The following is a 113,355-nucleotide window of genomic DNA, read 5'->3' as shown; positions in this document are numbered from 1 at the left end:
TGGTGGTCCTCAATGATGTGAATTCCGGGAATGTGTGGCTGGTGAACCAGAACATGCAGCTCGTGAACAACTGGGACGACGTCATCCCGCCCAAGGAGACCTCGGACGACGCCGACAAGGACTCCGCCGACGAAGTCCAGCAGACAGTCCTGCCGGACCGGACCAAACCCAACAGCGCACCGGTGGCGAACCCGGACTCCTTCGGCGTCCGCGCCGGGAAAACCACCATCCTGCCGGTCCTGGACAACGACACCGACCCTGACGGCGACATCCTGACGGTCCGTACACCCGATGCCCTGAAATCGGGATCCGTTGCTCCCATTTACGGCTCCACAGGCTTCCAGATCACAGTCCCCGCCGAGAAGACCGGCAGCGAAAGCTTCAAATACACGGTGGACGACGGACGCGGACTGTCCGCAACCGCCGACGTCGCCCTGAACATCGTGCCGCCCGGCGAGAACTCGGCACCACGGCAAAAGGCGAACCGCAACACCACCCTGGTGCTGCAGGCCGGCAAGAGCATCACCCAGAACCTCCTCACAGACTGGATCGATCCGGACGGCGACGACCTCTTCGCCGTGTCCGCCGCAAGCACCGATCCCCAGGACCAGGTCAGGATACGTCCCGACGGCCAGCTCACCTTCCAGGACTCAGGAACTGCACCGGGCCGCAAGGTCCTGACCGTTACGGTCTCTGACGGCCAGGCCACCGCCGAAGGAAAGATCACCGTTGATGTCCGCCTGCCCGGAGCGCTCCCGCCGATCGCCAACGCCGACCACGTCGTTGCCGTCGCGGGTGCGGACACCGTCATCACGCCGCTGAAGAACGATTCCGACCCGCAGGGCGGAGTGCTGAGGCTGGCCCAGGCCACGGCGGATCCCCAGTCAACGGCCACGCTCAATCCGGACCAGCAGACCTTTACCTTCAATTCCGCCGCTCCCGGAGCCCACTACGTCTCCTATCTGGTCACCAACGGCCCTGCCAGTGCCCAGCAGCTGGTGCGCGTTGACGTAGTGCCCGGGAACAACGAGGGCGTGCCCGTCGCTGTTCGCGACATTGCCCTGCTGCCCACCGGCGGCGACGTCCTGGTGGACGTGCTGGGCAACGACTCTGATCCTTCAGGCGGTGTACTGGTGGTGCAGTCTGTAACCGCCGACGCCGACCTGCCCGTCAGCGTGGCAGTGCTGGACCATTCTGTGGTCAGGATCACGGACATCCGCGCCCAGGGCCAGCTGACCCTCAAGTACACCGTCTCCAACGGCCGCTCCTCGGCTGCCGGCGAGATTTCCGTCCTGATGGTCCCGGCGCCCACCAAACTCCAGGCACCCCAGGCCAAACCGGACGAAGCCACCGTCCGGACCGATGACGTGGTCAGTATCCCGGTGCTGGCCAACGATACTGACCCGAACGGCCGGAAGCTCACGCTCGTTCCGGAGCTTGCCCAGCAGCCGGACGCTGCCGACGGCCGGATCTTCGTGTCCGGGGACTACCTGCGGTTCGTGGCGGGTCCGGAGCCAAAAACCGTCTACGCCATCTACAAAGTCCAGAACGAGTCCGGCCAGATTGACTCCCAGCAGGTCACCATCCGCATCCAGGCCCGCGACGATGAGCGAAACTCCCGTCCGGAGCCGAGGAACCTCACCGCCCGCGTTGTCGCGGGGATGGTGGTAAAGATTCCAGTACCCCTTGACGGCATCGACACCAACGGCGATTCCGTCCAGCTCCTGGGCATTGACAAGGCGCCCGGCATGGGAACTGCGGTGGTCAAGGACGGCTACCTTGAGTTCACCGCCGCCGGCGACGGAGCAGGAACCGACACCTTCACCTACCGGGTACGGGACCGGATCGGGGCGGAGAACACGGGGACAGTCATCGTGGGCATAGCGCCGCCTGAACCCAACAACCAGAAACCCGTCGCCATTGACGACGCCGTGGACATCAGGCCCGGACGGAACGTGGCCGTCGAGGCACTGACCAACGACTCCGATCCGGACGGCGACCCCATTTCCTTGCTTTCGAACTCTTTTGAAGCCAAGCCGGAGCTTCAGGTTGAAGCGACAGACACTTCCAAAGTGCGCTTCAGGGCACCGGCCGCGGCGGGCAATGAAAGCATCCGTTACCAGATCCAGGATGACAAGCAAGCCCAGGGCAGCGCCGTCATCCGCGTCAGGGTCAGCCCTGACGCCCCACTTCAGCGGCCCATTGCCAAGGACGACAGGGTGAGCATGTCCGAGACGCTGGGCAAGACTGCCGTGGATGTTCCGGTCCTCAAGAACGACTCTGATCCTGACGGCGTGGCCGAAGAGTTGAAAATCTCGCTTCCCGACGGCAACCCCAACGCCCGCGACGGCGGCTCGGGTAACGTCGTCGTGACGCTCGCGGCGGCGGACCAGCTCATTCCGTATTCAGTCACCGACACTGACGGACAAACGTCGACGGCGGTGATGTGGATTCCCGGCGTCGGCGAGCAGTATCCGACGTTGGCCAGTACCGACGTCGTAGAGGTGATGTCCGGCAAGGAAGTGACGCTCGACCTGAACGAGTTCGTGAAGGTGCGGGAGGGAAAGCGCCCCCGCATCACGGTCGCGGAGAAAGTCCAGGTACAGGGCGGTTCCCCGGAGGGCGTCATCGTCTCCGACGGCACAGGCCTCCGCTATGCGGCAAAGCCGGACTACGTTGGTCCCGGGTCGCTGACGTTCGAGGTCACCGACGGAAACAGGGCCGATGATCCTGAAGGGCTGAAGTCCACCCTTGTCATCATGACCCGGGTCATCCCTGATCCAAACGCCAACCATCCGCCGACCTTCAGCGGCGGCTCCCTGGACGTGCCGAAAGCGGAGACCGCCACGCTGGACCTCTCCGGCCTGGCAAAGGACGTGGACGAAAAGGACCAGGGCAACCTCAAGTTTGAACTGGACGGCACCCTCCCCACCGGGCTCAATGCCGAGCTGGACGGGCCGGTGCTGAAAGTCACCGCGGAAACTTCTGTGGGCGTCGGGTTCACCGGAGCCATTCCGCTGAAGGTCACGGATGGCCGTTCTCCCGCGGTAACCGCAACGGTTGTGGCCAGGCACGTCGCGTCCAACCGGCCGATGCCGGTAGCCAACGACGACGCCGTGGACAAGGCCAACGCCGGACGCACCGAAACCGTCAACGTCCTCGCCAACGACTACAACCCCTTCACCGACACGGCCCTGAAAATCGTTGCGGCCAGCGTGGAAACGGGCTCAGCCAGCGGCCAGCCCGTAGTTGAGGGTGATTCCATCAGGGTGACTCCGTCAGAGGGCTTCAAGGGCGTCATGGTGATCCGGTACACCGTGACGGACAAGACCGGCGACCTGTCCCGCCAAGCCAGCGGCCGCCTGCGGCTCACAGTCCGGGACAAACCCGACGCGCCGTCCGCGCCGTCCGCGACCGATGTAAGAAGCCGCACTGCGGTCCTGAAATGGGCCCCGCCGTCCGACAACGGAGCGCCGATCACCAAATACACGGTCACATCCAGCGGGTTCACCCAGGAATGTGTGACAACAACCTGCACTTTGAGCGGGCTCACCAATGATGTGAAATACGTCTTCACTGTCACCGCCACCAACGAGGTGGGCGACTCCATTTCATCGCCCCCATCAAACGAAATCCGGCCGGACGAAAAACCGTCGCCGCCGGAGGCACCCGCCGTCAAGGCCGGCGACAAGGACATGCAGATCACCTGGGCGCCGGCGAAAACGGAGGGCTCTGCCGTGAAGGAATACAACCTCGAGATCTCGCCGCCTCCCGCCAGCGGCGTCGCCGTGAAGAACGGCGTCACCGGGCTGAGCTACACCTGGCCCGCGCTCACCAACGGCGTCAAATACAAAGTCCGGGCCCAGGCCGTCAACGAGCTCGGTCCCTCCGAATGGGGCATCTACTCCGCCGAGGACAACCCGGCAGGGGTTCCGGCAGCGCCGGCGGCCCCAACCTCGGCCGTGGCATCTTCGGTGGGGACCCAGAACCAGCTGAAGGTCAGCTGGAACGAACCGAACACCAACGGCGATCCCATCCGGACCTACTACGTCACCATGAGCGGCGGGGGCGGGGCAGCCCAGACCCAGACCGTCGCCGGCACGGAACGGACCGCCAACTTTACTGCGAACAACTCCGAGTCCTCCTATACCTTCACCGTCCAGGCGGAAAACAAAGCCGGAAAGGGTGCCGTCAGCGCCCCGTCGGCGCCCCGCCGTGCCACCGGCAAGCTCGGCCAGGTTTCCGGCGTCACCGCCGCTCCGGCCAACACGGGAGGAGCCGGCAGGCAGCTGACCATCAACTTCAGGCCGCTCACCGACGCCGAACGGAACGGTTCGGCCCGGGACGAGGTCAGCTACAGCTACAACGCCAGCAACGGTGCCAGCGGACCCATCACCCCCGGCGGCACGGTCGGCGGATTCAGCAACGGCGCGGAGGTCGCGGTTACCGTGACAGCCAACTCCAGCGTGGCACCCAGTTCCGATGCCAGTACACCGGCCCGCGCGACGCCCTACGGAGCTCCGGGTACGCCGTCCGCTTCCGGACAGAACGGCGGCCAGAACCAGAAATCCTTGAGCTTCAGCTGGAATTCCCCGTCGACGGCCACCAACGATGTGGCGTACACCCAGATCAGGATCGACGGCGGGACCTGGGAACGGGTAGCTGCGTCAGGAAGCCGAACCGTGAACACCGGCGGCTTCGACGAACGGCATTCCATCGACGTGCAGACCGTCAACTCCCTTGGAACAGGCGGCGCCATGGCGACGGCTGCGGCCCAGTCCGGCCCGGCCAAGACCAGCTGGGATGCCACCGTACCGTCGGCCGGCTACCGCACGTGCACGGACTCACCCGCTTCCGGCCAGACCTCGTGGGACTCAACCACTCCCGGCCACCTCTGCGGCGGCCAGGTCCGCGGGTACCCGTGGATCTACACCGGCGACAACTTCACCGTGAGCTGCTGGATGTGGCGCACCACCGGCGACGGCCGCGGCGCCGGCCAGTGGTACCTGATCAGCTCGCAGGCTGACGGCCGCTACGTCGGGCGGACCATCCATTCCAACAACACAACGCTCGGAAACCCCGGCCCGCACGGGATTCCGGAATGCCGCTAACGAGGACAGGGGAGGTCTCCCCATCGCAGCCCCTCAAGGGGTTGGGTAGGCTAACGCGGGGAACAGAGAGCCTGATACCGGGTCTTTCGACAGGCTCGCCTGGGGGCAGCCACAAATTTGAGGGAAAAGTAACGCTGTGACAACTCTGCTGGGGAAGCTTGGGCTGAAGCGCCATAACAGACTCACGAAGCGCCATAGGCGTTTGGTGTCTGGTGGGGCGTTTGGTGTTGCGGTGGTGGTGTTGGTGACGGGTGCTGTGTTGTATCCGGGGTTCAAGACCACTGAGGTGGAGTTGAACGATGGTGGTGTGTGGGTTGTTTCGAAGTCGAAGAATGCTGTGGGGCGGTTGAATTATCCGTCGCGGGTTCTTGATGGTGCGGTGACTCCTGCGAGTACGACGTTTGAGATCCTTCAGAATGCGGGGGATGTGTTTGTGGATGATGAGACGGGTTCGACGTTGAACCAGGTTTCTCCTGCGAATATGCGTTTGGGTGGGGATAAGCAGTTGCCGGGTTCGGCGGAGGTGAGCTTCGGGGCGGATGTTATTTCTGTGACGGATGCGTCGTCGGGCAAGGTGTGGGCGGTGTCGCCGTCGACGGTGAATGGTTTTGACCAGGAGGCGTCGGAGCCGGTGATGGTGGGGTCGGCGGGTCTGGTGTCGGCGGTGGGTGCTGATGACCGGATTTATTCTGCGGATCCGAAGTCCGGTGCTGTGACTGTCACAACGGTTGATGCGGATGGTGGGGTGGTGTCCTCGGATTCGAGTACCTGGGGTGAGCTGAAGGGTGCCGGGGATCTGCAGATCACGGTGGTGGGGGATAAGCCGGTGGTGCTGGATGCTGCGGCGGGGAAGCTGTTTTTGCCCGGTGGTAAGCGGCTGCAGTTGGAGAACGCGCGGGATGCGAGGTTGCAGCAGGGTGGTCCGGGCAGTGATTTTGTGGCGGTTTCGACGCAGAAGGCGTTGTTGAAGCAGCCGTTGGATGGTTCGGCGGCGAAGACGGTGGCCTTTGATGGTGAGGGTGTGCCGGCGGCGCCGGTGCAGTTGGGCGGGTGTGTGCATGCGGCGTGGTCCGGTGCTAACAAGTATGTCCGGGATTGCACGAATGATGCTGATGATAAGAACGTTGAGGTGCCGAAGGCGAGTGCGTCGCCGTCGTATGTTTTCCGGGTGAACCGGGACCTGGTGGTCCTCAATGATGTGAATTCCGGGAATGTGTGGCTGGTGAACCAGAACATGCAGCTCGTGAACAACTGGGACGACGTCATCCCGCCCAAGAACGAATCCGACGAGCAGGACCAGGAATCGGCCGACAACAACACCATCAACGTCCTCCCGGACCGCACCAAGCCCAACCGGCCGCCGGAAACCAAACCGGACGCCGTGGGCGTCCGGCCCGGACGCACCACCATCCTCAGCGTCCTGGACAACGATTCCGATCCCGACGGCGACGTCCTCACTGCCGCCGTCGGCAACGCGGGGCCCAAAGCCGGAAGCCTCGAAAGCATCTACGGCGGCACCGCCTTCCAGATCTCGGTGCCGGCGGACGCCCAGCCGGGCACCGAAACATTCGACTACAACGCTGCCGACGGCCGCGGCCTTTCCGCGGGCGGCCAGGTCACGCTCAGCGTGGTGGGCCCGGAGGAAAACCGGCCACCCCAGTTCAAGCGCGGCGGTGACGCCACCACCATGCTGGTGGAACAGGGCAAGACCGTCAGCCAGAACATCCTCACGGACTGGATGGACCCCGACGGCGACGACCTGGTCCTCATGGACGCGAAAGCGGACAACGACCAGGACCAGGTCAAGGTCCGGCGCGACGGCCTGCTGACTTTCCAGGACTCCGGCGCCACCGCCGGCAAGAAAAACGTCACCGTCACCATCTGGGACGGCCGTGCCACGGTCACCGGAAAAGTCGTGGTCAACGTCCAGCCACCCGGCGCGCTGGCCCCCGTCGTCAACGCGGACCACGTCACGGCAGTGGTCGGCCAGGACCTGGTGATCGCGCCCCTAAAGAACGACGTCGACCCCAACGGCGGTGCACTGCGCCTTGCCCAGGTTGAAGCCAACGGACCGGCCGATCTTGGACCCGTGACCGACGGCGGGACCTTCACGTTCAAGAGCACCACCCCGGGACCCGTCTACCTGACCTACATTGCAAGCAACGGCCCGCAGAGCAGCCAGGGACTCATCCGCGTGGACGTCGAATCCGGCAAGGACACCGGCGACCCCGTCGCCGTGCACGACGTCGGCCTGATGCCCACCGGCGGCAGCGTGCTCCTCGACCCGCTCGCCAACGACTCCGACCCCTCCGGCGGAGTACTGGTCCTGCAGTCCGTGCAGCTCCCGGACAACATCACCGCGTCCGTCAGCGTGATCGACCACAGCGTCCTTCGCATCACCGACGTCCTGGGCACCAAGGAACCGTTCCTGTTCGAATACACCATGTCCAACGGCCGCAAGTCCGCCACCGGCAGCGTCTCCGTGGTCCCGGTGCCCGCTCCCGCCGTCGTCGAAGCCCCCCAGCCGAAACCGGACGAAGTGAACGTCCGGGTCAACGACGTCGTCACCATCCCCGTGCTGGAGAACGACACGCACCCGCAGGGCGAGAAGCTGACCGTGGATCCGGTCCTGCCGCAGGGCGTGGATGAGCTGGACGGCAAAGGCTTCGTCTCGGAAAACACCCTGCGGTTCATTGCAGGTTCCCAGCCGAAGACCGTCCGGGCCATTTACAACGCCGTGGACCCGCAGGGTCAAAAGAGCGCCGCTGCGGTGACCATCCACATCCTTCCGCTGGAAGGGTCCGAGAATTCCCGGCCCCAGCCCCGGAACCTGACCGCACGCGTGGTCGCGGCCGGTACGGTGCGCATCCCCGTGCCGCTGGACGGCATCGATCCCGACGGCGACTCCGTGCAGCTGACCGGAATCGACAGCACGCCGGCCATGGGAACCGCCACAGTGGGCAGCAACTTCATCGACTTCACCGCCGCCGGCGACGGCGCCGGAACCGATACGTTCCGTTACAAAGTGGTGGACCGCCAGGGCGCCGTCAACACCGGCACCGTGACGGTGGGCATCGCCCCGCGCGGCGAAACCAACCAGAACCCCACCCCCGTGGACGACGAAGTCAAGGTCCGGCCCGGACGCCAGATCGCCGTCGACGCCACCGGCAACGACACCGATCCCGACGGCGACATCATCCGCATCCTCACCGACGGCATCGAGGCCGACGATGCCCTGCAGGCCACCGTCAGCAAAACAAGCGGCCGCATCATCCTGCTGGCGCCGGGTGCCGCGGGGACGGTCAACGTGCGGTACACCATCGCCGATGACCGTGACGCCACCGGCCAGGCCACCATCCGCGTGGTGGTGGACAACGAGGTTCCGCTGCAGGCACCCATTGCCCGCGACGACAGGGTGACCTCCGCCCAGACCATGGGCAAGACGGCCGTGGATGTACCGGTCCTGAAAAACGACGAAGATCCTGACGGCGTGGGCGAGAACCTGAAGATCAGCACCGAGGCCAGCACGGCACGGCCCGGCGCCGACGGCAACATGCTTGTTGACCTGACGGAGCAGCCGCAGCTGATTCCCTACACCGTGGAGGACGTGGACGGGCAGAAGTCCACCGCGATCATCTGGGTGCCGGGCATCGGGCAGCAGGTCCCCACACTCGCGAAGGACGAGGTGATCGAGGTCATCGCCGGCCAGTCCGTGACCGTGGACCTGAACGAGTGGGTCAAGGTCCGGGAAGGACGCTCCCCGCGGATCACGCAGACAGACCGGATCAAACTCATCGGCGCCGAGGGCGGGGACCCCACCGGCGGCAGCGCGACGTCGCTCAAATACACCGCGGGCACCGACTACGTGGGGCCGGGCTCGCTCAGCTTCGAGGTGACCGACGGCACCGGTCCGGACGATCCCGAGGGCCTGAAGTCCACACTCAGCATCCGCACCAAGGTTCTGCCCGATCCCAATCGGAACAACCCGCCCACCCTGCTGGGCGCCACTGTTGAGGTACCCAAGGGCGAATCGGTGGACCTGGACCTGGGCCCCCTCACGTCGGACCCCGACCGGGACGACGTTGACAACATGAAGTACGAACTTGTTGGCGGCAGCCCAGCCAGCTTCAACGCCAGGATCGACGGCAAGACCCTCAAAACGTCGGTTGACGGTTCAACATCCACCGGCACAACGGGCGCCATCCAGGTCAAAGCCAAAGATTCACGCGGGCTTGAAGCCACCGCCACCTACCAGCTGGCCGTAACAGCTTCCAACCGGCCCAAACCTGTGGCCAACGATGACCTCGAACCCAACGCGGCCGCCGGAAAGCCGGTCACGGTGAAGGTGCTGGCCAACGATTCGAACCCGTTCCCGGAGACGGCACTGAAAATCGTGGCCGCGGGTGCCGAAACCGGAAGCGGAAACGTGGAGGTGTCCGGCGACTCCGTGGTGGTTACACCGGCTCCGGGTTTCTCCGGGTCCATGGTGGTTTCCTACACGGTGGCGGACAAGACGGAGGAGTCCTCACGGCAGGCAACGGCCCGCATCCGCCTGACCGTCAAGGACAAGCCACTGGCACCCACCACGCCGCAGGCGCAGAGCGTGGGGGACCAGACCGCCCTGCTGAACTGGTCGGCTCCGGCAGACCGCGGTTCACCCATCACCAAGTACACGGTCTATGGCGAGTCCGGCTTCCGCCAGGACTGCCCGGCGAACACCTGCACCTTGAACGGTCTCATCAACAACACCAAGTACCACTTCCAGGTGACGGCCACCAACGAGTTCGGTGAGTCGGACCGATCCCCGGCCTCCGCCGAAGTCCGGCCCGACGTCAAACCGGACACCCCGCTGGCGCCCACACTGAAGTTCGGTGACAAGCAGCTCTCCGTGACCTGGGTGGCGCCCGCCAGCAAGGGGTCCCCAGTCAAGTCCTACGACCTGGAGATCTCGCCCGCCCCGCCGGGACAGAACGCGCAGATCCAGAACCTGACAGCGGTCAGCTACGTCTGGAAGGGACTCCAGAACGGCGTGTCCTACAAGGTCCGCGTCCTGGCCCGCAACGATGCCAAGGACCCGTCCGAATGGAGTCCCTACTCAGCTGCCGAAATACCGGCGGGTGTGCCGGCGACTCCAGCAGCTCCCACCGCTTCGCAGGCCGGCTCTGTTGGTACGCAAAGCCAACTGAAGGTCAGCTGGGCAGCGCCGAACAACAACGGTGATCCTGTGTCCTCGTACACTCTCACCACCCTGCGGGGTGGGGCCGTTGTGGCCTCCCAGCCGGTAACGGGCGGAACCACGCAGAACGTCACCGTGGACAACTCCGAGGCGAACTACACGTTCACCGTCTCGGCCACCAACAAGGCCGGTACCAGCGGAACCAGCGCGCAGTCCGCCCAGATCCGGGCGGCAGGCAAGCCGGGGCAGGTCAGCGGCGGCACGGTGGCCGATACGGGCACCAGCGGCCAGCTCAGGGTGACCTTCACACCACTGACGCAGCCCCAGCGCAACGGGTCGCTGGAGACCGAAATCCAGTACACCTACAACGCGGACGGCCGGTCGGGGAGCATCCCGGCCGGCGGCGGAAACATCAACGGACTGACCAACGGCCGGGACATTACGGTCACCATCATCGCCACGTCCACCAAGAACAACGTCTCCGGCGACGCCAAAGCCATCGGCACCGGCAACCCCTATGGACCGCCCAACGCGCCCAACGTGGACGGACGGACCTCGGCCCAGGGGGATGGCGACGTGCACTGGACGTGGAATAACCCGGCCACCAATGGCCGCCCGCTCGATCACTTCGAGGTCAGTTATGAAGGGGGAGCCTGGACCAGTGTTGGCTTGGCAAACCGCTTCGACCGATCGGCTGGCGGCTGGGACCAGGTCCGCACGCTGAAGGTCCGTGCCGTGACTGCGGCGGTGGGCCCCGCAGGCCAGGCAAATTCCCGTTCCGGGGCGGACCCCACACCCCCGCCGCCCACGTCGTGGGGCATCACGGCAAGTCCGGTCCGCAGCTGCACCGAACCCCGCAAGGGCACGGACAGCTATGTCGCCGGCAACCCGTCACAATGCAACGGCGAGGGCAAATGGCTGGATGCCGGCGCCGCCGCGCAATCGGACCGCTACCAGGTCTGGTACAAGACGTCCAACAACCCCACGGGCATCTGGTACCACCTCACCAGTGGCATGGCGGCCGGCAACTGGCTCCGCTGCGACACCTCGAACCTGGGGTGCAACCCACCCAACGGGATGCCCAACCGCTAGTCAGCTACCACTCGACCCAACGGTCGGGCCTGGAATTCCGGGACCGACGAAACCTTGAACAAGAAGAGGATCCACCGCATGACAATGACAACTGAGCAGGCCGAATGGTTTGCAGGTACCTTCGAAAAGCTCGTTGCCAACGTCGGACAGGCGGTTCTGGGCAAGGAACACGTCATCCGGCTGACTTTCACGGCAATGCTCGCCGAGGGCCACGTCTTGTTCGAGGACGCCCCGGGCACCGGCAAGACCTCATTGGCGCGCGCCTTGGCAGCCACCGTGCAGGGCTCCAACAACCGCATCCAGTTCACTCCCGACCTGCTGCCGTCGGACGTGACCGGTGTGACCATCTACGACCAGAAGACGCAGAAGTTCGAGTTCCACAAGGGACCGATCTTCAATAACATCGTCCTGGCCGACGAGATCAACCGTGCATCGCCGAAGACCCAGTCGGCCCTGCTGGAGGTCATGGAGGAGTCCAGGGTCACCGTTGACGGCGTCACCTACGAGGCAGGACGGCCGTTCATGGTCATGGCCACGCAGAACCCCATCGAGCAGGCGGGCACCTACCGGCTGCCCGAAGCACAGCTGGACCGCTTCCTGATCAAGACCTCCATCGGCTACCCGGACCACGCCTCCACGGTCCGGCTGCTGGGCGGCGCCAACCTCAAGGACCGCTCCAAGGAGATCACCGCAGTGATCACCACCCAGGCCGTGGCGGACATGGCCGACCTCGCCGCAACCGTCCACGTGGACACCGCCGTGCTCGAATACATCTCCCGTCTCTGCGAGGAAACCCGCAACGCTCCCGAGACCCGGCTGGGCGTTTCCGTGCGCGGCGCGATCGCCATGGTCCGCGCCGCGAAGGTCTGGGCGGCAGGCCAGGGCCGGAACTTCGTCCTGCCCGACGACGTCAAGGAACTCGCTCCCGTCGTGTGGACCCACCGGTTTGTGATGGACCCGGAGGCAGAATTCTCCGGCGCCACGCCCGAGGCTGTCCTGGCCCGCGTGCTGTCCGACGTCGCTGCCCCGCAGCAGCGCGCCACCCTCTGACGGTTCCAGGACCTCCCGACCACCACCCAGCGCAAACGAAGGCACCCCTATGTCCAGCAGCACTCCGTTGACCCGGCTTGCTGAGCGTCTCCGGCAACTTCTCCACCGGAACGGCAAGCCCACAAGGCTGCACCCCCCGGCTTTCTGGGCCGAGGCCACCAGCACGGCCGGCCTGGCCCTGGCCCCTGCCTGGCGGAAAGTCCGCGACCTCTGGCTCCGGTACGCGTGGCCGGTGCTGTCGGTGGTGAGCATCCTGGGCTGGTCCGTGCTTGCGGCCGCCATCCTGCTATGGTCCACCGGCCAGGCGTTCGGCTGGCAGGAAGCCAAGGCGGCGGCCATCGCCGCGTTTGTCTTCTTTGTGATCGCCGTCGGATTCATCCTGGGCCGGTCATCGTACGGCGTGGTCCTGGACCTCGCCCGGACCCGCGTCGCCGTGGGCGACAGCGCCGTGGGCAGCATTGCGGTCTCCAACACCTCCGCACGTCCGCTGCTGCCGGCCGCCCTGGAGTTGCCCGTCGGTGCTGCCACGGCCGTCTTCCACCTGCCCCGGATGAAGCCGCAGCAGGTCCACGAGGACCTCTTCACCATCCCCACCGCCCGCCGCGCCGTCATCGTGGTGGGTCCGGTCCGCTCCGTCCGGGCCGACCCGCTGCACCTGCTGCGCCGCCAGGTGCTGTGGACCGAGCCGGAGGACCTCTTCGTCCATCCCCGTACGGTGGCCCTGGCCGGCTCGGCCGCAGGGTTCATCCGCGACCTTGAAGGCATGCCCACCACGGACCTCTCCAGCGCCGACGTGTCGTTCCACGCGCTGCGCGACTACGTGCCGGGCGATGACCGCCGGCACATCCACTGGAAGACCACCGCACGGACCAACAAACTCATGGTCCGCCAGTTCGAGGAAACCCGCCGCGCCCACCTCGCCATTTCGCTGTCCATCAACACCGAGGAATACGCCTCCGAACACGAGTTCGAGATGGCCATCTCGGCCGCAGCCTCGATCGGCCGCCAGGCTATCCGGGAACAGCGGGAACTGGACGTCCTGACCCAGAAGGGTCCGCTGCGCTGCGAAACCGGGCGCAACATGCTGGACGACATGACCAGGATCGTCGGGGCACCCATGCGCCGCACCGCCGTCGACCTTGCCCGGTCCCTCGCGGACACCGTCCCCAACGCCTCAGTGGTGTTCTTCGTGGTGGGCAGCAACGTCACGCCCACCCAGCTGCGCTCCGCCTCCGCCTCCGTCGCCCCCGGCGTCCGAAGCCTCGCCGTGCGGCTGCAGGCCGGCGCCGCACCGTCGCGGGCCAACATCGCAGACCTGACAGTGCTGACCCTGGGCGACCTTGCCGACCTTGCCATCGTCCTGAGAAAGGCGGCCGCATGAGCTCCGCATCCGACCTCCGCCCCCGGGCATCCCGGCAGCAACAGCACCAGTCCGCGTTCGCGGACGGCAGGCCGCTCTGGCACTTTATGGTCGACGCCGGGGCGCTCACCGTCCTGCTCGGGCTCGGTGTCCTGGGCTTCAGCCTGAGCTTTGGCGGGGACGCCTATTACCTCCTTTCCGGGTTCGGCGGCATCATCCTGGGCCTGGGCCTCGCCGCCGCCAACGCCCACCTCCGGCTTGGCATGCTCATCACCACAGCCCTGGCCCTGGGCGCCTACCTTGTGCTCGGAACCGTGCTGGCCGTGCCGGACGCTGCCATCGCCGGTTTCCTCCCCAGCCTGGACTCGCTCCGGACGCTGCTCCTGGGCGTGGTGTTCGCCTGGAAGGACATGCTGACCGTCGGCGTGCCGGTTGGAACCGCGGGGGGCGTGCTCATCGTCCCGTTCCTCAGCTCACTGCTCACCGCACTGGTTGCAGGCATCCTCACCTGGCGGGCCAAGAGCCCGTACTGGCCGCTGCTCCCGGTCCTCGGCCTCTTTGTCACCGGCATCGCCTTCAGCACCAACGCCGCGTTCCTTACAGTGGAGCGGGGCATCGGCCTGACAGTCATCGCGATCGCGTGGGCCACATTCCGGCGCGACGCACTGCGCCGCAGCGACACGCGGAAGGTGTCCGTCAACCGCCCGCAAAGCGACGCCGGAACTGCCCAGCGGGCGAAAATCCGCCGGCTCGGCACCGCGGCTGCCGTCATCGCCGCCAGCGTGGCCGTCACCGCCGTCGCCGCCCCCCTGGTCACCGCCGGCGATGACCGGAAAGTGCTCCGCAACGTGGTGGTTCCGCCGTTTGACCCCAAGGACTACATCACGCCGCTGGCAAGCTTCCGGACCTTCGTCAAGGACAAAAAGGACGACACCCTGTTTGTGGTCAAGGGCCTGCCGCGGGACGGCCGCGTACGGCTGGGGGCGCTGGATGCGTTCAACGGCACCAACTACAACATGGACCCCAACGGGTCAGGAAGCTTCAGCAAGGTGGGGGACACCAAGTCCATCAACACACTGGCCGATACCTCCAGTGTTGTGCCCACGAACGACTACTCCATTGACATCACCATCGAGGACTATCAGGGCTACTTCGTTCCAGGCGGCCGCAAGACCACCGGCCTGAGCTTTGACCAAAGCGCGTCAGCGGCGGCCTCGGGCCTCTACTTCAATGCGGGCACCGACACGGCCGTGACCACCCAGGGGCTCTCGAAGGGTGATTCCTACAGCGTCCAGGTATCCGACCCGGCCAAACTTGAGCACGGCCAGCTGACGCAGTACGACTTCGCCAAGGTCACCCTGCCGGACGCCCAGGAGGTGCCGCCGGTGGTGGGCTCCCAGGCCAACGACCTCTCGGCCGATGCGCCCACCGCGATCGACCGCGTCCGCCAGATCGAGGCCCACTTCCAGAAGACAGGTGCTTTCAGCAACGGGCTGGTCACCGAAGGGCAGCTGCCGAGTGTCTCCGGGCACAGCTCGTCCCGGATCAGGAACCTCCTAACGGCCAAGCAGATGCTCGGAGACGATGAACAGTACGCCGTGGCCATGTCGCTGATGCTCCGTCACCTCGGCATCCCCTCGCGCGTGGTCATGGGCTTTTACCCCGAGCCGACCAGCCCGGAGAACGGCGCCGGCGAAGTGAAGATCACCGGCAAGGACGTCCACGCCTGGGTGGAAGTGGCCTTCGACCGGGTGGGCTGGGTCAGCTTCGATCCGACTCCGCCCAAGGACAACATCCCCATCCCGCCGGACCCCGAAAACAAGTCCAAGCCGAAGCCGCAGGTGCTTCAGCCCCCGCCGCCGCCGCAGGAACCGGCGGACCTGCCGCCGGATTCCTCCCCGGATGCCCTGGACGCGGACCAGAAGAAGAACAACCCCTGGCTGTTCTGGGGCGCCCTCCTCGGCGCCATCGGGATTGCGCTGATTCCGTTGTCGATCCTGGCCTTGCCGCTGCTGCTCATCGCCTTGCTCAAGTCACGACGGCGGAAGTCCCGGTTCACGGACGGCCACCCGGCGCAGCGCGTCGGCGGGGGCTGGAACGAGGTGGTGAGCCTCGCCACAGACATGGGTGCCGGGATTGACACGCGCGCCACCCGCCGGGAAAGCGCCGCGGTGGTTGCTGACGCCTTCCCCGGGTCAGGAACCACCACCACCCTGCTGGCCCGGCGGGCGGATGCCTCGATCTTCGGTGCCGGACAGCCGAGCGAGGAGGAGGTCAGGGAATACTGGACCATCGTGGACGGGTCCCTCAAGGAAATGACCGCGACGGTGGGTTTCTGGCGCCGGCAGCAGGCCAGGTTCTCGCCCAGGTCCCTGCTGGCGGACGGGCGCGCCGCCCTGAAGCTGCGCAGCGCAGGCCCGGGGCTCCCATCCCTGAAGCGCCCGGGCTCCGACGCGCCGCAGCCGGGCTCCGCCACACCACAATCCGGCTCCGCCGCACCGCAGCCGGCCGAAGGTAGGGTGGAGAGCGGTCCGGCGGCAGCGCCCGCAGGCCCCTCCGAACCTGATGAGTCCACCGTTCTCAGGAACCCTGGCAGGAAGAACCACACCGAACCATGATCCAAGACTCCGAGCGCTGCCAGCGCTGCCAGCAGCTGATCCGCGCCGGGGCCACATTCTGCACGGCCTGCGGTGCCCCGCTGCCGAACAGGGCTGCCCGGAATGCACGCAACCTGGACCATGCCCAGCGGGCGCAGATGGATCGTACCGCTGAGCATGCGGCAGGGATTCCCGGTACTATCCCGGTAGTACACCGGGCCCCCGCTGACAGCGGTCCCGGATTGACACAGGCCGTCCACGGTCAAGGGGGAAGAACGGGCATGGCAATTAATCTTGGGCTTGTTCCGGCCACAGCGGGCAAACGGCTGGGGGCCGCCGTGCTGGACTGGCTCGCTCCGCTGGCGATCCTCGTGGTCACCTTCGCCATCGGATTCGCCGGGGTAACGCGCACCCAAAGCGGCGGATTCATCATCTACGACACCGGTTCCCTGGTCCTTTTCGGCGGCATCGGCCTGGGACTCACCCTTGTCTACATGTTTGTCCTGCTGGGCATGGAGGCCCGCTCGGGAATCACCATCGGCAACCGGCTCATGGGCATCCGCAGTGCCGACAAAGACGGCTACGCACCCGGCGGGGGAGGGGTGTTCCTCCGCGGCCTTATCACCGGGGCCGGCATCCTGCTGGCCGTTCTGGCGGCAGCTGTGGTGGTCATCTTCAAGTGGTTCGACGTAGCCCTCTTCATCCTGGCGCCACTGGGCCTCATCGGCGCCGCCTGGGCGGTGCTTGTGGTGGTATCGAACGAATGGGACAAGAACGGCAAGCTCCGGGGCTGGCACGACACCGCGGCCAAAACGCTCGTCTTCGACGTCAAGGCCGGACGGAACCCCATCGAGACCGGCGGGATCCAGGGACCCTACAGCTTCGCCCCGCTGGACCTGCCACCCGTCCAGCAGGTCGCTTCGCCCGTGGCCGGGGCCGCGAAAACGCCTCAGGTCATCAACGCCCAGGCACCCCTCAACCCCAACCAGTGGCAGCCGCCGGCAGGGCAACCAGCAGCGCCGGCACCGTACACCGCTGCACACCCGGTACCCGGGCATGCTCCTGCCGTGCCGCAAACCTCCGCGGCGCCACATGCCCCGGCCATCCCGCAGCAACCGGCTGTGCCGGCCGCCGCGGCCCAGTACCCGGCCGCGGATTACGCCGTACCGGCCTCGCACCCGGACGACGACCACGACCGCACGCAGCTGCGCGGCGGAGTCCGCGAGGCGGCTCCGGCCGCCGTCCTGCGGATCAGGCTCGACGACGGCCGGGACTTCCAGCTCGACCGGAACGTCCTGGTGGGCCGGAATCCTGTGGGGCAGGCGGGCGAGCAGCAGGCCCAGCTGCTGGCTGTGGACGACCCCGGCCGGTCGATTTCCAAAACGCATCTCCATGTCCTCACGGACGGCGCGGGGGTCTGGGTGACAGACAGGAACTCCACCAACGGGAGCGCGGTCACCACACCGGACGGCCTGCGCACCCCGCTCCAGCCGGGCGTGCCCGCCTTTGTCAGCCCGGGATCCACTGTCCACTTTGGTGACCGCTCCTTCCACCTAGGACAGGCATGAATTCCCAAGCCGCCAGCGTTCCCGCCGCAGCAGACCACGACTCCGGGTTGAGCCTTAGCTACGGGTACGGCACGGACCGCGGGCTGCGGCGTGAACTCAATGAAGACTCCTTCATCGCCTCCGATCCCGTTTTTGCAGTCGCGGACGGGATGGGCGGCCACGAGGCCGGCGAGATCGCCAGCGGAATGTGCGTCCGGGCCTTGGCCGCGATGCCGCAGCTGGCCACCGGTGAACGCAGCGTCACGGCGGCCGTGATCCAGCAGTACCTGGTGAAGGCCGACAACGCCATCCGGGAGGCAACCGGCGCCCGGGCGGGCACCACCCTCACAGGCGCCGTGGTGGTCGAGCAGATGGGCATGCCCTACTGGCTGGTCATGAACATCGGCGATTCGCGGACCTACCGGCTGAGCCAGGGCCAGTTCGCCCAGGTCAGCGTGGACCACTCCGAGGTCCAGGAACTCGTTGATGCAGGTGAAATCACGCCGGAGCAGGCAACTGTCCACCCGCGCCGGCATGTGGTGACCCGTGCACTCGGCACCGGGGATGAAACCGAAGCCGACTACTGGCTGCTGCCGGTGGAAGAGGGCGACCGGATCATGGTCTGCTCCGACGGGCTCAACGGCGAGCTGACCGACGAGCACATGTTCCGGATCCTGAGCACAGTTGCCCACCCCCAGGACGCTGTGGATGCGCTGATCCAGGCCGCCCTCCGGAACGGCGGCAGGGACAATGTCACGGTCATCGTGGTGGACGCCAAGAACGTCATGAACGACGCCGGCATAGCCACCACAGCGCCACGGCCCGGTACGGGCGCCGAGGACGAGATCACGCTCCCGCGGTCCCAGGTCGTGGACACCGCAGGGCCGGCAACGGCAGGCGAGAACGAAAGCGAGGCGTCCGGTGATGGCCGCGAATAACTATGTGCCCGGCACCTGGCTGGGTATTGTCCGGTCCCGCACGGCCATCCTGCTGGGGCCCGGCACACCGCCGCAGCTGGTCCATTCCCTCTGGGAGCTGCTGGAGAGCCGGCCCGAGGTCCATGAGCTGCTCCACGCTGTCACGAGCAGCTTTGGCGTATCGCTGGCCCAGATCCCGCCCTTCGCAATCGTCGATTTCCAGGACTCGCTGCGCATTTTCCTGCGCGGCGACCTGGACCTTACGGTCCAGCTGCCCGGCGGGCCCGTGGAGCTCCACGGCCGCGACGTCACAACGTGGGCCGAGCGTCACCTCGCGGCCCCCGAGTGGTACCGGCTCAGCGTCCCGGGCGGCGATCCCGTCGGCCAGGCGCTGCCCCTTCAGGAGGGTGTGGTCCTGCTGCAGGCCTTGACGGTAAGAATGGGCGGCACCGTCGGGGCTGTTGCCGCGACCCCGCTTGCGGCACCACATACGGCACCGGCATTTGCCGCAGAACCGGTGGCGGTACAGCCAGTTGTGCTGCCCTCGGCTGAGTACGGCGCGTCGGCTGAAACCGTCGTCGGGGTCATGGACGAAGACGATCAGGACGATCCTGCCAAGGAACCCGATGCCGTGCCGGCGGAGCACCCTGATCCCCCAATCGAATCTGCTGAGCCGCCCGCGGAGAAGGAGCAGGAGGAGCTGCCGTCGGAACAGCCGTCGGAACAGCCGGTGCCCGCCTCGGAACAGACCAGCACCTATGACCACCTCTGGGAACGCACCGTGGTCCGCAGCATTGAAGATGCAGCTGTCCGTGACGATCCCGACGGCCTGCTTGTTGACGAAGTGCCGGAAAAGCCGGCCGCCGCGGCCGTGGCGGAGACGCCGCCCGACGCGGAAACGCCGCCGGCCATGGCCCCTGCACCAGCACCAGCCGCATCGGCGCCGGCCGGCGGACTGATCGACTCGGTACCGTGGAGCACCGGCGGGGCCGTACCCCCAGTGCGCGCCTCCGTGCCCGCGCCGGCCGGCGACGACGGTGACCATGACGGCCAGACCATCATGAAGAGCGAGCTCGCCGGGATGGCCGCCCACCCGGCGCCCGCTGCCGGCCCGGTCTCCGCAGGATCCACCGGCCCCATGGTGCTGGCCCGCGTCTGCGGGCAGGGCCACGCGAATCCGCCGACCCATGCCCAATGCGCGGCGTGCGGGCAGCCCCTGCCGTCGGACGCGGTCCAGGTGCCCCGCCCGCGTCTCGGCCGCATGCGGGTTTCCAGCGGCGAGCTCGTGGACCTTGACCAGTCCCTCGTCATCGGCCGCCAGCCGTCAGTCTCACGCGTCCAGGGCGGCGTTATGCCCCGGCTGGTCCAGGTGTCCAGCCCCAGCGGCGACATCTCCCGGTCACATGTGGAGGTGCGGCTCGAGGGCTGGCATGTGATGCTGTGCGACCTGAAGGCCACCAACGGCACCGTCCTGGCCCGGGAAGGCCAGCAGCCGAGGCGACTGGCCCAGAACGAAATGGCCATCCTGCTTGACGGCGACATCGCAGAACTGGGCGACGGCATTTCGCTGCGCTTTGAGGAGATTCTTTGAGTTCCAAACGGCCCATCGCGCCGCCGCCCCCTATCCCGGGGTTTACCTACATCAGCCTGCTGGGTTCGGGCGGCTTCTCAGACGTGTACCTCTATGAACAGGATCGGCCCCGCCGCAAGGTGGCCGTCAAGGTCCTGCTCTCGGACCTGAAGACCGAGGGCGCCCGGCGCCGGTTCGAGTCCGAGGCCAACCTGATGGCCCAGCTGTCCTCACACCCCTACATCGTGACCATCTACGAGGCCGAGGTCACCGACGCCGGGCACTCCTACCTGGCCATGGAATACTGCTCACGCCCCAGCCTCGACGTTCGGTACCGCCGGCAGCGCTTCAGTGTCGACGAGGTCCTGGCCGTGGGCATCCAGGTTGCCTCCGCCGTCGAAACCGCGCACCGCGCCGGCATTGCCCACCGGGACATCAAACCGGCTAACATCCTGGTGACCGACTACAACCGCCCGGCGCTCACGGACTTCGGGATTTCCGGAACCCTCGGCGGTTCCGATGATGACGACGACGCCGGGATGTCCATCCCCTGGTCACCGCCGGAGCAGTTCACGGACGGCAACATCGACGGCGTCATGGTGGACGTTTGGGCGCTCGGCGCCACCCTGTACACCCTTCTGGCCGGGAGGTCGCCCTTCGTCATGCCTGGGGCCGACAACTCCCAGCGTGAGCTCATTTCACGTATCAGCACGATGTCGCTGCCACGCCTTGGCCGGGCCGATGTGCCGGAATCGCTGGAACTGGCGCTGTCCACGGCCATGGCCAAATCCGCGGCCTCCCGCTACTCCTCCGCCCATGCCTTCGCCCTGGCCCTCCAGCGGATCCAGGCGGAACTGAACCTGTCAGTCACTCCGTTCGAAGTGCTGGAAGAGCCGCACCCCGAGGACAGCCACCCGGACGACGGCTACGAAGAAACCCGGGTCCGCAGCATCGCGGCCATCGATCCGGAGAGGACGGGCAGCGCCCCCACCTTCCCGGCTCGGACCCGGCCGCAGGGCCTGACCAACGTTCCGCCGTCGACGTTTCCGCCGTCGATTCCCGCGGCGGGCGGGTCTGCGGCCGTCCCCCCTGCAGCGGCGCCGGCGCCATCGGCACAGCCACAGGTTCCCGGCAACCTCTTCACCGGCCAGCAGTCGGGAAACCCGCCTGCTGAATGGGCACATGCCACCATGCTCCGCGGCAGTGTGCCCGCTGCCGGGTACGGCACGCCGCAGGACTCAACAGTGCAGAGGACGGCCGTACCCGCGGACGCCGGCCTGCGGCCCGGGCAGCCGGGAACAGCACCACGGACCGGTCCGGAGCCGGAGCTGGACGCCACCGTCAGCCGGCCGCCCATCGCAACGGAATCCGTGCCGGACGTGCCCGCGGACCCCGGCAAACGGAATCTTTGGCTGGCCATCGCGGGAGGTACGTTGCTTGCGCTCGCCGTTGTGGTGGGCGTCGTCGTGTCAACCTCCGCGCCCCCGCCGGCTCCTGTAGTGACGGAGCAGGTGAGCAAGCCCCCGGCAGACGCCCTGGATAACGGCACCGTTCCTGATGTCACAGACCTGGTGGGGGAGATGGGGAGCAACGGGAAGGTGGTCTTTACCTGGACCAACCCGCAGCCCAAGGAAGGCGACACCTATAAGTGGAACGCCAGGGACTTTGTGACCCGCGAACCGGGCCCCTTCCAGAAAGCAACGGAACCGCGTGCCGAGGTTGAGCCCGCTCCCGGGAACATCACGTGCATTCAAGTCATGATCGTCCGGGCAGACGGGGGTTCCTCCCCGATGGAGGCAGGATCCAGCAACTGCTATGTGAAATAGTGCGGACCAGCCTGACAACCAAGCACACGTATGGCCCTTTGAGGAGGCACGGAAAATGGGGGATCTAGCAATAGATTTCTGTGGCGAATGGTACGAACCGTCGGACGAGGATGTTTTCAACATCGGCCGCGAAGGCGACCTTGAAGTGGACGACAACCCGTACCTGCACCGGCAGTTCCTGCAGGTTGCCCGCTATGACGGCATCTGGTGGCTCAGCAACGTGGGCAGCATGCTCTCGGCCACGGTGGCAGACGGATCCGGCGGCATGCAGGCATGGCTCTCGCCGGGAGCCCGCATACCCCTGGTGTTCAGCCATACCAACATCATCTTCACGGCCGGGCCCACGACGTATGAATTCGCCGTGCACCTCAAGACGCCGTCCTTCCGGCAGGAAGCGCGCGACGAGGACAGCAACGGAGAGACCACCATCGGGCCGGTGGTCTTCACCGACTCCCAGAAAGCCCTGATTGTCGCCCTCGCCGAGCCGATGCTGCGACGCGAGGGAACAGGTTTCAGCGCCATCCCGTCCTCGGCGGCCGCAGCCAAAACACTTGGCTGGGCACTGACCCGGTTCAACCGGAAACTGGACAACGTCTGCGACAAGCTGGACCGGGTGGGCGTGGTCGGCCTGCGCGGCGGCGGCGGAAAGCTCGCCACCAACCGGCGTGCCAGGCTCGTGGAGCACGCCGTGACATCGCATCTGGTAACCCCTGATGACCTGTATCTGCTCGAAAAAATGAGGGGCGTGGACGAAGGATGAGAATCCGGCTGACGCTCCGCCGGGACCCGGCGGAGACCAAGGATCTCGCGGTCACTGTGGACGGCCTGGCAACCGTGGCGGACATCGCCACGCAGCTTTGGGCCGCCGATCCGGACCGGAAGGGGAGCCCGGCCCCTGAGAACCTCTCGCTGCGGATCGATGAAGCGTTTGTTGCCGGCGGGATGCGCGGCAACGTCCTGACCCGCACGGACAACCTCCTCGAATCCGGCCTGCGGCCCGGGTCCGTGGTGTCCCTGACCCAGGTCAGCGAGCACTTCGACGTCCCGGGCGCCAACCGGGGCCCCGCGGCCGCCACGTTGCGGATCCTTTCGGGTCCCGACGTCGGCCAGGAGTTCTCGCTCCCCTCCGGCACCAGCTACATCGGCCGCGACCGGGACGTGGATATCCGGCTCTCCGATCCGCTGACGTCCAAGCGCCACGCCCGCATCACCGTGGGCGATGGCATCGAAATCGTGGACACCAATTCGGCCAACGGCCTCCTGATGGACGGGCTGCCCGTCACCCGGGCGACGCTGAACTCCTCAGACACGGTGACCCTCGGTGACACCACCGTGACAGTGGTGCCGCTGGGGCGCAACCAGGCGGCAGCACCGACGTCGCCCCTGGTGGACTTCAACCGCTCCCCGCGGGTGGTGCCGCGCTTCGAGGCGCCCAAACGCGTCCTGCCTGCCGGCCCGAAGCGGCCGGACAACCATCCCTTCCCCTACATCATGCTGGTGGCGCCGCTCGTGATGGGCGCAGTCATTTTCGCCATCACCCGGAATGTCATTTCGGTGGTGTTCATGGCGATGATGCCGCTGTTCATCGTGGGCCATTTTGTGGACCAGCGGATGCAGACCAAGCGGCAGCAGAAGGAACAGCTCAAGCAGTTCCGCGCCTCCATGGCCGCGTTCCGGCAGGACATCACCGAACTCCAGCATGTGGAGCGCGCCGTCCGCCTCCAGGAGGCGCCGTCCGTGAGTGACACCGTGGATTCCATCTACAAGCTGGGTCCGCTGCTGTGGACCCACCGCCCCGAACACAAAGGGTTCCTGGGCCTGCGGTTCGGGCTGGGAACCGCGCCGTCGCGCATCGCGTTCGAGGAGCCTTCCAGCAACGACACCGAAGTTGAGTTCATGCGCGAGATCCAGGACTGCCTGAAGCAGTTCAAGGATATCGAGGGTGTGCCCATCGTTTCGCAGCTGCGCACGGCGGGTTCTTTCGGTGTGGCAGGCGCACGCGGACTGGTCGACGACGTGGCACGCGGCATGGTCCTGCAGCTTGTGGGCCTTCATTCGCCGGCTGAGGCAGTGGTCACTGCCATCACGTCCGCCCAGTCCAGGGAACGGTGGAACTGGCTCCAGTGGCTGCCGCACGTCGGTTCGGGCCACAGCCCGCTGGCCGGTGACCACCTGGCCGCCGGGTCAGCCAGCGGCTCCTCCCTCCTGGCACGCCTTGAAGACCTGCTTGACGCCAGGGAAGCGGCGGCCGGGCGGTCCGGACCGGACCTGCGCCCGGACATCAACCCGGCCAGGGACGAAATCCCCGAGCCGATGTTGCCGGCCGTGCTGGTCATTGTGGAGGACGACGCCCCGGTTGACCGTGGCCGCCTGACCCGGCTCGCGGAACGGGGCCCGGATTCGGGCGTCCACGTCATGTGGGTGGCTACCGATATCCAGGCGCTGCCGGCCGCCTGCCGCGACTTCATGGTGGTGGATGGCGACCACGGCACCACCACCGGCCAGGTCCGGCTGGGCCGTCACACGTACCCGGTGAGCTGCGAAAGCGTTGACGCCGAGTTGGCGGGCCAGCTTGCCCGGATGCTGTCCCCGGTGGTGGACGTTGGAAAGCCGATGAGTGATGACTCCGACCTGCCGCGGGCCGTGTCCTATGCCACCCTCATCGGCAAGGACTTCCTGGATAACCCGCAGGCTGTCGCCGAACGCTGGACTGAGAACAACTCCGTCCACGCCACCGCCATCGCCAACCGCAAGGACAACGGAACGCTCCGCGCGCTCGTTGGTTCCAAGGGCGTTGAACCCCTTTACCTTGACCTCAAGAACGAAGGCCCGCACGCCCTCGTGGGCGGCACCACTGGAGCCGGCAAGTCCGAGTTCCTGCAGTCCTGGGTCATGGGCATGGCAGCGGCATACAGCCCGGACAGGGTGAGCTTCCTGTTCGTGGACTACAAAGGCGGCGCGGCCTTCGCCGACTGCCTGCACCTGCCGCACACCGTCGGCCTGGTCACGGACCTTTCCCAGCACCTGGTGCGCCGGGCCCTGACCTCGCTGCGGGCTGAACTCCACCACCGCGAACACCTTCTGAACAGGAAGAAGGCTAAGGACCTGCTGGCCCTTCAGCGCGAAGCCGACCCGGACGCCCCGCCCTACCTGGTCATCATCGTGGACGAGTTCGCCGCGCTGGCCACCGAAGTACCCGAATTCGTTGACGGCGTGGTGGACGTCGCAGCCCGCGGGCGCTCCCTGGGCCTGCACCTGATCCTGGCCACCCAGCGGCCCGCCGGTGTGATCAAGGACAGCCTGCGCGCCAACACCAACCTCCGGGTGGCACTGAGAATGGCGGACGCGGATGATGCCGCCGACATCCTCGGCGTACCCGACGCCGCGTACTTCGACCCGTCCATCCCCGGCCGCGGCGCCGCCAAGACCGGGCCGGGCCGCATCCAGGGATTCCAGACAGGTTACGCCGGCGGCTGGACCACCGAAAAGCCGCAGCGCCCCCAGATCGACATCGTGGAGATGGCCTTCGGATCCGGACCGGCCTGGGACGTGCCGGCACCGGAAAAGCCGGTCCAGGAAGAAGCCGCCGGTCCCAACGACATCGCCCGGATGACGGCGAACATTGTCAGGGCCGCTGAGTCGCTTGCCATTCGCCCTCCGCGCAAGCCATGGCTGGACGAACTGGCCACGACGTACGACTTCTCCAAACTCCCGAACCCCCGCACCGACGAGCGGCTGCTCCTCGGTGTCGCGGATGATCCCGCCCGCCAGGACCAGCCCACAGTGTTCTACGAACCGGACAAAGACGGCAACATGGCCATCTACGGCACGGGCGGTTCCGGCAAATCGGCGGCCCTGCGCGGAATCGCCATCGCCGCGGCTGTCACTCCGCGCGGCGGGCCGGTGCACGTTTACGGCATCGACTGCGGATCCTCCGGGCTGAGGATGCTTGAGGAGCTTCCACACGTAGGGGAGGTCATCAACGGCGACGACGTGGAACGCGTCGGCCGCCTGCTGCGCCTGCTCCGGGACATCGCCGATGAGCGTTCTGCCCGGTTCGCCGAAGTCCGGGCATCCACCATCGTGGAATACCGCAAGATTGCCGGCCGGCCGGACGAAAAGCGGATCCTGGTGCTGGTGGACGGCATGGGTGCTTTCCGCGAAACCTACGAATACAGCCGCCTCTCCGCGCTGTGGGACATCTTCCTGCAGCTCGCCACCGACGGCCGTCCCCTGGGCATCCACCTGATAGTGACGGGCGACCGTCCCAACGCCGTACCGACGTCACTGCTCGCCTCCATCCAGCGCAGGCTGGTCCTGCGGCTCTCCTCCGAGGACGACTACCTGTCCATGGACGTCCCCAGGGACGTCCTCAGCAGCACGTCGCCGCCAGGACGCGGCCTGCTGGGCGGCTACGAGGTCCAGCTTGCCGTGCTGGGCGGCGACTCCAACCTTGCCTTGCAGGCCCGCGAGGTCCACAAACTCAGTGAAGCCATGCAGCGGCAGGGCCTGGACAGGGCTCCGAAGATCGAACGGCTTCCGGAGCAGGTGGACCTGGACGTGCTGCCGGCCGGCAGCCCCGACCTGCCGGTCATTGGCGTCGACAACGAAACGCTCCAGCCCGCCGAAATCATGGCCAAGGGCCCGCTCCTTCTCTCGGGACCGCCCGGTTCAGGCCGGACCGTGGCGCTGGTGACGCTGGCATACGCCCTCCGGCGCTCCAACCCTGACACCGAACTGGTCTACCTCGGCTCCAGGCGGTCCGCTGTCGCCTCACTGCCCATCTGGAACCGCTCCGTGGTGGGCGCGGACGACGCCGCTGAAGTCATGGAGGACCTGATTGGGCATTCCTCCGGAAACCCGGGCAAGCTGGCGATCTTTATCGAAGGGCTGACGGAGTTCACGGATACGGTCGCCGAGTCCGGGGTTGCGCAGCTCGTGACGGCGTCCATCAAGGCCGACCAGTGGGTCATCGGGGAATCGGAAACATCCACATGGTCCTCGGCCTGGTCGCTGTCGCAGCCCTTCAAATCCGGGCGCAGGGGCGTACTGCTCAATCCCGGTGACATCGAAGGAGACAGCCTGCTTAACACCTCACTGGGCCGCGTCAGTCCGGAGTTTATTCCGGGCCGCGGCTACATCGTCGGACGCGGTAAAGCACGCAAGCTCCAGATCGCCCTGCCGCCGGAAAACAGGGACTAGAAAAGGTATCCATGAAACGATTGCCGTCCGTACATCGTGTTATCCCGGCGACGGCGGGAGCGGCCGTTTTAGCGTTTTCGGTAGGCCTCTGCGCAGTGGCGCCTGCTAACGCTGAAACGTCCGAGCCAACTCCCACCTGCGGGCTGATCTGCCTTTCGGGTCCGTTCGGACCGGACCCGGAGAATCCACGCACTCCGCGTCCGAAACCGACCTCGCAGGAACCCTCCGCCCCGCCGGCACCCGCACCTCCCGCCCCGCAGCCGCCCGCGGAACCCGCCCCTGCGCCGGTTCCCACCCTGGCCCCGGGGCCGGGCGAAACCGCCGTCGAAGGGACGCCCCCGGCTGAGGCGACCACCAGTGCCCCGGCCGCCGCTGCGTCCCCCTCCACAGAATCGAACTGGAACAAGCCGAACACCAGGTCCGCCAAACCAACGCAGGCCGCCGCGGTCTCCACGGGCGACGGCCCCGGCGTCGGGGACCCCGGCTTGGTGACCATTGTGGCAGGGGTGCTGCTGATGGGGCTCGGCGGCCTGGCCTTCGCCTGGTGGGGCCGGAACAGGGTCTCCACCCACTACTAGAGTTGCAGTTTGGCCGCGCACTGCCGCCCGAAAACAGGCGCTAACGCGGGCTTATACGACGGAGGCCATGAATCCCGGGGATTTGCGGGCCGCCCGCGTGTTGTAGCAGACTACCGGGAACACTAGTTGCCGCGGAGGGGGTGCCGCGCGCTGTCGAAAAGGTAACGATGATCACGTCCTCCCCACTGCTTCGCGCCGTCCCAGCGACCGTTGTTGCTGTTGGCGTGGCGCTGGCGGTCGGCCTTGGCGCAGTGGGGGCCGCGCACGCCGAATCGCCGACGGCCGATCCAACGCCGACCGCTTGTACGTCATGTGCGCAGCCTACGACCGGGCCCGGAGAAGACCAGGGAAAACCGGATCCCAAGACCCCGCAGGAGCCCTCGGTCCCGGCCCAGCCGGCCGACCCTGCCCCTGCGCCGCCCGCCAAAAAGGCGCGGTCTGCCCCGGAACCGGAGCCCACCCTGGCGCCCGAACCCAGCGCAACCGTCGAGGAGACAACAACGGCAGAGGCCACTACAGCGCCGCCCAGCCCGACGCCGTCGACGGCCGGCCCGTCGACCGAATCCAACTGGAACAAGCCCATCACGAAATCTGCCAGGCCCACCCAGGCGGCGGCCATCTCCGGCAACGACGGCACGGGCCCCGGCGAAGGGCTCCTTCCCATCGTGGCCGGTGTCCTGCTTGTGGGCATAGGCGGAATCTCCTTCGCCTGGTGGAGCCGGAACCGCATCTCGGCCCACTGATTCCGCGCCGCCGTTGGCCCGCCCATGGGGAGTGGTGCATGGGCAGCGGTCCCCATCGACAGTGTTTTGGGGCCGGGATAGGTTCTAGGTAATGGATCTTCCGGATCAGCCGGGGGCCGCTGGGGATGCCGATCTGGATCGGATCCAAGACTAAGGAGAATACTCATGGCTTTGTGGGGCGCAGATGTAGAACAGCTCAGGACTCTTGGCACCAAGCTGCAGCATGGTGCGAACGAGATCGAGCAGCAGAAGAACAACCTGAACAACCTGCTGAATTCCACGCAGTGGTTGGGCCCGGACGCGGACGCCTTCAAGCAGCAGTGGAGCGGTGAGCACATGACGCAGCTGACCCGGGTCGCTGAATCCCTGAAGGAAGCCAGCCAGAAGGCCACGCGGAACGCCCAGGAGCAGTCGGACGCTTCACTCTAGCCACAGCAGCATTACCGACGGGCCCGGACACAACACAGTGTCCGGGCCCGCTGGCGTTCGCCACAGGGTCGCCGCCGCAATGTCCCCGGCATGAGGCAAGATAGGTCTGTGAGCACAGCACCCGGCCCCGCAGGACAGACAACCACCAGGACCGAGCCCGGATCGACCAATCCGGAAGTCGTCCCCTCCGAGTCCATGCGGGAGGAGTACGAGAACCTGGCTGACCTTGTCAGGAAGTACAGGTTTGCCTACTACCAGGAAGACGCGCCCCTGGTCTCGGACGCCGAATTTGATGACCTGTTCCGCCGGCTGGAGGAAATTGAGGCCCTGCACCCGGAACTGGTGGCCAACGATTCCCCCACGCAGGAGGTCGGCGGCGAGGTCTCCGCCGCGTTTGCCGCCGTCGAACACCTGCAGCGCATGTACAGCCTCGAGGACGTCTTCTCCCTGGAGGAGCTGGAAGCCTGGCTCGCCAAGGCCGAAGCCTCCGTTGCGAAAATCGGCAACGGCACGGCCGGGCCTGCCTGGCTGACCGAACTGAAGATCGACGGCCTGGCCGTCAACCTGCTGTACCGCGACGGCAAACTCGTGCGCGCGGCCACCCGCGGTGATGGTTTCACGGGGGAGGACATCACGCACAACGTGCTGACCATCAAGGAGATCCCGCAGGAACTCAGCGGAGACGGCTTCCCTGCCGAAATGGAGGTCCGTGGTGAAGTTTTCATCCCGTCCAAGGCTTTTGCGGAATTCAACGAAGCCCTGATCGAAGCGGGCAAGGCACCGCTGGCCAATCCACGGAACGCCGCTGCCGGCTCGCTCCGCCAAAAGGACCCCGCCGAAACCGCCAAGCGTCCGCTGCGGATGTTCGTCCACGGCATCGGTGCGCGCGAGGGCCTCGACGCGCTCAGCCAGTCGGAAACGTATGCGCTGCTGGAAAAATGGGGCTTGCCCGTCAGCCCGTACTTCGAGGTCCTGGGCAGCCTGGCGGATGTCCTCGGCTTCATCAGGAAGTACGGTGACCAACGGCACAAGCTCCTCCACGAAATTGACGGCATCGTGGTCAAAGTGGACGACTTCGCCACCCAGCGGGCGCTGGGATTCACCTCGCGCGTGCCGCGCTGGGCGGTGGCGTACAAGTACCCGCCGGAGGAAGTGCACACGAAGCTCCTGGACATCGCCGTCAATGTCGGCCGGACCGGGCGCGTCACACCGTTCGGCGTGATGGAGCCGGTCAAGGTGGCCGGCTCCACCGTGGGGATGGCCACCCTCCACAACCAGGACGTTGTGAAGGCGAAGGGCGTCAAAATCGGTGACATTGTCATCTTGAGGAAGGCCGGCGACGTCATTCCGGAAATCGTCGGCCCCGTGCTTGCCCTCCGGGACCAGCAGGATCCGCCGGTCCGCGACTTCGTGATGCCCACCGAATGCCCCTCCTGCGGAACCCCGCTCGCCCCCGGAAAGGAAGGGGACGTGGACATCCGCTGCCCCAACGCCAGATCCTGCCCGGCCCAGCTCCGGGAACGTGTCTTCCATCTGGCCGGCCGGGGCGGGTTCGACATCGAGGCGCTCGGTTGGGAAGCCGCCATCGCCCTCACCCAGCCCGCCGAGCCCGATGTCGCTCCGCTGACTACCGAAGCGGCCCTCTTCGACCTCACCCCGGAGTCCCTGGCGGATGTCCGGATCAGGCGTGAAAAGCGCTCCAGGGGCGTGGCCACCGGCGAGTTTGAACTGGTGCCGTACTTCTGGAGCAAAGGCACAGCCAAGACGCCCTCAAAGCCCACCGCCACCACCGACAAGCTCTTCCGGGAACTGGAGAAGGCCAAGTCCCAGCCGCTGTGGCGGCTGCTGGTGGCGCTCTCCATCCGGCACGTGGGCCCGCGGGCCTCCCGGGCTCTGGCACAGGCCTTCGGCACCATGGACGCCATCCGGCAGGCCTCCGAAGAGGAACTCGCGCACGTGGACGGCGTCGGCCCCACGATCGCCGCAGCCCTCAAGGAATGGTTTGCCGAAGACTGGCACGTCGAAATCATCGACCGCTGGGCTGCCGCAGGGGTCCGGATGGAGGACGAACGGGACGAATCCATGCCGCGCACGCTGGAAGGCCTGACGGTGGTGGTCACCGGGTCGTTGCCGAACTTCAGCCGGGACGAGGCCAAGGAAGCCATCCTTCTCCGGGGCGGGAAGGCTGCCGGTTCCGTCTCCAAGAACACCAGCTATGTGGTGGCCGGCGAAAATGCGGGCACCAAGCTGGACAAGGCGGAGCAGCTCGGGGTTCCCGTGCTTGATGAGGACGGGTTCCGTGAGCTCCTGGCCAACGGACCGGCCGCTGCCCCCGTTGCCGAAACAGAGGCCGGCGAACCTGGCGAGGCGTCCGAATGAGCCGTCCGGACCCCGCCGAGCTGCTGGCGGTGGCCCGGCAGGCTGCGGCCGCAGGGGCCGCCGTCCTGGCGTCACGGAACGGGGATGCACTCGGCGTCAGCAACAAGGGCGACGCCGGGGACTGGGTCACCGCCTACGATGTCGCGGCCGAGGACGCGGTCCGCCGCGCCATCACGGCCGCGCGGCCACAGGACACCATCACGGGCGAGGAACACGGGACCACCCGCCCGGATGCGCCCAGCGGCTACCGCTGGTCCATCGACCCGCTGGACGGAACCACCAACTTCATCCGGAACATCGTCTACTACGCCACCTCGGTGGCGGTGGCCGATCCCGACGGCGTCTGGCTGGCCGGCGTCGTGCACGCACCGGCACTGGACCGTGTCTACTACGCCTCCCGCGGGAACGGCGCGTGGCTTGAGGCGCGGGGCCGTGTGACCCGGCTGGAAGGCCCGGTGGCCGGGCGAAAGGGCCAGATCCTCGCCACCGGATTCAGCTATGATCCCGCCGTCCGCGCGCAGCAGGCCGCTGCCCTGGGCGGACTCATGGACGGCTTCGCGGACGTCCGCCGCCTGGGTTCCGCCGCCCTGGACCTGTGCATGGTTGCCGACGGCACCCATGACGCCTTCGGCGAACGCGGCCTCAACGAACACGATTTCTCCGCCGGTGCGCTGATCGCCGAGGAGGCGGGCTGCTGGGTCCGGCGGCCGCGGCTGACCAGCCCGCTGCGGGGAGGGCCCAAGGACAGCGACCGGCTGGCGGCCTGGACCTGTGCCGCGAGCCTGGAGCTGTCGGGCAAGTTCCCGCTGTGACCTGACCGCCGCGTTATGACGGAGTGATAGGTCAATCACGGAAAGCACGCTTTCACGCACCGGCGCGGGTGGCCGCCACTAGCATTGTCAGGTGCAGCCGCAGATAACCATCCGTCCCGCCGTCGAGGCCGATTTTGACGCCATTGCCCGTATCACCAGGGACTCCTACCTCGCCGCGGGCTACTTCGACAGCCCGGACCACCCGTACATGCGGCAGGTGCAGGAAGTCGCCGAGCGGGCGGCGAAGGCCACCATCTGGGTGGCCGAGCGCGACGGACAGGTGGTTGGCTCGGTGACCCTGGCGGTCGCCGGCGAGCCGTATGCCGACATCGCCCTGGCCGACGAACTGGAATTCCGGATGCTCGTGGTGGACCCGGCAGTGCAGCGCAGCGGTGCCGGCAAGGCCATGGTGGAAGCGATCATCGGCCACGCCCGGTCCCTGGCCGGCATCAATGCGGTGGCGCTCACCACCGGACGGACCTGGGAGAGCGCCCATGGGCTCTACCGGAAGACCGGATTCCAGCGCGTCCCGGATCGTGACTGGTTCGTCCCCGGGACCGACATAAAGCTGCTGGTTTACCGGCTGGACGTTTAGCCGCCCTAGAGTGGTGCCGACTCATTTCAGGACTGAAAGGCCCACCATGCGCAAAACATTCGGCACCGGCTCCGTCTGGGAACAGACCCTCGGCTACTCCCGCGCCGTCCAGGTGGACAACACGCTCTACATTTCCGCCACGGCCGCCAGCGGCGAAGACGGCATTGTGGGCGAGGACTTCTACACCCAGACCCAGTTCATCCTGCAGAAGCTCGGCACCGTCCTGGCCGACGCCGGCTTCAGCTTCGCCGACGTTGTGCAGTCCAAGCTCTACGTGACGGACATCAGCAAGTGGGAAGAAGCCGGCCGTGCGCACGGCGAAGTATTCGGCGAGATCCGCCCCACCCTCTCCCTGGTGCACGTCCTGCCGTTCCTGGACCCGAAGATGCTCGTCGAGATTGAACTCGTAGCCCAGAAGAGCGCCAGCTAAAGCCCACCCAGCGTCCAGCGTCTCTCCCCTTTCCCGCGCGAACGTACACTTGGGGCCCTTAACCTGCGGGTTATTAGGGCCCCAAGTATACGTTCGCGCTTAAGGGGTGGGGGCGGGGGGCGGACGGTCAGGACGTCGGGAGGCCGTAGCGGTGTTCCGGGCGGCCCGTGGTCCCGTAGCGCAGCTGGATGTCGACGGCGCCGTCGTCGGCCAGTGCGGACAGGTACCGCTGCGCGGTGGCGCGGGATACGCCCACCCGGGTGGCGACTTCGGCGGCGGAATACTGCTCACCCGGCACCAGCGATTCCAGGACTGCGGCTTCCGTGGCGGACCGGGGCCTGGCCGACGGCGCCACGTCGCCGGGAATGAGCGCCCGCTTCGCGCGTTCCACCCCGTCCTGGTCCAGCGCGCCCGCCTGGCCCAGGATGCGCCGGTACCGGGCGTAGGACCGGAGCTGCTGGGACAGCGATTCCGACGTAAAGGGCTTGAGCAGATACCCCAGGGCTCCCCGCCGGAACGCCACCCGGAGGGACGTGGCGTCCGACGCGGCGCTGAGGATCATGGTGTCCACGTCCAGCTGCTGCAGCAGGTCCAGCCCGGACCCGTCCGGCAGGTAGACATCGAGCAGCACCAGGTCCGGGCGCAGGCTGTGGATCGCCTGCAGCGCCAGCGACGCCGTACCCACCGGCGACAGCGCCAGGAACCCCGCCACCGAATCCACGTACGCGGCGTGGAGCTTGGCGACGTGGAAGTCGTCGTCCACAATCAGCACCCTGAAATCCTCAGGCATCGTTGTCCCTTCCAGCTAAATCATTAATCCCCGCCGTGGTCCGCGGGAGGGACGCCATAAAAACGGCGCCCGGTCCGCCGGCGGACCCCGGCTCCAGTACCTTGACGTCCCCGCCGCGGCGCCGGGCAAGCTGACGTGCCAGGGCGAGCCCCAGCCCCTGGCCGCCGGCCCGCGCCGGCACGGACGCCCCGGCCGCCGTCGTAAATCCTTCCGCGAACACCGCTTCGGGGTCCGTCCCGCTGCCCAGCCCGTCGCCGGAGTCAGCGACGACGATGTGCAGGGTGCCGCCGTCATCGCCCGGTTCATCCAGGACCTCCAGTTCCACCCAGCGGTCCGTCGACGTGCCGGCGACGGCGGCGTTCACGGCGTTGTCGATCAGGTTGCCGAGCACGGTGGTGACGTCCTGGGGCTCAATGACCTGGCCCCGGACCAGGGTTTCCGGCCCGATCCGGAGCGTCACGCCGCGTTCGTCGGCCTCCACCCCCTTGGCTCCGACAAACGCCTGAAGGTAGGGATCCTGGAGCAGCTCGGCCTGGTCCACCGGGAACTTCAGCGGGCCCGTCGCAGCCAGCCGCGCCAGGTACTCCCGGGCCTGCTGGTGCTGGCCGATGCTCATAAAACCCGCGATCGTGTGCAGCTGGTTGGCAAACTCGTGGCGCTGCGCCCGCAGCGCCGTGGACATGGTGCCCACGGCATCCAGCTGCCGGGTGAGCTGCTGCAGCTCGGTGCGGTCCCGCAGCATCACCACCCAGCCCAGGTCCTCGCGCCGGTGCAGGGCCTTCCGGGCACTGGCCACCAGCACACGCCCGCCCGCCACCAGCTCAATGGCGTCCGCCTCCTCAGCGTCCGGCAGCGTCAACGCCTTCAGCTGGCCAGGCACCGGAGCGTCCGCCCACAGCGACCCGGCCAGGTCGGGCTGCCCCAGGAGCCGCTGCGCCGCGGCGTTGAACACGCTGATCCTGCCGTCCGCGGACACGCCGATCACGCCGTCGTCCACGCCCTGCAGCACCGCCACCTGGTCGTGGACCAGGGTGCTGATCTCCTCCGGTTCCAGCCCCAGCGTCAGCCGCTGCAGCCTGCGCCGCAGGAGGAAGGACGCCAGGACGCCCGCCAGCAGGGCCCCGGCAGCCGTGACCGCAACAGGCCCGATGTCCCGTTGCACGCTCTGGCCCACCGTTTCCATGGAGTAGCCCACACTGACCTCGCCCACCACGGTGTCCGTGCCGGGCGCGTACACCGGAACCTTGGCCCCGGCCGACGGGCCGAGCGTGCCCGTGTTGCGGGTGGTTACCTCCTCGCCGGCCAGCGCTTCGGTGGGATCCGTGCTGACTTTTTCGCCCAGGCGGGCCGGGTCCGGGTGGGCGAGCCGCAGGCCGGTTTCGTCGGTGATCACCACAAAAAGTGCCCCGGTCCTTGTCCGTGCGGCTTCGGCGGCGGCCATCAGGGGACCGGCGGCGAGTTCTCCGGGCGGGGGAGTGCCGGCCTGCTGGCTGATCGCCAGCACCTCGGCGCGGACGGACGGGTCCGAGGCCACAGTCCGCGCCAGCGTCAGGGCCTGGTTCTCGGCCTCCCGGCCGATCCTGTCATAGGTCAGCCAGGCATGGACCGCCGCGCTGAGCAGAACCACAAGAAGAACCACCCCCAGCTGCAGGAGCAGCGTCTGGGTGGAGAACCGCAACGGCGGCCGGGACGCGGAACGCTGCATGATCCTCCTTGATTCGCGGTGTGGCCGGCCGGCGGAAGGCCGTGAGCACAATGCGCAAAATGCTCGCAATAAGCAGTATGCCAATCAATTGAGGCAAAGGCACAGCGGTGACGGCCGCCACTATAACGTCTGTAGCACGCGTCACACCGTTGTGTCGCCGTTCACACGAAGGAGCCGGCCGTGCTGGTATTACTTGGATTCGCAATGATCGCGGTATTCATGGTGCTGATCATGACGAAGAAGTTGACGCCAGTACTGGCGCTGATCATCGTCCCCACCGTTTTTGGCCTTTTTGCAGGCGCCGGACTTGGCATCGGCGACATGGTCCTGGACTCGATGAAGTCCATGACGTCCACCGCAGCCCTGCTGATGTTCGCCATCATCTACTTCGGCCTGATGATCGACGTCGGGCTGTTCGACCCGCTGGTGAAGTTCATCCTCCGCAAGCTCGGCAACGACCCCGCCAAGGTAGTCCTCGGCACCGCGATCCTGGCCGCCGCCGTTTCCCTGGACGGCGACGGTTCCACCACCTTCATCCTCACCACCGCGGCCATGCTGCCGGTCTACCTGCGCCTGAAGATGAGCCCCGTGGTCCTGACCTGCGTGGCCGGCCTGGCCAACGGCACCATGAACATCCTGCCCTGGGGCGGCCCCACCGCCCGCGCTGCCACCGCCCTCAAACTGGACGTCAACGACGTCTTTGTCCCCATGATCCCGTCCCTCATCGCCGGCCTCGTTGTGGTCTTCGCCTTCTCCTGGCTGCTGGGCCTGCAGGAACGGAACCGCCTCCGCGCCACCGCACCGGAAATCTGGGGCGTACCGGATACTGCTGAAGAGTTCGACGGCGGCACCGCCGCTTCCTCCGCCGGAACCGGACGCACGGGCTCACGTACCCCCGGAACCGGAAGCCCCGCCGTCGACGGTTCCCCCGCAGGGTCCGGCGTTGCCGTCCTCGAGCGCACCGAAACCCTCGTGGACGACCACGACACCGCCATGGCCGACACGGCCCTTGACCCCAACCGCTCCACGCTGCGGCCCAAGCTGTTCTGGTTCAACCTGGGCCTGACCGTGGCCGTCATGGTGATGCTGGTGGCTGACCTCGTGCCGCTGCCGTTCGTCTTTATGGTCGGCTCGGCCATCGCCCTCGTGGTGAACTTCCCGAAGGTCAAGGAGCAGGGCGCGCAGCTGATCGCCCACGCACCGTCCATCGTGGCAGTGGTCAGCATGGTCATGGCAGCGGCAGTCCTGACAGGTGTCCTCAAGGGCACCGGCATGGTGGAAGCGATGTCCGCCTGGCTGGTCCAGATCATCCCTTCCGACATGGGCCCCTTCATGGCGGTGATCACCGGCGTGCTCAGCATCCCGATGACGTTCTTCATGAGCAACGACGCCTTCTACTTCGGAGTCCTTCCCGTGCTGAGCGAAACCGCAGCCCACTACGGTGTCAGCGCCGCCGAAATGGCCCGCGCCTCGATCACCGGCCAGCCGTTCCACCTGCAGAGCCCGCTGGTTCCGGCCATCCTGCTCCTGGTCTCGCTGGCCAAGGTGGACCTTGGCGACCACCACAAGAAGGTGCTCTGGCGCACAGCCGTCATCTCCCTCGTAATGCTTGGTGTGGGAATGCTGACTGGAGCCATCGGAATCGGTTAGTCTTGTCCTGCCTGTGGCTGGCCCTCGTGGCCGGGACCACGGCACCGACGTGCCCGTCTGACGCCCGCTGGGGGTCGTCAGACGGGCACCGACGTTTCCCCACTAGACTGGTTCGGAAAACAATCCGAACTTGCAGGGGAGATCCATGGCTGCGATCAACCGTGACGACGTCGCGCACCTCGCGCGGCTCGCTCACATCGAAATGAGTGCTGACGAGCTGGACAGGATGGCCGGCGAACTCGCCGTCATCGTTGATTCAGTGAAATCCGTGAGTGAAGCTGCCGGCGACGACGTCCCGGCAACCTCCCACCCGATCCCGCTGACGAACGTGTTCCGCGAGGACGTTGTGGGCCATACCTTCACGGCGGAGCAGTCCCTGAGCGGCGCCCCCGACGCATACGAAGGCCGCTTCAAAGTTCCGGCCATCCTGGATGAGGACTGACACATGACTGACACCAACGAACTCATCCGCCTCTCCGCGGCCCAGCTGGCCCAGAAGCTCGCTGCCGGCGAAGTCACCTCCGTCGAGGTCACCCAGGCCTACCTGGACCGCATCGCAGCAGTTGACGGCGGCCCCCGCGGCGTCCACGCCTTCCTGCACGTCAATACCGAGGAAGCGCTCGCCGTCGCCGCCGACGTTGATGCCATCCGCGCCGCCGGCGGCGCTGCCGCCGCAGAGCTCCATGAGCTCGCCGGTGTGCCCATCGCCGTCAAGGACCTCATCGTCACGGTCGGCCAGCCCACCACGGCCGGCTCCAGGATTCTCGAAGGCTGGCACAGCCCCTACGACGCCACAGTGGTCAAGCGGCTGCGCGACGCCAAGATGCCCATCCTGGGCAAAACCAACCTGGACGAGTTCGCCATGGGCTCCTCCACGGAGCACTCTGCGTACGGTCCCACGCGCAACCCGTGGGACCTGGACCGGATCCCGGGCGGCTCCGGCGGAGGTTCGGCTGCCGCCGTCGCCGCCTTTGAAGCACCCCTTGCCCTGGGCACGGACACCGGCGGATCCATCCGCCAGCCGGGCGCCGTCACCGGCACAGTGGGCGTCAAGCCCACCTACGGCAGTGTCTCCCGCTACGGGGCCATCGCGATGGCCTCCTCGCTGGACCAGATCGGGCCTGTCTCCCGGACCGTGCTGGACTCGGCGCTCCTGCACCAGGTCATCGGCGGCCACGACCCCTATGACTCCACGTCCCTGCCGGACCCCCTCGAGGACCTCGTCGCCGCCGCACGGCTGGGAAACGTGGACGGGATGAAGATCGGCATCATCAAGGAACTCCACGGCGAGGGCTACCAGGCCGGCGTCGAGAACCGTTTCAACGAATCGCTGGAGCTGCTCAAGCAGGCCGGCGCGGAAATCGTTGAAGTGTCGTGCCCCAACTTCAAGTACGCGCTCGGCGCCTACTACCTGATCATGCCCTCGGAGGCCTCCTCCAACCTGGCCAAGTTCGACGGCGTCCGGTACGGCCTGCGCGTCCTGCCGAAGGATGCGCCGCTCACCATCGAACGCGTGATGGGTGCCACCCGCGCCGCAGGCTTCGGCGACGAGGTCAAGCGCCGCATCATCCTGGGCACCTACGCCCTGTCCGCCGGCTACTACGACGCCTATTACGGCTCGGCCCAGAAGGTCCGCACGCTGATCCAGCGTGACTTCGAGGCAGCGTTCGCACAGGCCGACGTGCTGATTTCCCCGACGGCCCCCACCACGGCCTTCAAGCTGGGCGAGAAGCTGAACGACCCCCTGGCCATGTACCTGAACGACGTCGCCACCATTCCGGCCAACATGGCCGGCGTTCCGGGCCTGTCCCTGCCGGGCGGCCTGGCGGACGAGGACGGGCTGCCCGTCGGCATTCAGCTGCTGGCTCCGGCCCGCCAGGACGCACGCCTGTACCGGGTGGGTGCTGTCCTTGAATCCCTGCTTGAGGCCCAATGGGGCGGACCGCTCCTGGCCCAGGCCCCGGCCCTGGCCACCTCGGTGGCCGGGCCTGTCGAGACCCTCGAAACCCAGGAGGCAAAATAATGAGCGTTGACGCAACCCTGAGCTTCGAAGAGGCCATGGAGAAGTACGATCCCGTCCTGGGGTTTGAGGTCCACGTGGAACTCAACACCAAGACCAAGATGTTCTCCTCGGCCCCGAACGTCTTCGGCGACGAGCCGAACACGAACGTCAACGAGGTGGACCTTGGCATGCCGGGCGTGCTGCCGGTGGTGAACCGGACAGCGATCGAGTCCTCCATCAAGATCGGCCTCGCACTGAACTGCAAGATCGCCGAGACCTGCCGCTTCGCCCGGAAGAACTACTTCTACCCGGACACCCCGAAGAACTTCCAGACCTCCCAGTACGACGAACCCATCGCGTACGACGGCTACCTGGACATCGAACTGTCGGACGGCACCGTCTTCCGCGTTGAAATCGAGCGCGCCCACATGGAAGAGGACGCCGGGAAGCTGACCCACATGGGCGGCGCCGCAGGCCGCATCCAGGGTGCCGACTACTCGCTGGTTGACTACAACCGTTCCGGCGTTCCGCTGGTGGAGATCGTCACCAAGCCGATCCAGGGCGCCGGCAGCCGTGCTCCCGAGCTGGCCAAGGCCTACGTGGCCGCTGTCCGTGAGATCGTCAAGAACCTCGGCGTCTCGGACGCGAAGATGGAGCGCGGCAACGTCCGCTGCGACGCCAACGTGTCGCTGCGCCCGCACGGCCGCGAACGCTTCGGCATCCGGTCGGAAACGAAGAACGTGAACTCGCTGCGCGCCGTCGAACATGCCGTCCGCTACGAGATCCAGCGCCACGCCGCCGTCCTGGACTCCGGCGAGCCGGTCATCCAGGAAACGCGCCACTGGCACGAGGACACCCGCTCGACGACGTCGGGCCGGGCCAAGTCCGACGCCGACGACTACCGCTACTTCCCGGAACCGGACCTGGTGCCGATCGTCGCTTCCCGCGAATGGGTGGAGGAACTGCGCGCCACCCTGCCGGAGCCGCCGGCCGAGCGCCGCAAGCGCCTGCAGGCCGACTGGGGCTACTCGGACCTGGAATTCCGCGACGTGGTCAACGCCGGCGTCATGGACGAGATCGAGGAAACCATCGCCGCCGGAGCCACCGCCACGGTAGCCCGCAAGTGGTGGATGGGCGAGATCGTGGGCCGCGCAAAGAACGCCGACGTCGATCCCGGCCAGCTGGGCGTCCAGCCCGCCACCATTGTTGAGCTGAACAAACTGGTCGAAGACGGCAAGATCAACAACAAGATGGCCACCGCGGTCCTGGACGGCGTCCTCGCCGGCGAAGGCACCCCGGCGGAAATCGTCGAGAAGCGCGGCCTGGCCGTTGTCTCCGACGACGGCCCCCTCCTGGAGGCCATCGACGCCGCACTCGCCGCGCAGCCCGACGTCGCGGACAAGATCCGCGCCGGCAAACTGCAGGCCATCGGCGCGATCGTGGGCGGCGTCATGAAGGCCACCCGCGGCCAGGCCGATGCCGGACGCGTCAAGGAACTGATCCTGCAGAAGCTCGGCGTCGAAGGCTAAACCGCCTGTTTTAACCCAACCGGGTCGCAGCAGATGTCGTTATGAACGCTCATAAAGGCATCTGCTGCGACCCGGTTCGGGTTTAAGTAGTACTCACATTCCGCAGGCCGCAAACTACCCGTATTCAGCGGCGGTTCCCGGTTCTACACTGAAGATCCAGGGCACCGGAGCCCTGCCCGTGCTGTGGGAGGAATGGCCATGTCGGTCCAGGAACCGTTGAGAATCCGCAAAGCACTGCTCGCCGGTGTGGTGGCGCTGGCCCTGACCGGCACGGGCGTCGCGATCGCCTGGTCCGCCACGGACTCGCCGTCGCCGTCCCCCTCGGACTCCGCCCCCGGAAAACCCGACAAGGCCCAGCGCCCGCAGCACCTGCACAGCGAAAGCGTGGTGAAAAAGGCGGACGGCACGTTCGAAACGGTCCTGAACCAGCAGGGCGCCGTGGAATCGGTCAGCGAATCCTCGGTCACGGTAAAGAGCGAGGACGGCTTCACGCAGAGCTATGCCGTCAACGCGGACACCAGGATCATCAAGTTCCCGGCCCCGGCCGCGGACGGTTCACCGGCTAAAGGCGACGACGGCAAGCGGCTGAAGCCTGCGGAGGTCGCCATCGGGGAGATCGCCACGGGTGAGTCGGTCAGGGTTTCCGGCGTCAGGAACGGGGACTCGGTCACGGCGAAAAGGATCGTCGAGGGCTTGGGAACGGGGCCGGGACTGGGCCTCGGTAAAGGCATGGGCAAAGGGCTCGGGAAGGGCCACGGTCACGGGCTGGGCAAGCCAAAGGACCGTGGAACTGACGGCTGAACCTGCGCCGTTCGATCGCCCTTCTCAACCAGGTAGCGCTATGGGCCCTGGTCCACGAGCCCGGTCATGATCGCCTGCAGCGCCTCGCACACAATCATCACCGAGCGGCGCTTCAGGTTCTCCGGGCGGGCCAGGATATCGATGCGCCGCCTGGTACTGATGCCCTCGAGCGGCCGCAGCACAATGCCTGGATTCAGGACCGGCCGCGCCGTGTGCCGCGGCAGCAGGCCCACCACGCCGCCCGCCGCCACCAGCGCGGCCACAGTGGAGTAGTCGTTGATCCGGTGGACGATGTTCAGTTCCTTGCTGGAGACGGCCGCGACGGCGGACAGGACGTCCGCGGGGGAGTAGCCGGTGTGGCTGGTCACCCAGGCTTCACCCACGACGTCGGCCGCGGTCACCGTGTCCTGGCCGGCCAGGCGGTGGTCCGCCGGGAGGGCAACGTCCAGCGGTTCGTGCGCCAGCGGGATCACGGCCACCCGCTCCGCCGGCCACCGCGGACTGTGGTCCATGCGGTGCGCCAGCACGAGGTCGTACCGGGCCGTCAGGGCGGGAAAGTCGTGCTGCGCCACGTCCTCGTCGGAGAGCTGGATCTTCGGCTGGCCAGGCTCGTCCAGCATCCGCGCGAGCGGCGCGAACAGCGCCTGGCCCACGCTGTGGAACCCGCTGAGCGTTACCGGCGCCATAGGAGACCCGTGATAGGCGCCGATCGCCGTCCGGGCATCGGCCATGGCGCTGACGACGGCGGCACCGGCGTCGGCGAGGACCTGGCCGGCTTCGGTGAGCACCAGGTTCCGGCCCTCCTTCCGCGTCAGCGGAACCTCGACGTTGCGCTGCAGCAGGGACAGCTGTTGGGACACGGCGGAGGGCGTGACCATCAGCGTCTCGGCCACAGCTTTGACGCTGCCCAGGGCCCCGAGCTCGCGGAGGATTTCCAGCTGGTGAATTTCCATCCGCCCAGTCTATGCCTAAGTAAATGCTTCATCGTCGATTGAGAAAATACTGCTTGTGCTAATGCTTTGAAGTGGCTCTAATGAAGGAAGATCTCCGCCCGCAGCACGCGAGGCGGCCGCCCTGAAGTGAGGAAGCCAATGAAGGCGCTCTACAAGTCCGGCGCACACGCCGGGTTCGAACTGGTTGACCGCCCCGAGCCGGAAACTGGCCCCAACGATGTCAAAATCCGCGTCCTCACCACCGGCATCTGCGGAACCGACCTGCACATCCAGTCGTGGGACTCCTGGGCGCAGGGGATCATCGCGGCGCCGCTGATCGCCGGCCACGAATTCTTTGGCGAAGTGGTGGAAACCGGCGGGGACGTCCGGGACGTCAAGGTGGGGGACCGGGTATCCGGCGAAGGCCACGTGGTCTGCGGGATCTGCCGGAACTGCCGCGCCGGCCGCCGGCACATGTGCATCCACACCGTGAGCGTTGGCGTGCAGCGCGACGGCGCCTTCGCCGAGTACGTGGTCATCCCAGAAACCAACGTCTGGGTCCACCACGATCCCTCCATCACCCCGGAACTTGGCGCCATCTTCGATCCGTTCGGCAACGCCGTCCACACGGCGCTGAGTTTTCCGCTGGTGGGCGAGGACGTCCTGATCACGGGGGCCGGCCCCATCGGACTGATGGCCATCGCCGTGGCCCGCCATGCCGGTGCGCGGAAGATCGCCATCACCGACGTCTCCACGCCGCGGCTTGACCTGGCACGCCGGCTGGGCGTGGACCTGGCCATCGACGTGTCCACCACCCGGGTCAGGGATGCCCAGCGTGAACTGGGCATGCGGGAGGGCTTTGACATCGGCATGGAAATGTCGGGCCACCCCACGGCGCTGCCTGAGATGATCGAGAATATGAACCACGGCGGCCGCATTGCCATGCTCGGCCTGCCCAGCCAGGACATCACCATCGACTGGGGCAAGGTGGTCACGCACATGCTGACCCTGAAGGGCATCTACGGCCGGGAAATGTACGAAACCTGGTACGCCATGAGCGCCATGCTGTCCTCCAACCCGGTGCTGCACGCCGGCATCTCGGCCGTGGTCACGGACAGGCTTCCCGCCCGGGACTGGGAAAAAGGCTTTGACATTGCCCGCGCCGGCGCCGGCGGAAAAGTTGTCCTCGACTGGACCGAACTCTAAGGAGCACCATGTACACCTCCATCAAGGACCAGCTGCAGAACGAGCTGGACGACATCCGCACCGCCGGGCTCTTCAAGACCGAACGGAGCATCAACTCCCCGCAGTCCAGCCACGTCACCGCCGGGCAGATCGGCCAGCCAGGCTCCACCGTCCTGAACTTCTGCGCGAACAATTACCTGGGCCTGGCCGACCACCCGGACATCATCGCCGCAGCCAAGGAAGCCATGGACAGCCGCGGCTTCGGCATGGCCAGCGTCCGCTTCATCTGCGGCACCCAGGACCTGCACCTGGAGCTGGAAGCCCGGGTGTCCAGGTTCCTCGGGACCGAGGACACCATCCTGTTCTCCAGCTGCTTTGACGCCAACGGCGGGGTCTTCGAATCCCTCTTCGGGCCGGAGGATGCCATCATCTCCGATGCCCTCAACCATGCCTCCATCATCGACGGAATCCGGCTCTGCAAGGCCCAGCGCTTCCGCTACGCCAACCAGGACATGGCGGACCTCGAGGCAAAACTCCTCGAAGCCAAGGATGCCCGCCGCAAGATCATCGTCACCGACGGCGTGTTCTCCATGGACGGCTACCTCGCGCCGCTGGAGGCCATCTGCGACCTCGCCGAGAAGCACGACGCCCTGGTGATGGTGGACGATTCCCACGCCGTCGGGTTCATGGGTGCCACCGGGGCCGGCACCCCCGAGCACGCGGGAGTGTCCTCCCGCGTGGACATCTACACCGGCACGTTCGGCAAGGCTTTGGGCGGGGCGTCCGGCGGCTACGTGTCCGGCCGCAGCGAAGTGGTGGCCATGCTCCGCCAGAAAGCGCGCCCGTACCTGTTCTCGAACTCCCTGGCCCCCGCGATTGTCGCGGCCACCATCAAGGCGCTTGACCTGGTGGAGAATTCCGGTGACCTGCGGACCCGGCTGTTCGAGAACGCCAGCCTGTTCCGCCGCCGGATGACCGAGGAAGGCTTCGAACTCCTGGACGGCGAACACGCGATTGTGCCCGTGATGTTCGGGGACGCCGTGATGGCTGCCAAGGTCGCTGACCAGATGCTCCAGCACGGCGTCTTCGTCACGGCGTTCAGCTTCCCGGTGGTGCCGCGCGGTGCCGCCCGGATCCGGGTGCAGCTTTCCGCCTCACACTCAGCGGACGACGTCGAAGCGTGCGTGGGAGCATTCGTCGCCAGCCGTGCCGCGGTAGCAGGCTGAACCCCGCCGGCCAGGACCGGCGCGGCAGTACGCCAACTCTGCAAGGATGGAGCCATGGCAGCTCATTACGATGTCCTGATTGTCGGCGGCGGCATTGCCGGACTGTCCCTGGCCTCCGCGCTCGCCGGCAGCTGCAGCGTGGCGCTGGTGGAGGCGGAGCAGGAGCTGGCGTACCACACGTCCTCCCGCTCCGCCCGGCAGCTGATCCCCAGCTACGGTCCCGCCGTCGTGCAGGATCTGACGGTCCGGACGCTGGAACTGATAGCCGGGCGGGACGCGGAACTGCCCCGGCCGGTCCTGTCGCCGCGCAGCTTTATGCTCATCGGCACGGAAGAGTCCGTCCGCGCCGAGGCCAGCGGGCACATGCGCGCCATTTCCGTGGCTGAAGCGCTGGAGCTGTGTCCGGCGCTGGTGCCGGACTCGTTTTCCGCGGCCGGCCTGGACACCGGATCCTTCGGCTGCGACGCCCCGCTGCTGCTGGCCGACCACCGGCAGCGGGCGGAAGCCGCCGGTACCGACATCATCACCGGTGCCCGGGTGCACTCCGCCCAGCGGCTCGGCTCGGGCTGGGAAATCGGCGCCGGGCAGGAGGCCTTCCAAGCCGGGGTCCTGGTCAACGCCGCAGGCGCGTGGGCAGACGAGCTCGCCGTCATCAGCGGCGTGGAAAAGCTCGGACTGCAGCCCTACCGGCGCACCGCGGCGATTGTCGACGTCGAGCATCCGCTGCCCGAGCGCAGTCCCATGGTGGCGGCAGCGGACAACACGTTCTACTTCCGCCGCGAGGGCACCGACGTGCTGATCTCGCCGTCGGAAACGGTCCCCAGCGGGCCGGAGGACGCCAGGCCGCGGCCCGGCGACGTCGAGCGCCTGATCACCAAGCTCAACCAGGTGACCACCCTGGGGATCCGCGGAATCCGCAGTGCCTGGACCGGGCTTCGGACCGAAGCTGCCGACGGCGTCCCGGTGGCCGGATTCGACGCCGAGGCACCCGGGTTCTACTGGCTCGCCGGGCAGGGCGGTTACGGGTTCCAGACCTCGGCGGCCATGGCCGAACTGGCAGCCGCCCAGATCCTTGCAGGGCAGGGTGCCGGACACGGCGGGAGCACGGACAGTCCGGCATTCCGGACAGCGGAGGCGCTGGCCGCCACGCGCTGGTCCATCCGGCGCTGAAGAATGGTCTCATGAGCACACTGATCACCAATATCGCCGAGCTGATGACCCAGGACCTGGAACACCGGGTCCTGAAAAACGCGGCCATGGTGATCGAGGGGGAACGCATCGCCTGGCTCGGCCCCGCCGCATCAGCGCCCGCGGCCGACGACGCCGTGGACGCCGGCGGCCGGGCGGTACTCCCCGGCTGGGTTGATTCCCATTCGCACCTGATCTTCGCGGGGGACCGCACCGCCGAGTTCGAAGCCCGGATGGCGGGGGAATCGTACGCGGCCGGAGGAATCGCCGTGACAGTGGACGCCACCCGGCGCACGTCCGACTTCGACCTCACCAGGCTGGCCATGGCGCGGGTCTCCGAGGCCGTATCGCAGGGCACGACGTACCTCGAAACCAAGACGGGCTACGGGCTGGACACCGAGCACGAGGCCCGAAGCGCCCGGATCGCCTCCACGGTGGCCGACGAAGTCACCTACCTCGGCGCCCACCTGGTTCCTGCCGGCTCCGATGCCGATGCCTACACCGACCTCGTGTGCGGGCCCATGCTGGACGCGGTCCGCCCTTATGTCCGCTGGGCTGACGTGTTCTGCGAGGAAGGTGCCTTCACCGCGGAGCAGTCGCGCCGTGTGCTTCAGGCCTGCCGGGACGCCGGCCTGGGCATCCGTGTCCACGGCAACCAGCTCGGCGAGGGCCCCGGCGTGCAGCTGGCGGTGGACCTGGGTGCGGCGAGCGTGGACCACGTCAACTACCTGTCCGGCCAGGACGTGGCCTCGTTGGCCCAAAGCTGGTCCGGCTGGGATCCCGCAACGGGAACCGGTGCGCGGGGAACCGTGGCCACCTGCCTTCCGGCCTGCGATCTGTCCACCCGGCAGCCGCTGGCCCCGGGGCGTGAGCTGCTGGATGCCGGTGTGCAGCTTGCCCTGGCCTCCAACTGCAACCCTGGCACGTCCTACACCAGTTCCATGGCCTTCTGCGTATCCACGGCCGTGCTCCAAATGCGGCTCAGTGTCCACGAGGCGGTCCGCGCCGCAACGTACGGCGGCGCGCTGGCGCTGCACCGGGACACCGGGAACGACGCCGACGGCGAACGGGCGGTGGGTTCGCTCGCCGTCGGGCACCGGGCCGACGTGCACGTGCTCAACGCGCCATCAGCCACCCATCTCGCCTACCGCCCGGGCATGCCGCTCACGTACGCTGTGTGGCGGGCGGGTGCACGGGCCCGCTGACCTCGGTACTCATTTTTTGACGTTTAGTGATCGATTTGGTCTGATATGATCATTAAGCGTCATTATCTGGTGACGGTTTGATCGCTGAGAGGCCCCCATGACCCGTACCGACCGCCTGACGGCCATCCTGGACATCCTCGCCAAAACCGGCCAGGTGGAGGTCGAGGAGATCGTCTCCCAGCTTGCGGTGTCGCCCGCAACTGCCCGCCGCGACCTGGACAGCCTGGCCAAGCGGCGGCTGCTGACCCGCACCCGGGGCGGGGCCACCACCGGCGCCCTCGCCTACGACCTGCCCGGGCGCTACAACCGCGACGACCACGCCGAGGCCAAGGAAGAGATCGCCCAGGCAGCTTCGGCCCTGATCTGGCCCGGGGCCGTGATCGGACTCTGCGGCGGCACCACCAGCACCGCCCTCGCCCAGATCCTGGCAACCCGCGAAGACCTCAACGCCCCCGCGAACCAGCCCACCCTGACAGTGGTCACCAACGCCATCAACATCGCCTCGCAGCTGGCCGTGCGGCCCAACATCAAGGTGATGGTGACCGGGGGCATCCTGAATCCCCGGTCCTACGAGCTCGTCGGCCCGTACACGGACATCATCATGCAGAAGGTGGTCCTGGATATCGCGTTCATCGGCGTGAACGGCATCGACCCCGAGGTTGGTCCCACCAATACCGGGGAAGGCGAGGCTTCCGTGAACGCGCTGCTGGCCAGCCGGGCGCGCGTCTCCTATGTGCTGGCAGATTCGTCCAAGGTGGGTATCCGGGCCTTCGCCACCATGGACGGGTACGACTTCACCCGCCTCATCACGGACGCCGGGATTTCAGCCGAGGACAAGGCCGCGTTCGAGGCCAACGGCACCGAAGTGATTGTGGCGCCGCACTAAGGCATCGCTAGAACACCATGGGAGGGGCGTCCAGGACGGTCTCGTCCACGCGGCGGTCCACCCACTGGCTGAACGGGATGTCCAGCTCATACTTTTCCGCGTCGGTTCGTACCAGGGTCCGCACGGCGGCGTTGTCCGGGTTGTTAAGGGACTCGAAGTACTCCACGGACCAGTGGAACCAGCGCATGCAGAACAGCCGCATCGTCAGCCCGTGGGTCACCAGCAGGGTGTTGGGCGCGTAGTCCGGCTTGGACCAGTGCCGGTAGAGGGTTTCCATAAACGAGGAGATCCGGTCGTAGACGTCGGAGCCGGACTCGCCCTCACGGAAGCGGTAGAAGAAGTGGCCGTAGGCGTTACGGAGTTCCTTCTGGTCCTCGATCTCCCCGCTGATCTGGAAGTTCGCCCAGTCCTGTTCGCGGAGCCGGGGCTCCTCGATCACCCGTTCCGTGAGGCTGCCAAGGTTGAGCGCCTCCAGCGTCTGGTACGCCCGCAGGTACGGCGACACGTAGACGCAGACCTGGCGGCCGTCCAGCTCCCGGCGGATCCTTTCGCCGGCCGCCGCGGCCTGCTCCAGGCCCAGCGGAGTCAGCGGGATGCGGTAGTCGGGCACGCGGTTGTAGATGGACGTGTCCGCGTTGGCCATGGACTGGCCATGCCGGATCATGATGATTTTCCCTGGCGCGCTCATAAAGCCCAAGCATAAGTCCTGGGCCATGCACTGCCCGGCGGCCCAAATCAGGAAAGAACCAGAAACTGCAGGCAAGATGGGAACATGCTGGTTCCCTCCCGCCGTCGGCTGCGGCTCGAAGTATGGATTGTCCTGGGCCTGTCCCTGGGGCAGTCCGCCGTCTATTCAGTGGTGCAGCTGCTGGACAAGATGACCCGTGCACCGCTGGCCGAAGGCACGTCCACGCTGAACCGGTCGCAGAGCAGCCGGGAATACTTTGACCTGACCTACCAGTTGCTGGACATCATCTTTGCGCTGGTTCCGGTTCTGCTGGTCATCTACTTCCTCACCGACCACCGGCAGTCCACGCCAGGGGCGCCGCAGGGCAGCTCCGCGTTCCGGAAGCTCGGCTTCGACTTCGCCAGGCCGGGCCGCGACCTGCTCCAGGGGCTGGGGCTCGCCGCGCTCATCGGCATTCCGTCGCTGGGCCTCTACGCTGCGGGCAGGGCGCTGGGAATCACCACCGCCATCATCCCCAGCGCACTCGATTCGTACTGGTGGACCGTCCCCGTCCTCATCCTGTCCGCCGTGCGGCACGCCGTGGTGGAGGAGGTGATCGTGGTGGGGTATCTCCTGGACCGCTTCGGCAAGTTCGGCTGGAGCATGCCGCTGGCGATCTTCGCCAGCTCCATGCTGCGCGGCAGCTACCACCTCTACCAGGGCTTCGGCCCGTTTATAGGCAATGCCATCATGGGGGTGGTCTTCGCCTGGCTGTATACAAAAACGCGCCGCGTGATGCCGCTGGTGGTTGCACACGCCCTGCTGGACATCGTGGCATTCGTTGGCTTCAGCCTGTTCGGCAAGGCAGTCGGCCTGGGGTAGGGCTGGGTTACGCAGGCCAGGCCCGGGTTAAAGGGATTCGGCCGCCATCGGTGGGTGGCATCATTGGCACCCGCTGATGGCGGCCGAAGTATTGACGAAGCGGTCAGATGGTGACTGCTCCGGAAGCGGTTTCGAACGTGACGGACAGGATGCCGGGGGTTCCGTGCGGAGCCACCCAGTCAACGGCGACGTCCTCAAGCGGCTTCTCCACCGGTTCGCCCAGCCACTCGGTCACCCGTGCTGCCGAACCGGCGATGGTCAGGCAGGACATCTTGACGTTGCTTTCGTAGGCATTGGACGGGTGGAGGGCGGGATCGCCTTCCCACTTGAGCATGTACGGCACCTGCGGGTCCGCGATCAGGCCCAGGATACCGATCTGCTTCCAGACCAGTTCGCGGCCGTCCGGGAACTTGCGGTTGCCGTTGACGGCGGACCGGCCCAGGCGTTCTTCGAACGGGGCGAGGTCGTCCACTTCGACGCACCAGCCCATCCAGCCGCCGCCGGCCGCGGACCGGGCACGGACTGCCTGTCCGAACGGCGCCTTGTCCGATGCCGGGTGGTCAAGCACCTCGACTACTTCCAGATATTTGTGCCCGGCGAGCGGGATGATCATGTTCCGGGTTCCGAAACGGGGATGCACTCCACCCTTTACGGCTTCGACGCCGAGGGCGGACGAAATACGTTCGGTGGTGGCAGCCAGGCCATCGTGTTCACAGGCGTAAGAGACGTGATCCATGCGCATGCCCTCATCTTGGCACTTTGTGATCCGCCTCTCAGCTAAGGGTATCCTTACCTACTTTGGGGGTGCGTCACGAGTGGACATCGTCCTTTCCGCGGCCCCCTGAAGCCGGCCGCTGACCATGTTCGTCACAATGCTGTTGCACGCCGATGACAGGTTCCTACACTGAACGCAGGTCATGAGCGCCAGCGCCAAGCCCCGGCTCGCTGGCCGGCAACCCTCCTTCCGCGGTGGGGTGCCCCGGGTGAGGACCTGGCTGTCCGGCAACGGCCGGACGGCAAGCGCGGCCCGTGGTGCTCCCAGCATGCCCGGGCCCACGTCAAAGGAGCCTTGAATGTCCAACGGATGGTCTTTTGAAACCCGCCAGATCCACGCCGGCCAGGAGCCGGACAGCGCCACAGGGGCGCGTGCGCTCCCGATCTACCAGACGACGTCGTTCGTCTTCCCCAGTGCCGAAAGCGCCGCCAACCGCTTCGCGCTCGCAGAGCTGGCCCCGATCTACACCCGCATCGGAAACCCCACCCAGGACGCCGTTGAACAGCGGATCGCCAGCCTCGAGGGCGGGCTCGCGGCACTGCTCCTGAGTTCGGGACAGGCAGCCGAAACCTTCGCCATCCTCAACATCGCGGAGGCGGGGGACCATGTGGTGGCCAGCCCCAGCCTCTACGGCGGCACGTACAACCTGCTGGCACACACGCTGAAAAAGTTCGGCATCGCCGTGACCTTCGTCGAGGACCCGGACAACCTGGAACACTGGCGGGACGCCGTCCGGCCGAACACCAAGCTGTTCTTCGCCGAGGTGGTATCCAACCCGCGCCAGGACGTGCTCGATATTGAAGGAGTGTCCCGGACTGCCCACGAAGCCGGCGTCCCCCTGGTGGTCGACAACACGCTCTCCACCCCCTACCTGATCCGCCCGCTGGAGTGGGGCGCCGACATCGTGGTCCACTCCGCCACCAAATACCTTGGCGGGCACGGCTCGGCCATCGCCGGGGTGATCGTGGACTCGGGCAACTTCGACTTCGGCAAGGACCCGGAACGGTTCCCCGGCTTCAACACCCCGGACCCCACGTACAACGGGCTGGTCTACGCCCGCGACCTTGGCGCCGGCGGGGCCCTCGGCGCCAACCTCTCGTACATCCTCAAGGCCCGGGTCCAGTTGCTCCGCGACCTTGGCTCCGCAGTCTCGCCCTTCAACGCCTTCCTGATCGCGCAGGGCCTGGAGACACTCAGCCTGCGCGTTGAGCGGCACGTTGCCAACGCCGTCGCCGTGGCGCAGTGGCTGGAGGCCCGTGACGACGTCGAATCGGTCGCCTATGCCGGGCTCCCGTCCAGCCCCTGGTACGAGCGCGGACGCAAGTACGGGCCCTTGGGTACGGGCGCGGTGGTGGCCTTCAACCTGGCCGGCGGGGCCGAAGCGGGGAAGCGCTTCGTGGATGCCCTGGAGCTGCACAGCCACGTGGCGAACATCGGTGACGTGCGCTCCCTGGTCATCCACCCGGCGTCGACCACGCACAGCCAGCTCTCAGCGGAGCAGCAGGCGGTTGCGGGCGTGACGCCGGGACTGGTGCGCCTGTCCGTGGGGATCGAGCACATTGATGACATCCTGGCCGACCTGGAAGCCGGATTCCGGGCAGCCAAGGCGGCGCAGTAGGACGCCGGTCCGGACCCGCCAAGCCTCGGGGAGTCACAAACCAGTCACACTCTTAGCCATACACGGGGGCGGTTTCGTACACTCGGAGGAGGTCATGAGTGCCAGCGACAGCCCCGGCTTGCTGGCCGGCAACCCTCCTTCCGCGGTGGGGTGCCCCGGGTGAAGACCTGGCCTGCCGGTCACTTGACGGCAGGCAAGCGCGTAGAAAAGGTCTCCACATGACGATTACCGTCTCCCGTACAGCAGTACCCGAAAACGGCGTGGTCCGTTACGCCGGCATTGGCGGACTTGAACTCGAAGCGGGCGGATACCTGCCCGAAGTCACGCTCGCCTATGAAACGTGGGGAACGCTCAATGAGGACGGCTCCAACGCCATCCTCATTGAGCACGCCCTGACCGGCAGCACGCACGTGACACGCGGCGACAGCGACGAGCCCGGCTGGTGGGAGCAGCTGGCCGGCCCGGGCGCGCCGGTGGACACGGACAGGTTCTTTGTGGTGTCCATCAACATTGTGGGCGGCTGTTACGGCTCCACCGGGCCGTCGTCGCCCGCCCCCGACGGGCAGCCGTGGGGCTCACGCTTCCCGCTGGTGACCCTGCGTGACAGCACCGCCGCCGAAGCCCGCCTGGCGGACCAGCTTGGCATCGGCAGCTGGTACGCCGTGCTGGGCGGATCCATGGGCGGCGCCCGCGCCCTCGAATGGGCCGTGACCTACCCGGACCGGGTGGAACGCTGTGCCGTGATCTCCGTCGGCGCCGCCAGCACCGCAGAGCAGATCGCCTTCGCCCAGGCCCAGACCCTCGCCATCCGCCAGGACGCCAACTTCAACGACGGCGACTACTACGGCGGACCCTTCCCCGAGGACGGGCTGGCCCTGGCGCGGCGGATCGCCCACATCACGTACCGGTCAGCCCAGGAATTCGACGGCCGGTTCGGCCGGTCGGCCCAGGCACCCGAAACCCCCCTGCAGGCAGCCGCGCTGGGGGACCGGGGCCGCTACCAGGTGGAGAGCTACCTGGACCACCAGGGCAGCAAGCTCGTCAGCCGCTTCGATGCCAACAGCTACATCGCCATCACCGAGGCGCTCATGAGCCACGATGTCTGCCGCGGGCGGGGTTCCCTCGGCGAAACCCTCGCCCGGGCAACCGCCAGGTTCTTCGTCGCTGCGGTGGACTCGGACCGGCTCTACTTCCCCTCGCAGTCCCGCGAGCTCGCCGAGGCCCTTCCCGGAGACGTGGACGTCCACGTCATTGAAGCACCCATCGGCCACGACGGTTTCCTGACCGAGATCGGCCAGTTGGGCAGCCAGCTCCGGAAGACGTTCCTGGTCTGACCTGGCCGCCCGGCCGGATTGTCCGGCTGGCTAGCCGTCCATGATTTCGGAGCGCCGCTTCATGTACTCGTCCACGGCCATCCCGCCGTTGCTGTACTGCTGGTCCAGTTCAGCGAGTTTGCGGGCACGGAAGCCCTGCGGGGCCGACGGCGGCGGGGGAGTCGCGGGGGCAGCAGGCTGCTGCGGCGCCTCCGCTGCCCGGCCCGGCGCAGGCTGGCCGCCGTACGGCGGGAACTGCTGGTCCGCGGGCGGAACGGGCATCATGGGCGGCAAGGGCTGGCTGGGCGGCAGGGGCTGCGGGCCGTCGAGCTGGCGGAAGCCGCCGCTCATGTAGTCCTGCTGGGTGTAGCCGTCACGCGGCTGGCGGCTCTGCGGCCCGGGGAACTGGCCGCCGCCGGGGAACTGGTCAGGGTAGCGTCCCGAGAAGCTCTGTTCCTGGTTCCTCTTGTTGACGGATTTCCGGTACATCCGCATCGCCATCGGAATCAGGAACGACAGAATGATGATCCAGAAGAACAAGCTGTTCACGGTGTAGCGCCTCTCATGTGTGTCCTTCCAGCTTAGCCCCGGTGCGCACACGGACGGCTGGGGTTCCCAGGAAGGCCCCATATCTGTCCACGGCGTCGTCCACGGCGTGCGCCAGCGCGGAGCCGGGCACCGGACCGGCCGGATCGAACAGGCGGATGTCCAATTCGCACCGGCCGGGGAGCAGCGTGTGCCGCCAGGAGCCAACCATCCGCCCGTCCAGCAGGACCACGTGCAGCAGCGAGCCGTCGACCGGGAAGGCAGGAGCGCTGCCGCCCAGGTAGTGCCGGGACGCGGAATAGCCCATCACGTATTCGTCGTAGCACTGGATCAGGTCGATCCGCGGTCCGCTGTCAGGGCCGCCGGTGCCGGGGACGCCGGTGTCAGGGACGGCACCGTAATAGAACACGACGCCGTCAATCACCGCCGTGCCGAGGACTTCCGGATGCTCCCCGATGGCCACGTGCAGACCCTCCCGGACGTCCGCCATCGTCAGCCCCGACCAGTCGGCACAGTCCTTGACGGTGGCGGGACCGCGGCTCGTGAAATAGCGCCGGGCAAGTTCCGCCAGTGCTTCCGGCCGGGTCGGCGGCACGCCCGGTCCGGCGGGAACCCGCTCGTCAAAGAGGGCGTACGTCTGCTTCAATGCGCCGCCGCTGCTGCGCACCGGCCACCCGCTGACCAGGACACCGCTGATTTCGGCGTGCATGATCAGGTAGGCAAGTTCCAGGCCTTTTCCCGCGAAGCCGGCATCCTGCAGCCTCGCCGCAAGCTGCTCCCGGGTCAGATGGTTGCCGCCGGCGACGGCCCCGGCCAGGACCTCCTGGCTCCGGACGGCAGCGGCGGCGTCGATCCCGGTGCGGCGGTACATGCCCGCGTTGCCCTGGTGGAGCCGCGGCGCCGACAGGGCAAGGAGCCAGCGGAGATCGTCCCGGTGGACAAAATGCCATGTGGGCCGCAGGATATGGGTCCGCAGGATCCGGCCGTCGGACACCGCCTCCTCAATGTCCGCGGCCGTGGCATTAACCCCGGTGCGCTGGGCGAGGCTCCAGCGGGCATAGGGAAATTCCTGCGCCTGCACGGCCAGCAGGTTCCGCAGGGCCGCCTCAGGGGATGGCGCTGCCGGACCGCGGAGCATCTGGGACTGAAGCCGAAGCCGCACCACCGCATCAGGTTCCATACCTGCCGTCTGACTCACGCTTCGCGGTCCCGGGCCGGCCGCCGCTAGTGCCGGGCCGCGTCAGTGGAGCCGAGCGGACCCTCGCCGGACCCCAACGGGACGCCGGGGCCGAACACGGGTCCCGGCGTCGGACGCTTTGCGGTAATCCCGTCCCCGGAGGAACGGTGGCGCAGCCGCCGCACCACCCACGGCACAAAGTATTCACGCGCCCACACAAGGTCACCGGAACGGGCTTCGCGCCAGGTGCGCGGCGGCAACGGCTTGGGCTGCAGGGGCTCCAGCGTGTGGCTGACGTTGAGCGAGTCCAGCACCATGGCCGCGATGGTGTGGTGTCCCAGGGGCGAGAAGTGCAGCCTGTCCTCGTCCCACATCTGCGGGTCGCTGAGCTGCCGAAGGGACCACATGTCGGCGATGATGGCGTCATGCCGTGCCGCAACCGTCCGCAGGTTCTCGTTGTAGATGGCCACCTTGCTGCGGATCCGGCCCAGGACCGAGGACCCGGTGTCCGGACCGTTGAAAAGCACCACGGTGGCGCCGCCCATGCCCAGGATCTGCACCACGGAATCGAGCCGCTCCGCGAGGACGTCGGGGTCGCCGCCGGGCCGGATTAAGTCATTGCCGCCCGCCGAGAGCGTCACCAGGTCAGGCTTCAGGGCAAGGCACGGGGCAAGCTGCTGGTCCACGACCTGCTGGAGGAGCCTGCCGCGCACGGCAAGGTTGGCGTACGCGAAATCGCTCTGGCTGCGGCCCAGTTCCTCCGCCACCCTGTCCGCCCAGCCCCGGTACCCGCCCGGCCTCGACGGTTCGGGGTCGCCGATGCCCTCCGTGAAGGAATCGCCCATGGCCACATAGCGGCTCCAGGGATGTTCCGCGACGTCGGACGGCGGGTTCTGCATGGCTCTGGCTTCACTCACGGTCCTATCCTGCCTCCTCGTTCTCAAGCTACGCCAACGTAGGTTGTTACCGCCGGGTAGCTGTAAGAATGGAAACCATGACTGACGCCGAAGTATTTCCCGCCCCCGTTGTTTTGTGGTCCCAGCCCGAGGACCAGCGCGCCGGAAAGCCGCTGCTGGTGCTGCTGCACGGGTACGGCGCCAACGAACAGGACCTCCTGAGCCTGGCGGACATGCTGCCGGCCGACTTCGCGGTGGCTTCAGTCCGTGCCCCGATGGCCATGGGGCCGGGCTTCACCTGGTTCCCCCTGACAGCCTCGATCGACTACTCCCTGGACGCCGTGAAAAAGGCCTCCGGGTATGTGCTGGACTGGATCGACACCATCAAGGACGGCCACTCCTCGGTGACGCTGCTGGGCTTCTCGATGGGGATGGCCATGGCCACCACGCTGCTGCGGCAGCGTCCCACGGACTTCGCCGCCGTCGTCGGCCTTTCCGGCTTTGCCGTGGACGCCGGCGGGGACCCCACGTTCCGCGATGCCGAGCTGGACGGCACGGTGCCGATGTTCTGGGGCCGCGACCAGCAGGATCCGGTGATCACGCCGGACAAGGTCGAATTCACCATGGGCTGGGTGCGCAAGCACGTCAAACTCACCAAGGTTCTTTATACGGGCATGTGGCACGGCATCAACCAGCAGGAGGTCGGGCATGTGTCCGAGTTCCTGACGCACGAGGTGCTCAACAAGTAAGGCACGACGGCGGCGCCGCGGCTGGTGCGCCCGGCCCGCCGCCCTGCCGCGCGGGTCAGGCCTGCGGCGCGACCACTTTCACGGTCTGTCCGTTGACGGTGACGGTATCGCCGTTGTGCAGCTGGCGTCCGCGGCGTTCATCAATTTCCCCGTTGACCTTGACGAGCCCGTTCTTGATCAGCTCGGCGGCCTCCACCCCGTCCTCCACCAGGCTGGCAAGCTTCAGGAGCTGGCCGAGGCGGATCATGCTGTCTCGGATGGGGATCTCTTCGATGTCCGGGTTGCTCATACAAGCAATAATGCCTGACGTAAGGTGGATTCAATGACCCACACCCCCCGGCTGCCGTTGCTCGCTGGCCTCCCGCTGGCGGTCGGGGCAGGGCTTGCCATCCCGGTCCAGGGCCGGATCAACGGCGCACTTGGTGCCCGGCTCCATGACGGGATCGCCGCGTCGGTGGTGAGTTTCAGCACAGGCCTGGTCCTGATGATCCTGATCTCCCTGCTCCTTCCCAGGGGCCGGGCCGGCCTCGCGAAGATCCTTCCGGCCGTCCGAAGCCGCGCCTTCCCGCCGGTGTATGTGCTGGCCGGCGGGATCGGGGCGCTGTTTGTGTTCGCACAGTCCTTCACCGTTGGCCTCCTGGGCGTGGCCCTGTTCACCGTGGCCACCGTGACCGGCCAGACGGTGAGCGGGCTGCTGGTGGACCGGCTGGGCATCGGCCCCGCCGGCAAGAAGCCCGTGACCGGCATCCGGATCATCGGCTGCGTCCTCACGATCGCCGCCGTGGCATGGGCGGTCTCGCCGCGGTTCGCGGCCCCTGCAGCGGCCTCCGCGGGAGCTTCCGGAGGGGCAGCCGGCGGGCCTGGCACGCTGCTGCTGCCGCTCCTGCTTCCAGTCCTCGCCGGATTCCTGATGAGCTTCCAGCAGGCCATGAACGGAACAGCCACCGTCCACTACGGCACGCCCATCGCGGCAACGCTGGTCAACTTCGTGGCCGGCAGCGTGGTGCTGTGGACGGCGTGGGGCATCAAGGTTGCCGTTGCCGGGCCGGGTGGCCCGTTGCCGGGGGAGTGGTGGTACTACATTGGCGGTCCCATGGGCTGTGTATTCATCGGGGTGGGTGCGCTCCTGGTCCGCAGCCTCGGGGTCCTCGTGACAGGCCTTGGCATGATCGCGGGGCAGCTGCTGGGCTCCCTCGGCCTTGACCTCCTGATGCCCGCTCCGGGAACCGTCGTGGCGCCCGCCACCATCCTGGGCACCGTCCTGACCCTGGCCGCCATCATCCTGGCCACACTGCCCTGGCCCCGGGGCGCTTTCCGGAGGTAGCGGCCGGTAGGCTAGGACACGCAGCTTTCTGCAATCTTTCCTTCGCCCGCCCCGCCCGGCCACCAACGGTGATCCGCCAACGGTGATCCCGGCGGCCAGATAACCCGCGGACCGCACCCAGCGGCCCTGTAGAAATTGGAGTTCCACCATGGCAGCAAAATCCGTTCTCGACCAGGTCATCTCCCTCTCCAAGCGGAGGGGCTTCGTGTTTCAGGCCGGTGAGATCTACGGTGGTTCGCGTTCTGCCTGGGACTACGGGCCCCTCGGCGCCGAGCTGAAGGAAAACATCAAGCGCCAGTGGTGGCAGTCCATGGTCCGCGGCCGCGAAGACGTGGTTGGCCTGGACTCCTCGGTCATCCTGCCCCGCCAGGTATGGGAAGCATCGGGCCACGTCGATGTGTTCTCCGACCCCCTGGTGGAGTGCCTGTCCTGCCACAAGCGCTACCGCGCTGACCACCTCGAGGAAGAATACGAGGAAAAGAAGGGCCGCCCCGCCGAGAACGGCCTCAAGGACATTGCCTGCGCCAACTGCGGCACCCGCGGTGAATGGACCGAACCCCAGGAGTTCTCCGGCCTGCTCAAGACCTTCCTCGGCCCCGTCGCCAGCGAAGAAGGCATGCACTACCTGCGCCCGGAAACGGCCCAGGGCATCTTCGTGAACTTCAGCAACGTGCTCACCACCTCCCGCAAGAAGCCGCCGTTCGGCATCGGCCAGATCGGCAAGTCCTTCCGCAACGAGATCACGCCCGGAAACTTCATCTTCCGCACCCGTGAATTCGAGCAGATGGAAATGGAATTCTTCGTCGAGCCCGGCACGGACGAAGAGTGGCACCAGTACTGGATGAAGGAGCGCATGTCCTGGTACACCGGCCTGGGCATCCGTGAGGAGAACCTGCGCTTCTTCGAGCACCCGCTGGAGAAGCTCAGCCACTACTCCAAGGGCACCACCGACATCGAATACCGCTTCGGCTTCCAGGGCTCGGAATGGGGCGAGCTCGAAGGCATCGCCAACCGCACCGACTTTGACCTCTCCACCCACTCCAAGGCGTCCGGCCAGGACCTGAGCTACTTCAACCAGGCCACCAATGAGCGCTACACCCCGTACGTGATCGAGCCGGCCGCCGGCCTGACCCGCTCCTTCATGGCGTTCCTCGTGGACGCCTACACCGAAGACGAGGCACCCAACGCCAAGGGCGGCGTCGACGTCCGCACCGTCCTGAAGCTGGACCCGCGCCTGGCCCCGGTCAAGGCCGCAGTGCTGCCACTGAGCCGCAACGAGGACCTGTCGCCGAAGGCCAAGGACCTGGGCGCGCAGCTGCGCAAGAACTGGAACATCGACTTCGACGACGCCGGCGCGATCGGCCGCCGGTACCGCCGCCAGGACGAGATCGGCACCCCGTTCTGCATCACCGTGGACTTCGACACCCTCGAGGACCACGCCGTGACCATCCGCGAGCGGGACACCATGACCCAGGAACGCGTGTCCCTGGACAAGGTGGAAGGCTACCTGGCCGCCCGCCTGATCGGCGCCTGAGCATGGCCATCGAATACCGCGAATGGCGCGAAGGCGACGACCTGGCGCTGCTGGAAATCTGGGGCGACCCGGAGACGTTCCAGGCCGGCCAGTTCCGCGGCGCCCTGACCGTGTCCTCAGCCGGCGCTGACGGAACCCCGTGGCGCCGCACCATCGTGGCCGAAGACGTCGTTGACGGCGTCGGCATTCCGGTGGCGGCGGGCGTGGTGTACGAGGCATCGCTGCACCCCGAGCGGCTGTGGGCCTACATCGAAGTGGCACGGGACCACCGCCGCACCGGCATCGGTGCCACCCTCCTGACCATGCTCCGCCGCGAAGCCGACCAGGCGCCGTCGGGCGTCACCAAGCTCCGCGCCAAGGTCCAGCCCGGCAGCCCCGGGGCCGCATTCGCCGAGGAGTTCGGCTTGTCGGCCATCCAGCGCTCCCGGCTGGTGGTTGTGGAGCCCGGCGCCCTGAAGCTGCCGGTCTTCCCGGCCAAGGACACCTCCGGCCGGCCGGCCAACGACGAAAACGCCGGGTCCGATGTGGTCATGGACCTCGCCACCGGGTCCGTTGAGCTGACCGACGTGGTCGGGCGGTACTACACGTCCATCCACGGCTGGGATTCACCGGGCGTACTGTCCATGGGGCAGGTACAGAAGCTGTTCCTGGACGACCTCACCGGCGCCCACGGTGCGATTGTGCTGCGGGCCGAGCCGGAGTCCGCGTTCGGCTCAGGCGTTGCGCCCAGCAAGAAGGGCAGGATCCGCGCCTTCGCGGTGAGTTACGCCGAGGCCTCCCAGGATCCGCTGGCCGCGGAAGGCTCCGCTCCGGGTTCGGCCGCCACGGATGTTTTTGTGGGCCACGATCCTGCCCTGGATGCCGCCGATGCCTCCGAAGCGGTCCGCGACCTGCTTTCGCTCCTCGCATACCAGCACCCGGTCATGCTGGAACTGGACGACTCCATGACAGCCCTGCGTGCCGCCGTCGAGCCCCTGCTGGACAGCGGCAAGGCGCGGCAGGCGGGTGCGGAAACGCTGATCGTCTCGGACTGACCCTCCGCCCGGCTGACTCGCACTTAACGCACCCAAAACGGGAAATGACGACGTCAAATGCGGGTCAGTTGGGTGAGGTCACCGTTTCTTGGGCGGCCAGGGGATGAACCCGCTCGTGGATTCGACATACTCGCGGTAGCCTGGCCGGCCGGACATGGCCTTCTCCGTCAGCGGCTTGCCCGTCTTCCCGGCCAGCGTCCACACCATCAGGGCCGGTGACAGCAGAGTGAGGACACCTGGCCAGGATTCCGCGGTGACCAGGAACAGGCCGGTCCAGACGGCGGCATCGCCGAAGTAGTTCGGATGCCGTGTGTAGCGCCAGAGGCCCGTGTTGAGCACCGTGCCGCGGCGCGACGGATCCTTCTTGAACCGGGAGAGCTGCCAGTCGCCCACGGTCTCAAAAATGAATCCGGTCAGCCACAGCAGGATGCCCAGCAGGGCGACCCACCCGACCTGCCCGGTGGAGAACATGCCCACCTGGATGGTGAGGGAGACAAAGAACATGACCACGCCCTGCGGCAGGTAGACCCGGCGGAGGGCGTAGACGTTGCGTGAACCCGGCGCCGGGGCCAGCATCGCCTTGTAGCGGGGGTCCTCGTGGCCGTCGCGGGCGCGCCAGCCGATGTGCACGCCCAGGCGGACTCCCCAAACGGCTGTCAGCACCAGCAGGAGCAGCCGCCGCAGGTCATCGCCGGAGCCGGCTGACAGGAACCAGGACACTGCAGCGACGGCCACAAAACCCGGCCCCCAGGCCACGTCCATGACGGAGTGCCTGTCCTGCCGGACGGCCACGGCAAACGTCACGGCCAGGACCAGGGCAACGGCCAAAGCCGTCCAGGGCAGTGAAGACGCGAATTCCGGCCACGGAAAAGGGCTCACAGGGTGACCTGGACGGAGGCCGCGGGCAACAGTTCATCCAGGGCACGCGACGAGGCAGGACCAGCCCCGGTTGCTTCACCGAAGGCCTTCATGATGAATCCCGTGGCCAGGGCATGCCACAGGCGGACCCGGCGGAACATAAAATGGCCGGCCCCCTTGAGGGTCACGTACTGCATGGAGGAGGCGCCGGTGGCGCGGCGGGCGAACTTCAGCGACTCGGAGGCGCTGGTCCAGCGGTCGGTGGTCCCGTGGACAATCAGCACTTTCTTCCCGGCGACCCGGGACGAGGGTGTTTCGGGGCTGAGCCAGGGTGCGAGGGCCACTACGGCTGCCACCTGAGGGTCGTCGGCCGCGCACACTGCGGTCAGCCCTCCCATGGAATGTCCCAGCAGGAAGACCGGGACTCCTGGGTGCCGCTGCCTGATTTGCTCCAGGGCCCACCGGGCATCCTGCAGCGGCGTCATGTCGTGGCCGTTCCAGCCCCGCACGCTGTTGCGCAACGACCATACCGCCAGGCCATGGTCCCGCCCGGCACGGTGCAAGTGTCTGGCAAACGGCACCATCCGGGCGGGGCTCAGGTGGTGGGCCTGGACAGGCTCGAAGCTGTGCGACTTGCCCCCGTGCAGTACGAGCGCCACTCCCAGCGTGGGTCCTGACGGCTCCAGGACACTCAGGACCGCCGTGCGCAGGGGCCGGTCAACGGCCCCGGTGGAGTGAGGCTTGCCGTGTTCATCAGTCTTGCGCTTGGTCACGCGGGGTTCCTCCCGGTTCCTGGTGGTCCATTTATCAACCCTATGGCGCCGGACGTAGAGTTCAAGGTATGAGGTTCAACTGCTGATGGGGTCCGGTCACACCCACGTTTCACAAGGCCATTCGGAGCCGACGGCCCAGGCGATTGCCGCCCGCAGGAAAGCGAACTACATCCTCGCCGCTGTGCTGGTGCCGCTCACTCTGCTGACCCTGGCAGCGATGGCCATGCTGTGGCCGTCCGGGAGCAAGGAAGGCATTTCCCTGGCCAACCCCTACTCGGCGGCGCCCGGGGTGACCTTCGACACCGGCAAGATCCAGAGCGTGGTGGTGGAAAGCTGCATGCAGGGCAACGCGGCGCCGGACGCGAATTCCGGCCAGCAGGCTTCCGGCGGGCAGGGCTCGGACTGTACATTCGCCTTCACCGAGCCGGACAAGGGGGGCAACCCCGTCAAAGTGGTGATCAACCCGGACATCGCCAAGTCCCACGGCGTGAAGCCGGGCGACCAGATCAGGTACCTCAACCTCTCCAACGCCCAGGGCGCATCCGCGGGGCAGGGTTCCCCGGCCTACATTTTTGTGGATTTCGTCCGGACGCTGCCCATTGTGCTGCTGGCCCTGCTGTACGCGGTGGTGGTGATCGCGGTCGCCCGCTGGCGGGGACTCCGGGCCCTGATCGGGCTTGTGGGAGCGTACTTTGTGCTGGTCAGCTTTATGCTGCCCGGACTGGTGGAGGGCAAACCGCCCCTGCTGCTGGCTTTGGTGGGTTCCACGGTGATCATGATCGGGGTCCTGTACTTCGCCCACGGCTTCTCGGCGCGGACGTCGACGGCGTTGCTGGGCACCATGTTTGGCCTCGCCATCACGGCGCTCCTGGCAGCCTGGGCCACCGACGCCGCAAACCTCGCCGGCGTGGGCAACCACGACGCCGCCACGCTGGTGAACACGTCGGCCAACATTTCCATCTCCGGGGTGATCCTGTGCGGCCTGATCATCTCGGGGTTGGGCGTCCTCAACGACGTCACCATCACGCAGTCGTCTGCCGTCTGGGAACTGTACGAACTTGCCCCCGCCACCAGTGCCCGCAAGCTGTTTACCTCGGCCATGAGGATCGGACGGGACCACATCGCGTCCACCGTCTACACCATCGCCTTCGCCTACGCGGGGGCGGCTCTGCCCATCCTGATCATCGTGATGCTCTACGACCGGCCGCTGGGGGATACCCTCACCAGCGCGGAACTCTCCGAGGAAGTCATCCGGACGCTGGTGGGTTCCATCGGGCTGGTCCTCGCCATCCCGGTCACCACTCTCATCGCGGTACTGGTGGTCAAGGCAACCGGCATCCGGACCGCCGGACTCCCGTCGGGTCCCGCGGCAGGAGACCACGGCGAAACCCACGGGCACCGAGCTGTCAGCCCGGACGACCTGGACGACACCGGCGCGCTCGCCGCCGCCGCGGCGGTGGCTGCCGAAACAGGGCCAGCAGAAACAGGGCAGGCAGAAACGCCGGCAGAAACACGCCGGGGACGCCGGGCAGACCGCGGCTGACTGGCCGCGGCCCCCGCCGCCGGGTGCTTCAGGGAAGCATCCCTGCCAAGGGTGCCGCCCCGATTTGCCCGGCTTTGCGACAATGGACAGGTGACTGTTACAGCAACGCCTCCCGCCCCCAAGCTGGAACTCCCGCCCCTGAAGCTGGGCCCCATCACGGTGGACACCCCCGTGATCCTGGCTCCCATGGCGGGCATCACCAACTCCGCCTTCCGCAGACTCTGCCGTGAATACGGCGGCGGCATGTACGTGGCGGAGATGGTCACCTCCCGCGCCCTCGTGGAACGCACGCCCGAATCCCTGCGCATCATCTCCCACGACGACGACGAGAAGGTCCGCTCCGTGCAGCTCTACGGCGTGGACCCGGTGACCGTGGGCGCCGCAGTGCGGATGCTGGTGGACGAAGACCGGGCGGACCATATCGACCTGAACTTCGGCTGCCCGGTTCCCAAAGTGACACGTCGCGGCGGCGGCTCGGCCCTGCCCTGGAAGATCGACCTGTTCACCTCGATCGTCCAGACCGCGGTCAAAGAGGCGTCCAAGGGCAACGTCCCGCTGACCATCAAGATGCGCAAGGGCATCGACGAGGACCACCTGACGTACCTCGACGCCGGCCGGATTGCGCGCGATGCCGGCGTCGCCGCCGTCGCACTCCACGGCCGCACGGCCGCGCAGTTCTATTCGGGCCAGGCTGACTGGACCGCGATCGCCCGGCTGCGCGAAGCCCTGCCGGACATTCCCGTCCTGGGCAACGGCGACATCTGGTCCGCCGAGGACGCCGTGCGCATGGTCCGGGAAACCGGCGTCGACGGCGTTGTGGTGGGCCGCGGCTGCCAGGGCCGGCCCTGGCTTTTCGGGGACCTGCAGGCCGCGTTCGAGGGCAGCGACACCAGGCACAAGCCGAACCTGCGGCAGGTGGCGGAAGGCGTCTACCGCCACGCGGAACTCATGGTGGAAACCTTCGGCGACGAGGGCAAGGCGCTGCGCGAGATCCGCAAGCACATGGCGTGGTACTTCAAGGGCTATGTCGTGGGCGGGGAGCTGCGCACACGGCTGGCCCTGGTCACCAGCCTGCAGGTCCTGCGCGAAACGCTGGCCGAGCTGGACCAGGAGTCCCCATACCCCGGCGTGGACGCTGAAGGCCCGCGCGGCCGTGCGGGATCGCCGAAAAAACCGGCGCTGCCCAAGGACTGGCTTGACTCCCGGGCCCTCAACGACGCGCAGTCCCAGGACATCGCCGCCGCGGAGCTGGATGTTTCCGGTGGCTGAGACCCGCACCACCGCACCGGTCCTGCCCGGCTACGACGCCCACGATTCCGCCCGCTGGGTGGAGGAACCGCCCAAAACCACCTACCGCTCGGACTTCGAGCGGGACCGCGCCCGGGTGCTGCACTCGTCTGCGCTGCGGCGGCTGGGCGCCAAGACCCAGGTGGTGGCCCCTGACACGGACGACTTCGTCAGGACCCGCCTGACGCACAGCCTGGAAGTGGCGCAGGTTGGCCGTGAACTGGGCCGCGCCCTCGGCTGCGACCCGGACGTGGTGGACACGGCCTGCCTCAGCCATGACCTCGGCCACCCGCCCTTTGGCCACAACGGCGAGTCCGCCCTGAATGAGGTGGCGCACGCCATCGGCGGCTTCGAAGGCAATGCCCAGACCCTCCGCCTGCTCACCCGGCTGGAGCCCAAGGTCCTGGCCCCGGACGGCCGCCCGGCCGGCCTGAACCTGACCCGGGCGAGCCTGGACGCTGCCGCGAAGTATCCCTGGTCTGCCTTGGAGGCACCGGTGATCCACGGCCAGCGCACCAGCAAGTTCGGCGCCTACGAGGACGACCTCCCCATCTTCAACTGGCTCAGGGACGGCGCACCGGTGCGCCGGTCCTGCCTGGAAGCGCAGGTCATGGACCTGGCGGACGACATTTCCTACTCCGTGCACGACGTCGAGGACGCGATCGTCGCCGGGCACTTCCAGCTCCGCTGGATGGACAACCCGGACCACCGGGCCCGCGTGGTGGGCTACGCCAAGCAGTGGTACCTCCCGCACAACGATCCCGCCGCCATTGACGCCGCCCTGGCCCGGCTGGAAGCCACCGACGTCTGGGTGCGCGAGGCCGACGGCAGCCGCAAATCCATGGCTGCGCTGAAGAACATGACCAGCCAGCTGATCGGCCGGTTCTGCCAGAGCGCACTGGAGACCACCCGCGCCCTGTACGGCCCGGAGAACCTCACCAGGTACAACGCCGAGCTGATGGTGCCGGACGAAACGGTGATGGAGATCGCGGTGATGAAGGGCCTGGCCACCACGTTCGTGATGACCACCGAACACCGCCAGCCGATCTACGAGCGCCAGCGCGAAGTGCTGCACTCCCTTGTCACCGCGCTCAGTGCCACCGGGGACCGCCACCTCGAACCCATGTTCGCGGCGGACTGGCGGGACGCGGCCGACGACGGCGCACGGCTTCGGGTGGTCATCGACCAGGTTGCGTCGCTGACGGACGGCTCGGCTCTGGCCATGTACGAACGGCTCGTGGGGAGCCTGCCGTCGCTGTGGTGACGGACGCCTCACGGCGGACCGGCTTGTCCGGCCCCGGGGCTAGGATGGCTTTGTGGCTGGCCTGATCAAACGTGAAGATATCGACGAAGTACGCCAGCGCACGGACATCAAGGAAGTGGTTGACGGCTACGTCACGCTCAAGGGTGCCGGGCTGGGAACCTACAAGGGCCTGTGCCCCTTCCACGACGAGCGGTCGCCGTCGTTCACGGTCCGCCCCCAGGTGGGCAGGTACCACTGCTTCGGCTGCGGCGAGGACGGCGACGTCATCGCCTTTGTCCAGAAACAGGACCACACCTCCTTCCACGAAGCCGTCGAGAAGCTTGCCGCCCGCATCGGCTACGAGCTGCGCTACGAAGACGGCGGCACCGGGCCCAACCGTGAAGAAGTGGGCAAGCGGCAGCGGCTCCTGGACGCGCACAAGATCGCCGACGAATTCTTCCGCGCCCAGCTGCTGACCCCCGGGGCATCGGAAGGCCGGAACTTCCTGCACGGCCGCGGCTTTGACCGCGCCGCCGCGGAACAGTTCGGCGTCGGCTATGCACCGCAGGGCTGGGACGCACTCCTCAAGCACCTCCGCGGACGCGGCTTCACGGATCAGGAACTGAAGCTCACAGGCATGTTCTCGGAAGGAAACCGGGGCATCTACGACCGCTTCCGTGGCCGGCTGATCTGGCCCATCCGCGACATCGCCGGGGACACCATCGGCTTCGGTGCGCGCAAGCTCTACGAGGACGACCAAGGCCCCAAGTACCTCAACACCCCCGAAACCACGCTCTACAAAAAGTCCCAGGTGCTCTACGGGATCGACCTCGCCAAACGGAGCATCGCCAAGGACCGCCAGCTGGTGGTGGTGGAAGGCTACACGGACGTGATGGCCTGCCACCTCGCGGGAATTCCGACGGCGGTGGCCACCTGCGGCACCGCGTTCGGCACAGAGCACATCAAGATAGCCCGCCGCCTGCTCTCCGACGACGGTACCGGGGGAGAGGTCATCTTCACCTTCGACGGCGACGCCGCCGGCCAGAAGGCGGCCCTGCGGGCCTTCGAAGAAGACCAGCGCTTCACCGCGCAGACGTACGTGGCAGTGGAGCCCACCGGCGCCGACCCCTGCGACCTGCGGCAAACCAGGGGAGACGCCGCGGTGCGGGACCTCATCAACGCCCGCCGGCCGCTGTTCGAATTCGCCATCCGCGCCACCCTGAAGCGGCACAACCTGGACACCGTGGAAGGCCGGGTGGCCGCACTGCGGGAGTCCGCTCCAGTGGTGGGCCAGATCCGCGACGCCGGCATCAGGCCCGCGTACGCCCGTGAACTGGCGGGCTGGCTCGGCATGTCCGTGGAGGACGTCAGCAGGGCCGTGGCGGTCGCCATGAAACGTGCTGCCTCCGGCCCGCCTGGCGCCCCGGGCGACACTGCCCCGGGCGGTCCCCACACCTCGGCGTCCACGCCGCAGCCGGGCGGACCCGGCGTCGCTGCAGGGCCGGCGTCGGGCGCTGTCCCCTCCTACAACCGGCCCGACCCCCGCGACCCCGTGGCGTCCATGGAGCGGCAGGCGATCGAGGTGGCGCTGCAGGAGCCCTCGCTCCTGGGCGGAGGCATCTGGGAGCGTTTCTCGGCTGCGAGATTCGTCACACCGGCCTTCCAGGCCATTCATGATGCCATGCGTGCCTCCGGACCGGGACTCATCGGAGACCCCGTCCGCTGGGTGGAGCAGGTCATGAACGAGGTGCCGGAACCACTCCGGCCGCTGGTGTCCGAACTTGCTGTGGTGCCCCTGCCCGCGAGCACCGAGGAAGCGGTCCAGAAGTACTGCCGGGACATTCTCTCGCGGCTGTTCGAGCTGCAGATCACCCGGGTGAAAGCGGACAAGATGGGCCAGCTGCAGCGGCTGGATCCGGCGGCGGACCCGGAGGATTTCCAGCGGCTGAACAGGGAACTGATGATGCTGGAAATGGAGCGCCGGGCGCTGCGCTCGGACGCGTAGGCCCGGCCGATTTCACTTCCCCGCGGGGTCTTTGCTAGGCTTGTACCCGCTTCATTCCTCCTTAGCTCAATTGGCAGAGCATTCGACTGTTAATCGAAGGGTTGCTGGTTCAAGTCCAGCAGGAGGAGCGCACAGTCCCCGTTCCGGGCCTCCGGAACGGGGACTTTTTTATACCCGGGGAGGGTATTTCTTCGCCGTCAGGGCGCCGATTTCACATTCCCGGGAAACCTTTGCTAATGTCATACCTGCTTCATTCCTCCTTAGCTCAATTGGCAGAGCATTCGACTGTTAATCGAAGGGTTGCTGGTTCAAGTCCAGCAGGAGGAGCAAACACAAAAAGTCCCCGTCCTCCTCATGGAGGGCGGGGACTTTTGTCTCTTCCCGTTGTTCGGTGCCATCGCGTGCGCGCCGTCACGCTCGCGTACTGCGTTGCCGCCGCGGACACTGTGGCTGACGGCCTTGCGGACTACACTGCGGCCCGCCTGCCGCGAACTACGCTGATCGTGCGCCGGTCCGGGCAGATCGCGCGGCTCGCCACGGCCCGGAATCCCGTGGTGCGGAGCCTCAGGAACGGAATGCTGCGCAGCATGGCGTTCCTGGGCCCCTCCGCCGCGCTCCGGCAGGCCGACTTCGTGATGCGCTGGGACCATCCCGCGCTTTCCCCCGCCGGGCCACCGTCGTCGTGATCTGTCAGACGAAGTCCATCTCCACCTGCAGGAAGCGCTCTGCCTCGGCGATGGCCGCCTGGAAGGCCTCCTGCTCGGTGGGGGACTTGCGCGGCTCCCGTGGGTGCCATTCGTGCGGGGCGGAGTACACGCGCGTGAAGCCGGCGTCCGGTGGCGCGTAGAAGATGCCGAAGCGCTGCACCGGCCATTCGGGGGAGGTCTCGGGTGCTACGAGCAGCGCCGCGTTGAAAGCGGGGTTGTACCACTGCGCGATGGGCCGGCGGCGGTCCTCGGTGAAAAGGCCCGCGGCGTACAGTGCTGCGGACTGTTCACCTGTTTGGGCACACAGCCGATCCCACCACAGGGGCAATATGCCGGTGTCGCACCGTTGCCACGTGGCCGGGAGTGGCGGTGGGTCCTGCCAGCTGTGCACGGAAACATTTTATCGCGGGAAGCGTCCCTGGCGGCAGGGGGGTGGAACGGGCCGGCTCTCCGTCTTTCGCGCCCCGCGCGGCCACCGCAGGCCGGTCAGGGACGGTTCCAGGGGCCCGGATTGAGGCGGTAGAGCAGGGCCGACCCGGCCAGTGAGCCAAGGATGATGCCGATCGCCGGGTTGCCCAGCGCCCGGCCGGCAAAGTAGCCCACGACGGCGCCCAGCACCGCGCCGAGGAATAGTCCCCGTCCGTTGCGGTGCGGCTTGCGTGTCATCGTCCCACCCTACTGCCGGCGGCTGCGGCCCGAAGCCGGCTCCAGTCGCGGGAGCTCAGTGGATCGAAGGGACGGTGCGGGGCCGGACAACCAGCCACAGCGCCGCAATTCCCAACAGGATGCATGCCGCCTGCACGGCACCCATGGGTGTTGCCGTTTCGATGCCCAGCCAACCCACCACCGGAGAGATCAGGCCGGCCATCATGAACGTGGCGGCCCCCAGCAGGGAAGCCGCGGTACCTGCCTTATCGCCATGGCTGGCCAGGGCAAGGACCTGGACGCAGGGGAACGTGAAGCCTGTGCCCAGGATGTAGAACCAGAGCGGCACCATGACTCCCCATAGGCCAAGTCCCAGCTGGTCGAAGAGCACAATCAGCAGGGACATCAGGAACATCCAGGCAGTGGAGCACGCCAGGATCCACTGCGGCGGTACACGCCTGATGAGCCGGGAGCTGGTCTGGACACCGGCGACGATGCCCAGCGAATTAATGCCGAAGAGCAGGCCGTACTGCTGGGGGGAGAAACCAAAGACGTCCTGGAACAGGAAGGGCGAAGCGGAGAGATACGTAAAAAGCCCGGCGAAGTTCATTCCGCCCACCAGCAGGAGCCCCACGAAGATCCGGTCGGTGAAGAGGACCTTGTAGCGCTGGCCGGCTGTCAGTCCGGACTGGCCGCGCTTTTCCGGCGGGAGCGTCTCACGGACCAGGAAAAGCGCAGCGATGATCACCAGGGTGCCGTAGGAGGCGAGGAACACAAAAATCCCGGGCCAGGGCATGACCAGCAGCAGCTGTGAGCCGATGACCGGCGCCAGGATGGGGGCGAGCCCGTTGACGAGCGCCATCCGGGAGAACATCCGCACCATTGCATATCCGGAAAACAGGTCCCTGACCATGGCCATGGCAACCACACCGCCGCCCGCGGCGCCGACGCCCATCAGCACGCGGAACAAACCCAGCGTTGCGATGTCGGTGGACAGTGCTGCACCCACCGACGCGGCGATGTGCAGGGCCGTGGCAAGAATCAGCGGAAGCCGCCGTCCGAACTTGTCGCTGAAGGGTCCCACCACCAACTGGCCCAGGGCGAAGCCCACAGTAGTCCCGGCCAGCGTCAGCTGGACCTGCGCCTCGGTGACCCCCAGGCTGGCCTCAAGGGCAGGGAAAGCCGGCAGGTACAGGTCGATGGTGAACGGTCCCAGGGCGGTGAGGGCGCCGAGCAGGAGGATGTACAGGAGTTTCCGGCGGCGCGTCAGCAGATCGCCCGGATTGGCGGTTATGGTCACGGAGATCAATCCTAGGCCCGATGTATCCAACATTTACAGCGTTGGAGGGCACGCCGCTCCGCATGGCCCGAAGTTCGTCCTGAACCTGAATGATAGTTTTGTGGGCGGGGACTGTGCAGTTGCACTCTCCCGCAGTACACGGAAGCCGAATCGACCATGCAACCAGTTAGGCGGAACCGATGAGCGGACGTCACAGCGGGCGGACCAGCCAGGGCCTGCGCATCACTGCGCTCCCCAGAACCCTCAAACTCCTTTTTCGGTTGGCTCCCCGCCAGATCAATGACGAGATCGCCCTGGCCAAGGTTGAGATCAAGCGCAAGGGCATCCAGGTCGGAGTGGCCGCGGCGTTCCTCGCCGTCGCCCTGGTTTTTGTGGCGTTCCTGGTCGTAGGGCTCATCGTTGCCGCCATCATGGGGCTGGCCACCATCATGCCGGCGTGGCTGGCCGCACTGCTGGTCAGTGCCGCGTTCCTGCTGATCGCCGTGATCGGCGGCCTGGTGGGAGTGCAGAAGTTCAAGAAGGCCATGCCGCTGGTTCCGGAGGAGACCATCCGGGGGATCAAGCACGACCTCGGCATCCTCAAGGAAGGCTCGGACTTCAACCCGGCGATCCTCGATCCGTCCAGCCCCGAAGCGAAGGCCGCCAAGGCCGCCAAGGCAGAAGCTGCTGCGAAGGCCAAGGCAGAAAAGGAAGCCAAAGCCGAGGCGCACGACAAGGAATTCCCGCATGCGTCCGAACCCGAGCTGCACCGCCGCCTCGACCAGCGCCGGCGCCACCTCACGGAGGTCCGCGACGAACTGGACACCGAACTCGATATCAAGCCCCAGGTCCGGTTCCTTGCAGGTGCCGCCCAGGAGAAGCTCAGGGAGGGCCAGGTTCTGCTGAACCACGGCCGGGAGGTCGCGGCCCAGAAGATTACCGGCTTGTCAGGGGAACCGGGCGGGGCCGCGCTTCGTTGGAAGCCGTTGGCCGCTTTTGCAGGCGCTGCGGCCGTTTTTGTGGTGCTGCTGCGCAAGCTGCTGAAAAACCCGTAGCTCCACACGCCATGCTGCACACCATGCTTTGAAGAAAGGGGGGGACGGGATGAAGTTCATTGGTGCTGGCTCCCGTCCGGGCCGCCCCCAGGTTGACCACGACCTTGTCTTCACAGTCCCCAATGCCCTCACCGTCCTGCGGTTCATGGGTGTCCCGCTCTTCATTTGGCTGGTCCTGGCACAAAAGGAGTACGGCTGGGCCGTCCTGGTCCTGGCCGTCATGGCCGGCACCGACTGGGTGGACGGCTACGTAGCCCGCCGGTTCGACCAGGCGTCCAGGCTGGGCCGGGTGATGGACCCGATCGCCGACAGGCTGGCGCTGATCGCCGTCGCCGTCACCCTGGTGATTGCCGGCGTGGTGCACTGGCTCTACCTCGCGGCACTGGTCATTCCCGACGCCGTGCTGCTCGTACTGACGCTGTCCTACTTCGGCGGCCACCCGGACCTTCCGGTGAGCCGGATCGGCAAAATCCGCACCGGACTGCTGCTCCTTGGCACGCCCATGCTGGTGTTGTCCCGGCTGGATGTTCCCCTGGGTGAAGCCCTGCATTTTGCGGCCTGGGTGGTGCTTGGCCTCGGCCTCGCGGGGCACTGGATTGCCGCCTATAACTACTTCTGGGCCATCCTGCGAAAGGGCAGAATGCAGCCACCTCACGACGGCGGTACCGCCTGATGGTGTGGTTGGCGGTTCTGCTCGCGGTGCTCGGAGCATTCTTCCTGGCCATCGGTGCCCAGAAGCAGGGCAGCGCCGTTAAGGCCGATACCGGCGGCCTGGCCCTCAGTTCCAACGGCTTCCTCAGGCTGCTGCGCAACCCGCGCTGGGTGCTGGGACTGCTCCTGCTCGGCGTAGGCATGGGAATGAATGCCGTCGCCCTGGTATCCGCTCCGCTGACCGTGGTGCAGCCGATCGGCGCAATTGCACTGGTGATCACTACCGTGGTCAATGCCCGGGACCAGGACCTCACCATCAACAGGGCCACCTGGGTGGCCATCGCAGCGTGCGTCAGCGGGTCGGCCCTGTTTGTCCTGCTCGCCGTCAACGTGACGCAGGAGAACCACCACGTCAGCCACGACGACGAACTCACGATTGTGCTGCTGCTGGCACTCGCGGTCGGTGTTTTCGGCACGTTGGCGGCCATGTTCAGGCACCGGATGAGCGCGTTCGTGTACATCCTGGGTGCAGGCGTCCTGTTCGGTTTTGTGGCCGTCCTGACGAGGATCATCGGCAAGCACCTGCTGGATCCCAACGGGCTGGTCCTGCTCAACGTGCAGTGGTACTCCGTGGTGGCCATCGCCGCTGCCGGCGGGTTGGGCTCCTGGTTTGTCCAGAACGCCTACTCCGGCGGACCGCCGGACCTGGTCATCGCCGGCCTCACCGTCATCGACCCGATCGTGGGGATCGCCATCGGCATCGTCATTCTGGGCGAACTCCGCCCGGACGTCCACGCCGTGATGGCGATTGCCATGGGTACGGCCGCTTCCCTTGCTATCGTTGGGGTGATCGCCCTGTCCAGGCACCACCCCGAGGTCACCAAGCGCAAGAAGGATGCGCGGAAGGCCGCGGGCCGGGCGTCCCACTAGCCGATTTTCACTAAGAGGCCCGGCACCACCGTGCCAGCGGCCAACCGGTGCCGTCAGCCCCAGCTGCCGGCACCGAGACCATCAGGAGCTCTCCACGTGACAACGCCCGCCGACCAGCCTCCCCTGACTGTCCTGATCGCCGCGGACACCTATCCGCCCCACATCAACGGTGCCGCCACGTTCGGCTACCGGCTCGCCAAGGGAATGACAGGGCGCGGCCACGACGTGCACGTCCTGGCGTGCCGGGCGGACAACGGAAAGAGCTTCACCGAGTTCCGGTCCGAGGCCACAGTGCACCGGCTCCGCTCGCATGGCGTCTTTACGCACGAATACTTCCGGATCTGCTTTCCCTGGGAGATCAAGAAGGAGATCAGCCTCCTGTTCGACCGGATCAAGCCCGACGTCGTGCACATCCAGAGCCACTACATGATTGGCGAACACGTCCTGTACGAGGCCGTGAAGCGCGGCGTCAGGGTTGTGGCCACCAACCACTTCATGCCCGAAAACCTCAACCCCTTCCTGCCGTTCCCGCAGTGGTTCAAGGACATCATCGGCAAGATCTCCTGGAAGGACATGGGCAAGGTCATGGGGCAGGCCGACGTCGTCACCACCCCCACGCCGCTGGCCGCCAAGGCAATGCACCAGCATGCCTTCCTCCGCAAGGTGCTGCCGCTTTCCAACGGCATCGATGCCTCGGCCTATGAGCTGCAGCCCGGGGAAGTCATCGAACGCCACCCGAACCCCACGCTGCTGTTCGTAGGGCGGCTGGCCGAGGAGAAGCACGTGGACGTGCTGATTGATGCTGTGTCCAAGACGCCGCCGGAACTGAACGTCCACCTGGAAATTGTTGGCGGCGGCGAGGTGCGCGCCGCCCTGGAGGCCCAGGTGCAACGGCTGGGCCTGGGGAACCGGGTGAAGTTCCTGGGCCTGGCCAGCGACGAAGACCTCCGTGAGGCGTACATCAGGGCTGACCTGTTCTGCATGCCCGGTACCGCAGAACTGCAGTCGCTGGTCACCCTGGAGGCCATGTCGGCGTCCACGCCGGTGCTGCTTGCCGATGCCATGGCTTTGCCGCACCTGGTGCGGGACGGCGAGAACGGCTACCTTTTCACCCCGAACGACAGCAACGACCTTGCGGCCAAGATCACGCGGGTCCTCCAGCTGCCGGCAGAAGAGCTGGCTGACATGGGCCAGGCCAGCCGCCGGATGGTGGAGCCGCACAGCATGCAGGGGACACTGCAGACCTTTGAAGACCTGTACCGCGGGGCAGGCTTCGAAGACAAGGTGGTCTGAAGGCATTCCGTGGTTTGCTAGAGTGTTTTTGCCCCGCTGGATCCGAAGTTCCCCTGGACGCGGATCCGCAGGGCGCACGGGGCTATAGCTCAGCTGGTTAGAGCGCGGGACTCATAATCCTAAGGTCCTCGGTTCAAGTCCGAGTAGCCCTACCCCTAGAACCGTCATTTCAGTCCAAAGAACCGTGGCCCACACCAGGCCGCGGTTCGTTGGTTTAACCTCCAGGATGCGGTATGTTACTGACCAGTAACTTAGTGGGTTCCCTGGGATATCCATCCCGTGGGGCTCTTCCGCCAGTACTGACCCCCTGCGAGGAAACCATGTCCAGGAAATCCATTGACATCAACGAGCTTCCGTACGCCGACGGTGACTTTTTCGCCTTTGAGCAGCTGCTCACGGGGAAAGAGCAGGACAGGCTCGCGGAGGTCCGCGAATTCCTCACCCGCGAAGTCCGTCCGATCGCCGTGGACTGCTGGAACCGCGGCGAATTCCCGATGGACCTCATCCCCAGGCTGGCCGAGATCGACCTGGTCAGCCCGGTCAGGCGCCAGGGGCACTCCAACCTCTTCGCCGGACTGATGCACGCTGAGGTCACGCGGGCCGACACCTCGATTTCGACGTTCATGGGCGTCCACGACGGCCTCTTCACCGGATCCATCGAGGCGCTGGCCTCGCAGGAACAGCAGGACGCCTGGCTTCCGGACATCTACTCGCTGAAGAAGATCGGTGCCTTCGGGTTGACCGAGCCGCTGGGCGGCTCGGATGTGGCCGGCGGGACGCGCACCACTGCCCGGCGCGAAGGCGACTCCTGGATCATAAACGGCGCCAAGCGCTGGATCGGCAACGCCACCTTTTCGGACTGGGTGGTCATTTACGCGCGGGACCTCGCGGACAACCAGGTCAAGGGCTTCCTGGTGGACACCAAGCTTGCGGGGTTCAGCGCCACCAAGATTGAAAACAAGATCTCCCTGCGCACCGTCCAGAACGCCGACATCAAGCTGGACAACGTGCTGGTGCCCGACTTCTTCAAGCTCGCCAACGCCAACAGTTTCCGCGACACCAACAAGGTCCTCAAGGTCACCCGCCTCGGAGTTGCCTGGCAGGCCGTGGGCCAGCAGCTGGCGGCATTCGATGTGGCCCGCCGCTACGCCGTGGAACGCCACCAGTTCGGCCGCCCGCTGGCATCCTTCCAGCTCGTCCAGAGCCAGCTGGTGCAGATCCTGGGGAATGCCGTCAGCTCCATGGGCATGATGGTCCGGCTCTCCCAGCTTGAGGACGCCGGCCAGGCGAAAGACGAGCAGTCCGCCCTGGCCAAAGCATTCACGACGGCACGGATGCGCGAAAGTGTGGCGATCGGGCGCAGCCTCCTGGGCGGCAACGGAATCGTCACCGACTTCGAGATGGCCAAGATCTTCGCCGACGCGGAGGCCATCTATTCCTACGAAGGCACGCATGAGGTCAACACCCTGGTGACGGGCCGCGCCATCACGGGCATTTCCGCGATCGTTTAGCCTGCGCGATCGTCCTGTCCCGGGCCGGGCCGGCCCCGGGACAGGGGGAGCAGGATGGAGGGCCGGAGGTCCAGTACGAACTCCAGGGGATTCACGTAGTCCTCGCCGCGCCGGACGCCCCAGTGGACGCATGGACGGGCGCCGCAGTGGCCTGGCAATAGCGTCCCGATCGCGTCACCTTTGGCCACTGTGGCCCCGGTTGCCAGGGAGCTTTCCACCGGTTCGAAACTGCTGCGCAGCCCGTTTCCGTGATCAATGGTGATGACCGGCCGGTCAACCACCACGCCCACGAAGCTGACGGTTCCGGACTCCGGCGTGGTGACCGGAACGCCGTCGTGCGTTGCCTCAAGATCCACGCCGCGGTGTCCGCTCATCCACGGCTTGTCCGGCGGATCAAACGCCCGAAGTACGCCGGGCCTGGGCGCAAGAGGCCATTCCCATGACGGCTTGGACGGAGCCGGTCCGGCAGATGCCGCAACAGCCGGGAAACGGCCTCCGGGGACCGGCGCCGGGCCGGCGGACAGCACTTCACCGGCCGGAGTGACGGACGCCGGAAGCAGCAGGACCGCGGCGAGCAATGCTGGAGCTTTCATCTGCCCAGCATCCCGCTGCCATTCACACTGCCGGAAGGGCCGTTTTGGCTATGTGGACAACGGCCTCTGGCGCCCTTCCTGGTGTCCGCCCGGAGGGGGTGCCTGTAGTACACTTGACGGAGCAGTTTGCTGCGCCCTCAACGTTTGTCGTTTCAGCGGTTAAATCCGCCGGTCCGCCATGCGTCAGCACGTCTCATTCAGAGGTGCGGGGGAGCAGCGGCTGACTACGCGCATCCAGCCCACCTCATCTGTTGCCCCCGGCTTCGTGTGAGGAGGATTGTGCCTCCCGCGGTCAGGACCCCAGGGCCCTGATGGGAAGTGCAATGGATGCCAGGAGCACGGCCCGCCTTGGGCCACGCTAAATAACCGTCAACTATTGGCAGGGTAAGAGGGCCTCAGGGCCTTCTCATGAATGACCTGCCGGAAGGAGCGCCGGCATGCCCGTCGTAACTATGCGCCAGCTGCTTGACAGCGGCGTCCACTTTGGACACCAGACCCGCCGTTGGAACCCGAAGATGAAGCGATTCATCTTCACGGAACGCAATGGCATCTACATCATTGACCTCCAGCAGTCGCTGTCCTACATCGACCGCGCCTACGAGTTCGTCAAGGCCACCGTTGCCCACGGCGGCACCGTACTCTTCGTCGGCACCAAGAAGCAGGCCCAGGAAGCAATTGCTGAGCAGGCAACCCGCGTAGGCCAGCCCTACGTGAACCAGCGCTGGCTCGGCGGTATGCTGACCAACTTCCAGACCGTTTCCAAGCGCATCCAGCGCATGAAGGAACTGGAAGAGATCGACTTCGACGACGTCGCCGGTTCCGCATACACCAAGAAGGAACTGCTGCTCCTTCGCCGCGAACTCACCAAGCTTGAGACCAACCTTGGCGGTATCCGCAACCTGACCAAGGCACCCTCGGTGCTCTGGATCGTGGACACCAAAAAGGAACACCTTGCTGTTGACGAAGCCAAGAAGCTGAACATCCCGGTTGTTGCCATCCTGGACACCAACTGCGATCCGGACGAGGTTGACTTCCCGATCCCGGGCAACGACGACGCCATCCGCTCCGTGAACCTGCTGACCCGCGTTGTCGCCGACGCCGTTGCTGAGGGCCTGATCGCCCGTAACCAGCGCGCCACGGGCACCACGGAAGCACCGGAAGAGCCGCTGGCTGAGTGGGAGCGCGAACTCCTCGAAGGCAGCAAGGCTGAAGAGGCTGCTGCTCCGGCCGCTGCCGAAGCTCCGGCCGCTGAAGCTGCTGCGCCGGCTGCCGAGGAAGCTCCGGCCGCTGCCGAGGCTCCCGCCGCAGACGCCGACAAGTAATACAAGTAAATCCGGAATACCGGCGCTGCCAGCAGCACCGGAACTGCTGACAGGACGGCGGCTCACTACGTGGGCTGCTGTCCTGTCGGTCCGTACACCACATACATTTTCTAGACAGAGGGGTTCACATGGCGAACTACACTGCCGCTGATATCAAGGCTCTGCGCGAGCGCACCGGCGCCGGCATGATGGATGTCAAGAAGGCTCTTGACGAAGCCAACGGTGACGCTGAGAAGGCCATCGAAATCATCCGCATCAAGGGCCTCAAGGGCGCGACCAAGCGTGAAGGCCGCTCCACCGCCGAAGGCCTGGTGGCCGCAAAGGTCACCAACGGCGTCGGCGTGATGATCGAGGTCAACTGCGAGACCGACTTCGTAGCCAAGGCTGACAAGTTCATCCAGCTCGCCGACAAGGTCCTGGCCGTGGCTGTGGAGTCCGGCGCAGCCGACCTCGACACCCTCCTCGCCACCGACGTTGACGGCAAGCCGCTCTCCGAGGTTGTCGTCGAAGAAGGCGCAGTCCTGGGCGAAAAGGTTGTTGTCCGCCGCATCTCCCGCATCGAGGGTGCAACGGTTGACGCTTACCTGCACAAGACCTCCAAGGACCTCCCGGCCCAGGTCGGCGTGCTGTTCGCTGTCGACGGTGAAGGCGAAGCCGCCACCACCGCCGCACACGACGTTGCCGTCCACGTTGCAGCCATGGCACCGAACTACCTGACCCGCGAAGACGTTCCGTCCGAGCTGGTTGAGTCCGAGCGCCGCATCGCCGAAGAGACCGCCAAGGCTGAAGGCAAGCCGGAAGCTGCCCTCACCAAGATTGTGGAAGGCCGCGTGACGGGCTTCTACAAGGGCGAGGTCCTCGTTGACCAGTCATTCGCCAAGGACGCCAAGAAGTCCGTGGCGCAGGTCCTCGAAGAGGCCGGCGTCAAGGCTACTGCCTTCACGCGTTTCCGCGTCGGCTCCTAGTCGCACCTGCAAAGGGGTGGCCACTTCGGTGGCCGCCCCTTTTGCATGCGCCGGGCCAGCCGTCGATGAGACCTTTGGCCGCCCGGCACGATAACCTTTTTCAGAGTTCACGAACGGGAAGGCACCCATGGAAGCCGTCAAATCGTCCAACCAGTCGGAGAAGAGCAGGCGCCGCGTTCTCCTGAAGCTTTCAGGTGAGGTCTTCGGCGGCGGAAAGCTGGGCGTTGACCCCGAAACCGTCCGCGACGTCGCCAAGCAGATCGCGGCGGCGGTCCCGGACGTGGAAGTGGCCATCGTCGTCGGCGGCGGTAATTTCTTCCGTGGCGCCGAACTGTCCCAGAGCGGCATGGACCGCTCACGTGCGGACTACATGGGCATGCTCGGCACTGTCATGAACTGCCTCGCGCTGCAGGACTTCCTGGAGCAGGCCGGCGTGGAGACGCGCGTCCAGAGCGCCATTACCATGGGCCAGGTGGCAGAGGCCTACATTCCCCGCCGCGCCATCAGGCACATGGAAAAGGGCCGCGTGGTCATTTTCGGAGCCGGCGCCGGACTCCCGTACTTCTCCACAGACACCGTCGCCGCACAGCGGGCCCTGGAAGTGCACGCTGACGTTGTGCTGATGGCCAAGAGCGGCGTGGATGCCGTGTACACCGCCGATCCCAAGAAGGACCCCTCAGCCGAACGCCTGGAGACACTGAGCTACGACGACGCCCTGCGCCGCGACATCCGCGTCATGGACCAGACCGCAATGACCATGTGCAAAGACAACAACCTCTCCATGGTGGTCTTCGGCATGGAAGGCGAGGGCAACGTCACCCGCGCCATCCTCGGGGAAAAGCTGGGCACCCTGGTGACCGCCTAGCAACAGCTAGGATGTTTTCAGGACAGATCCATCCCCGCTGGCGGGACCAGCGATGGAACCAGCAACACTGAACCAAAATTGTGCAGGAAACCGGCCTCCGGACTGCACTGATTTCTGAGGAGAGACCGTGATCGAAGAAACCTTGCTCGAAGCCGAAGAGAAAATGGACAAGGCAGTAGAGGTAGCCAAGGAAGACTTCGCCTCGATCCGCACCGGCCGGGCAAACCCGGGCCTCTACAACAAGGTCCTGGTGGACTACTACGGCTCACCCACGCCGCTACAGCAGCTCGCCTCCTTCGCGATCCCGGACGCGCGGACCATCCTCATCACCCCGTTCGACAAAACCGCCCTTCGCGACATCGAACGCGCGCTCAGTGACTCCGAGGTGGGCGCCAACCCGTCCAACGACGGAAACGTCATCCGGATCACCATCCCGGACCTGACCCAGGAACGCCGCAAGGAATACGTCAAGATCGTCAAGACCAAGGGCGAGGACGCCAAGGTGTCCATCCGCAACATCCGCCGCAAGGCCAAGGAAACCCTGGACAAGCTGGTCAAGGAAGGCGAGGCCGGCGAGGATGAAGGCACCCGTGCCGAGAAGGAACTCGACGCCCTGACCAAGGCCCACGTGGACGGCATCGATGAGCTGCTCAAGCGCAAGGAAGCAGAGCTGCTCGAAGTCTGATGAGCCAGGCAGAGCAGGCCCCCGCACAACGGGCGCGCATGAAGGGCAGGCAGCCCCGGGCCAACCCCACGCCGAAAGCCGGGCGGAACCTGCCCGCGGCCACCGCCGTAGGGCTGGCCATGCTGTTTGCCGTCCTGGGCGGCCTGCTCTTCCTCCCGCTGGCGTTCGTGGCGGTCACCACCACCTTCGCCATCTTCGGAGTCTGGGAGATCTTCCGGGCCCTCGAAGCCAACGGCACCAGGCTGCCAATTGTCCCGGTCATGACCGGGACCGTGGCCATGCCCTTTGTCGCCTATTTCGGCGGACTGGAAAGCCTGCTCTTTGCCCTGCTCCTGAGCTGTGTTGCCGTGCTGCTGTGGCGGTCGGTTGAAAGCGCGGCGGGCTCGGCCAACAGCATCTTCGCCGGAGTCTTCACCCTCGGCTGGGTGCCGTTCTTCATCAGCTTCGCGGCTCTGCCGCTGCACGCCTCCGGGGGCGTCACACCCCTGGGCCTCTGGCCGGGCGGTACTGTGCCGCACGGCGCCTGGCAGGTGGCCGTCATGCTCCTGCTGGTGGTCTCCAACGACACCTTTGGGTACCTCGTAGGGGCATCGTTGGGCAAGCATCCCATGGCCCCGAAGATCAGCCCGAAGAAGTCCTGGGAAGGGTTCGCCGGTTCCATCGCGGGCGCGATGCTGATCGGCATCCTGGCCAGCATCTTCCTGCTGGACAAACCGTGGTGGGTCGGTGTGGTCCTCGCTGTCGGCGTGGTCGCCGCCTCGACGGCGGGCGACCTCGCCGAATCCATGGTCAAGCGTGAACTCGGCATCAAGGACATGAGCAGCATCCTGCCCGGGCACGGCGGCGTAATGGACCGGCTCGATTCCATCGTTTTCGCCTGTCCCGCAGCCTTTGTCATGTACGTTTTGGTTGCAGGCGCCTGACCGGAAACCAACACCGGAAAACCCCGCCGGCTCCGCCGCGCCAATAGACTGGTGCCAACCGATCCGGCTGAACAGCATTGAAGGAAACATAGTGGCAGTGGACATTCATCGGCACATTCCCGCGTCCTTTGAGCGCGTGCCGCGCGGCGAATACGGGTACAACGCCAAACAGGTGGACCAGTTCCTCCAGCGGGCGCGCGTGTCCCTGGAAACACCGAAGGCCGCCACCCACGTCATCAACAGCGGGGATGTCCGTGCCGTGTCCTTCGACCCGGTCAAGGGCGGGTATTCCGCTGCGGTGGTTGACGCAGCCCTGGACAGGCTTGAAGATGCCTTCGCCCGCCGTGAGCGGGATGAACTGATTGCCGCCAGCGGGGAAGAGGCCTGGCTGCGCGAAATCGGGAAACTGTCCGGGATCCTCCGCGGCCGGCTGCATAGGCCCGACGGCGAGCGGTTCCGTCGGCCGTCCAAGAAAAAAGCCCGGAGCTACAACACCCTGGACGTGGACAACCTTTGCTACGACCTGCTGGGTTACCTCGAGGAGGACAAGCCGCTCAGCGTGGACAACGTCCGGCGGGCCGTGTTCCGTCCGGCCGTCGGCAAGGACGGCTACGAGGAAAACCAGGTGGATGCCTTCCTGGACCGTGTGGTTGAACTGATGGCAGCCATCGACTGATCCCGTCCCGGCTGATGCACCTCAGTCCGGGCCTCGAGGAGTAGGTGACAACGGTGTGAAGTCCGGCCACACGTCGCGGTACTGCCGGTAGCCGTAGAACATCGAGGCACCGGCAAAGACGAGTCCGCAGACCGCCCCCGCCAGGACCGCCGCCGGCGCCGGCCAGCCCAGCAGCATGATGGATGTGCCGAGCAGGATCGCCGTCAGGGCCGTGTTTGCCATGATGATGAAGACCGCGCTGCTTCCCGCAACGTGGCTCCACGTGCTCCGGCCCTTGAGGAAGTAATAGGTCCGGTCCATGCCGGGCTGGTCGTCGTGCGTACCAGCCAGCATGTACTTGGCCATGCCGGGATCCAAGTCAACGTACGCTGCCCTGAGGCGGTTCATGGCCAGCACGTACATCAGGTCCTCCATGGCCACATTCAGGACGCGGACCTGCGTGAGGAGGCCGATCAGCAGATCCGTGGACAGGACCACCATCGCCAGCATCACAAACATCTCTGAAAACCTGGTGGCCTGGCCCACGAGCGCCAGGCTCACCAGGCTGGCCGAGGTGAACATCAGGAACATGCTGATCCGTGTCAGCACTTCAGCCTGTGTGGTGCTCCGGGAAGCCAGCAGGCTCCAGTGCTCGGTGGCGAGCAACTGAGCCCGGACCGACGCGGGGACACTTTCGGGTTCGCCGGCTGCACGTTCGTCCTGCGTGGACATGCCGTAATTGTCCACCCTGGTTGGTTCCGGCGCGAGGGGAGCCCGGCGTTCAGCGTTCAGTGGCCAACGGCCGTTCGGGGGTATGCAGCCGGGTCATCACCCGCGCCATGGTCTGCGGAATCCGCTGCCTGGTGGCGCGCGAAACGAGCACCATCACGGCGAACGCTGCGGGGACCGTCCACGCGGCCGGCTGCGCCAGCCAGAAGGGGGTGCCCGCGGCCCCGAGCACGGTGCCGGACACCATGGCACCGCCGCAGAGGACGCCGCCCGTCACCATCCCGGCGATGGCGCCTGTGTCAGTGAGTCCGCGCCACCAGATGCCCAGCAGCAGGACAGGGCAGACCGTGGACGCGGTGAAGGCGAAGACCAGGCCCACGCTGCCGGCCAGGGCAAGGGAGTCGGTGGTGAACGCGAAGCCCAGCGGGACCACCGCCGAGATAACGGCGGCCAGCCGGAAGCCGCGCACACTGCCGCCCAGGACGTCCTGGCTGATCACGCCCGCCAGCGAAACCACCAGACCGGACGTGGTGGACAGGAACGCGGCAAAGGCGCCGGCCACCACCAGCGCCGAGAGCAGGTCCCCGGCTGTGCCGCCGATCAGCCGCCCCGGCAGGAGAAGGACCACCGCGTCTGCCTGTCCGGAGCGGGCGAGCTCCGGGGCGAACATCCGGCCCATCAGCCCGTACGCGGTCGGAAAGAGGTAGAACACGGAGAGCAGCCCGAGCACGATCAGGGTGGTGCGCCGCGCAGACTGCCCGTCCGGATTGGTATAGAAGCGGACCAGGACGTGCGGCAAACCCAGGGTGCCGAAGAGCAGCGCCACGAGCAGGGAGATGTTCTGGTATGGCCCGGCAGGGGCCAGGCCGGTGGGGTTGACGGCGGCAGGGGCGACGGCGGCACTCCCGTTTCCGGCGAGGGCGAACACGATGAACAGGACGGGCACGGCAAGGGCAGTGAGCTTGAGCCAGTACTGGAAAGCCTGCACAAACGTGATGGAACGCATCCCGCCGGCCACTACCGTCAGGCACACCACGACGACAACCGCGACGGACCCCACCCAGGCGGGAAGCCCGGTGGTGATCCGGATGGTCAGGGCCGCACCGTGGAGCTGCGGCACGATATACAGCCAGCCCACCACAACCACCACCACGCTGGTCACCCGGCGGACTGCCCGCGAGTCCAGCCGCGCCTCGGTGAAGTCCGGGATCGTGTACGCGCCGGACCGGCGCAGCGGGGCTGCCACAAAAAGCAGCAGCATCAGGTACCCGGCCGTATACCCCACCGGGAACCACAGCGCGTCCGTTCCGGAGAGCAGGATGAGACCGGCCACGCCCAGGAAGCTTGCCGCGGACAGGTACTCGCCGCCGATGGCTGAGGCGTTCCACCACGGCCGGACGGTCCGCGAGGCGACATAGAAATCCCCGGTGGTGCGGGAAATCCTGAGACCGTAGAAACCAATCACCGCGGTGGCGACGGACACCACAACGAGGGCCACCAGCCCGACGGCAGGATTCACCGGAAGATCACTTGTCCTCGGCGAGGTCGCGGTACCGGGCCTCGTTGCGCGCGGCCGTGCGGATGTACAGCCAGGCGCTGAGGCCGGTCACAGGGTAGATGCCCGCGCCCAGCAGCAGCCACTCGAAGGGGATGCCGGCCACCCGGGTCTCAGCCAGGCCGGGCACGGCGGCCAGCAGCAGCGGGAACGCGCACAGGATCAGCAGGAATCCGCAGGCCACGACGAGCGCCAGCCGCAGCTGGGTCCGGATCAGCGACCTGACAAAAAGCTGGCCCACCTCTGATTCCACGGCTGCCTCCCGCGACTGCGTGGCCGGCCTGGCGGCGGAGAGCGGCGCGGTGACCCGGACGCGGGTCATGGCTGCGGCCGGATGCGGGTGGCTTCCAGCTTCTCCCGGACGGTGGGCAGGTGCCGGCGGCTGATCGGGAGGTTGGCCCCGGCAACCGTGACGCTCGGTCCGTCCGCGGCCAGCTTCATGGAGGCCACATGCTTCAGGGCCACCAGGTAGGACCGGTGGGTGCGGATGAATCCGGCTTCCGCCCACTGCTGCTCGAGGTCGGCCAGGGGCACCCGGATGAGGTAGCTGGCATCCGCCGTGTGGAGCCGCGCGTAGTCTCCCTGGGCCTGGACGTAGGTGACGTCGTCGCGCCTGATCATGCGGGTGGTGCCGCCCTGGTCCACGGTGATCATTTCCGGTGCCGGGCCGCCGCCGTCGCGCAGCAGTTCGCTGATGCGTCCCACGGAACGGGAGAGCCGTTCGGCGCGGACCGGCTTCAGCAGGTAGTCCACCGCGGCAAGCTCGAAGGCCTCCAGTGCGCAGTCCTCGTCGGCGGTGACAAACACCACCGCCGGCGGGTGGCTGCTGCGGGCGATGGCCCGGGCAATGTCCAGGCCGGACACCGCCGGCATGTGGATGTCCAGGAATACGGCGTCCACCGATTCCGTGGTGAGGGTCCTCAGCGCTTCAGACCCGGAGGTGGCGCGGTGGATGGTGCCGATCCGGTCGTCCCGGCCCAGGAGGTACGCCAGTTCCTCCACTGCCGGTAACTCGTCGTCGGCGACGAGGACATTAATCATGGTCCTACATTATCCGCCGGAGGCGGCTGGAATCGGCATGCGTGGCTCAGGCGTCGTGGCCCGGCTGGGACTTGGGCACGCGCATCGTGATCAGCGTTCCTTCGCCGGGGGCCGTCTCGATCACCAGGCCGTGGTCGTCACCGTAGACCTGGCGCAGCCGGGCGTCCACGTTGCGCAGCCCCACATGGTCGCCGTCGGTGTGGCCGGCCAGCATCGACTGGAGCTGGGCAGGGTCCATGCCCACGCCGTCGTCCTCGATGGTCACTTCCGCAAAGGCGCCCGAATCGTTGGCGGTGATGCTGATATGGCCGGGGCCTTCCTTGGCCTCAAGCCCGTGCCGCACCGCGTTCTCGACCAAGGGCTGCAGGCTCAGGAACGGGATGACTGTGCCCAGGACTTCCGGTGCTATCCGGAGGCTGACCTGGACGCGTTCGCCGAAGCGCGCCTTCTCCAGCAGGAGGTACCTGTCAATGCAGCGGAGCTCCTCGGCCAGGGTGGTGAAGTCGCCGTGGCGGCGGAAGGAGTACCGGGTGAAGTCGGCGAACTCCACCACCAGTTCGCGGGCCCGCTCCGGGTCGGTAATGATGAACGAGGCGATGGCGTTGAGCGAGTTGTAGATGAAGTGCGGGCTGATCTGCGCCCGCAGGGCCCGGACTTCGGCTTCCATCAGCAGCGTCCGGGAGGCATCCAGCTCGGCCAGTTCCACCTGGACAGCCACCCAGTCCGCCACCTCGCTGGTGGCCCGGACGAGGCCGGCGCCCGCCGTCGGGGCGAATGCCGCCACAACGCCCACCACCCGGGAGCCGGCGCGCACCGGCGCGATGACGGCGGCGAGGTTGCCGGTGGCAGGGTCCGCTGCCAGGTCCCGCGCCTGGAGCACAGCGGTCCGGCCGCCGATCAGGACGTCTGCAGCCAGGTCCATCAAGCGGGGTTTCAGTTCCTCGGCTGCGCCGTCCCAGGCGAGCACGCCGGCCGTATCGGTGATCGCCAGCGCATGACAGCCCAACAGGCTCCTCAGTTGCTTGCTCGCCTTCGCGGCACCCGCCGGATTAAGTCCGGTGCGCAGGTGCTGGCCTGCACGGGACGCGGCGTGGAGCGTGTTGTAGGTGGCGCGCTCGGCATCGGTGCCCAGCTCACGGAAGGAGCGCAGCAGCTTAAATCCCACGCCGACGACGACGGCGATCGCCAACACGATCACCGCAACTGCCGCGGCGGTCAGGAGAGGGGAGTCCGGCATGGTGCCCAGCGTAGCGGTGGGTGCCGCTTGCCGCAGCATCGCGACCGTTGAGCGAGCGTTCCCGCCGGGGCTATGGAATGTGCCCCTGCCACGGCGCAGAGTGATTGCAGTCACAGCGGCGGCATCCTGCGTGCGGGTCCCGACAACGTGAACCAGGCAAGACTCAATGAGGAGGAACGATGGGTAACGATGCCCGGACTCCGGACGCTACAGCGTCCGTGGACTTCGAACAGGTCCAGTCGACAGAGCGGTTCCAGGAACTGCGCAAACGCCACCGCAGTTTTGTTTTCCCCATGGCTGTCGCTTTTCTGCTGTGGTATTTCGCGTACGTCCTGCTGGCCGACTACGCGGTCGGCTTTATGTCCACCAAGGTATGGGGCAACATCAACATCGGCCTGATCCTGGGCCTGCTGCAGTTCATCACGACGTTCGCCATCACCGGCTGGTATGTCAGCTACTCCAACCGCCGGCTGGACCCAATAGCCGCGGAAATCCGCAACGAAATCGAAGGCCATGAATTTGATAAGGACGGCAATGTCGTGACCGGGGTGGCCAAATGATCGGGATTGCCACGGCGGTTGACGTCGCCGACCTCAAGGAAACCACCCTGCTCAACATGGGGATCTTCGGCCTGTTTGTCGCCGTCACCATGGTGATCGTGTTGCGCGCCAGCCGGAACAACAAGACCGCGGCGGACTACTACGCAGCGGGCCGGTCCTTCACCGGCTCCCAGAACGGAACGGCCATCGCCGGCGACTACCTGTCGGCCGCCTCGTTCCTGGGCATCACCGGTGCCATCGCCATCAACGGCTACGACGGCTTTATGTACTCGATCGGCTTCCTCGTGGCCTGGCTGGTTGCCCTGCTGCTGGTGGCTGAACTGCTCCGGAATACCGGAAAGTTCACCATGGCCGACGTCCTTTCGTTCAGGCTGAAGCAGCGCCCGGTCCGGATCGCGGCGGCCATTTCCACGCTGGCGGTCTGCTTCTTCTATCTCCTTGCGCAGATGGCCGGAGCCGGCAGCCTCATCTCACTGCTGCTGGGCATCAGCGACTGGAGCGGACAGGCGCTGGTGATCATCGTCGTCGGCGTCCTGATGATCACCTACGTACTGATCGGCGGCATGAAGGGCACTACCTGGGTCCAGATCATCAAGGCGATCCTGCTGATCGCCGGCGCGGCAGTGATGACCTTCTGGGTACTGGCCATCTACGGCTTCAACCTCTCCGACCTGCTGGGCGGCGCTGTGGAAGCCTCGGGCAACCCGAGCATGCTCAACCCCGGCCTGCAGTACGGCAAGACCGAGACGTCCAAGCTGGACTTCATGTCGCTGGCCCTCGCCCTGGTCCTGGGAACGGCCGCCCTTCCCCACGTGCTGATGCGCTTCTATACGGTTCCGACCGCCAAGGAGGCCCGCAAGTCCGTGGTGTGGTCCATCGGGCTGATCGGCCTGTTCTATCTGTTCACCCTGGTCCTGGGTTACGGTGCTGCAGCGCTGGTGGGAGCCGAAACGATCAAGGCTGCTCCGGGCGGCGTTAATTCCGCAGCCCCGCTGCTGGCCTTCCACCTCGGCGGACCGCTGCTCCTGGGCTTTATCTCCGCGGTGGCGTTCGCCACCATCCTTGCGGTGGTGGCCGGGCTGACCATTACGGCCGCAGCATCCTTCGCCCACGACATCTACGCCAGCGTCATCTCCAAGGGCAAGGCCGACGCCGACACTGAGGTCAAGGTGGCACGGCGCACGGTTGTGGTCATCGGCGTCATGGCCATCCTGGGCGGCATCTTCGCCAACGGCCAGAACGTGGCCTTCCTCGTGGCGCTCGCATTCGCTGTCGCTGCGTCGGCGAACCTCCCCACCATCGTCTACTCGCTGTTCTGGCGGCGGTTCACCACGCAGGGCGCGGTCTGGAGCATGTACGGCGGACTGGGCTCGGCCATCATCCTGATCGTCTTCTCGCCGGTGGTTTCCGGCGGAGCCACCTCCATGATCAAGGACGCCAACTTCGCGCTGTTCCCGCTGAGCAACCCGGGCATCGTGTCCATTCCGCTGGCATTCCTGCTGGGCTGGCTCGGCACTGTCCTGGACAAGAAGCGTGAAGACAGCTCCAAGCAGGCGGAAATGGAAGTGCGGTCCCTCACTGGCGTAGGTGCGGAGAAGGCCGTGGACCACTAACCCCGGCACACACCGGCATCACCCAAAAGGGAAGAGCACCCCTGCCGTCCGGCAAGGGTGCTCTTCACTTTTGGCCGAAGGGTTACGTCTTCGGCCGGAGTTTGATGTTGGTCATCTTGAGCTTGTCCGTGCCTTCGAAGCGATAGGCCAGGTCAATCTGCTGGCCGTCGCAGGTGATGACGCCCGCTATGTCGGCAGAGTTGATGCCGTTGTCCGATGCGACCTTCACGTCGTTGTACGCGGGCTTGCAAGTATCGTTCATCTCCAGGCTCTTGACGCCGGCGATGAAGTCCTCCTTCGGCAGTTGTTCCTGGAGTGCGGGGTCAAGGTAGTCGTCGTAGGCCTTGGAGGATTCGCCCGCGATCACCAGCTTCGTAAACCCGTCCGCGAGTCCGCGGGCCTGGTTGGTGGCACCGCCGAAGACATTGAAGAGGACAATGATCCCGACCACTGCCAGCAGCACGACACCGCCGGCGATGCCGAGGATGGTCCACAGCTTCTTCCGGTCCTTGGCGGGCGGCTGGCCCGGCAGGCCGAAGGGCGACGGATCGGGGTATTGGCCAGGCGCGCCGTCCTGTCCCGGGTACTGTCCGGACTGAGGGTGCTGTCCGCCCTGCGCATACGGACCGCCGGAAGGATGGGAGGCACCCGGGGGAGTTCCGTACTGGGGCGCCGCGTACTGACCGCGCCCGTCGCCCTGGGGCGGCCCGTACGGCTGCGCCGGCGGCTGGCGGGGCGGCGCAGGCGGCTGCTGCGCGCCGGCGTCGGCAGGGCGCGGCTGGTACGGTTCCTGAGGATTGCTCAAGATGGAGCCTTTCCGGCAGCGTGCTCTGGGACTGCCTCGTTGCTGGGACCCGCAGACCGGCATCCATTCAATTCAACTTGGACCAGCCTATAACCCTGCCTGCCCCGCTCCGGCATCCGCCAGGACCCGGGGTATAGCCGGGACCAGGGTCCTAGGCGTCGGCCGGGCCCCGCTCCAGCAGCGGCTGGATGCGGAACGGGATCAGCTCACCCATCGCCAGGGCGGTGTCCGTGCGCTCCACTCCGTCGCAGGCCAGGATCTTTCCGTTGATCCGGAACAGGTCCTCGGCGTCCAGAGCCACTACCCGCAGCAGCAGGTCCGCTGAGCCGGTCAGGCCGTACCCCTCAAGGATTTCCGGGACGCTGGCCAGGTCATGGGCCAGCTGGCCCAGCTTTTGCTGCTGCACGTGGACGGAGATAAAGGCCATCAGCGGGTAGCCCAGCGACACGGGATTGATCCGCCGCTCGAAGGACAGGAAAACGTGCTTTTTCTCCAATTGGGCCATCCGCGCCTGGACGGTGTTGCGCGACAGGCCCAGCTTCTGGGCAAGCGCCACCACTGTGCGGCGGGGGTCCCGCGCCATGGCGGAAAGCAGTCGGGTGTCAGTGCCATCCAAAGCTTGCATAATGCGCAACGGTAGCACGGTCTGAGGCTCCCAAACAGGGCATTGTGCTCAGTTTTCTTGGCGGTGGTTGTACCCATTGAGCATTGTGAGTAGGGTCACAAATATCCGGGGCAACGGCGCCCGGGAGGCCGGACGGCGGCAGGACCACAAGTCCCTAAGTGCCGGTCAAACGACGTGAGAGGGTTGCGGGGCGATCGTGTCTACAGACGAAGCGGGCCATGGCGGAACAAGCGCCGAAGGCCCGGGCAACAGTGCAGGAATCCATGGCTCAGGCCGGTACCTGGTCCAGCTGATCACCCCCGCAGGGGAGCGGATCAGCCATCCGGAATTCGATCCCTGGGTACAGGACATCAGCGATGAGCAGCTGTGCTCCCTCTATGAGGACATGGCAGTGGTCCGGCGCATCGACGTCGAGGCAACCGCGCTCCAGCGGCAGGGCGAGCTGGCCCTCTGGCCGCCCCTGCTGGGGCAGGAAGCGTCCCAGGTCGGGGCCGGCAGGGCGCTGCGCGAGGACGACTTCGTGTTCTCCAGCTACCGCGAGAACGGCGTGGCCTACTGCCGCGGCGTTGACCTGACGGACATCGTCCGGGTATGGCGCGGCAACGCCTCGTCAGGCTGGGATCCGTACTCCATCAATATGGCCACCCCGCAGATCATCATCGGCGCGCAGACACTGCACGCCACCGGGTACGCCATGGGGATCCAGAACGACGGCGCCGACTCGGCTGCGGTCACGTTCTTCGGCGACGGTGCCACGAGCGAAGGCGACGTCAACGAGGCCATGGTGTTCGCCGCGAGCTTCCAGGCTCCCGTGGTCTTCTTCTGCCAGAACAACCACTGGGCCATCTCGGAACCGGTCCGGCTGCAGTCCCACATCCAGCTGGCGGACCGGGCCACCGGCTTTGGCATCCCCAGCCTCAGGGTTGACGGGAACGACGTCCTCGCGGTCATGGCAGCCACCCGCGTGGCCCTGGACCGGGCCCGGCGCGGCGGCGGACCGACCTTCATCGAAGCCGTCACCTACCGCATGGGACCGCACACTACCGCGGATGACCCCACCCGGTACCGCGACGCCAACGAACTGGAGGACTGGGCCGCCAAGGATCCCATCGCCAGGGTCAAGTCACTCCTGGAGCGCAAGGGGCTCCTGACGGAAAACCTGCAGCAGCACGTGCAGGACAAGGCCGACGCCGTGGCACGCGAGATGCGTGCAGGCTGCACCAACATGCCGGACCCGGAACCGCTGGACATCTTCAAGCACGTCTACAGCGCACCCAATTCCTGGCTGGACCGGCAGCAGGACCACTACTCCCGATACCTGGCTTCCTTCGGTGATCCCGCCGGAGCCAACTCACCCGAAGGGGCACGCTGATGACCCAGATGACCTTTGCCCGCGCCATCAACGCCGGCTTGCGCAAATCCCTTGAGAACGACCCCAAAGTCATCCTCATGGGAGAGGACATTGGAACACTTGGCGGCGTCTTCCGAGTCACCGACGGCCTGCAGAAAGACTTCGGCACACACCGCGTAGTGGACACGCCACTGGCCGAATCAGCCATCATGGGCACCGCCGTTGGACTGGCCTACCGCGGCTACCGTCCCGTGGTGGAGATCCAGTTCGACGGCTTCATCTACCCGGCCTTCGACCAGATCGTGAGCCAGGTGGCCAAGCTGCACTACCGGACCCAGGGCGCCGTAAAGATGCCCATCACCGTCCGCGTCCCCTTCGGCGGCGGCATCGGCTCACCGGAACACCACTCGGAATCACCCGAGGCCTACTTCACCCACACGTCCGGGCTCCGCGTGGTGGCCGTATCCAGCCCGCAGGACGCTTACACCGTCATCCAGCAGGCCATCGCCAGCGACGACCCCGTCCTGTACTTCGAACCCAAACGCCGCTACCACGACAAAGGCGAAGTGGACGAGGCCGTGGAGCTGTCCGCCGCCTTGCCCATGGACCGGGCCCGGGTGGTGGCCGAGGGCACCGATGTGACGCTCGTGGCGTACGGACCGCTGGTCAAGACGGCGCGCGATGCCGCCACCGCTGCGTCGGATGAGGGAGTGTCCATCGAGGTCATCGACCTGCGCTCGCTGGCGCCCGTTGACTACGCCACTGTGGAAGCCTCCGTGCGGAAGACCGGCCGGCTGGTTGTCACCCATGAGGCCGGGCAGTCCGGCGGGCTCGGTGCGGAGATCGCCGCCAGCATCACCGAGCGGTGCTTCTACCACCTTGAAGCCGCTCCCGTCAGGATCACCGGGTTCGATATTCCGTACCCGTATTCCAAACTCGAAATGCACCATCTGCCCGGGCTGGACAGAATCCTCGACGGCGTCGACCGTGCCCTGGGCCGGCCGAACTCCCTGAGCGGGCTGGAAGGATGAGCGCAACCATGATCAAGGAATTCAGGCTCCCGGACCTCGGCGAAGGACTGACAGAGTCCGAAATCCTCAGCTGGAAAGTCGCGGTGGGGGACACCGTCAGCCTCAACCAGGTCATTGCCGAGGTCGAAACCGCCAAGGCCGTGGTGGAACTGCCGTCACCGTTCGCCGGCGTCATCACTGCGCTGCACGAGCAGCCCGGCACTGTGGTGGAAGTAGGCAAACCGATCGTCTCCTTCGAGGTGCCCGACGACGGCGCCGCAGGGCCATCAGCGGCGCCCGCCGCTGCCACGGCGGCGGTGGGCGCAGGCAAGAGGGAACCGAACCTCGTGGGGTACGGCGCCGTCGTCGAAAGTTCCGGCCGCCCGGCCCGGCGCGCCCGCAACCTGACGGTGGTTGAGGCGCCGGCCGTTGAGCCCAGCGAGCGGCAGGGGAGCGAAACCAGCCCTCCGGAAACCCGGAGCGCCGAAACCCGGCCCGCCGAACGCCCCCGCTCCACCCCTCCCGTCCGGAAACTCGCCAAGGACCTGGGCGTCGACCTCGCAGCGGTGGCCGGCACCGGCCCCGGCGGCCTGATCAGCCGCGACGACGTCCGCAACTTCGTGGGAGGCGGCGACCTCCCGGCCGCCGCACACCACCTTTCGGCAGTGCCTGAAGGCCGGCAGGACGAACCCTCTGGAGGCGGCCAGCGCGAGACGCGGACGCCCATCAAGGGGGTCCGCAAGTTCACGGCGGCGGCCATGGTTGCCAGCGCCTTCACCGCTCCGCATGTGACCGAATTCCTGACCGTGGACGTCACCCCAACGATGGACCTGCTCGCCCGGCTGAAGGCCAACCGCGCTTTTGCCGGGTACAAACTCACGCCGCTGACCATTGTGGCGAAGGCTGTCCTCATTGCGCTCCGGCGGAACCCGTCCCTGAACTCCCGCTGGGACGAAAACAACCAGGAGATTGTCCAGTTCAACTACGTCAACCTGGGCATCGCGGCAGCGACGCCCCGGGGACTCACGGTACCCAACATCAAGGACGCGGATGCCCTCACACTGATGGGGCTCTCCGAAGCCCTGACGGGGCTGACCGAGTCGGCGCGTTCGGGCAAGACCACGCCGGCCGAGCTGTCCGGCGGCACGATCTCCATCACCAACATCGGGGTGTTCGGCATCGACGCCGGTACGCCGATCCTGAATCCCGGCGAGGCTGCGATCCTGGCGGTGGGGGCGGTCCGGAACATGCCGTGGGAGTTCCAGGGGGAGGTGGCCCTGCGCCAGGTCATGACATTGAGCCTGTCCTTTGACCACCGCCTCGTGGATGGGGAACAGGGCTCGCGGTTCCTGGCCGACGTCGGCGCGATCCTGGCCGAACCCGGCATGGTGCTGACGATGGTTTAAGGCAGCCGGTGACCCCCGGGCGAAGAGCGAAGGTCGACCGGTTTCTTCCACAGGGGCGGCCCTGGACCGCTTAACCGTTGCTGGCCCGCAGCGGTTAAGCGGTCCAAGGCCGCCTTTGCCGCTGCCACCGGAGCTACTGCGGCTATGGAGCCCGGGAAACGTCCACGGTCAGCGCCGCCAGCGCCATGCCTTCCAGCAGGGGGCGCGCCGACCTGGCGGCAATTTTGCGGCCATGGCTGCGCACTGAGTGCGGCGTCGAGTTGATCAGGCCAAAGGTGGCATGGGCCCGCATCCGCAGTTCGGCAGCATCGGTTTCCGGGTGCAGCCGGGCGAGGACATCCACCCAGAGTTCCACGTAGTTCCGCTGCAGCGTCCGCACCTCGGCCTGGTCCTTCTCGGTGAGGTTGCTGAAGTCCCGGTCCTGCACCCGGATCACATCAGGCTTGCCCAAGGCAAAATCCACCTGGAACGACACCAGCCGGCGCAGTGCCGCGAGCGGATCCGTGGTTTCGGCCAGCACCTTCAATCCGCCGTCCAGCAGTTCCCGGCTGACGGTGAGCAACAGATCGCCCAGGACGGCCTGCTTGCCCGGGAAATGGCGGTAAACGGCCGGGCCGCTGACGCCGGCCGCCGCACCCAGGTCCTCCAGGGACACCCGGTTAAAACCGTTCTTGGCGAACAGCGAGGCTGCGGCCGCCAGCAACGCCTGGCGCCGCAACTCCTTTGCCTGGCTGCGCTGGGTCCCCGGCGCAGCCTGGGCTGCGGGCCCCCCGTTGGCTGAAGCGGAGCCGTTGGTTGCCGGACCGGCCTGGGCGGGCGGCATCGGCTGGGTCTGTTCGGTTGGCCGTACCGGTCGGGTAGTGGGCACATTTCCTCCTCGGACCACCAAATTCTAGCAACGGCCCCATGTGTTGGACATCACAGTTAATTGAGACTAACCTAATCTCAGTTATAAGACACTAACCGAGTTGAGCTTTACGGCTCGCAATACGAGGTACCAACAGAACAGGAACGGACCAGTCGATGGAGACCCTCGCCAGCCGGCTTGACGCAGCGAGTGATGCGTTCGCGGCCAACAGCCGGGCCCAGTCCGCGCTCGCCGCCGAACTCAGGTCCAGGCTGGCTGAGGCCGCGCTGGGCGGGCCGGAAAAATCGCGCGAACGCCACGTGGCCCGCGGCAAGCTGCTCCCGCGTGAACGCATCGACCAGCTGCTGGATGACGGCAGCCCGTTCCTGGAGATCGCCCCGTTGGCGGCCAACGGGATGTACAACAACGAATCGCCCGGCGCCGGCGTTATCGCGGGCATTGGACTGGTCCACGGCCGCCAGGTCCTGGTGATTTCCAACGACGCCACGGTTAAGGGCGGCACGTATTACCCGATGACGGTGAAGAAGCACCTCCGCGCCCAGGAAATCGCCCTGGAGAACCGGCTGCCGTGCATCTACCTGGTGGACTCGGGCGGGGCCTTCCTGCCGAAGCAGGATGAGGTCTTCCCGGACAAGGAGCACTTCGGTCGGATCTTCTACAACCAGGCCAGGCTGTCCGCGGCCAAAATCCCGCAGATCGCCTCCGTCATGGGCTCCTGCACCGCCGGCGGCGCCTACGTCCCGGCCATGAGCGATGAGACGGTGATCGTTAGGAACCAGGGCACCATCTTCCTGGGCGGTCCGCCGCTGGTGAAGGCCGCCATCGGCGAGATCGTCACTGCGGAGGAACTGGGCGGCGGCGAGGTCCACTCACGGATTTCCGGTGTCACCGACCATCTGGCCGAGAACGACGAACACGCCCTGCAGATCATCCGTGACATCGTGGCCACCCTGCCCAGGCCGGCTGCCCCCGCGTGGGACGTGGATACCGCCGTCGAACCCGTTGCGGACCCGGCCGGGCTGTACGGCGCGGTGCCCACTGACGTCAATGCGCAGTACGACGTCCACGAGGTCATCGCCAGGCTGGTGGACGGCAGCAGGTTCCACGAGTTCAAGAAGGAATACGGCACCACCCTGGTCACCGGCTTCGCCAGGCTCCACGGGCATCCGGTGGGGATCGTGGCCAACAACGGGGTGCTCTTCAGTGAGTCCTCGCTCAAAGGCGCGCACTTCATCGAGCTCTGCGACCAGCGCGGAATCCCCCTGGTCTTCCTGCAGAACATTTCCGGGTTCATGGTGGGCAAGGATTCAGAGCAGGGCGGCATAGCCAAGAACGGCGCCAAGATGGTCACCGCGGTGGCAACGGCGCGCGTGCCCAAACTGACAGTTGTCATCGGCGGGTCCTTCGGTGCGGGGAACTACTCCATGTGCGGCCGGGCCTACTCACCGCGCTTTTTGTGGATGTGGCCGGCGTCCCGGATCTCCGTCATGGGCGGAAACCAGGCCTCCAGCGTGCTCGCCACCGTGAAGCGGGACCAGTACGAGGCCCGCGGCGAGGAATGGTCCGCCGAGGACGAGGAAGCCTTCAAAGCCCCGATCAAACAGCAGTACGAGGACCAGGGCAGCCCGTACTACTCCACCGCCCGCCTCTGGGACGACGGCGTCATCGACCCCGCGGACACCCGCACCGTCCTGGGACTGGCGCTCGACGTCGTCTCCCGCACCCCGCTGCCGGAGACCTCCTTCGGCCTTTTCCGGATGTGAGCCAGCAATGACTGTTCCTTCGCCGACCACCACCCCGACACGCGGAAAGACCCTGTTCGGTACTGTCCTCGTCGCCAACCGCGGTGAGATCGCCTGCCGGGTCATCCGCACCCTGCGTGCCCTCGGCATCCCTTCCGTTGCCGTCTATTCCGACGCCGACGCCGGGGCCAGGCACGTGCGCGAGGCCGACCATGCCGTGCGGATCGGCCCGGCGGCAGCGGCCCAGAGCTACCTGAACATCGGGGCCATCATCCAGGCCTGCCGCGACACCGGCGCCGAGGCCGTCCACCCCGGGTACGGGTTCCTGAGCGAAAACGTGGATTTTGCCCGCGCCCTCGAATCGGCCGGCATCACGTTCATCGGCCCCGGCGTGGAATCCCTGAACGTCATGGGCGACAAGATCCGCTCCAAAAACCATGTGGCTGGCTACGGGGTGCCCGTGGTGCCGGGCATCGCCGAACCCGGCATGGCGGACGCCCGGCTGATCGAGGCCGCGGACGCCGTCGGGTTCCCGCTGCTCATCAAGCCCTCCGCCGGCGGCGGCGGCAAGGGCATGCACATCGTGGAACGGGCCGCGGACCTGCCCGCCACCTTGGAAACCGCCCGCCGCGTGGCCGCCAGCGCCTTTGGCGATGACACGCTGTTCCTGGAACGGCTGGTCCGCACGCCCCGGCACATTGAGGTCCAGGTCCTGGCCGACAACCACGGCAACGTCATCCACCTGGGGGAACGCGAGTGCTCACTGCAGCGCCGCCACCAGAAAGTCATCGAGGAAGCGCCGTCGCCGCTGCTGGAGGCATTGAACGACGGCGGCGCCACCCGGGCGCGGATCGGCGAGGCTGCCTGCCAGGCAGCCCGCAGCGTCCACTACAGCGGCGCGGGAACCGTGGAGTTCCTGGTCTCGGACGAGGCTCCGGACGAGTTCTTCTTTATGGAGATGAACACCCGCCTGCAGGTGGAGCACCCGGTCACCGAAATGGTCACCGGCGTCGACCTGGTCGAATGGCAGGTCCGCATCGCCGCCGGTGAGGAACTGACCGTCCGGCAGGCCGACGTCGAACTGACCGGCCACGCCGTCGAGGCCCGCGTCTACGCGGAAATACCGGAGAGCAACTTCCTGCCCTCCACCGGGACAGTGCTCCTGCTGGACGAAATGCCCGCTCACTCAGCCGGCAGGATCCGCGTTGACTCGGCCCTGCTCGAGGGGCTCGAAATCTCGTCCAGCTACGATCCCATGATCTCCAAGGTCATCGCGTGGGGACCGGACCGCACCGTTGCCCTGGACACCCTGGACGCTGCCCTCGCCGGGTATACGGCGCTTGGCATCGACACAAACGTCGAGTACCTTCGGCTGCTGATCAACGACCCCGATGTCCGCGCAGGACACCTCGACACCGGCCTGATCGAGCGCAAAATGCCGGACTTCGCCTTCCGGCGGGTCGGCGACGCCGAACTGGTGGCTGCCGCGCTGTACGCCGCCGTAAGCATGGAACAGGACAGCGCGGTGACCGCCTCCGGTCCGTGGCAGGCCGGCAACGGCTGGCGTCTCGGCGCACCCGCGCCGCGCCGGATCAGCCTGGGAACACCCGACGGCGGCATCGCAACCGTGCGGGTATCCGGCAGCCTTGCGGCAGGCACGGCCGTTGTGGCCGTGGACGGCGGCCCGGAGCGTCCGGCGTCGCTGGATCTCACCTCCCGCCGGCAGGCGGTGCTGACCCTCGACGGCGAAGCCGCCGAGTACTCACTGGCCCCGGCCGTGCAGGGTCCCGGCAGTACGGGCCCGGACCATCCGGCCCCCGGCGGCCGCGCGGAACTGTTCCTAGGCAACAGCGGCTGGTCCTGCCGGCTGGAGGTGCTGACGCGGGAGTCCAGGCTCGAACGCGTGCTCGCCGCCATCCACCGCGAGGAAGGCACGGCAGACCCCGAGGTCCGCTCGCCCATGCCCGGCACGGTGGTCACTGTGGCAGTCAGCAACGGCGACACTGTGGCGGCAGGCCAGGTCCTGCTCTCCGTGGAAGCCATGAAGATGGAGCACCAGCTGCTGGCCGAGGTGGCCGGCACAGTCCACATCAGCGTCACGGCCGGTCAGTCCGTCAGGGCGGACCAGATACTGGCCACGATCCACACCGAGTCCCACACCGAAAGCCCGGCACAGCCGGACAGCACCATCCAAGACCCATCCACCACAGGCGAGGGAGCCTAGCAATGCCGGATTTTGAACTCAGCGAGGAATACCAGGACCTCAGCGACACCGTACGGGACTTCGCGGACCACGTGGTGGCCCCCGTGTCCGCCAAACACGACGAGGAGCACAGCTTCCCGTACGAAGTCGTGAAGCAGATGGCCGACATGGGACTCTTCGGGCTGCCCTTCCCGGAGGAATTCGGCGGGATGGGCGGGGACTACTTTGCCCTGGCGCTCGCGCTCGAGCAGCTGGGCCGGGTGGACCAGTCCGTCGCCATCACGCTGGAAGCCGGCGTCTCCCTGGGCGCCATGCCCGTCTACCGGTTCGGCACCGACGCCCAGAAGGACGAGTGGCTGCCGATGCTGGCCTCGGGCCAGGCGCTCGCCGGCTTCGGCCTCACCGAGCCTGAAGCCGGCTCAGACGCCGGCGGCACCAAGACCCACGCGAGGCGTGAGGGCGGCGAGTGGGTCATCAACGGCAACAAGGAATTCATCACCAACTCCGGCACGGATATCACGCGCCTGGTGACAGTCACTGCCGTCACCGGACAAAAGGAACGCAAGGACGGGAGCATCAAGAAGGAGATCTCCACCATCCTTGTGCCCACCAACACCCCCGGGTTCACGGCGGAACGGGCCTACAACAAGGTGGGCTGGAACGCATCGGACACGCATCCGCTGACGCTGAAGGACGTCCGCGTGCCGGAAGCGAACCTGCTGGGCGAGGAGGGGCGGGGCTACGCCAACTTCCTTTCCATCCTGGACGAAGGCCGCATCGCCATCGCCGCCCTGGCCACGGGTGCTGCGCAGGGCTGCGTGGATTTGTCGGTGAAATACGCCAAGGAGCGCAGCGCTTTTGGCCACTACATCGGCAAGCACCAGGCCATCGCGTTCAAGATCGCCCGCATGCAGGCACGCGCGCATACCGCCCGCCTGGCGTACTACGACGCCGCCGCGCGGATGCTCGCCGGCAAGCCATTCAAGACGCAGGCGGCCATCGCTAAGATGGTCGCAGGCGAGGCGGCCATGGACAACGCACGGGATGCCACCCAGGTATTCGGCGGCTATGGCTTCATCAACGAATTCACCGTGGCACGCCACTACCGCGACTCCAAGATCCTTGAAGTGGGGGAGGGCACCACGGAAGTTCAGCTGATGCTGATCGCCCGCGAACTCGGACTGTAATAGCCGGCCGGAGAGGATCACTGATGATTAACAAGGTTGTTGCCAGCGCCGAGGAAGCCATAGCGGACATCCCCGACGGCGCCTCCCTCGCGGTGGGAGGGTTCGGCCTGTGCGGAATCCCGGTGGCCCTGATCGACGCGCTGCACCGTCACGGCACCAAGGACCTGGAGACCGTCAGCAACAACTGCGGCGTGGACGACTGGGGGCTGGGAGTCCTGCTCCGTGATGGCCGGATCCGGCGGACCATCAGCTCCTACGTCGGGGAAAACAAGGAGTTCGCGCGCCAGTACCTCTCCGGTGAACTCGAAGTGGTGCTGACCCCGCAGGGAACCCTCGCCGAGAAACTCCGGGCGGGCGGCGCCGGGATCCCCGCCTTTTACACCAAGGCCGGGGTGGGCACACAGGTATCCGACGGCGGCCTCCCGCAAAAATACGACGCCGACGGCGGCGTCGCGATCGCCTCAGCCGCCAAGGAAGTACGGCCCTTCAACGGAGTCGATTATGTCCTGGAGGAGTCGCTCACCCCAGACTACGGCCTGGTCCACGCCTGGAAGGGCGACCGCCACGGCAACCTCGTCTTCCACGCCACGGCCATGAACTTCAACCCGCTCTGCGCCATGGCCGGCAAGATCACCATCGCCGAAGTTGAGGAGCTGGTGGAACCGGGGGAGCTGGACCCCGAACACGTCCACACTCCGGGGATCTTCGTCCAGCGGGTGGTGGTTGTCCCCGCCGGTGAAAAACGGATCGAAAAGCGGACGGTTGCCCTCAACCGGCCGGCAGCCACAGAACAGGCAGGAGCGTAGCCATGGAGTCCACCAGCCCGCAGGGGGCGCCTCCGCGCCCCGAAGCCGTCCGCCCCGAATACCGGCGGGCCGCCGTCGGGCATCCGGAAGGCGCCGACCAGGAAGCCAAGGGGTGGACCCGCAACGAACTGGCTGCCCGGGTTGCCCGCGAGCTCAGCAACGGGCAGTACGTCAACCTGGGGATTGGCATGCCCACGCTGATCCCCAATTACATCCCGGCCGGGGTGGAAGTGGTGCTGCATTCGGAGAACGGGATCCTGGGGGTGGGCCCGTACCCCAGCGAGGATGCCGTCGATCCGGACCTCATCAACGCAGGCAAGGAAACCGTCACCGTCAACAAGGGCGCCGCGTTCTTCGATTCAGCCTCGTCGTTCGGCATGATCCGCGGCGGCCACGTCGACGTCGCAGTGCTCGGCGCCATGGAGGTGGCCCAAAACGGCGACCTCGCCAACTGGATGATCCCGGGCAAGATGGTCAAGGGCATGGGCGGGGCCATGGACCTGGTCTTCGGCGCCAAAAAAGTGATCGTCATGATGGAACACGTGGACCGCAACGGCCGGCCCAAGATCGTTGAGCAGTGCTCGCTGCCGCTGACCGGCAAAGCCTGCGTGGACCGGATCATCACCGACCTCGCCGTGATCGACGTCGTCACCGAAGGCGGCTCCTCCCGGCTGGTGCTCCGCGAACTGGCCCCCAACGTGTCAGTGGAGGAGGTGGCTGCGGCCACCGGGGCCGAACTCTTCGAAGAGGACCAGGAACTTACCGTATGACGGCGGAGAGCCCCCGGGTCATCGAGCAGCGCGGCCTGTACTTCGACGAACTGGAGGAGGGCGTGCTCTACGCCCACCGGCCTGGCCGCACCGTCACGGAAACCGACAACGTCCTGTTCACCACCCTGACCATGAACACCCAGGCACTGCATCTGGACGCCGCATGGAGCGCCGCGCAGCCGTTCGGCCAGCGTCTGGTCAACTCCATGTTTACGCTGTCCACCATGGTGGGGCAGTCGGTGTCGCAGCTGACCCAGGGCACCATCATCGCCCAGCTGGGCCTGACCGATGTGTCCTTTCCGCATCCGCTGTACCACGGGGACACGCTGTACACCGAGACGGTGATCACCGGGAAACGGCCCTCCGGGTCCCGGCCCGGCCAGGGGATCGTGACAATGCAGCACACCGGCCGGAACCAGGACGGCGCCGTGGTGGCGCTGGCTACGCGGAGCTGCCTGATGTGGACACGGGAGGCACATTCCGGGCAGCAAACCGGCGGCCAAAAGGGGACAATGGCTGTATGACCTTTGTGATGGGGCCAGCCCTCCTCTTTTGCCCTGCCGACCGGCCCGAGCGCTTCCAGAAAGCCGCCGAACGTGCCGACGCCGTCATCGTTGACCTTGAGGACGCGGTGGCGCCCGCGGACAAACAAAGGGCCCGCGGCGCGATCCTCGCCCAGCTGGGCGCCGCCGGCGAAGGGCCCGAACTCGACCCGAGCCGGACCATCATCCGGATCAACCCGGCCGGTACCGAAGAATTCGAAAAGGACCTGCACTGCCTGGCGCACACGCCGTACCGCACCGTGATGCTTGCCAAGGCTGAGAGTGCCGGGCAGCTCAAAGCGCTGGAGGACTTCCATGTTGTCGCCCTCTGCGAAACAGCGGCCGGCGTCCTGAACGCCCCCGCGATAGCCGCCGAACCGAACGTGGTGGCCCTGATGTGGGGAGCCGAGGACCTGCTTGCTTCCCTGGGCGGCACGTCCAGCAGGAAGGACGACGGCGGCTACCGCGCCGTTGCCCTGCATGCCCGGTCCGCTGTGCTCCTTGCCGCCGGCGCCTTCGGGAAGGCCGCTGTGGACGCCGTGTACGTCAACATCCCGGACCTGGAAGGCCTTGCCGTGGAGGCAGCCGATGCCGTGGCATCCGGGTTCGGCTCCAAAGCCTGCATCCACCCCACCCAGGCTGCCGTGGTCCGGGGCGCCTACGCCCCGTCCGAGGCCGACGTGTCCGCCGCGACTGAACTGCTGCAGGCCGCCGCTTCCGCCGGATCAGGTGTGTTCCAGTACAACGGCAAGATGATCGACGGGCCGATCCTCAAGCACGCGGAAGCCACCATCCGCCGCGCGGGGATCCGCACCTAGCCTGCCGGGCCTAGGTTGCCGGCCGGCGTCCGGGCGTCCGACGGAGCGACAGTGGCGGAATGGCCTCATAAAGGGGCGTCCGGACCCAGCGTTCCCCGGTCTTCCGGAACTCCGCCCTTGTGGAGAACCGGTACAGGTAGCTCCGCGCGCGCACCCAACGCGGCCTGCCGCCGTCGAACGGGTCATGGCGGAGCAGCCGCAGCACCTGGGGGTCCGCCTCCAGCAGCTTGGCGAGGAAGGTGTAGAACCATTCCTCATGGACTGACCGGAGCGGCAGGAACCACATCAGCCAGTCCAGCCGGAGGTGGTACGGGGCCCACTGCCGCGGCAGCCGGCGCACATCCCCGGGCTTGCCCTTGAAGCCGTACTCCTGCCAGCCGGAATCCTCCGGATCATCATCCGCCGTGCCCTCAACCACAATCTCGATCCGCTGCTTCGTGACCGTGCCGAACGCCCCGTAGGTGTTGACGAGCTGCCAGCGGTTGAAGCTCGCATTCATCAGCTGCCGCTTGGAGACCAGGTTGCGCACCGGCCAATAGCTCAGCACCACGAGCAGGAGGGTCGCGGCGAGGGTGATGGCCAGCCACCACGGCGGAGTCTCTCCGCCGGCTCCGGTTCCGGTGCGCCAGTCCAGCGGCAGGAAGGGCAGGACAGCGTGGGCCGCTGGGTCGCTCACGGCGGCGAAGGCCAGCACAATGGCAATCCAGTTCAGCCACGCGAAGTTGCCGCTGGCCACCAGCCACAGCTGGGTGAAAATGATGACGCCGGCGGCGGCGCTTGCCAGTGGCTGCGGCGCGAACAGGAAAAACGGCACCACAAGCTGGGCGAAGTGGTTGCCCAGGACCTCCAGCCGGTGGAACGGCCTGGGCAGCAAGTGCGCCTGCCGGCTCAGCGGCCCGGGCATCGGCTGGGTCTCATGGTGGTAGTAGAGCGCGGTCAGGTCACGCCATTCCCGGCCGCCCCGGATCTTGATCATCCCCGCGCCGAACTCCAGCCGGAACACCAGCCAGGCCACCAGGATCATCATGGTGCGTGGCGGGTCGGTCTGGTCCGATCCGAGGAAGGCCACGGTGAAGCCGGCCTCCAGGAGCAGCATCTCCCAGCCGAAGCCGTAGAACGTCTGGCCCACGTTGACGATCGACATGTACAGCAGCCACAAGGTCAGGAAGGCGATCAGCGGCAGCCACGGCGGGCCGAGCTGGGGGAGCCCGGCCACCAGGAGGGCCGCGATGGCCATCCCGGCGAGGCACACCGCCCGGAGAAGGCGGTCCGAATACCGCCAGCGGAAGAGGGTTGGCCGCCTGCGGGCGCTGAATCCCTCCAGGTAGTCGGGAACCGGCAGCAGCCCGCGTTCACCCAGCAGCGCAGGGAACTGGTTGAACGAGGACAGGAACGCGACGAAGAACAGTGCTGCGACGCCGCGTTGCAGCACCTGCCGGGCGAATTCGTACTCCGGCGCATCGAACCAGGAAACCCAGTCCACGCTGTCCACGTTACGCCCGCCGCCAGTTCCGCCACAGGGGGAGGGGCACTGCCCCATATCCGGCGTAGCGCCCACCCTGCGGGATGAGGCAGGCCGAACGGGCGTACCGTTCCGGTGCGGGATACTTAACCAATGCAGCCACGCAGAATCGTCATCCTCGGATCCACCGGTTCCATCGGCACCCAGGCGATTGACGTCGTCGACGGCGCCCCGCACCTTTTTGAGGTCGTGGCGCTCAGCGCCGGCGGAGGGAACCTGGAGCTGCTGGCCCGCCAGGCCGTTCACACGGGTGCTGCCGCCGTCGGCATCGCGTCGGGGGATCCGCAGCAGCTGGAGCTCCTTATCGCGGATGCCGCCCGCCAGGCCGGACGGCGGGACTACCGCCCGGAGATCATCTCCGGCCCCGATGCGTCCACCCGGATTGCCGAAATCCCCGCCGACGTGGTGCTCAACGGAATTACCGGCTCCATTGGGCTCGCACCGACGCTGGCCGCCCTGAAATCGGGTGCCACGCTGGCGCTGGCCAACAAGGAGTCCCTCATAGTTGGTGGGGAGTTGGTCAAAGCAGCAGCCCGAGAAGGGCAGATCGTCCCGGTGGACTCCGAACACTCCGCGATTGCCCAGTGCCTGCGCGCCGGCTCCGCCAATGAAGTGGACAAGCTGATCCTGACGGCCTCCGGTGGGCCTTTCCGCGGCCGGACCAGGGAGCAGCTGCACAGCGTTTCGCCCCAGGAAGCCTTGGCGCACCCCACCTGGGACATGGGGCTGATGGTCACCACCAACTCGGCAACCCTGGTCAACAAGGGCCTCGAGGTCATCGAAGCCCACCTGCTGTTCGACATCCCGCTGGACCGGATCGACGTGGTGGTCCATCCCCAGTCCGTGGTGCACTCCATGGTCCAGTTCGTCGACGGATCCATCATCGCCCAGGCATCGCCGCCGGACATGCGCCTGCCCATTGCGCTGGGGCTGGGCTGGCCCGACAGGGTGCCCAAGGCTGCGTCCCCGTGCGACTGGACCCAGGCCACGAGCTGGACGTTCGAGCCTTTGGACTCGCGGGCCTTCCCTGCTGTGGACCTCGCCAAGGACGCAGCGAAGCAGGGAAGCACCTTCCCGGCGGTGTTCAACGCCGCCAACGAGGAAGCCGTCATGGCCTTCCACCAGGGGTCCATCCGGTTCACCGACATCGTGGACACCGTCGCTGCCGTTCTCAGCGAACACCCAGGATCCTCCGGGCTGACGGTGGAGTCCGTGCTGGAAGCTGAAAGCTGGGCACGGGCAAGGGCCCACGAACGTTTAGCAGTCAGCAGTCTCTAGGAAGCAGTAAATCCACCCATGAGTCCCGTCCTCCTCTTTATCCTCGGTGTCGTCTTCGTGGCGATCGGCATCGCCGCGTCCATTGCGCTGCACGAAGTGGGCCACCTGGTACCCGCGAAACTTTTCAAGGTGCGCGTCACCAAGTACATGATCGGGTTCGGTCCCACTTTGTGGTCAAAGCGCAAGGGGGAAACCGAATACGGGGTTAAGGCCATTCCCCTGGGCGGCTACGTTTCCATGATCGGCATGTATCCGCCGAACAAGGAGGACGGAACTGTCAGGCCATCGAGCACCGGCATGTTCCAGACGCTGGCCACTGAAGCGCGGTCGATGGCCCACGAAGAGGTTGGCCCGGCAGATGCGAACCGGGTGTTCTACCGTCTTCCGGTGTGGAAGAAGGTCATCGTGATGCTCGGCGGCCCGGCCATGAACCTGCTGATTGGCCTGGCCCTCACCGCTGTCCTCCTGATGGGCTTCGGCATAGCCACGCCCACCACCACCATCGCCGATGTCTCCAAATGCCAGGTCGCGGCCGGCGAGACCGTGGACCCTGACTCCGCCGACTGCCAACTGACGCCCGCTGCCGCGGCAGGGCTCCTGCCCAACGACCAGGTCACCTCCTTTGACGGGAAAACCGTCACCAGCTGGGACCAGCTGACGGAGTGGATCCGTGCTTCCGCCGGAAAGGAAGTCAGCATCACCGTGGAACGCGGCGGCGCCCCCGTCACCACCACCGTGACCCCCGTGCTGTCTGCCCGGCCCATTCTTGGCGTCGACGGACGCCAGGCAAAGGACGACGCCGGCAACCTCCTGTACCAGGACGTCGGCTTCCTCGGCATTGGTGCGCAGAGCGAACTGGTGGCGCAGCCGGCGTCGGCCGTCCTGCCCATGGCAGGGGAGAACATCAGGCAGGTGGCCGGCGTGGTGCTTAACCTCCCGGCGCGTGTCGTGGGGGTGGCCAAGGCGGCCTTCAGCGAGGAGCCGCGCGATCCGAATGGACCCATCAGCGTCGTGGGCGTGGGGCGTGTTGCCGGCGAGGTCGCGGCCATGGAAGACGTGCCGCTGCAGTCCAGGCTGGGGGCCCTGGTGGGGCTCCTCGCGGGGCTGAACTTTGCCCTGGCTGTCTTCAACCTTGTTCCGCTGCTGCCGCTCGACGGCGGCCATGTAGCCGGCGCGCTCTACGAGGGTGCCCGGCGCCGGGTGGCCAAGGTTCTGGGCAAACCCGACCCCGGGGCCTTCGACATCGCCAAGCTGTTGCCGGCCACGTACGTGGTTGCTGCACTGCTCATGGGGATGAGTGCACTGCTCATCTACGCAGACATCGTCAAGCCCATCAACCTGTTTGGCTGACGCTTGATGCCGTGACCGGCCTCCGGAACTACCATTGAATATGCGCACGTTCGCGGCACCCGTGGGCCGTGGTTGCACCCCTGCTGCCGTCCACAGGGTACCCGCCCCAGACAGCGTCAGGCCTCCCCTGGGGGCACGCTGATCCGGATGCCCCTGCTGTATCCACTCACAGAATCTCTATTCCGGGCCGCCTCGCCCGTTTTGGGAAAAGGTGAACAAAGTGAACTCGCATCTCGTCATCCGCTGGATCCGGGCAGGGTTGTGGACACTGCCTGTCGCGTGGATCGTCACGGCCTGGTCCACGCTGGACCCGCAACCGGACCAGGCGAAGGACCCGGAGGCCTGGGCCCGTTTTGTCAGCTCCGACCCGTACCAGGCCAGCCACCTGTTCGGCAGCACCGCAGGCACCATCCTGGCCCTCTTCGGGGTCTTTGCCCTTGGCTGCTACCTGGCCAACAGCCGCTCGGGGCGGCTGGCGCTGGCAGCGATGGTTGCAGCTGTCGCCGGTACAGCCTTGCTCCTTGTGCCGGCCGTGATTTCCACATTTGCCACGCCCGCCATTGGCAAGGTCTACCTGGCCGGAAACCGGGACGTGATGCAGCTGGAATTTCCGGCGTCCATGACCGGGGCGTTCCTGCTTGGCTTGTTGCTCGCATGCGCCGGTAACGTCATGCTGGGGATCGCTGTGTGGCGTTCCCGGATGCTGCCGCGCTGGGCCGGGCTGCTCTGGGTGGCCGGCGTCGTGGTGTTCTACATCCTGGGCGCCGTGCTGGGGCAGGCGACAACGGGAAGCAGCCTGCCGACCCAGGCCGCCGGTGCACTCCTCATTGCGGTTGCCGGCGCGTGGATCGCGTGGAGCGCATCCCGGCAGACCAGGGCAGCGCCGGGCCTTGTAGCGACCGCCTCGGCCTGAACCGACGGGGACGCCCCGGCTGATTCTCCAAAATAAGCTCATTTTAGCTGAGTTTTACTAATCAGCTATTTTTAGTTGATTATTCGTTATCAGCTGCGTACGGTTGATTCATGTACGTCCTGACAATCGACCAGCGCGGCAGCAGTACCGACGTCGACCGCGTTCCGGACCTGATCTCCGAACTGGCGGGCCTCACCCCGGCGGCCTTTGAACGCTCCGTGGGCGATGAACTCCAAGGGCTCGTAGCTGACCCGGCCGAGGTGGTGGACATTGCCCTGCACGCCCTGCGCGGTGGCCACTGGTACGTGGGGATCGGCATCGGCACGGTGGTGCTGGCGCCCGGCGCCAGTCCGCGGGAAGGCGCCGGAACCGGGTTCGTGGCCGCCCGCAAGGCCGTTGAGATGGCCAAGGCCGCGGCCGGCCAGGTCCCGTTGTCGGTGGTATCCGGCAGTATTGGCCGGACAGCGGAAGTACCGCAGCATGCCCGGGAAGGAGCCGTGGCCTGCGCCAACGCCGAGGCGGTGCTCCGCCTGATTGGCCGCCTGGTCCAGGAGCGGACCGACGCCCAATGGCGGGTGGTCGACCGGCTCCGCCCCCTCCGGGACGGCAGGGGCAGGCATGGCAGCCAGAAACTTGTAGCCAAGGAGTTGGGAATTACGGAACAGTCGGTGAGCCGTGCCGTGCTCAGGTCCGGATGGCAGGAAGAATGGGCGGCCAGGCCTGCCGCGGCAATGCTCCTGGAGCACGCACATTCCCAGATTGAAGGAGACCGGTGAACGCACTCTGGATAACGGCGGCCCTGCTGGTGGCCGGATTCGCCGGCTGGCCCGTGACCGCCCTGGTCTTCCGGCTGGCCAGGACCATCGACGACAGGGCAGACGCCGCCAAAAAAGCCGGCCCCGCTGCCGATGACCCGTCAGCAGACGTCACCGTGGACATCATCCCTTCAGCCCCCGGGGCCGAAACGGGACAAACTGTCGACGGCGAGCTGACCACAGGCGGCGGCAGGCCGCCGTCGGACGCAACACCGGCCGCGCAGCCGGTTCCCGCCCAGCGGATCCTGCGCGGCGGAGCAATCATCGGCGTCCTGGAGCGCCTCGCGGTGTGCCTGGCCATCCTGGCCGGGCAGCCGGTGGCCATTGCCTACGTGGTGGCCATCAAGGGCCTGGGGCGTTTCGCTGAGCTGAAGGAAACGCCGGTGGCCGCCGAGCGGTTTATTATCGGGACGCTCACCTCCATGCTGTGGGCTGCCGGCGTTGCGGCCATCGTAAAAGTCCTGTTGCTGTCCTAGCTCCCGGACCACGCCACCGGGTTTGGCGGTCCTGGCCGGATCGGCGCAGGCCCGTCGCTGGGGATAGGGTGTCCTTATGACTGTTTTTGCTGTTGAGTACGTTTACGCTGCCGATTCCACTGCCGCCCGCGATGAGAGCCGTCCCGCGCACCGGGCCTGGCTGTCCACCCTCGCCGAGGACGGCCGGCTCCTGACCAGCGGACCCTATGGTGACGGCGCCGGCGCGCTGCTGATCTTCAAGGTCCAGGACGAGACGGAGCTGAACGAACTGCTCAAGCAGGATCCCTTCGCGCTGGCAGGCACCATCGCCGGAATCCGGACCACCGAATGGACCCCCGTGATCGGCATTCTTGCCGCGCACGCGTCCTGATCCCTGACCTTCCTCTTCTCCGTTACACCTACCCAAGGAGTCCACGTGACCTCGGTCAGCCTGGGAATGCCGTCAGCACCACCGCCCGTCCTGGCCCCCCGCCGGAAGACGCGCCAGATTAAGGTCGGTTCCGTGGGGGTCGGCTCGGACAGCCCCATCAGCGTGCAGTCCATGACCACCACACCCACCACGGACATCAACGCCACGCTGCAGCAGATCGCCGAGCTCACGGCGTCCGGCTGCGACATCGTCCGGGTGGCATGCCCGTCCGCGGATGATGCCGAGGCGCTGCCCATCATCGCCCGCAAATCCCAGATCCCGGTGATCGCGGACATCCACTTCCAGCCCAAGTATGTCTTCGCGGCCATCGAAGCAGGCTGCGCAGCGGTCCGGGTGAACCCCGGGAACATCCGGAAGTTCGATGACCAGGTCAAGGAAATCGCGAAGGCTGCCAAGGACCACGGCACGTCCATCCGGATCGGCGTCAACGCCGGCTCGCTGGAACCGGGCATCATGAAGAAGTACGGCAAGGCCACCCCCGAGGCCCTCGTCGAATCGGCTGTCTGGGAAGCTTCCCTGTTCGAGGAGCACGGCTTCCACGACTTCAAGATCTCGGTCAAGCACAATGACCCCGTGATCATGGTTGCCGCCTACGAGATGCTGGCCGAAAAGGGCGACTGGCCCCTCCACCTAGGCGTCACCGAGGCCGGACCGGCCTTCCAGGGAACCATCAAGTCGGCCACGGCCTTCGGTGCCCTGCTGTCCAGGGGAATCGGCGACACCATCCGGGTTTCCCTGTCCGCGCCGCCGGTGGAGGAAATCAAGGTCGGAAACCAGATCCTGCAGTCCCTCAACCTGCGCCCGCGCAAACTGGAGATTGTGTCCTGCCCGTCCTGCGGACGCGCCCAGGTGGACGTCTACACCCTGGCCGAGCAGGTCACGGCGGGGCTGGAGGGCATGGAAATCCCGCTGCGCGTCGCAGTCATGGGCTGTGTCGTCAACGGCCCCGGTGAAGCCCGCGAGGCGGACCTCGGGGTGGCATCGGGCAACGGCAAGGGCCAGATCTTTGTGAAGGGTGAAGTCATCAAGACTGTCCCCGAGGACCAGATTGTTGAGACACTGATCGAAGAGGCCATGCGTATCGCTGAAGAGATGGGGGAGGCCGATGGCGAAGATGCTGTCAAGGGTAGCCCCGTGGTTAGCGTCTCATAAGGACGGCACGGCGCCGGCGGGCATTTCCGTCCGGACCCTTGCCGGCGCGGACACGTCAGCACTGCGGCGCCTTGCCCAGCAGGACCCGGTAGCCAACGTCTTCATCCTTGCGCACCTGCGCTCGGCCGGCACGGCTGCGCCCACCACAGGTGGCGCATCGGTCCTTGGCGTGTTCGACGACGGCATGCTGGTGGGTGCCTGCTGGACAGGAGCCAACCTGGTTCCTGTCCAGCTGGACCCGGCCTTCGCCGGGCTGATTGCTGCGGCTGCCAACCGGACAGGCCGCCGCTATGCCTCGGCCTTCGGCCCCGCAGAGCCGGTGCTGGCCCTGCATGCCGAGCTTGAGGCGCTGGGCCACACCGCCCATGAGGTGCGCTCAGAGCAGCCGCTCCTCACCCTGGCCGGGCCGCCCACCGTGGAACCGAACACGGACCTGACTCTGGGCAGGCTCGCCGACTTTGACCGGATCCTTCCGGCCTGCGCCGCCATGTTCGAAGAGGAAGTGGGCTATTCGCCGTTCCTGGGCGGCCGCGAGTTCTACAGCCGGCGTGTGGAGGGCCTGATCCGGCAGGGGCACTCGCTGGTCCATCTCGGCCCCGGGGGGGACGTCATCTTCAAAGCCGAACTCGGGGCCGTGACGTCAGAGGTCACCCAGGTGCAGGGCGTCTGGATGAACCCGCTGTACCGCGGCCAGGGCCTCAGCGCCAGCTACATGGCGGCTGTTGTCGACCAGGCGCGGAAGATCGCCCCAGTCACCAGCCTGTACGTGAACGGCTTCAACACCAAGGCCAGGTCCACCTACGAGCGCGTCGGTTTCACCCAGCGGGGCACCTTCGCTACAGTCCTCTTTTAGGGGCAGGAGTTGCCCCATTACGTTGGGGGAACATTTTGAACAAGTCAGCGCTGCCTGGATTCACGGCGTCCATATTTCTCGCGGCGGCGTTGACCGCCTGCTCCGGCGGCGCGGACACGGCCGCAGGTAGCCCGGAGGCAGCTTCGTCCCCTGCTGCTTCCGCCGGTTCATCGCAGTCTCCCTCGCCAACGGGGACGCCCACGCCAGACGAAACGCCCGCCAAGTCCTATTCGAGTGACGAGCTTGCCACGCTGGTGGGCCAGATCAAGGATGCCCGGGGAGTCCCGCTCACGGTGATGCCTGCGGCCGGCCTCGCGGCGTCCGTCGAGCAGGCAAAAAAGTTGCTTGCAGACGTTGTCGTGGAACCGGCTCAGTGCCAGGACCTGGTGCTGGCAGCGAATTCCGCAGGCACCGAAGGCTTGTCCTCGGCGCTGGGCACAAGTGTCGATTCGGCTGCGGGCGCCGCTGCAGGGGTTTCCTTCGCTACGGGTACAGGTCCGGACGTGCCCGCGGTCCGGTCCGACAGCCTCGCCGCGTGCAAGAGCGTCACCGTCACCACCGCCGGGGTGACCGTGAGCGTCGTGACTTCGCCCGTTGAAGGAGTCGGTTCGCAGGCCGGCACCGTGGCGTACGTAACGGAAACCACCCTGCCTGACGGGCGCAAACAGTCCATGCTCATTGCGCAGGCCCGTAAGAACGGCGTGGCTGTCAGCGTTTCCGGCAACGGAATCAGCGAAGAGGATGCCATCACCCGTGTTGGTGGCCTGGTCGACCAGGCACTGGCCGTGCTTGACTGAAACTCCGGCACTCCGGGTCAGTGCATACCGAGCTCTCCGGTGAGGTAGCGCTGGACGTTCGGAGCCACCAGCCGCACTACTTCTT

General features: G+C 66.7%; 97 protein-coding genes, 3 tRNA genes and 2 riboswitches (1 of these 102 running past the window's edge). Of the genes, 75 read left to right on the top strand and 25 right to left on the bottom strand.

Annotation, left to right across the window (positions count from 1 at the left end; genetic code table 11):
• Positions 1-41 precede the first annotated feature (41 nt).
• The 18 genes from J2X42_RS15195 (at position 42) to J2X42_RS15110 (ending at position 33,414) form a co-directional block, all read left to right on the top strand.
• On the top strand, positions 42-5,111 hold the full coding sequence (locus J2X42_RS15195; protein WP_310166510.1) for an Ig-like domain-containing protein: 5,070 nt from the start codon (positions 42-44) through the stop codon (positions 5,109-5,111).
• A 136-nt stretch (positions 5,112-5,247) separates the two neighbouring features.
• Positions 5,248-11,379, top strand: coding sequence for an Ig-like domain-containing protein (locus J2X42_RS15190; protein ID WP_310166508.1), 6,132 nt, complete (start codon positions 5,248-5,250; stop codon positions 11,377-11,379).
• Between the two features lie 78 nt (positions 11,380-11,457).
• The gene (locus J2X42_RS15185; RefSeq protein ID WP_310166506.1) at positions 11,458-12,429 is read left to right on the top strand and encodes a MoxR family ATPase; all 972 of its coding nucleotides are present in this window, start codon (positions 11,458-11,460) and stop codon (positions 12,427-12,429) included.
• Positions 12,430-12,478: 49 nt separating this feature from the next.
• Complete coding sequence (locus J2X42_RS15180) at positions 12,479-13,810, top strand: DUF58 domain-containing protein (protein ID WP_310166504.1); 1,332 nt, start codon at positions 12,479-12,481, stop codon at positions 13,808-13,810.
• Entirely contained in the window at positions 13,807-16,407 is a 2,601-nt protein-coding gene (locus J2X42_RS15175) for a transglutaminase-like domain-containing protein (RefSeq protein WP_310166502.1), read from the top strand. Before J2X42_RS15180 ends, J2X42_RS15175 begins: the two co-directional genes overlap by 4 nt.
• Before the next feature lie 260 nt (positions 16,408-16,667).
• Complete coding sequence (locus J2X42_RS15170) at positions 16,668-17,954, top strand: RDD family protein (RefSeq protein WP_310166500.1); 1,287 nt, start codon at positions 16,668-16,670, stop codon at positions 17,952-17,954.
• The gene (locus tag J2X42_RS15165; protein ID WP_310166498.1) at positions 17,951-18,871 is read left to right on the top strand and encodes a protein phosphatase 2C domain-containing protein; all 921 of its coding nucleotides are present in this window, start codon (positions 17,951-17,953) and stop codon (positions 18,869-18,871) included. Before J2X42_RS15170 ends, J2X42_RS15165 begins: the two co-directional genes overlap by 4 nt.
• Positions 18,858-20,441 (top strand): FHA domain-containing protein, encoded by a 1,584-nt coding sequence (locus J2X42_RS15160; RefSeq protein ID WP_310166496.1) that lies wholly within the window; start codon positions 18,858-18,860, stop codon positions 20,439-20,441. Before J2X42_RS15165 ends, J2X42_RS15160 begins: the two co-directional genes overlap by 14 nt.
• The gene (locus J2X42_RS15155; RefSeq protein ID WP_310166494.1) at positions 20,438-22,246 is read left to right on the top strand and encodes a protein kinase domain-containing protein; all 1,809 of its coding nucleotides are present in this window, start codon (positions 20,438-20,440) and stop codon (positions 22,244-22,246) included. Before J2X42_RS15160 ends, J2X42_RS15155 begins: the two co-directional genes overlap by 4 nt.
• A gap of 55 nt (positions 22,247-22,301) precedes the next feature.
• Complete coding sequence (locus J2X42_RS15150; protein WP_310166493.1) at positions 22,302-23,006, top strand: hypothetical protein; 705 nt, start codon at positions 22,302-22,304, stop codon at positions 23,004-23,006.
• Complete coding sequence (locus tag J2X42_RS15145; protein WP_310166492.1) at positions 23,003-27,448, top strand: FtsK/SpoIIIE domain-containing protein; 4,446 nt, start codon at positions 23,003-23,005, stop codon at positions 27,446-27,448. Before J2X42_RS15150 ends, J2X42_RS15145 begins: the two co-directional genes overlap by 4 nt.
• 95 nt (positions 27,449-27,543) lie before the next feature.
• A complete protein-coding gene (locus J2X42_RS15140; protein WP_310166490.1) occupies positions 27,544-28,026 on the top strand; it encodes a hypothetical protein in 483 nt (160 codons plus the stop codon).
• 167 nt (positions 28,027-28,193) lie between these two features.
• On the top strand, positions 28,194-28,769 hold the full coding sequence (locus tag J2X42_RS15135; protein WP_310166488.1) for a hypothetical protein: 576 nt from the start codon (positions 28,194-28,196) through the stop codon (positions 28,767-28,769).
• Positions 28,770-28,934: 165 nt separating this feature from the next.
• A complete protein-coding gene (locus J2X42_RS15130; protein WP_310166486.1) occupies positions 28,935-29,198 on the top strand; it encodes a WXG100 family type VII secretion target in 264 nt (87 codons plus the stop codon).
• Positions 29,199-29,306: 108 nt separating this feature from the next.
• Positions 29,307-31,577: an NAD-dependent DNA ligase LigA gene (gene ligA, locus J2X42_RS15125; protein WP_396134085.1), complete on the top strand. Its 2,271-nt coding sequence runs from the start codon at positions 29,307-29,309 to the stop codon at positions 31,575-31,577.
• Positions 31,574-32,389, top strand: a complete 816-nt coding sequence (locus J2X42_RS15120) for an inositol monophosphatase family protein (protein ID WP_310166484.1) — start codon at positions 31,574-31,576, stop codon at positions 32,387-32,389. Before ligA ends, J2X42_RS15120 begins: the two co-directional genes overlap by 4 nt.
• A 91-nt stretch (positions 32,390-32,480) precedes the next feature.
• Positions 32,481-32,984 carry a GNAT family N-acetyltransferase gene (locus J2X42_RS15115; RefSeq protein WP_310166482.1) on the top strand — a complete coding sequence of 168 codons (504 nt, stop codon included), beginning with the start codon at positions 32,481-32,483 and terminating at the stop codon, positions 32,982-32,984.
• Between the two features lie 46 nt (positions 32,985-33,030).
• On the top strand, positions 33,031-33,414 hold the full coding sequence (locus tag J2X42_RS15110; protein ID WP_310166480.1) for a RidA family protein: 384 nt from the start codon (positions 33,031-33,033) through the stop codon (positions 33,412-33,414).
• 127 nt (positions 33,415-33,541) lie between these two features.
• On the opposite strand, the gene J2X42_RS15105 is transcribed toward J2X42_RS15110, so the two are convergent.
• Together J2X42_RS15105 and J2X42_RS15100 are read right to left on the bottom strand one after the other, a co-directional pair.
• Positions 33,542-34,204: a response regulator gene (locus J2X42_RS15105; protein ID WP_310166478.1), complete on the bottom strand. Its 663-nt coding sequence runs from the start codon at positions 34,202-34,204 to the stop codon at positions 33,542-33,544.
• A complete protein-coding gene (locus J2X42_RS15100) occupies positions 34,197-35,909 on the bottom strand; it encodes an ATP-binding protein (RefSeq protein ID WP_310166476.1) in 1,713 nt (570 codons plus the stop codon). The genes J2X42_RS15105 and J2X42_RS15100 overlap by 8 nt, the downstream gene beginning before the upstream one ends.
• Before the next feature lie 180 nt (positions 35,910-36,089).
• Between J2X42_RS15100 and J2X42_RS15095 the strand changes: the two genes are divergently transcribed.
• The 5 genes from J2X42_RS15095 to J2X42_RS15075 all read left to right on the top strand — a co-directional run bounded on the left by J2X42_RS15095 (position 36,090) and on the right by J2X42_RS15075 (position 41,891).
• Positions 36,090-37,559, top strand: coding sequence for a CitMHS family transporter (locus J2X42_RS15095; protein WP_310166473.1), 1,470 nt, complete (start codon positions 36,090-36,092; stop codon positions 37,557-37,559).
• Positions 37,560-37,704: 145 nt separating this feature from the next.
• Entirely contained in the window at positions 37,705-38,001 is a 297-nt protein-coding gene (gene gatC / locus J2X42_RS15090; RefSeq protein ID WP_131132561.1) for an Asp-tRNA(Asn)/Glu-tRNA(Gln) amidotransferase subunit GatC, read from the top strand.
• Positions 38,002-38,004: 3 nt separating this feature from the next.
• Complete coding sequence (gene gatA / locus J2X42_RS15085; RefSeq protein ID WP_310166471.1) at positions 38,005-39,582, top strand: Asp-tRNA(Asn)/Glu-tRNA(Gln) amidotransferase subunit GatA; 1,578 nt, start codon at positions 38,005-38,007, stop codon at positions 39,580-39,582.
• Entirely contained in the window at positions 39,582-41,090 is a 1,509-nt protein-coding gene (gene gatB / locus J2X42_RS15080; protein WP_310166469.1) for an Asp-tRNA(Asn)/Glu-tRNA(Gln) amidotransferase subunit GatB, read from the top strand. Before gatA ends, gatB begins: the two co-directional genes overlap by 1 nt.
• Before the next feature lie 198 nt (positions 41,091-41,288).
• Entirely contained in the window at positions 41,289-41,891 is a 603-nt protein-coding gene (locus tag J2X42_RS15075) for a hypothetical protein (RefSeq protein WP_310166467.1), read from the top strand.
• A 38-nt stretch (positions 41,892-41,929) separates the two neighbouring features.
• On the opposite strand, the gene J2X42_RS15070 is transcribed toward J2X42_RS15075, so the two are convergent.
• Complete coding sequence (locus tag J2X42_RS15070; protein WP_310166465.1) at positions 41,930-42,844, bottom strand: LysR family transcriptional regulator; 915 nt, start codon at positions 42,842-42,844, stop codon at positions 41,930-41,932.
• A 138-nt stretch (positions 42,845-42,982) separates the two neighbouring features.
• Here J2X42_RS15070 and tdh point away from each other — a divergent pair, with 138 nt between their 5' ends.
• The 5 genes from tdh (at position 42,983) to J2X42_RS15045 (ending at position 48,513) form a co-directional block, all read left to right on the top strand.
• The gene (gene tdh, locus J2X42_RS15065; protein WP_310166463.1) at positions 42,983-44,029 is read left to right on the top strand and encodes an L-threonine 3-dehydrogenase; all 1,047 of its coding nucleotides are present in this window, start codon (positions 42,983-42,985) and stop codon (positions 44,027-44,029) included.
• 8 nt (positions 44,030-44,037) lie between these two features.
• Positions 44,038-45,234, top strand: a complete 1,197-nt coding sequence (locus J2X42_RS15060; RefSeq protein ID WP_310166461.1) for a glycine C-acetyltransferase — start codon at positions 44,038-44,040, stop codon at positions 45,232-45,234.
• A 54-nt stretch (positions 45,235-45,288) separates the two neighbouring features.
• Positions 45,289-46,404: an FAD-dependent oxidoreductase gene (locus tag J2X42_RS15055; RefSeq protein ID WP_310166460.1), complete on the top strand. Its 1,116-nt coding sequence runs from the start codon at positions 45,289-45,291 to the stop codon at positions 46,402-46,404.
• Between the two features lie 11 nt (positions 46,405-46,415).
• Complete coding sequence (gene hutI, locus J2X42_RS15050; RefSeq protein WP_310166458.1) at positions 46,416-47,627, top strand: imidazolonepropionase; 1,212 nt, start codon at positions 46,416-46,418, stop codon at positions 47,625-47,627.
• A gap of 97 nt (positions 47,628-47,724) precedes the next feature.
• A complete protein-coding gene (locus tag J2X42_RS15045; protein ID WP_131132552.1) occupies positions 47,725-48,513 on the top strand; it encodes a DeoR/GlpR family DNA-binding transcription regulator in 789 nt (262 codons plus the stop codon).
• 7 nt (positions 48,514-48,520) lie between these two features.
• Here J2X42_RS15045 and J2X42_RS15040 read toward each other — a convergent pair whose 3' ends face one another.
• Positions 48,521-49,201: a histidine phosphatase family protein gene (locus J2X42_RS15040; RefSeq protein ID WP_310166456.1), complete on the bottom strand. Its 681-nt coding sequence runs from the start codon at positions 49,199-49,201 to the stop codon at positions 48,521-48,523.
• Between the two features lie 84 nt (positions 49,202-49,285).
• Between J2X42_RS15040 and J2X42_RS15035 the strand changes: the two genes are divergently transcribed.
• On the top strand, positions 49,286-50,062 hold the full coding sequence (locus J2X42_RS15035) for a type II CAAX endopeptidase family protein (protein WP_310166454.1): 777 nt from the start codon (positions 49,286-49,288) through the stop codon (positions 50,060-50,062).
• 103 nt (positions 50,063-50,165) lie between these two features.
• Here the strand turns inward: J2X42_RS15035 and J2X42_RS15030 are convergent, their stop codons facing one another.
• Positions 50,166-50,804 carry a VOC family protein gene (locus J2X42_RS15030; RefSeq protein WP_310166452.1) on the bottom strand — a complete coding sequence of 213 codons (639 nt, stop codon included), beginning with the start codon at positions 50,802-50,804 and terminating at the stop codon, positions 50,166-50,168.
• Positions 50,805-50,975: 171 nt separating this feature from the next.
• Positions 50,976-51,091, top strand: a riboswitch (SAM riboswitch).
• 44 nt (positions 51,092-51,135) lie between these two features.
• Here J2X42_RS15030 and J2X42_RS15025 point away from each other — a divergent pair.
• Positions 51,136-52,455, top strand: a complete 1,320-nt coding sequence (locus J2X42_RS15025) for a bifunctional o-acetylhomoserine/o-acetylserine sulfhydrylase (protein ID WP_310166451.1) — start codon at positions 51,136-51,138, stop codon at positions 52,453-52,455.
• 90 nt (positions 52,456-52,545) lie between these two features.
• Positions 52,546-52,661, top strand: a riboswitch (SAM riboswitch).
• 12 nt (positions 52,662-52,673) lie between these two features.
• Positions 52,674-53,789 carry a homoserine O-acetyltransferase gene (locus J2X42_RS15020; protein WP_310166449.1) on the top strand — a complete coding sequence of 372 codons (1,116 nt, stop codon included), beginning with the start codon at positions 52,674-52,676 and terminating at the stop codon, positions 53,787-53,789.
• Between the two features lie 30 nt (positions 53,790-53,819).
• Here the strand turns inward: J2X42_RS15020 and J2X42_RS15015 are convergent, their stop codons facing one another.
• From J2X42_RS15015 to J2X42_RS15005, 3 genes are read right to left on the bottom strand one after another with little or no spacing between them, the layout of a single operon-like run.
• A complete protein-coding gene (locus J2X42_RS15015) occupies positions 53,820-54,317 on the bottom strand; it encodes a hypothetical protein (RefSeq protein ID WP_310166447.1) in 498 nt (165 codons plus the stop codon).
• Positions 54,318-54,330: 13 nt separating this feature from the next.
• Entirely contained in the window at positions 54,331-55,494 is a 1,164-nt protein-coding gene (locus J2X42_RS15010) for a winged helix DNA-binding domain-containing protein (RefSeq protein ID WP_310166446.1), read from the bottom strand.
• Positions 55,495-55,538: 44 nt separating this feature from the next.
• The gene (locus J2X42_RS15005; RefSeq protein ID WP_310166521.1) at positions 55,539-56,390 is read right to left on the bottom strand and encodes an SGNH/GDSL hydrolase family protein; all 852 of its coding nucleotides are present in this window, start codon (positions 56,388-56,390) and stop codon (positions 55,539-55,541) included.
• A 95-nt stretch (positions 56,391-56,485) separates the two neighbouring features.
• Between J2X42_RS15005 and J2X42_RS15000 the strand changes: the two genes are divergently transcribed.
• The gene (locus tag J2X42_RS15000; protein ID WP_310166444.1) at positions 56,486-57,136 is read left to right on the top strand and encodes a phospholipase; all 651 of its coding nucleotides are present in this window, start codon (positions 56,486-56,488) and stop codon (positions 57,134-57,136) included.
• 55 nt (positions 57,137-57,191) lie between these two features.
• Here the strand turns inward: J2X42_RS15000 and J2X42_RS14995 are convergent, their stop codons facing one another.
• Positions 57,192-57,425 carry an RNA-binding S4 domain-containing protein gene (locus J2X42_RS14995; protein ID WP_310166442.1) on the bottom strand — a complete coding sequence of 78 codons (234 nt, stop codon included), beginning with the start codon at positions 57,423-57,425 and terminating at the stop codon, positions 57,192-57,194.
• A gap of 33 nt (positions 57,426-57,458) precedes the next feature.
• On the opposite strand from J2X42_RS14995, the gene J2X42_RS14990 reads away from it, so the two are divergent.
• The 3 genes from J2X42_RS14990 to J2X42_RS14980 all read left to right on the top strand — a co-directional run bounded on the left by J2X42_RS14990 (position 57,459) and on the right by J2X42_RS14980 (position 61,028).
• Entirely contained in the window at positions 57,459-58,460 is a 1,002-nt protein-coding gene (locus tag J2X42_RS14990; protein WP_310166438.1) for a DMT family transporter, read from the top strand.
• Between the two features lie 148 nt (positions 58,461-58,608).
• On the top strand, positions 58,609-59,994 hold the full coding sequence (locus J2X42_RS14985) for a glycine--tRNA ligase (protein WP_310166437.1): 1,386 nt from the start codon (positions 58,609-58,611) through the stop codon (positions 59,992-59,994).
• A 2-nt stretch (positions 59,995-59,996) separates the two neighbouring features.
• The gene (locus J2X42_RS14980; RefSeq protein ID WP_310166436.1) at positions 59,997-61,028 is read left to right on the top strand and encodes a GNAT family N-acetyltransferase; all 1,032 of its coding nucleotides are present in this window, start codon (positions 59,997-59,999) and stop codon (positions 61,026-61,028) included.
• A 78-nt stretch (positions 61,029-61,106) separates the two neighbouring features.
• Here J2X42_RS14980 and J2X42_RS14975 read toward each other — a convergent pair whose 3' ends face one another.
• Positions 61,107-61,907: a DUF1295 domain-containing protein gene (locus J2X42_RS14975; protein ID WP_310166435.1), complete on the bottom strand. Its 801-nt coding sequence runs from the start codon at positions 61,905-61,907 to the stop codon at positions 61,107-61,109.
• Positions 61,904-62,659, bottom strand: a complete 756-nt coding sequence (locus J2X42_RS14970) for an alpha/beta hydrolase (RefSeq protein ID WP_396134084.1) — start codon at positions 62,657-62,659, stop codon at positions 61,904-61,906. The genes J2X42_RS14975 and J2X42_RS14970 overlap by 4 nt, the downstream gene beginning before the upstream one ends.
• A gap of 85 nt (positions 62,660-62,744) precedes the next feature.
• Between J2X42_RS14970 and J2X42_RS14965 the strand changes: the two genes are divergently transcribed.
• The 7 genes from J2X42_RS14965 (at position 62,745) to J2X42_RS14935 (ending at position 69,423) form a co-directional block, all read left to right on the top strand.
• Positions 62,745-64,202: a YibE/F family protein gene (locus J2X42_RS14965; RefSeq protein WP_310166434.1), complete on the top strand. Its 1,458-nt coding sequence runs from the start codon at positions 62,745-62,747 to the stop codon at positions 64,200-64,202.
• Positions 64,203-64,292: 90 nt separating this feature from the next.
• Complete coding sequence (dusB, locus tag J2X42_RS14960; RefSeq protein WP_310166433.1) at positions 64,293-65,471, top strand: tRNA dihydrouridine synthase DusB; 1,179 nt, start codon at positions 64,293-64,295, stop codon at positions 65,469-65,471.
• Complete coding sequence (locus J2X42_RS14955) at positions 65,455-66,753, top strand: deoxyguanosinetriphosphate triphosphohydrolase (protein WP_310166432.1); 1,299 nt, start codon at positions 65,455-65,457, stop codon at positions 66,751-66,753. The genes dusB and J2X42_RS14955 overlap by 17 nt, the downstream gene beginning before the upstream one ends.
• 52 nt (positions 66,754-66,805) lie before the next feature.
• Positions 66,806-68,737 carry a DNA primase gene (dnaG, locus tag J2X42_RS14950; RefSeq protein WP_310166430.1) on the top strand — a complete coding sequence of 644 codons (1,932 nt, stop codon included), beginning with the start codon at positions 66,806-66,808 and terminating at the stop codon, positions 68,735-68,737.
• Between the two features lie 55 nt (positions 68,738-68,792).
• Positions 68,793-68,865, top strand: a tRNA-Asn gene (locus tag J2X42_RS14945).
• A 126-nt stretch (positions 68,866-68,991) separates the two neighbouring features.
• Positions 68,992-69,064, top strand: a tRNA-Asn gene (locus J2X42_RS14940).
• 74 nt (positions 69,065-69,138) lie between these two features.
• Positions 69,139-69,423, top strand: a complete 285-nt coding sequence (locus J2X42_RS14935) for a hypothetical protein (protein ID WP_310166428.1) — start codon at positions 69,139-69,141, stop codon at positions 69,421-69,423.
• A gap of 4 nt (positions 69,424-69,427) precedes the next feature.
• Here J2X42_RS14935 and J2X42_RS14930 read toward each other — a convergent pair whose 3' ends face one another.
• The 3 genes from J2X42_RS14930 to J2X42_RS14920 all read right to left on the bottom strand — a co-directional run bounded on the left by J2X42_RS14930 (position 69,428) and on the right by J2X42_RS14920 (position 71,422).
• Positions 69,428-69,835 (bottom strand): hypothetical protein, encoded by a 408-nt coding sequence (locus tag J2X42_RS14930; protein ID WP_310166426.1) that lies wholly within the window; start codon positions 69,833-69,835, stop codon positions 69,428-69,430.
• A 95-nt stretch (positions 69,836-69,930) separates the two neighbouring features.
• Complete coding sequence (locus J2X42_RS14925) at positions 69,931-70,110, bottom strand: hypothetical protein (protein ID WP_310166423.1); 180 nt, start codon at positions 70,108-70,110, stop codon at positions 69,931-69,933.
• Positions 70,111-70,165: 55 nt separating this feature from the next.
• Positions 70,166-71,422 (bottom strand): multidrug effflux MFS transporter, encoded by a 1,257-nt coding sequence (locus tag J2X42_RS14920; protein WP_396134083.1) that lies wholly within the window; start codon positions 71,420-71,422, stop codon positions 70,166-70,168.
• A 146-nt stretch (positions 71,423-71,568) separates the two neighbouring features.
• Here J2X42_RS14920 and J2X42_RS14915 point away from each other — a divergent pair, with 146 nt between their 5' ends.
• The 6 genes from J2X42_RS14915 to J2X42_RS14890 all read left to right on the top strand — a co-directional run bounded on the left by J2X42_RS14915 (position 71,569) and on the right by J2X42_RS14890 (position 76,808).
• On the top strand, positions 71,569-72,423 hold the full coding sequence (locus tag J2X42_RS14915) for a phage holin family protein (RefSeq protein WP_310166421.1): 855 nt from the start codon (positions 71,569-71,571) through the stop codon (positions 72,421-72,423).
• A 49-nt stretch (positions 72,424-72,472) separates the two neighbouring features.
• Positions 72,473-73,096 carry a CDP-alcohol phosphatidyltransferase family protein gene (locus J2X42_RS14910; RefSeq protein ID WP_310166419.1) on the top strand — a complete coding sequence of 208 codons (624 nt, stop codon included), beginning with the start codon at positions 72,473-72,475 and terminating at the stop codon, positions 73,094-73,096.
• Positions 73,096-74,004, top strand: coding sequence for a DMT family transporter (locus tag J2X42_RS14905; RefSeq protein WP_310166418.1), 909 nt, complete (start codon positions 73,096-73,098; stop codon positions 74,002-74,004). Before J2X42_RS14910 ends, J2X42_RS14905 begins: the two co-directional genes overlap by 1 nt.
• Before the next feature lie 96 nt (positions 74,005-74,100).
• Positions 74,101-75,297: a glycosyltransferase gene (locus J2X42_RS14900; protein WP_310166417.1), complete on the top strand. Its 1,197-nt coding sequence runs from the start codon at positions 74,101-74,103 to the stop codon at positions 75,295-75,297.
• A 78-nt stretch (positions 75,298-75,375) separates the two neighbouring features.
• Positions 75,376-75,449: transfer RNA gene (locus J2X42_RS14895), tRNA-Ile, on the top strand.
• Between the two features lie 168 nt (positions 75,450-75,617).
• Positions 75,618-76,808 carry an acyl-CoA dehydrogenase family protein gene (locus J2X42_RS14890; RefSeq protein ID WP_310166416.1) on the top strand — a complete coding sequence of 397 codons (1,191 nt, stop codon included), beginning with the start codon at positions 75,618-75,620 and terminating at the stop codon, positions 76,806-76,808.
• On the opposite strand, the gene J2X42_RS14885 is transcribed toward J2X42_RS14890, so the two are convergent.
• Positions 76,805-77,401: a M23 family metallopeptidase gene (locus J2X42_RS14885; RefSeq protein ID WP_310166414.1), complete on the bottom strand. Its 597-nt coding sequence runs from the start codon at positions 77,399-77,401 to the stop codon at positions 76,805-76,807. The two genes, J2X42_RS14890 and J2X42_RS14885, sit on opposite strands and share 4 nt — an antisense overlap.
• 437 nt (positions 77,402-77,838) lie before the next feature.
• Between J2X42_RS14885 and rpsB the strand changes: the two genes are divergently transcribed.
• From rpsB to J2X42_RS14855, 6 genes are all read left to right on the top strand, one after another.
• Positions 77,839-78,723: a 30S ribosomal protein S2 gene (gene rpsB, locus J2X42_RS14880; RefSeq protein WP_310166411.1), complete on the top strand. Its 885-nt coding sequence runs from the start codon at positions 77,839-77,841 to the stop codon at positions 78,721-78,723.
• A gap of 128 nt (positions 78,724-78,851) precedes the next feature.
• Complete coding sequence (gene tsf, locus J2X42_RS14875; protein WP_131132525.1) at positions 78,852-79,688, top strand: translation elongation factor Ts; 837 nt, start codon at positions 78,852-78,854, stop codon at positions 79,686-79,688.
• Positions 79,689-79,815: 127 nt separating this feature from the next.
• Entirely contained in the window at positions 79,816-80,553 is a 738-nt protein-coding gene (gene pyrH, locus J2X42_RS14870) for a UMP kinase (RefSeq protein ID WP_310166410.1), read from the top strand.
• A 127-nt stretch (positions 80,554-80,680) separates the two neighbouring features.
• On the top strand, positions 80,681-81,238 hold the full coding sequence (frr, locus tag J2X42_RS14865; RefSeq protein ID WP_310166408.1) for a ribosome recycling factor: 558 nt from the start codon (positions 80,681-80,683) through the stop codon (positions 81,236-81,238).
• On the top strand, positions 81,238-82,161 hold the full coding sequence (locus J2X42_RS14860) for a phosphatidate cytidylyltransferase (protein ID WP_310166406.1): 924 nt from the start codon (positions 81,238-81,240) through the stop codon (positions 82,159-82,161). The genes frr and J2X42_RS14860 overlap by 1 nt, the downstream gene beginning before the upstream one ends.
• A gap of 91 nt (positions 82,162-82,252) precedes the next feature.
• A complete protein-coding gene (locus J2X42_RS14855) occupies positions 82,253-82,837 on the top strand; it encodes a DivIVA domain-containing protein (RefSeq protein WP_310166405.1) in 585 nt (194 codons plus the stop codon).
• A gap of 21 nt (positions 82,838-82,858) precedes the next feature.
• On the opposite strand, the gene J2X42_RS14850 is transcribed toward J2X42_RS14855, so the two are convergent.
• The 5 genes from J2X42_RS14850 to J2X42_RS14830 are packed head-to-tail and all read right to left on the bottom strand — an operon-like array spanning position 82,859 to position 87,378.
• On the bottom strand, positions 82,859-83,548 hold the full coding sequence (locus J2X42_RS14850; protein WP_310166404.1) for a hypothetical protein: 690 nt from the start codon (positions 83,546-83,548) through the stop codon (positions 82,859-82,861).
• 49 nt (positions 83,549-83,597) lie between these two features.
• Positions 83,598-85,064, bottom strand: coding sequence for a cation acetate symporter (locus J2X42_RS14845; RefSeq protein WP_310166403.1), 1,467 nt, complete (start codon positions 85,062-85,064; stop codon positions 83,598-83,600).
• A 7-nt stretch (positions 85,065-85,071) separates the two neighbouring features.
• A complete protein-coding gene (locus tag J2X42_RS14840) occupies positions 85,072-85,422 on the bottom strand; it encodes a DUF485 domain-containing protein (RefSeq protein ID WP_310166402.1) in 351 nt (116 codons plus the stop codon).
• Positions 85,419-86,141, bottom strand: coding sequence for a LytTR family DNA-binding domain-containing protein (locus J2X42_RS14835; RefSeq protein WP_310166401.1), 723 nt, complete (start codon positions 86,139-86,141; stop codon positions 85,419-85,421). Before J2X42_RS14835 ends, J2X42_RS14840 begins: the two co-directional genes overlap by 4 nt.
• Positions 86,142-86,187: 46 nt before the next feature.
• Positions 86,188-87,378 carry a histidine kinase gene (locus tag J2X42_RS14830; protein ID WP_310166400.1) on the bottom strand — a complete coding sequence of 397 codons (1,191 nt, stop codon included), beginning with the start codon at positions 87,376-87,378 and terminating at the stop codon, positions 86,188-86,190.
• A gap of 179 nt (positions 87,379-87,557) precedes the next feature.
• Here J2X42_RS14830 and J2X42_RS14825 point away from each other — a divergent pair, with 179 nt between their 5' ends.
• Together J2X42_RS14825 and J2X42_RS14820 are read left to right on the top strand one after the other, a co-directional pair.
• Positions 87,558-87,938: a DUF485 domain-containing protein gene (locus J2X42_RS14825; protein ID WP_310166398.1), complete on the top strand. Its 381-nt coding sequence runs from the start codon at positions 87,558-87,560 to the stop codon at positions 87,936-87,938.
• Positions 87,935-89,551 (top strand): cation acetate symporter, encoded by a 1,617-nt coding sequence (locus J2X42_RS14820; RefSeq protein WP_310166396.1) that lies wholly within the window; start codon positions 87,935-87,937, stop codon positions 89,549-89,551. The genes J2X42_RS14825 and J2X42_RS14820 overlap by 4 nt, the downstream gene beginning before the upstream one ends.
• Positions 89,552-89,633: 82 nt before the next feature.
• On the opposite strand, the gene J2X42_RS14815 is transcribed toward J2X42_RS14820, so the two are convergent.
• Positions 89,634-90,356 carry a hypothetical protein gene (locus tag J2X42_RS14815; protein ID WP_310166394.1) on the bottom strand — a complete coding sequence of 241 codons (723 nt, stop codon included), beginning with the start codon at positions 90,354-90,356 and terminating at the stop codon, positions 89,634-89,636.
• Between the two features lie 151 nt (positions 90,357-90,507).
• A complete protein-coding gene (locus J2X42_RS14810) occupies positions 90,508-90,981 on the bottom strand; it encodes an Lrp/AsnC family transcriptional regulator (protein ID WP_066286063.1) in 474 nt (157 codons plus the stop codon).
• Between the two features lie 196 nt (positions 90,982-91,177).
• On the opposite strand from J2X42_RS14810, the gene pdhA reads away from it, so the two are divergent.
• Genes pdhA through J2X42_RS14795 form a run of 3 tightly spaced genes read left to right on the top strand, consistent with a single transcriptional unit; the run spans position 91,178 to position 94,748 of the window.
• Positions 91,178-92,353, top strand: coding sequence for a pyruvate dehydrogenase (acetyl-transferring) E1 component subunit alpha (gene pdhA, locus J2X42_RS14805; protein WP_310166392.1), 1,176 nt, complete (start codon positions 91,178-91,180; stop codon positions 92,351-92,353).
• A complete protein-coding gene (locus J2X42_RS14800) occupies positions 92,353-93,363 on the top strand; it encodes an alpha-ketoacid dehydrogenase subunit beta (protein ID WP_310166391.1) in 1,011 nt (336 codons plus the stop codon). The genes pdhA and J2X42_RS14800 overlap by 1 nt, the downstream gene beginning before the upstream one ends.
• 8 nt (positions 93,364-93,371) lie before the next feature.
• Positions 93,372-94,748, top strand: coding sequence for a dihydrolipoamide acetyltransferase family protein (locus J2X42_RS14795; RefSeq protein ID WP_310166389.1), 1,377 nt, complete (start codon positions 93,372-93,374; stop codon positions 94,746-94,748).
• 142 nt (positions 94,749-94,890) lie between these two features.
• Here J2X42_RS14795 and J2X42_RS14790 read toward each other — a convergent pair whose 3' ends face one another.
• Positions 94,891-95,571, bottom strand: coding sequence for a TetR/AcrR family transcriptional regulator (locus J2X42_RS14790; protein WP_396134086.1), 681 nt, complete (start codon positions 95,569-95,571; stop codon positions 94,891-94,893).
• Between the two features lie 200 nt (positions 95,572-95,771).
• On the opposite strand from J2X42_RS14790, the gene J2X42_RS14785 reads away from it, so the two are divergent.
• From J2X42_RS14785 to J2X42_RS14755, 7 genes are read left to right on the top strand one after another with little or no spacing between them, the layout of a single operon-like run.
• Positions 95,772-97,379 (top strand): carboxyl transferase domain-containing protein, encoded by a 1,608-nt coding sequence (locus J2X42_RS14785; RefSeq protein ID WP_310166386.1) that lies wholly within the window; start codon positions 95,772-95,774, stop codon positions 97,377-97,379.
• 7 nt (positions 97,380-97,386) lie between these two features.
• Complete coding sequence (locus J2X42_RS14780) at positions 97,387-99,582, top strand: biotin carboxylase N-terminal domain-containing protein (protein ID WP_310166384.1); 2,196 nt, start codon at positions 97,387-97,389, stop codon at positions 99,580-99,582.
• A 2-nt stretch (positions 99,583-99,584) separates the two neighbouring features.
• Positions 99,585-100,748 carry an acyl-CoA dehydrogenase family protein gene (locus J2X42_RS14775; protein WP_310166383.1) on the top strand — a complete coding sequence of 388 codons (1,164 nt, stop codon included), beginning with the start codon at positions 99,585-99,587 and terminating at the stop codon, positions 100,746-100,748.
• Between the two features lie 23 nt (positions 100,749-100,771).
• A complete protein-coding gene (locus J2X42_RS14770; protein ID WP_310166382.1) occupies positions 100,772-101,554 on the top strand; it encodes a CoA transferase subunit A in 783 nt (260 codons plus the stop codon).
• Between the two features lie 2 nt (positions 101,555-101,556).
• Positions 101,557-102,324 carry a CoA transferase subunit B gene (locus J2X42_RS14765; RefSeq protein WP_310166380.1) on the top strand — a complete coding sequence of 256 codons (768 nt, stop codon included), beginning with the start codon at positions 101,557-101,559 and terminating at the stop codon, positions 102,322-102,324.
• Entirely contained in the window at positions 102,321-102,848 is a 528-nt protein-coding gene (locus J2X42_RS14760; protein WP_310166378.1) for a MaoC family dehydratase, read from the top strand. The genes J2X42_RS14765 and J2X42_RS14760 overlap by 4 nt, the downstream gene beginning before the upstream one ends.
• Positions 102,845-103,684, top strand: a complete 840-nt coding sequence (locus tag J2X42_RS14755) for a CoA ester lyase (RefSeq protein ID WP_310166376.1) — start codon at positions 102,845-102,847, stop codon at positions 103,682-103,684. Before J2X42_RS14760 ends, J2X42_RS14755 begins: the two co-directional genes overlap by 4 nt.
• A 10-nt stretch (positions 103,685-103,694) precedes the next feature.
• Here the strand turns inward: J2X42_RS14755 and J2X42_RS14750 are convergent, their stop codons facing one another.
• Positions 103,695-105,167, bottom strand: coding sequence for a lipase maturation factor family protein (locus tag J2X42_RS14750; RefSeq protein ID WP_310166374.1), 1,473 nt, complete (start codon positions 105,165-105,167; stop codon positions 103,695-103,697).
• A gap of 132 nt (positions 105,168-105,299) precedes the next feature.
• Here J2X42_RS14750 and dxr point away from each other — a divergent pair, with 132 nt between their 5' ends.
• The 9 genes from dxr (at position 105,300) to J2X42_RS14705 (ending at position 113,270) form a co-directional block, all read left to right on the top strand.
• Positions 105,300-106,484 carry a 1-deoxy-D-xylulose-5-phosphate reductoisomerase gene (dxr, locus tag J2X42_RS14745; RefSeq protein WP_310166371.1) on the top strand — a complete coding sequence of 395 codons (1,185 nt, stop codon included), beginning with the start codon at positions 105,300-105,302 and terminating at the stop codon, positions 106,482-106,484.
• 18 nt (positions 106,485-106,502) lie between these two features.
• Positions 106,503-107,834, top strand: a complete 1,332-nt coding sequence (locus tag J2X42_RS14740; protein WP_310166369.1) for a site-2 protease family protein — start codon at positions 106,503-106,505, stop codon at positions 107,832-107,834.
• 220 nt (positions 107,835-108,054) lie between these two features.
• Positions 108,055-108,747, top strand: a complete 693-nt coding sequence (locus J2X42_RS14735; protein WP_310166367.1) for a hypothetical protein — start codon at positions 108,055-108,057, stop codon at positions 108,745-108,747.
• A 110-nt stretch (positions 108,748-108,857) separates the two neighbouring features.
• Positions 108,858-109,523 carry a MarR family transcriptional regulator gene (locus J2X42_RS14730; protein ID WP_310166364.1) on the top strand — a complete coding sequence of 222 codons (666 nt, stop codon included), beginning with the start codon at positions 108,858-108,860 and terminating at the stop codon, positions 109,521-109,523.
• Positions 109,520-110,038 (top strand): hypothetical protein, encoded by a 519-nt coding sequence (locus J2X42_RS14725; RefSeq protein WP_310166363.1) that lies wholly within the window; start codon positions 109,520-109,522, stop codon positions 110,036-110,038. Before J2X42_RS14730 ends, J2X42_RS14725 begins: the two co-directional genes overlap by 4 nt.
• A gap of 76 nt (positions 110,039-110,114) precedes the next feature.
• Positions 110,115-110,408, top strand: coding sequence for a YciI family protein (locus J2X42_RS14720; protein WP_310166362.1), 294 nt, complete (start codon positions 110,115-110,117; stop codon positions 110,406-110,408).
• Between the two features lie 45 nt (positions 110,409-110,453).
• Positions 110,454-111,620, top strand: coding sequence for a flavodoxin-dependent (E)-4-hydroxy-3-methylbut-2-enyl-diphosphate synthase (ispG, locus tag J2X42_RS14715; RefSeq protein WP_310166360.1), 1,167 nt, complete (start codon positions 110,454-110,456; stop codon positions 111,618-111,620).
• Positions 111,583-112,473: a GNAT family N-acetyltransferase gene (locus J2X42_RS14710; protein ID WP_310166518.1), complete on the top strand. Its 891-nt coding sequence runs from the start codon at positions 111,583-111,585 to the stop codon at positions 112,471-112,473. The genes ispG and J2X42_RS14710 overlap by 38 nt, the downstream gene beginning before the upstream one ends.
• A gap of 35 nt (positions 112,474-112,508) precedes the next feature.
• Complete coding sequence (locus J2X42_RS14705) at positions 112,509-113,270, top strand: hypothetical protein (protein WP_310166358.1); 762 nt, start codon at positions 112,509-112,511, stop codon at positions 113,268-113,270.
• A gap of 17 nt (positions 113,271-113,287) precedes the next feature.
• Here the strand turns inward: J2X42_RS14705 and J2X42_RS14700 are convergent, their stop codons facing one another.
• Positions 113,288-113,355, bottom strand: partial view of a TetR family transcriptional regulator gene (locus J2X42_RS14700; protein WP_310166357.1) — the 3' portion only. Its footprint extends 562 nt past the window's final position; 68 of the gene's 630 nt are visible here — the last part of the coding sequence; its start codon lies beyond the right edge, outside the window; its stop codon occupies positions 113,288-113,290.

The organism is Arthrobacter sp. BE255, from assembly GCF_031457335.1.
In the GTDB taxonomy this organism is placed as follows: Bacteria; Actinomycetota; Actinomycetes; order Actinomycetales; family Micrococcaceae; genus Arthrobacter.
This window is presented reverse-complemented; position numbering and strand designations above follow the sequence as displayed.

Coding starts and splice junctions, on each gene's coding strand:
- J2X42_RS14790 (WP_396134086.1), bottom strand. CDS start 95,571: ATGCCGCCCGCCCAGGCCGGTCCGGCAACCAACGGCTCCGCTTCAGCC.
- J2X42_RS14910 (WP_310166419.1), top strand. CDS start 72,473: ATGAAGTTCATTGGTGCTGGCTCCCGTCCGGGCCGCCCCCAGGTTGAC.
- gatC (WP_131132561.1), top strand. CDS start 37,705: ATGGCTGCGATCAACCGTGACGACGTCGCGCACCTCGCGCGGCTCGCT.
- J2X42_RS14760 (WP_310166378.1), top strand. CDS start 102,321: ATGACGGCGGAGAGCCCCCGGGTCATCGAGCAGCGCGGCCTGTACTTC.
- J2X42_RS14860 (WP_310166406.1), top strand. CDS start 81,238: ATGAGCCAGGCAGAGCAGGCCCCCGCACAACGGGCGCGCATGAAGGGC.
- J2X42_RS14795 (WP_310166389.1), top strand. CDS start 93,372: ATGATCAAGGAATTCAGGCTCCCGGACCTCGGCGAAGGACTGACAGAG.
- J2X42_RS15110 (WP_310166480.1), top strand. CDS start 33,031: ATGCGCAAAACATTCGGCACCGGCTCCGTCTGGGAACAGACCCTCGGC.
- J2X42_RS15025 (WP_310166451.1), top strand. CDS start 51,136: ATGTCCAACGGATGGTCTTTTGAAACCCGCCAGATCCACGCCGGCCAG.
- J2X42_RS15175 (WP_310166502.1), top strand. CDS start 13,807: ATGAGCTCCGCATCCGACCTCCGCCCCCGGGCATCCCGGCAGCAACAG.
- J2X42_RS14780 (WP_310166384.1), top strand. CDS start 97,387: ATGACTGTTCCTTCGCCGACCACCACCCCGACACGCGGAAAGACCCTG.
- J2X42_RS14710 (WP_310166518.1), top strand. CDS start 111,583: ATGCTGTCAAGGGTAGCCCCGTGGTTAGCGTCTCATAAGGACGGCACG.
- J2X42_RS15180 (WP_310166504.1), top strand. CDS start 12,479: ATGTCCAGCAGCACTCCGTTGACCCGGCTTGCTGAGCGTCTCCGGCAA.
- J2X42_RS14830 (WP_310166400.1), bottom strand. CDS start 87,378: ATGCCGGACTCCCCTCTCCTGACCGCCGCGGCAGTTGCGGTGATCGTG.
- J2X42_RS15075 (WP_310166467.1), top strand. CDS start 41,289: ATGTCGGTCCAGGAACCGTTGAGAATCCGCAAAGCACTGCTCGCCGGT.
- J2X42_RS14920 (WP_396134083.1), bottom strand. CDS start 71,422: ATGTTGGATACATCGGGCCTAGGATTGATCTCCGTGACCATAACCGCC.
- J2X42_RS15060 (WP_310166461.1), top strand. CDS start 44,038: ATGTACACCTCCATCAAGGACCAGCTGCAGAACGAGCTGGACGACATC.
- J2X42_RS14730 (WP_310166364.1), top strand. CDS start 108,858: ATGTACGTCCTGACAATCGACCAGCGCGGCAGCAGTACCGACGTCGAC.
- J2X42_RS14770 (WP_310166382.1), top strand. CDS start 100,772: ATGATTAACAAGGTTGTTGCCAGCGCCGAGGAAGCCATAGCGGACATC.
- J2X42_RS15185 (WP_310166506.1), top strand. CDS start 11,458: ATGACAATGACAACTGAGCAGGCCGAATGGTTTGCAGGTACCTTCGAA.
- J2X42_RS15170 (WP_310166500.1), top strand. CDS start 16,668: ATGGCAATTAATCTTGGGCTTGTTCCGGCCACAGCGGGCAAACGGCTG.
- J2X42_RS14965 (WP_310166434.1), top strand. CDS start 62,745: ATGGGGTCCGGTCACACCCACGTTTCACAAGGCCATTCGGAGCCGACG.
- J2X42_RS14785 (WP_310166386.1), top strand. CDS start 95,772: ATGGAGACCCTCGCCAGCCGGCTTGACGCAGCGAGTGATGCGTTCGCG.
- J2X42_RS14955 (WP_310166432.1), top strand. CDS start 65,455: ATGTTTCCGGTGGCTGAGACCCGCACCACCGCACCGGTCCTGCCCGGC.
- tsf (WP_131132525.1), top strand. CDS start 78,852: ATGGCGAACTACACTGCCGCTGATATCAAGGCTCTGCGCGAGCGCACC.
- J2X42_RS14925 (WP_310166423.1), bottom strand. CDS start 70,110: ATGACACGCAAGCCGCACCGCAACGGACGGGGACTATTCCTCGGCGCG.
- gatB (WP_310166469.1), top strand. CDS start 39,582: ATGAGCGTTGACGCAACCCTGAGCTTCGAAGAGGCCATGGAGAAGTAC.
- J2X42_RS15020 (WP_310166449.1), top strand. CDS start 52,674: ATGACGATTACCGTCTCCCGTACAGCAGTACCCGAAAACGGCGTGGTC.
- J2X42_RS14995 (WP_310166442.1), bottom strand. CDS start 57,425: ATGAGCAACCCGGACATCGAAGAGATCCCCATCCGAGACAGCATGATC.
- J2X42_RS14850 (WP_310166404.1), bottom strand. CDS start 83,548: ATGTCCACGCAGGACGAACGTGCAGCCGGCGAACCCGAAAGTGTCCCC.
- rpsB (WP_310166411.1), top strand. CDS start 77,839: ATGCCCGTCGTAACTATGCGCCAGCTGCTTGACAGCGGCGTCCACTTT.
- J2X42_RS15165 (WP_310166498.1), top strand. CDS start 17,951: ATGAATTCCCAAGCCGCCAGCGTTCCCGCCGCAGCAGACCACGACTCC.
- J2X42_RS15005 (WP_310166521.1), bottom strand. CDS start 56,390: ATGCAGAACCCGCCGTCCGACGTCGCGGAACATCCCTGGAGCCGCTAT.
- J2X42_RS15040 (WP_310166456.1), bottom strand. CDS start 49,201: ATGAGCGCGCCAGGGAAAATCATCATGATCCGGCATGGCCAGTCCATG.
- J2X42_RS14885 (WP_310166414.1), bottom strand. CDS start 77,401: ATGAAAGCTCCAGCATTGCTCGCCGCGGTCCTGCTGCTTCCGGCGTCC.
- pyrH (WP_310166410.1), top strand. CDS start 79,816: ATGGAAGCCGTCAAATCGTCCAACCAGTCGGAGAAGAGCAGGCGCCGC.
- J2X42_RS14755 (WP_310166376.1), top strand. CDS start 102,845: ATGACCTTTGTGATGGGGCCAGCCCTCCTCTTTTGCCCTGCCGACCGG.
- J2X42_RS14985 (WP_310166437.1), top strand. CDS start 58,609: ATGGCAGCAAAATCCGTTCTCGACCAGGTCATCTCCCTCTCCAAGCGG.
- J2X42_RS14915 (WP_310166421.1), top strand. CDS start 71,569: ATGAGCGGACGTCACAGCGGGCGGACCAGCCAGGGCCTGCGCATCACT.
- J2X42_RS14840 (WP_310166402.1), bottom strand. CDS start 85,422: ATGACCCGCGTCCGGGTCACCGCGCCGCTCTCCGCCGCCAGGCCGGCC.
- J2X42_RS15000 (WP_310166444.1), top strand. CDS start 56,486: ATGACTGACGCCGAAGTATTTCCCGCCCCCGTTGTTTTGTGGTCCCAG.
- J2X42_RS15145 (WP_310166492.1), top strand. CDS start 23,003: ATGAGAATCCGGCTGACGCTCCGCCGGGACCCGGCGGAGACCAAGGAT.
- J2X42_RS14810 (WP_066286063.1), bottom strand. CDS start 90,981: ATGCAAGCTTTGGATGGCACTGACACCCGACTGCTTTCCGCCATGGCG.
- J2X42_RS15120 (WP_310166484.1), top strand. CDS start 31,574: ATGAGCCGTCCGGACCCCGCCGAGCTGCTGGCGGTGGCCCGGCAGGCT.
- J2X42_RS14720 (WP_310166362.1), top strand. CDS start 110,115: ATGACTGTTTTTGCTGTTGAGTACGTTTACGCTGCCGATTCCACTGCC.
- J2X42_RS15130 (WP_310166486.1), top strand. CDS start 28,935: ATGGCTTTGTGGGGCGCAGATGTAGAACAGCTCAGGACTCTTGGCACC.
- J2X42_RS14890 (WP_310166416.1), top strand. CDS start 75,618: ATGTCCAGGAAATCCATTGACATCAACGAGCTTCCGTACGCCGACGGT.
- J2X42_RS14825 (WP_310166398.1), top strand. CDS start 87,558: ATGGGTAACGATGCCCGGACTCCGGACGCTACAGCGTCCGTGGACTTC.
- tdh (WP_310166463.1), top strand. CDS start 42,983: ATGAAGGCGCTCTACAAGTCCGGCGCACACGCCGGGTTCGAACTGGTT.
- J2X42_RS15070 (WP_310166465.1), bottom strand. CDS start 42,844: ATGGAAATTCACCAGCTGGAAATCCTCCGCGAGCTCGGGGCCCTGGGC.
- J2X42_RS15030 (WP_310166452.1), bottom strand. CDS start 50,804: ATGCGCATGGATCACGTCTCTTACGCCTGTGAACACGATGGCCTGGCT.
- J2X42_RS14775 (WP_310166383.1), top strand. CDS start 99,585: ATGCCGGATTTTGAACTCAGCGAGGAATACCAGGACCTCAGCGACACC.
- dxr (WP_310166371.1), top strand. CDS start 105,300: ATGCAGCCACGCAGAATCGTCATCCTCGGATCCACCGGTTCCATCGGC.
- J2X42_RS14820 (WP_310166396.1), top strand. CDS start 87,935: ATGATCGGGATTGCCACGGCGGTTGACGTCGCCGACCTCAAGGAAACC.
- J2X42_RS15135 (WP_310166488.1), top strand. CDS start 28,194: ATGATCACGTCCTCCCCACTGCTTCGCGCCGTCCCAGCGACCGTTGTT.
- J2X42_RS15035 (WP_310166454.1), top strand. CDS start 49,286: ATGCTGGTTCCCTCCCGCCGTCGGCTGCGGCTCGAAGTATGGATTGTC.
- J2X42_RS14835 (WP_310166401.1), bottom strand. CDS start 86,141: ATGATTAATGTCCTCGTCGCCGACGACGAGTTACCGGCAGTGGAGGAA.
- hutI (WP_310166458.1), top strand. CDS start 46,416: ATGAGCACACTGATCACCAATATCGCCGAGCTGATGACCCAGGACCTG.
- J2X42_RS14990 (WP_310166438.1), top strand. CDS start 57,459: ATGACCCACACCCCCCGGCTGCCGTTGCTCGCTGGCCTCCCGCTGGCG.
- J2X42_RS15105 (WP_310166478.1), bottom strand. CDS start 34,204: ATGCCTGAGGATTTCAGGGTGCTGATTGTGGACGACGACTTCCACGTC.
- J2X42_RS15045 (WP_131132552.1), top strand. CDS start 47,725: ATGACCCGTACCGACCGCCTGACGGCCATCCTGGACATCCTCGCCAAA.
- J2X42_RS14800 (WP_310166391.1), top strand. CDS start 92,353: ATGACCCAGATGACCTTTGCCCGCGCCATCAACGCCGGCTTGCGCAAA.
- J2X42_RS15150 (WP_310166493.1), top strand. CDS start 22,302: ATGGGGGATCTAGCAATAGATTTCTGTGGCGAATGGTACGAACCGTCG.
- J2X42_RS15055 (WP_310166460.1), top strand. CDS start 45,289: ATGGCAGCTCATTACGATGTCCTGATTGTCGGCGGCGGCATTGCCGGA.
- J2X42_RS15160 (WP_310166496.1), top strand. CDS start 18,858: ATGGCCGCGAATAACTATGTGCCCGGCACCTGGCTGGGTATTGTCCGG.
- J2X42_RS14905 (WP_310166418.1), top strand. CDS start 73,096: ATGGTGTGGTTGGCGGTTCTGCTCGCGGTGCTCGGAGCATTCTTCCTG.
- J2X42_RS15010 (WP_310166446.1), bottom strand. CDS start 55,494: ATGGAACCTGATGCGGTGGTGCGGCTTCGGCTTCAGTCCCAGATGCTC.
- J2X42_RS15100 (WP_310166476.1), bottom strand. CDS start 35,909: ATGCAGCGTTCCGCGTCCCGGCCGCCGTTGCGGTTCTCCACCCAGACG.
- J2X42_RS14980 (WP_310166436.1), top strand. CDS start 59,997: ATGGCCATCGAATACCGCGAATGGCGCGAAGGCGACGACCTGGCGCTG.
- J2X42_RS14740 (WP_310166369.1), top strand. CDS start 106,503: ATGAGTCCCGTCCTCCTCTTTATCCTCGGTGTCGTCTTCGTGGCGATC.
- J2X42_RS14765 (WP_310166380.1), top strand. CDS start 101,557: ATGGAGTCCACCAGCCCGCAGGGGGCGCCTCCGCGCCCCGAAGCCGTC.
- gatA (WP_310166471.1), top strand. CDS start 38,005: ATGACTGACACCAACGAACTCATCCGCCTCTCCGCGGCCCAGCTGGCC.